Origin of the sequence: Acinetobacter sp. 226 (assembly GCF_048147925.1) — a bacterium.
Lineage (GTDB): Bacteria > Pseudomonadota > Gammaproteobacteria > Pseudomonadales > Moraxellaceae > Acinetobacter > Acinetobacter pecorum.
Genome location: NZ_JAYWYX010000018.1, coordinates 1 through 82784, shown reverse-complemented (window position 1 = coordinate 82784; position 82784 = coordinate 1). Strand labels below are relative to the sequence as shown.

Below are 82784 nucleotides of genomic sequence, written 5' to 3'. Positions count from 1 at the left end.
ACCACTTACCCAAGTTACGCCTTAAATTTGACTCAATTAGGGGCGCTTTGCATTTCAAATCTTTGTGCAACAAAGCCATTTTAATATATAAGCCTTTATTTAATGAAAAAAATAATATTTTTTTAAAAGAACATTCGATGAATGAGGGGCATTATAAAAATAAAATAATACAGTTTTCTTTAAATAAAGATCAACTTAATAAAGTGGATAAAAAGCCATTCAGGAATTTTATGCATAAAAATAATTTAATTTTAAAAAATTCTTTAATGCCTCAGCTATATGTTTATTCTGTTGCTGATATGCTTAAATATAAGCAGGATATCTTGAAAAGATTGATTGATATAGTGATTGCCTGCCTGGCTTTGCTCATATTATTTCCTGTTTTTATTATAATAGCTTATAAGGTGCGGAAAAATTTAGGGTCGCCTGTTTTCTTTTATCAGGAAAGACCGGGTAAAAATGGTCAATTATTTAAAATGATTAAATTTCGGTCTATGCGGAATGCTGTAGATAAAGAGGGTAATCCTTTACCAGATAAATTCCGTATTACTCCATTTGGACAAAGGTTACGTTCTAGCAGTTTAGATGAAATGCCGCAGCTCATTAATGTGCTAAAAGGAGATATGAGTATTGTCGGACCCCGGCCTCAAATGAAAGAGTTTCTTGAATATTATACTGATGAACAAATGAGACGTCATGAAGTAAAGCCAGGTATGACAGGACTTGCCCAGGTAAGTGGCCGCAATAATTTGTCTTGGGAAGAAAAATTTGCATTCGATGTAAAATATGTTGAACAGTGTAACGTGTGGCTTGATTTTAAAATCATGTTTAAAACAGCTAAAGTGATGTTGAGTCAGGAGGGAATTAATGCTCCTGATCAGGAAGTCGGTGCTGCACGATTTTCAGGGAAAAATATAACTGAAACTCCTTTATATACCAAAGAGATAATATGATTAAGAAATTACTTCTTTTATTGCTGGTTTAGGAAGCTATTTTCTAGTCAGAAGTGATTGATTGCTAGAGAGATTGAATTTCAATATCTATTTTTAATCCTGTATTTTTTAAAAAGAGCTTGTTTTATCCAGCTTGGAAACTTTTAATTGGTGTCCGTTGGACAAACAATAAAAATCTTTAAAAAAGGTCATGACTGATATTTTATTTTGGAAATGTCTGAATATGGAGTCAGTGATTTTTATTTGCAGTGCAGCGTTAGGCAATCTATTCAGCTTAATTTGCTTAAACTATCTTGTTCAAGAGGTTTCTGATTACTGAATGCTGGCTTGATTATAATAATATTTGTTATTCAGATAAATATGAAAAGCTTCAAACAGATTTAAATTGAATGATTCTGAATCTGTTTGAAGCATGATATCTAGGTCAAAGACCTAGTCTTCATTTTTTGAAGCCTTATAGGAATAAGCATAATTATAACCATAGCCATAACCTGCACTGGAGCGCTGGATATCATTCAAGATCACACCACTCACCTTAACTCCAGCCTGTTCAAAGCGATTGACTGTTAATTCCAGCTCTTTCATCTGAGTTTGTGCATAACGTGCAATCAATAAATTCACACCTGCATGTTGCGAGATGATAATCCCGTCAGTCACTGCAAGAATAGGTGAGGTATCAATCAGGATATGATCATATTGACTGGATAACTGAGTCAGCATTTCCCCAAATAATGGAGTACTGAGTAACTCGGATGGATTCACCGGGCTTTTACCCCGAGTCAATAGATCTAATCCTGGAATATCTGTGGCTTTGATCACTTCATTTAAAGTAGCCTGTTTATTTAAATACTCGGCTAAACCAGGCTGATGATTTTGATTAAAGTATTTATGAATATAACCGCGACGTAAGTCTGCATCGATCAAAAGCACACGTTTCTGGCTTTGTGCCAAAATTGCGGCCAGGTTGGTCGAGATAAAAGATTTACCCACTTCTGGTGCAGGCCCAGAAATCATCACAATATTGTTCCGTGCATTGCTTAAGGCAAAGTGAATGGCAGTACGCATACTACGCAAACTCTCAATCGCAATATCATCACTGTTTTTAACCGCCAGGATAGGAATATATTTTTTCTTCTTGGCCAGCTTGATATAGCCATTTTGTGCAGGCGAGCGAGGTACCGTCGCATATACCGGCAAATCTAGTTCATTTTCAATTTGACTGGAATCCTTAATGCCCGAACGTAGCATATTGCGTAGCAGTGCCAGCAAGGTTCCCAGGAACCCACCCAAGAAGATGGATAAAATCAGGATTTGCAGTTTTTTCGGTTTGATCGGTTCTAATGGTTCAACAGCAGTATCGACTACACGTACATTACCAATTTCACCGGCTTTGGCAATTCGTAGCTGTTGATAAGAGTTTAACAGGGCAGTATAGAGCTGCTGTTTCACTTCAACTTCACGGAAGAGTTGCAAGTATCGGCGTTGCAGATCGGGTAACTGCTTTAAAGTACCTTCCAGCTGGTTAATTCTTTTGTTGATGGCAGCCAGTTGTGCATTCATCTGCTGCATCACCGGATGTTCATTGGTGTATTTGGCAGAAGCTTCAGCGACTTGCTGTTCGAGCTGTGCTTTCTGGGTTTCCAGGCTAATACTTTGGGTCAGATACAGTTCTGACTCTTTGGTGACATCGACCGTGTTGAATTGCTGACGGAAAGTATTGAATTCTCGCTCAGCTACATCCAGTTGCTGGCGCAATTCAGGTAACTGTTCATCCAGAAACTTAAGTGTTTGGGCCGTTTCTGCAGAACGACGTTCAATATTTTGCTGGCTATAGGCAGCCAGGATGGCATTGAGAACCTCAGTAATATGCTGTTTATCCGTGCCCTGATAATTCAGACCTAATACACCAGTCATTTTGCCTTTTTCTGCAACCGAGTAATTGGCGAGAATTGATTTGACTGCAGCGGGCAGAGATTGCTTGCGTACAAGATAAGGTGCCTTGAACTGGTCCTGGCTATAAATGGCAACTTTCCATTCACCACGTTCGGACTGTAATTGACTGCGCTGGTTTAATGGCGCAGAGAATACCACCTGTTCTGTGGCCGGATCAGTTAAAGTGTATTTACCCGGCTGAAAGTCTAGACGTAAATTTTTGTCATGAAAATAAGCCGGCACTTCAAACTGACGGATATCAAAGGATTTACCATTGTCTTTAAACAAAACAGATGCTTTGCTGTATTCGGTCTGATAGTCATGCGGTGATAACAAGCGGTCGGTAAAACTATTTTCAGTGCCAGCGATGCGTAGATCGAGGTTTAAGGCTTTAATGGCCGAACCCAGCACCAGACGCGATTTCAGGAGTTCTATTTCTGCCTGAGCCGGCTGCTTTTGCTCTATCATGTTGGATAGATCACCCAATAAGGCAGCAGAAGCCCCTTTATTCTCTTCGACCTGTACCAGCGCATCGACTGAATAGGTGTCCGGGGTGACTCTTAAATACAGCAATGCGCAGATCACGCTTAAGATGACACACAGCGCAATCAGCTTCCACTGGGCAATGAGTGAAAAAAATAATTCTTTTAAGTCTATCGTATCTTCAGTATTGCTATTTTGGCTCATAATCTTGATTTCAAATTTAAATATATTTTTTCCAGTCAGCAATACAGCTCTGTATTAACTGGCAGGTATCATCAAATACAGCTTGGTCATGCTGATAAGGGTCAGCGATATTCCTGGCTTGCCAGTGCCCCAAACGGAAGGTTTTACCTTTGGCAAAAGGCCAGGTCTGTTCAATATGTTTTTGTTGGTTTTGACTCATCACCAGAACCAGATCAGCCCGTTTAATCATCTCGGCATTCAGCTTTCGAGCGACATGCGGGCTCATATCAATGCCCAAACTTTGCATGCACAGATTGGCTTTTTCATCTGCTGCATGTCCTACCATGCCCGCAATACCCGCAGATTCAATCTTTAAATGCGGATACTGTTGTTTTAAAAAGTATTCAGCCATAGGACTACGGCAGATATTGCCAATACAGACCACCAAAATATGTTTAATCTGCATTACTGCCCCAAACGATCCAGGTTATAAAGTGCATTCGAGAATGGAATGATCTGGTTCACGACACGTTGCCAGCGTGCCAGACCTGAAGCATCGACATAGACAATGTCATTGCTGCGCATCTTGAACTGGTTGGCCAGACCGAAGTCGGCAATACTACTCAGGTCCATCTGATAAACTTCAGTGTGCACAGCATTTGGCTGACTGCGCACGATATAAATTTTGCTGCGGCTGGCAGAGAGTGGATTTAGGCCCAAACTTTCACCTAATACATCACTTAAACTCATCCCCTGATCGCGCAGTGGTAAGGACTGGTTTTTACCAGATTCACCCATGACATAGATTTTTTGATTTTCGCGATTGTTCACATATAAAGTGTCATTTGGCTGGATCAGCAAGTTATGCAGTGAAAAACCTGCTTTTTCCAGTTCTACCGTATTCAGGGTATAGGTCTGTCCCTGACGAACCAAGGTAATGGAAGCATTATTGCCCTGTTGTGCATTGACACCACCGGCCATGCCCAATGCCGTATAGACACTTACCGGCTGATCGCTTAAATAAAACTGACCGCCTTTGATGACATTGCCCTGAACGGAGTAGCGCTGACCCTGATAGGACAGAACCCGTACAATGACATCTGGAGTTTTTAGATAACGGGCCAACTGACTGCGCAACTCGCGGTTGACTTGGGTCAGGGATTTGCCCGCAGCCTTGTAGCGGCCAATAATTGGAAACTGGATATAACCCTGTGAGTCAATCTGATAACCGTTAGCCTGGGCAGACTGGTCACTGCTAATGGTGCTGCTTGGCGGGGTCATTTCCGGATAGGCCCATAAATAGATGGACAGGATGTCGCCCGGACTCAGACTGTAGCTACGATGTGGGGTGCTAAACAAATGGGCGTAGTCTTGTTGAATATTTTGTACAGCAGGCTGAACGGCCAGCATAGAGTCTTGAGTGAGTTTGATCACATTGACTGAAGTGCCGAGTTCGGTTTGATAAACACCTTCTGCTGGTAGGTCATAAGTTTGCAGACCAGAGGTCACTGCACAGCCGGTCAAAGTGAGACCGCAAGTCAGTAAAAAAGCCAGTTGAATTTGTCGCACATGAAATCCCGTTTTTAATATTTAATTCGTTAAATCTGCGATATTCTACCTGAGAACTTTGATTTTATTATAACAAAATGTATCTGATTTTAATTGAACAGTGAACGAAGAGAATAAGACCTGCCTGCCCATCCAAATCTTTCTCTAGAGCATTCCTGCATAAGCTTAGTTAAATATTTTCTTATTTTTTTTGTTTTTTGGTGTTAAATCACAACAGAATTTTCATGTTTTTCTGCTAGTATGCGCGCCGAAAGATTGAATCTTCATAAGTACAGTACATTAATAAGGCGTTGAAATGCTATCTATTGCAGATTTAAAAATTGCGGTGATTGGTCTAGGTTATGTGGGCTTGCCACTTGCAGTTGAATTTGGGAAAAAAGTACCTGTGGTCGGTTTTGATATCTACCAAAAACGAATTGATGAACTTAAAAGTGGCCAAGACCATACCCTCGAAGTTTCCCCAGAAGAACTCAAACAGGCAAATCAGCTCAGTTATTCAGCAAATTTAGAAGATTTAAAAAGCTGTAACTTTTTTATTGTCACTGTGCCTACCCCTATTGATGAATTTAAACAGCCAGATTTAACGCCACTTGTTAAGGCTTCGACCAGCATTGGTCAGGTGCTTAAAAAAGGCGATGTGGTGGTTTATGAGTCTACTGTCTATCCGGGTGCAACTGAAGAGACCTGTATTCCGGTTCTGGAACAGGTATCAGGCCTGAAGTTCAATCAGGACTTTTTTGCCGGTTATAGTCCGGAGCGAATTAACCCGGGCGATAAATTGCACCGAGTAACCAATATTCTGAAAATTACCTCAGGTTCTACCCCTGAAGTCGCTGAATTTGTCGATCAGGTGTATAACCTGGTGATTGAGGCAGGTACGCATAAAGCGACTAGCATTAAAGTGGCTGAAGCGGCAAAAGTCATTGAAAATACCCAGCGTGATGTCAACATTGCCCTGATTAATGAACTGGCCGTGATCTTTAATAAAATGGGAATTGATACCGAAGCAGTATTGCAGGCAGCCGGTACCAAATGGAATTTCTTGCCATTCCGTCCAGGTCTGGTCGGTGGACACTGTATTGGTGTCGATCCATACTATTTGACTCATAAGGCACAGTCTATCGGTTATCACCCTGAAATTATTCTGGCAGGTCGCCGTTTAAATGATGGCATGGGGGCTTATGTGGTTACCCAGCTGGTCAAGGCCATGATCAAGAAAAAAATTCAGGTTGAAGGCGCCAAGGTTCTGGTTTTGGGCTTAAGCTTTAAAGAAAACTGTCCAGATATTCGTAATACTAAAATTATTGATATTGTGAATGAGTTGACAGAATACAATATTGTTGCCGATGTGTATGACCCTTGGGTCGATGCGGCTGAAGCAGAGCATGAATATGCGATTACTCCGGTCAAGAGTTTAGAGCAAGGTCAATATGATGCAGTGATTCTGGCAGTAGCACATGATCAGTTTAAAGCCATGGGTGCTGAAGCATTACGTGCCCTGGGCAAGTCAGCACATATTTTATATGACCTGAAATATGTACTGGATCAATCTGAATCTGACCTTCGTCTGTAATTATAGGGATCTTAAACATGAGCCAATATCAAACTGTATGCGAGCAATTACAACAAGCACCAAAAACCTGGTTAATTACCGGTGTAGCAGGCTTTATTGGCTCAAATTTACTGGAAACCCTATTAAAGCTGAACCAAAATGTGGTGGGTCTGGACAATTTTGCCACAGGTCATCAGCATAATCTGGATGAAGTACAAAGTCTGGTCAAGCCTGAACAGTGGGCAAACTTCAAGTTTTATGAAGGTGATATCCGTAATTTTGCAGATTGCCAGAAAGCATGTGCAGGAGTGGACTATGTCTTGCATGAAGCAGCTTTAGGTTCTGTACCCCGATCAATTGCCGATCCGATTACCACCAATGCAGCCAATATTACCGGCTTTTTAAATATGCTGACGGCTGCACGAGATGCAGAAGTCAAAAGTTTTACCTATGCCGCCAGTAGTTCAACTTATGGTGACCATCCGGCACTGCCTAAAGTTGAAGAAAATATCGGCAAGCCACTTTCGCCTTATGCGGTCACCAAATATGTAAATGAGCTGTATGCTGAAGTCTTTGCCCGAACCTATGGCTTTAAAACCATCGGTTTGCGTTACTTCAATGTCTTTGGCAAGCGTCAGGACCCGAATGGGGCCTATGCTGCAGTCATTCCAAAATGGACAGCAGCCATGATTGCGGGTGATGATGTGTTCATTAATGGTGATGGTGAAACCAGTCGTGATTTCTGTTTTATTGAAAACACGGTTCAGGCCAATATTTTAGCAGCTACTACGCAAAATGATGAAGCTAAAAATCAGGTTTATAATGTGGCAGTTGGAGATCGTACGACTCTAAATGATTTGTTTAATGCTATTAAAGCTGCATTAAATGAAAATGATGTGACTTATACGAAAGAGCCTGTATATCGGGACTTCCGTGCAGGGGATGTTCGGCACTCACAAGCCAGTATAAACAAAATTCAAAGTCTTTTAGGCTACGAACCTACTAAAAAAATCAATCAAGGCATTGAATTGGCAATGGGTTGGTATGTAAAGGCATTAAAAAATTAAACTTATGTTTAAACAATTGTCTCACTTATTAAAATCTGGCGAAGTAAAAAGGCTATTGGAAAACTTTTTTTCATTATCTATTTTAAAGTTGGTCAATGCTATTCTTCCCTTTGTCACACTTCCCTATTTAATTAAAGTATTGGGGTTTCAGCAGTATGGAGCAATTGTTTTAGCTTTATCTTTAATTACATATTTTCAAGCTATTACCGATTATGGATTTAACTTATCAGCTACACGTGAAATCGCCCAACATAGACATAGTAATAAACAGTTAATTTATATTTATAATAAGACAATGATCTCAAAAATTATTTTATTAATTTTTTCATTGCTTTGTCTATGCGGTTTGATTTTGTTTGTTCCACAATTTAGAGCTGATTTTCTAGTATATTCATTGATGTGCTTAATGCTTATTGGCCAAACTTTATTTCCAGAATGGTTTTTTCGCGGTGTAGAACAGATGCGATATATTACTATTTTAGATTTGGCTGTCAAATTTAGCTTCACAGTGGGTGTTTTTGTTTTAATAAAAAAACCTGAAGATTACTGGATATATCCATTACTGTACGGCACAGGTTTTTTTTTGGTTTCAATGATAGCTCATATTTTAATATTAAAAAAATATAAGATAAATTTTGTCTTTATAAAATTAAATAAAATATTAACGAATTTGAAAAAAAATTCATCGCTTTTTATAAATCAATTTATGCCTAATTTCTATAATAATACAACGACATTTTTAATAGGTATGTTGTTGGGTAATGTTGCAGCAGGTCTATTTGGTGCAATAAGGCAAATTACAAATATTTTAAGTGTTTTTAATGCCGTTATTTCAATGGTATTCTTTCCTTATTTAGTAAGGAAAAAAGAAAAATTCTATTTATTTAGTAAATTTTATTTAGTCGGTTTTTTTGTTTTAACTATATCGCTTATACTAATTCATCCTTTAATATTTAAATGGCTAGGAGTGGTTGATAATAACCTGTCATTAATATTTAATATGCTTTCGTTTGGAGTTTTTTTTATAGCAGTTTATAGTTTATATTCAACGAATTATTTAATACCAAGAGGGTATGATAGGGTTGTTTTAAAGAATACTTTGTTTATATCCATGCTAGGTTTGATTAGCTCCTATCCCTTAATTAAGGTGTTTGGCTTAATTGGAGGTGCTATTAATATAGCTTTTGCACAATTTTTAATGGGAATTTCTTCTTATTTTTATTACCGAAAAGTTATTAAGAAATTATAAATCTTATCTATTTTTAGTTGATTTATAATTCTTAATAAATAGGATTTAGATAGTAGGATTTTTTAATTACATATTATAGAGGTAAATTTCATGAAAACATTAGGCCTTCCTATTAGTGATAAACTAAATGAAAAACGTAGAGCTTTAATTCCTTCGCATATTAAACAAATAAAAAATCCAGAAAATATCTATATAGAAAAAGGCTATGGACAAGTTCTTGGTTATTGTGACGAGGACTATTTGTCCTATGGGGTAAATATAGTTGATCGTGAGCTTGTGTTAAAGCAAGATATTATTTGTGACCCCAAAATTGGTGATGCAAAATATTTAAATAAACTATTTAATCAGACAATTTTTGGGTGGGTACATGCTGTACAGAATAAAAATATTACAGATAGGTTGATTAATAATAAACTAACTGCCATAGCTTGGGAGGATATGTTTCAAAAAGGACGGCATGTTTTTTGGAGAAATAATGAAATAGCAGGGGAAGCAGCTATTGTTCATGCATACACCCTCCATGGTTTATTTCCATATAACACAAAAGTTGCATTATTAGGTCGTGGGAATATTGCAAGAGGTGCATTGAAAATTTTAACCATGATGGGTGCTGATATAACTGTATATGATCGTCGTACTGAACAATTATTACGAGATGAAATAGGTAAGTACGATGTATTTGTTAATGCTATCTTATGGGATACAAGTCGAAAAGATCATATTATCTACAAAGATGATTTAAGTAAAATGAAAAAAGGCTCACTAATTATTGATATTTCTTGTGATCGTAATGGGGGAGTTGAAACCTCAATTCCAACTACATTAACTAATCCAATATATGTGGTGGATAATATTGTTCATTATGCAGTGGATCATACTCCAACTCTATTTTTTAAAACGATATCTGAAAGTCTAAGTGAAAATATAGCACCATATTTAAATCAGTTAATTGATGATACTCCAGATATAGTTCTTAAAGATGCAATAGCAGTTCAGAATGGGATAATTGTTGATCAGCGTATTAATCAATTCCAAGGACGATAAAGTATGTCAAAAATGTATTTTCGTGAGTTGGTCTTATCTACTCCTTGGTTAAAGAAGCTTTATTTAAAACGACGTAATAAATCTCAAAATGATTTAATGAGTGCGGCACAATTAGATAAATATTTGAATCAAGCTGAAAAAATTCTTTTAAAGCAGCCTGTCAATATACGTGTCGGACTCGTGAGAGATGCGGATAATTATGCTGATGAAGGCTTGATTAAGGAGCGCGCTTATTATCCTAAGTATGAGCGCTTTCTGAAAAATAATAATATAAATTATTCATATTTTGATCCCTATCGATCTAATTGGATGGAAGAGGCAGAAAAGTATGACTTGATTGTTTGGCATACAGATTCAGATCCATCCACTCAAGATATCGCTAAAGGTAAAATTTGTATACTCGAGGAAATGGGAAAAAATTGCCTTCCTAGCTATAAAGAAATCTGGTCTTATGAAAATAAGATAAGGTCGCACTATTTATATAAGTTGCATAAATTACCAGCAATTCCAACATTTGTAAGTCACTCTAAATCTGAAGTAATAGATTATTTAAAGAGTGCAAAATATCCTCTAATTTCTAAAATTTCGACTGGTTCAGCTTCTTTCGGTGTGGATAAATTAGATAGCTTTGATCAGGCAAAGAAGGTAGTTGATCAAGTTTTTTCCTATAAGGGTAAGGAAACATATTTTAAATATTCTTCTCAAAAAGACTATGTTTATTTTCAAGATTTTATTGAAGACGCGACTTATGACTTACGTGTAATGTCTGTTGGAGATGATCTTTTTGGCTATTACCGCTATCCTAATAAAGGTGACTTTCGTGCTTCTGGTGCTGGCAATTATGAAAAGAAAGAAATCCCAAATGAGGCGCTTGAGTTAGCATATCAAGTTAAGGAAAAGTTTGGCTCATCCTTCTTAGCTACAGATTTTGTTTATAGTGAAAAACTTAAAAAGTTTTTAATTATTGAGTCATCTATTTTTATTGGAGTAGATACATGCGAACAACTTTCCATAAATGGTCGAGCCGGTAAATATGTAAGAATATCTGAGAATGAATTTGAATTTAAACCAGGGAAATTTTGGGTTCAAGAGCTAACCCTTAAGCATGTGATTGAGAAACTTGCTAAATGAAAAAAATTGTTCATGTCATTATTGGTTTAAATGTTGGTGGTGCTGAATTAATGCTGAAGCGTTTAGTTTTGCACAGCCAACAAAAAGGAAATTTTCATCATGAGGTAATTTCCCTTACGGATTTGGGGTTAATAGGTAAAGATTTAAAGGAAGCAGGTATTCGCGTGTATACGCTTAATATGTCATCTTTATTATCAATCTTTTCTATATATTTTTCTCTAAGAAACTTATTGAAAGATATTAAACCAGATATCGTTCAAACCTGGATGTACCATGCAGACTTTTTAGGGGGATTGGCCGCTAAAAGTTTAGATATTCAGAAAATTATTTGGGGTATTCGTACGACTGATGTAACACAGGGTGCTTCTAGATTAACTGTGGGTTTGCGCAAAATTTGCGCAAAATTATCTTATTCAGTTCCGACAGATATAGTATGTGCTGCACATGTATCAAAAGATGTTCACATTAAAATCGGTTATGACGCTAGTAAAATGCATGTTATCCCAAATGGATTTGAACTGGACAAATTAGTTGCGACAGAAGAAGACCGAAATAAAATTCGCGAAGAATTTAATATTTCAAAAGATGCTATTGTTATAGGATCAGTGGGTCGCTTTAATATTGTAAAAAATCAAAAATTTTTTGTAGAAATTGCTAAAAAATTAGTTAAGACTGATCCTAATTTAATATTCATGCTTGTTGGCCGTGATAATACTATTAATAATAATGAGCTTATGGGTTGGCTTAGTGAACATAATCTAATTAATAATTTTAGACTTCTTGGGCAGCGTGAAGATATTCCGTATTGTTTGAAAGCTATGGATATTTTTTGTTTACATTCTAAGACTGAGGGATTTCCTAATGTTTTAGGTGAAGCGATGGCATTGGGGGTGACTGCTATTGCGAGAGACGTTGGTGATAGTAAATATCTTATACAAAACAAATTACTTATTCAAAATGAAGTTGATGGATTCTGTAGAACTATTATCACTCTGTTGAATGACAGAATTTTGTTGGTTGAAGAAGGTAGAAGAAACATAGATATAGTTAGAAAATTTTCGATGGATGAGTATATTAATAGAATAAATAGGATTTATAGTTAATGTTTATTTTGATTAGTATTTTTATTTTTATATTTTTAATTATTTGGTCTATTAAGGAGTATAAAAAATATGGAATAAGTTTAACATTTATGACTATTATATGGTCTATAGTAATATATGTATTAGCTCCTCTGGCATTAGTTACTTCATATTACGAGGTAGCAAGTCCTAGGTTTTTAAGAAATTATTATGATATTGAATCTATATTCCCATTATTTGTTATTATTATTTTTTTTATATCAATGTTTTTTGGTTCAATTTTTTTTGATAAAGTAGATTTTAAATTCAAATTAGAAGCTAGTCATAACTTGATTAGAAAAACAGCTATATTTTTATTTACAATAGGTTTTGGTTCTTTATTGTTTTTTATATATACTTATGGTGGTTTAGACTATGTATTATCTAATATGTCTCAAATAAGAAGTGGAACGGATGATAATAAGAACTATTTGGCTGCATTTGTAAGTAGCTTTTCCAAATATATGAACTTATCTTTTTTTATTATGCTTTCTTTTTGGATGATTAATAAAAAAATATCTAATTTTGATTATTTTTTATTTTTTATTTTTGCTTTATTAACTTTGTTTTCAATCTATTTAAGTGCAGGACGTGAAGCAGGGATAGCATTTCTAATCTCTATTTTGGTAATATATTTAGCTGTTTATAAAAAAATTCCTGCATTAACTGTTGCTATTTTTTCTATTTTTTCATTTATGTATATTTTGTTTGGAAAGACTTTTTTGTTCGCATTAAATAATGAAAATTTTGATAAAGATGATTTTATTGATAATAATTTCTTATCAACTATTAGTAACTCATACAATATTATTGTCTCTGAGTTTAGTCATCAATATTTATCTTTAGTTAATTTTATGCAATATGATTATAGTTTTAGGTTTTTTGGTGATTATGCTTATTGGCTTTTTAAGCCATTTAAACTCTTAGGTTTTAATATTCCTGATTCCATATCTTATTATAATACATTTATTGTTCATGGGGTCTGGGATAGTGAAATTCCACCAGGTGGGATAGCTTATGGTTACATACAGTTTGGTATTCTGGGTGTTATTATTCATGGGTTCATTTTGGGGTGTTTTTTTAAATTTTTTGATGTTGTTTTTGATCCAAAAAATCAAAAAAATCCTATATTACTAGGTTTTTATGCTGTTTTAGTAACTTCATTTACTTATATGTTGTCTAACTCTGATCCTGCATTATTTTTACAAAATAGAATACCTAATATTATATTTTTATTAGCCTTGCTATTCGTTTTTAATACAAAACTGGTAAGAAAGTAATGAAAGAAACCTTTTTAATAATAGCTAGCTTCCTCCCTTCAGTCTTAAACTTTCGTGGAAAGTTACTTGAAGCGATTCATCAGAAAGGCTATGAAATCCATATTGTTGCACCTGATCTGGCTTCTTTTTCTGCCGAGCATGAAAAACTCCTAGATTTAGGTTATTTCATACATGAAGTTTCCATGCAACGCACAGGCACTAATCCGGTAGCAGATTTAAAAACCTTAGGAAGCATGTATACGCTTATAAAAAAAATCAAACCTGATTATGTTTTATCTTATACGATCAAGCCAGTGATCTATGGAACACTGGCCGCGTGGCTCGCAAAAGTACCGCATCGCTATGCCTTAATTACAGGTTTAGGCTATGCATTTCAAAATGTAGAAACTCAAGGTAAGCGTAGTATTTTTCAGAAACTGGTTCATGGTTTATACCAGCAAGCATTATCGCGCAGTCATAAGGCATTTTTCCAAAATCCAGATGACCTGAAACTTTTTCAGGATTTAAAGCTTTTAACCGTTCAAACGCCTACAGTGGTAGTGAACGGTTCTGGGGTTAATGTTGCCGACTTCAATGTATTGCCTTTGCCTCTAACTGCTGATCAAAAAATTAAAATATCCTTCTTGCTGATTGCACGTTTACTGGGAGATAAAGGTGTCCGTGAATATGCCGAAGCAGCAAAAATTATCAAACATAAATATCCGCATGTGGAATTTAATCTGGTGGGCTGGATTGATGAAAATCCTTCGGCCATTCGCCAGCAAGAATTGGATCAATGGGTGGCCAGTAACATATTAAACTACTGGGGGAAATTATCCGATGTTCGCCCTGCAATTGCAGAAAGCTCGGTGTATGTGTTGCCGTCCTATCGTGAAGGTACACCCCGCACAGTTTTAGAGGCCATGGCAATGGGCCGGGCAATTATAACCACAGATGCACCTGGTTGTCGTGAAACGGTTACCGATGGCGATAACGGCTTTCTGGTTGAAGTAAAATCCGTGGAAAGTCTAGTAAAAGCAATGGAGAAACTCATTCTTCAGCCAGAGCTTATCGCTAAAATGGGAAATCGCTCCCGCGAAATTGCACTTCATAAATATGACGTACATCAGGTAAACGCACATATGATGCAAGAAATGGGTTTGATCTAAATGCTAAAACGCCTTCTCGATATTATCATCGCTTCCATCGCCCTGATCCTGCTTTCACCACTTTATGCCTTTGTAGCTTATAAAGTGAAAAAAAATCTGGGCTCTCCCGTCTTGTTTCGCCAGGTGCGTCCCGGTTTACATGGCAAGCCCTTTGAAATGATCAAGTTCCGCACCATGAAAGATGCTGTGGACGAGCAGGGCAATCCACTTCCGGACAGTGAACGTCTAACGCCTTTTGGTCAAATGCTGCGTTCTACCAGTCTGGATGAAATGCCGGAACTGTGGAACGTGATTAAAGGCGATATGAGTATTGTCGGCCCACGCCCACTGTTGATGGAATACCTGCCGCTTTACAGCCCTGAACAGGCCAAACGCCATGATGTACGACCGGGCATGACGGGTCACGCGCAGGTCAATGGCCGCAATGCCATTGGCTGGGAAGAAAAATTCAAGCTGGATACCTGGTACGTCGAAAATCAGTCGATTTGGCTGGACTTCAAAATCATGTTTAAAACGGTACATAAAGTTTTAGCAAAAGATGATATCAGTGCCGAGGGTGAAGCGACTATGACACGTTTTACTGGCTCACAAAACAAGGATGAAACATGATGACAGCTTTATATATTGGTATTTATGGTGCAAGTGGTTTTGGTAAAGAAGTTATGCCATTGGTTCGCCAGCAATTTCCAACCTTAGCCAAAGATAGCTTTGTTTTTATCGATGATGGCCAAGCCGGTAACAGTTTAAATGACTATGCTGTTTTAAGTTATCAGGATTTTCTTGCTAAACCGAATACACATAAGGCTGTAACGATTGCTATAGCAAACAGCCAAGTTCGTGAAAAACTGGTCCAGCGTTTAACTGAAGACCAGATTCAGCATTTAGATGTTCAGGCTAGTAATACCATTATTTTAGATGAAGTGCATATTGGCGAAGGAAGCTTACTTTGTCCTTTCACTTGTCTGACATCCAATATTAAAATTGGAAAATTCTTTCATGCCAATATTTATAGCTATGTTGCTCATGACTGTGTGATTGGAGATTACGTCACCTTTGCTCCCGGCGTGAAATGTAATGGCAATATCCATATTGAAGACCATGCTTATATCGGAACTGGTGCTGTGATTAAACAGGGCACGCCAGACCAACCTTTAGTGATTGGTAAGGGGGCTGTGGTTGGTATGGGGGCTGTGGTCACCAAGAGCGTTCCACCGGGCGTAACGGTGATTGGCAATCCAGCAAGAATTCTAGAGAAAAAATAAGTTTTTAAATTTTAAAAATTCAGGAAACATCATGTTAAACACTGCATTTGAACCATGGCCAAGTTTTACTCAGGAAGAAGCGGATGCGGTTTCCCGGGTTTTGTTGTCGAATAAAGTCAACTACTGGACCGGACAGGAATGCCGCGAGTTTGAAAAAGAATTTGCTCAGTTCGCAGAAACCCAGTATGCAGTGGCATTGGCCAATGGAACTGTAGCACTTGATGTCGCACTCAAGGCATTAGGTATTGGCACAGGGGATGATGTGATTGTCACCTCACGTACCTTTCTGGCCTCGGCCAGCTCCATTGTGACAGCTGGGGCAAACCCGGTCTTTGCCGATGTCGAACTGGACTCCCAAAATATCTCCCGCCGTACCATTGAAGCGGTGATCACACCCAATACCAAGGCCATTATCTGTGTGCATCTGGCAGGCTGGATGTGCGACATGGACCCGATCATGCAGCTGGCTACCGATAAAGGCCTGTATGTAATCGAAGACTGTGCACAGGCGCATGGCGCGAAATATAAAGGTAAATCTGCCGGTTCAATCGGTCATGTTGCGGCCTGGTCCTTCTGCCAGGACAAGATTATGACCACAGGCGGTGAAGGCGGCATGGTGACTACCAATGACGAAACCCTGTGGAAAAAGATGTGGTCCTATAAAGATCATGGAAAGAACTTTGACAGTATTTATAACAAGCAGCATCCACCGGGTTTCCGCTGGCTGCATGACTCCTTTGGCACCAACTGGCGCATGATGGAAATGCAGGGTGTGATCGGCCGTATTCAGCTGAAAAAAATGCCGGAATGGACTGCAAAACGCCTTGCCAATATGGAAAAAATTTATGCGGCATTTGCAGACAGTCCATATTTTAGCGTACATCGTCCATCCGATGATTATGTGCATGCTGCCTATAAATGTTATGTGCAGGTCAATATCGATGCTTTGCCTGAAGGTTGGTCACGTGACCGGATCATGCAGGAAATCAGTGCGCAGAATGTGCCTTGTTTCAGCGGCTCCTGTTCAGAAGTTTATCTCGAGCATGCTTTTGATGATACGCCCTGGCGTCCAGCACAGCGTTTGAAAAATGCGCAGCAATTGGGGGAAACCAGTCTGATGTTTTTAGTTCATCCTACTTTAAGTGATGAAAGTATTAACAAAACAGTCACCGCAATTCAACAAGTTATTAATAGAATAGTTGCTTAAACTTTAAGAAGATAAGTGCACCGTGTTCGGTGCATTTAACTTATATAGAATATGTTTTTAAGTTACTCATCGCATTGTGACTTATTAAAAATTTATTAGAATTGAGACAACGCATCCAGTGAAATCGATCATTACGCCTTTCGTAGAATCACCACGAGCCGCCAAACTTGCATTTTTAATTATTCTAGATTTTTGTGCTTTTCCTGTCTTGATCTGGCTGTGTTATGCCATTCGCCGTTTTGATTTAGGTGCAGAAGTGGTACCGGATCTGGCTTTTGGTGCAGTTTGGGTCAGTGTAATTGCAGTCGTGTCCCTATTCGTGTGTGGGGTCTATCGCTTTATTGTCCGTACTTATAATGAAGTGTTTATGATCAAGATGGGACTGGCGACAGCATTGACTGTCGCTGGTCTTTATGCCCTGGCCTATTTTACCCCGGCCTTTATTCCGACCTCTATTCCACTCATGTTTGGCTTTATGATGTTTGCCTGGATCTGGTTTAGCCGGGGCATCATCCGTTTTATTATACGTTCCTATTTGCAGGCCGACGTACAGAAAAAACGCATTGCGATTTATGGTGCGGGTAATGCAGGCCAACAGGTCGCTGCTGCACTGTATCGTTCCAATGAGCATTTACCCGTTATGTTTATTGATGACAAACGCTCCTTGACCGGACAGCAGCTAGGTCGACTCAAAGTCTATGATGCCCAGACTGCTTTAAAACTCATGCGCAAGCAAAAAATTGATGAAATCCTGATTGCCTTGCCTTCGGTAGGGCGGGTCCGTAAAAGTGAAATCATCAAGTTTTTAGAACCTGCACATTTAAAAATTACCGAGATTCCGGGGCTGACCAAACTGGTGGATGGTGAAATCCGGATTTCTGATATTCAGGAAGTGGATATTATCGATTTGCTGGGGCGGGATCCGGTGCCGCCAGTGCCGGAGCTGCTGGCCAGAAACATTAAAGATAAAGTGGTGATGGTCACCGGTGCGGGCGGTTCGATTGGTTCAGAACTCTGCCGCCAGATCATTAAAAATCAGCCGGCCAAACTGGTTATTTATGAACTGACTGAATTCGCGCTGTATAGTATTGAAAAAGAGTTACGCCTTAGCGCTAGCTGTGAAATTATTCCGATTCTGGGCTCTGTACTGGATGAATCCAAGCTGGAGCGGGTGATTGAACAATATGGCGTACAGACTGTTTATCATGCTGCCGCCTATAAACATGTCCCGCTAGTGGAGTGTAATCCTTTAGCAGGGCTGAAAAACAATGCCGTCGGAACCGCCTTTAGTGTGAATGCTGCAGTAAAAAAAGGCGTCGAAACCTTTGTGTTAATTTCAACTGATAAGGCGGTACGTCCCACCAATGTGATGGGGGCGACCAAGCGTATGGCCGAGCTGTATTGTCAGGCCATGGCGGAAGCCCAGAACCAGACCCAGATCAGTATTGTGCGCTTTGGTAATGTGCTCGGTTCTTCGGGTTCGGTGGTACCGCTGTTTAAACAGCAGATTGCCAAGGGTGGACCCATTACCGTGACTCATCCGGAAGTGACCCGGTTCTTTATGACCATTCCGGAAGCTTCGCAACTGGTGATTCAGGCCGGTGCTTTGGGTACGGGCGGAGACGTATTCCTGCTGGATATGGGCGAACCGGTACGGATTCAGGATCTGGCACGACAAATGATTGCGCTGAGCGGACTCAAGGTTCGAGAAGAACAAAATCCAAATGGTGATATTGAAATTCAATATAGCGGATTACGTCCGGGCGAGAAGCTTTATGAAGAGCTGCTAATTGACGAAGAAAATACGGAAATTACCGCGCATACGCGTATTCTGCGTTCTGTCGAAAAACATTATCCATTGGCAGAAATTCTGGCAGTATTTAACCGTATACATGAACTTACCGCGACTCAGGCCGATATTGAATGGGCACTGGCACAACTGGAATATTATGTCGACGGTTATGTACGCGGTAACGAAATTAAAGTGAACTAGGTTTTTATAGATATGATCAAAAAAGCAATTCTCCCTGTGGCGGGTCTAGGTACGCGTTTCTTACCTGCCAGCAAATCCATTCCGAAAGAGATGGTGACTGTCGTGGATCGCCCTGCGATTGAATATGTGGTCCGTGAAGCGGTTGCTGCCGGAATTGAGCAGATTATTCTGGTGACCCATTCTTCCAAGGCTTCGATTGAAAACTATTTTGACCGTAACTTTGAGCTCGAAACCACCCTTGAGCAAAAAAACAAAACCGACCTGCTGAAAGAAATTACTGAGATTCTGCCTGTAGGCGTGAGTGTGATTAGTGTACGCCAGCCACAGCCTCTGGGTCTGGGCCATGCAGTATTGTGTGCCAAAGCAGTGATTGGCGATGATGATTTTGCGGTATTGTTGCCGGATGTGCTGGTCAAGGATCAGGATCAGGAAAATGATCTGGCACGCATGATTCAGCGTTATGCTCAGTCTCAGGCTTCACAAATCATGGTTGAAGCGGTGCCTGAACATCTGGTCGACCAGTATGGCATTGTTGATGTTGCAGCATCGCCTGAGGAAGGGGAAAGTATCGTCATGCAAGGAATCGTCGAGAAACCGGCCGTCGGTACTGCACCTTCAAATCTGTCTGTGGTCGGACGTTATATTCTGCCGGCAAAAATCATGCAGCTTTTGGAACAGACCCCACGCGGGGCAGGTAATGAAATCCAGCTCACTGATGCGATTGCCATGCTGCAGCAAACCGAAGCCGTAGAAGCCTATCGCATGAAAGGTCAGACCTTCGACTGTGGCAGCAAGTTGGGTTATCTAAAGGCTGTTTTACATTATGGCATCGATCATCCTAAACTCGGTAGCGAGTTTAAAGCATTGATTCAGGAACTTGCTTTATAAGAAAGGAATATTATGAAAGTCGCAGTATTGGGAAAAACCTTATTTTCCGGAGTCATGTCAGCTCTTTTATCTGAATGTGGTCACCAGGTGGTCTGGTGTAACAGCTTCAATGCAGATGAGTCGGCCCGGCCCTATTTCCAGGATGAATCTCTACAACAATTACTGCAAAAACAGGAAAAATCTGGCTTTTTAAACTGTTGCGATTTTCAGCATCTGGATTTTAATCAGGATGTTTTTTTCTTTAGTTTTAATGCGACTGAAGAACAGCAGGCATTTCAGATGCTGGACACCATCCGGCATGCCTGTTTTGCCCATCCCAAACTGATGATTAATGCCTCCACCTTTGGCTTGCATGGCACCCAGCGCTTTCAGCAGTTGCTGCCGAATGATGACTGGATTTATCTGCCAGATATTATTCAGGAAGGGAATGCACTGCGTAGCTTTACTCAGGCCACCCAGCTGATTGTGGGTTGTGATCATGCAGATATCCAGCCTAAAATCAAAGAACTCTTACGCCCATTATTTCCACGCGCGCAGCAGTATCTATTTATGCCGGTTCTGGATGCCGAATTTACCAAGCTGAGTATTTCCGGCATGCTGGCCACCCGGATCAGTTATATGAATGATCTGGCCAGTGTGGCAGAAAAGCTTGGCATTGATATTGAACAGGTACGGCAAGGCATGGCGGCGGATAACCGGATTGGTTCTGCCTATCTGTTCCCCGGCGTTGGTTTTGGTGGAGAGAATTTCTCCCATGATATCCGGACGCTTACTCACGCCGTGGCAGATTCAGGGGTAAAAAACCAGCTGCTGGAACAGGTCTGGGACATTAACGAACAGCAAAAAGAATTATTGTTCCGTAAACTCTGGAACTATTTCCGTGGAGACTTGAAGGGTAAAGTCATTGCGATCTGGGGTGCAGCCTTTAAGGAAAATACCCCAAGTATCCAGCAGTCTCCGGTACATGCCATGCTGACCGCTTTGTGGGCGCAAGGCGTGACGGTCAAGCTACATGATCCTCAGGCAATCGCAAATATTGAAAAGGTCTATGGGCCACGGGAAGACCTGATCCTGTGTACAGACCAGTATCAGGCTGTGGAAGGGGCGCATGCTTTATGTCTGATTACGGCATGGAAACAGTATGGCAGTCCGGATTATCCGTATCTAATCAAACTAATGCAGCATCCCCTGATTCTGGATGGGCGTAATCTGTATGATCCGACGTATGTCAAGACACGTGGTTTTAATTATATTGGGGTAGGACGTTAATGTTGAGCCATTTTAATCCAAATCTCGACACTGAAACTGTGTGTCAGAAACTCGCCTCGAACAAAGAACAGCTTCAGTCTGAGCATTTGCGGGAGCTGTTTGCTGCTGACCCGGAGCGCTTTAATCGATATTCTATCCAGTTTGAACAACTGCTGTTTGACTATAGCAAACACAGAATCAATAAAAATGTGCTGCAGGGCCTGATCGAATGGGCCGATGCACAGAACCTCAGATCCTGGATTGGCTCCCTATTTTCCAATCAAAAAATCAACTATACCGAGCAGCGTGCTGCCATGCACTGGGCACTGCGCCTGCCCAAACAGGATCAACAGCATGCTGATCTGGCAGCTGATGTACATGCCCAGCTGGAACGGATGTATGCCCTGGTGGAACAGATTCATGCCGGACAGCGCCGCGGTGCTACCGGTGAAGTGATTCAAGATGTGGTCAATATTGGTGTTGGCGGATCAGATCTGGGTCCCTTGATGGTCACGCACGCTTTATCTGATTTTAAATACCAGTCTGCCCAGCCACTCAATGTACATTTTGTTTCGACCATGGATGGCAGTCAGCTGTCCGAGCTGTTGCATCAGCTGCGTCCGGAAACGACACTGTTTATTATTTCCTCCAAATCCTTCGGCACTATTGATACTCTGACCAATGCACAAACAGTCCGTTTATGGCTGGAAAAGGCTTTAGGTCAGCATCCCTATATTCTTAAGCATCATTTTATTGGGGTATCGACCAAACCGGAAAAAATGACCGCGTGGGGTATCGCACCGGAAAACCAGTTATTGCTTTGGGACTGGGTCGGCGGGCGTTATTCACTCTGGTCCTGTATCGGACTGCCAATTGCCTTGAGTATCGGGATTGAAGGCTTCAAGCAGCTGCTGGCGGGTGCCTATGCCGTGGATCAGCATTTCCAGTACCAGCCTTTTGAGCGCAATATTCCGGTATTGATGGGATTATTAGGAGCTTGGAATACCAATTTTCTGGATATCCAGACCCATGCAATTCTACCTTATGATGGCCGACTGAAATATTTTGCCTCCTATCTGCAACAGCTGGAAATGGAATCCAACGGTAAGTCAATCCAGCGCAATGGGGAGAAAGTCCAGTTCGATACCTGTCCGATCATCTGGGGTGAGGTGGGGCCGAATGCCCAGCATGCCTTCTATCAGTTATTGCATCAGGGCACTCAGTCAGTCAGCTGTGATTTTATTGCGCCGGTAGAGCGTTATAACAGCCAGCAATATACCTATGTAGACAGTGCCGAAGCATTGGTAGAACAACATCATTTGGCCTTATCCAACTGTCTGGCGCAATCGCGCTTACTGGCTTTTGGTAATGAAGCCCTAGATCAGTCTGAATTGGCGAGCTTGCCAGCCTATAAACAGTATGAAGGTAATCAACCGAGCAGTACCCTGTTATTGCAGGAGCTCAATCCCTACAGTTTGGGCATGCTAATTGCACTCTATGAACATAAGGTATTTGTCCAGTCTGTGCTGTGGAATATTAATCCGTTCGACCAGTGGGGCGTGGAAAAAGGCAAGGAAATTGCCAACCAGTTATTGCCCATCCTGAATGGTGAACAGACCGATCTGGATGGTCTAGATGGCTCAACCCAAGGTTTAATTAAAGTTCTATTAGGAAAGTAAAATGGCGAAAATTCTGGTCACAGGCGGGGCAGGCTATATTGGTTCACATACCTGTGTGGAATTGCTGAATGCCGGACATGAGGTCGTTGTACTGGATAATCTGTGTAATAGCTCAGCTGAATCCTTAAACCGTGTAGAAAAGCTAACCCAGAAAAGTCTGACCTTTGTGGAAGGTGATATTCGGAATAGCCAGTTACTCGATCAGGTCTTTCAGCAAAATTCGATTGATGCAGTGATTCATTTTGCCGGACTGAAAGCCGTTGGTGAAAGTCAGCAGATTCCTTTGGCCTATTTTGACAACAATATTGCTGGTTCCATCAGTCTGGTTCAGGCGATGCAGCGCGCACAGGTATTTAAACTGGTTTTCAGCTCTTCAGCCACGGTATATGGGGAAAACAATCCTTCACCCTTAAACGAAGACATGCCTACCGGAATGCCGACCAATAACTATGGTTATACCAAACTGATTGTTGAGCAGTTAATGGAAAAGTTATCTATCGCTGATGAACGCTGGTCGATTGCATTATTGCGTTATTTTAATCCGGTCGGTGCGCATAAAAGCGGCCAGATTGGGGAAGATCCACAAGGGATTCCCAATAATTTAATGCCTTATGTAACTCAGGTGGCTGTAGGCCGTCGTGAAAAACTGTCTATTTTTGGTCATGATTACGATACGGTCGATGGTACCGGAGTGCGGGACTATATTCATGTGGTAGATCTAGCCAATGCACATTTATGTGCCTTGAATAACCGTCTGGCCTCCCAAGGTTGCCGGGCCTGGAATATTGGTACTGGCAATGGCATTTCAGTTCTGCAAGTCAAGAATACCTTTGAGCAGGTGAATGGGGTGGCTATTCCATTTGAGTTTGTACCACGTCGTGAAGGCGATGTGGCGATCTGTTTTGCAGACAATAGACGTGCTGTACAGGAACTTGGTTGGGCAGCTAAATATGGCTTGGAAGATATGCTCGCCGATAGCTGGAAATGGCAGAAGCAGAATCCCAAAGGATATGGATCATAGATATGAATTTTATTTATGGGGTTATTTGTCATCAACTTACCCATTCACTGGTTTTCCTGGTGAATGAGCTGCTGAAAAGTCCTCATAGTATTATTCTTATTCATGTCGATCAGAAAGCCGACCTTGCCCCATTTCATACTCAATTCGGACAGCATGATCAGGTATATTTTTTAGCAGACCGGACAGATGTACGATGGGGCAGCTATAGCCAAATCGAGGTTATGTTAAAACTCCTGCAGGAAGCGCAAAAATATGATTACGGCTATTTTTTCTTCCTGTCTGGAGATGACATTCCTTTATGTTCCAATACAGCAAGAGAATTATTTCTAGAAAAAGAATACCAAAAACAGACCGAGTTTGTGGGTCATGATGATTTAGCAGATGATGTGGAACAACGGGTTAATGTCCTGTATTTACCGATTATGTATCAGAAAGCTAAATCACCATTATTTCAGTTCCTGAACAGATGGGCATTATGGTATTGCCGGCACTTCCGTAAACAGGATATTTCTCATTTACCTAAACTATATAAAGGTTCAAACTGGATTACTCTCACCGATCAGGCGGTGACATTTATTCTGGATTATCTGGAAGCGAATCCGGATTATGCAAAAACCTTTAAATCTTCACTCTGTGCAGATGAAATCTTTTTCCATACCATTATTTATAATTCCCATTTTCAGCAACGGATCTATCATACCCAGCATAGGATAGAGGATTGTGAAACAGGGCTAAGATATATTGACTGGGATTCCGGGCCAGATTATCCAAGGACTTTAGATGTGTCTGATTTTGATAAAATGAAGCAGTCAGGCATGCTGTTTGCGCGAAAAATGAATACAAATATCACAGTGGATATACTCGAAAAACATTTTCCATAAAAGCTTCAGGCCGGAAAAGTACCCTAAAAACTGGAATCTTTTGTCTGGTTTAAAGGGCACTGTTTTCAGGTTTTTTTGAGGAATTAAGCATCGCCCTGGATCAGTTGGGTCAGCTCATCAACATAGTCCTGCATTGGGCGTGGATTATGATCACGGCGGCTTTCAATATTCAAACGCAATAATGGTTCAGTATTGGAGGCGCGCACATTAAAACGCCAGCTACCAAAATTCAGGCTGACCCCATCAGTCTGGTCAATGTCTGGTTTTTGATCGGCATAATGATCGAAAAGTTTTTGGATGGTTGCCTGGGTATCGGCCACTTTAAAATTAATTTCACCTGAACATGGGAACTTGGCGATCATTTCTTCCACGAGAGAAGATAAGGATTTTCCTGTTTCAGACAGTACCGCCATAGCCAGTAACCATGGAATCATGCCGCTGTCACAGTAAGCAAAATCACGGAAATAGTGATGGGCACTCATTTCCCCGCCATAAGCCGCATTATGTTCACGCATGACATCTTTAATGAAGGCGTGACCTGATTTTGATTGGACGGTAATCCCCTGATACTGCTCCACCACATCCAGTGTATTCCAGACCAGACGCGGGTCATGGACAATTTTTTCACCAGACTGCTTCAGCAGGAATGCCTGCGCCAGAAGGCCAACAATATAATAACCTTCAATGAACTGCCCTTTTTCATCGAACAGGAAGCAGCGGTCAAAGTCGCCATCCCAGGCAATACCCATATCCGCACCATGCTGAATGACCGCATCACGGGTGCTATCACGGTTTTCAACCAGAATTGGATTCGGGATGCCATTCGGGAAGTTACCATCGGCCTCATTGTGAATTTTGACAAATTCAACCGGGATCTGTAGCTGTTGAAACTTCTGTTCAAGTGCATCCACCACATGACCTGCGGCACCATTACCGGCATTCATCACCAGTTTCATCGGGCGGATTTTTGCCGCGTCAATATAAGTCATCAGGTGGTCGATAAATTCTGGCAGGATATTATATTTTTCCGTATGACCTTTTTGGCTAACTTCAATGAATTGCCCTGATTCTGCCAAGGCCTGAATTTCTTTCAGACCGGTATCTGCACTGATCGGACGGGCATTTTCACGCACCAGTTTCATCCCATTATAGTCCATCGGATTATGGCTGGCAGTAACTTCAATACCACCCTGGACATCCAGGTGGAAAGCTGCGAAATAAACTTCTTCGGTCCCGGTCATGCCAAGATCCAGCACATTGACCCCGGCATCATTCAAGCCGCGAATGGTGGCCTGTTTTAGCTCTTCACTGCTGAGTCGTATATCACAACCAATGGCTACTGTTTTAGGTTGATAAATCTGTCCATAAGCCCGGCCAATTTTGTAGGCAATTTCTTCGTTGAGTTCTGTGCCGAGTTTGCCGCGAATGTCATAGGCTTTGAAGCAAGTCAGTTTTGTCATTTAGAGGCTCTCCATTTAGAAGAAAAAAGGCCGGTTTCCCAGCCTCGATTCAATTTTAATTATTCTACAGTAACCGATTTTGCCAGGTTACGGGGCTGATCCACATCCGTACCACGTAGCACTGCCACATGATAAGAGAGTAACTGCACCGGGATGCTATACACAATCGGTGCCAGTACTGCATTGACTGACGGAATATGAACCACATGCTTGCGCTCTTTGGCTTTAATGCCACTGTGCTCATCAGCAAAAACAAACAGTTCACCACCACGTGCCTGAACTTCTTCCATATTGGATTTGAGCTTGTCCAGCATGTCATCCTGTGGTGCCAGAATCACCACCGGCATGTCATTGTCGACCAGTGCCAATGGTCCGTGTTTCAGCTCACCTGCAGCATAACCTTCCGCATGAATATATGAAATTTCTTTCAGCTTGAGTGCACCTTCCAGCGCGATCGGGAAGTGCGTACCACGACCCAGGAACAGGCAGTGCTGCTTTTCAACAAACAGTTCTGAAAGGCGTAAAATTTCATCATCATGACGCAAGGTATCCAGCATGACTTTAGGCATATGCCAAAGTCCTGTGGTAATTTCCGTCACTTTTTCTGTAGAAATAGTATTTTTTACAGAACCGATTTTCAGCACCAACAGCATCAAGGCGGCAAGCTGGGTGGTAAAGGCTTTGGTGGAAGCCACGCCAATTTCAGGACCAGCTAAAGTCAGCAGGCTGAAATCTGTTTCACGTACCATCGAAGAGGTTGCCACGTTACAGATCGTCATCGTGCTAATGTCCAGGCCTTTGGCAGTTGCACGTTTCTGTGTATCACGCAAGGCAGCCAAGGTATCGGCAGTTTCACCAGACTGGGAAATACATATATATAGCGTATTATTCACAATCACCGGAGTGCGATAACGGAACTCGCTGGCAATCTCGACCTGGCAAGGCAAATCAATCAGCTGTTCAAACCAGTATTTGGCGATCATACCGGCATGATAGCTGGTACCGCAGGCAATAATCTGGATTTGCTGGATTTTTGAGAAGTCATGTTCTGCATTGGTCAGGAAGTCTTCACGCAGTTCATGACCATTTAATGCTTGTGAAATGGTCTGCTGGATTGCTTCCGGCTGCTCATAAATTTCCTTGAGCATATAGTGCTTGTATTCACCTTTAGAAGCATTGCTGACGGCAGCATCCAGTTCCTTGACCGGACGATCGACCAGTTGACCATCGACAAAGACTTCAATCGTGGTACGGGTCAAACGGGCAATATCACCTTCTTCAAGATAAATAAAACGATTGGTAATTGGAAGCAATGCCAACTGATCGGAACTAATGAAGTTTTCACCAATACCGACACCAATTACCAGTGGCGAACCTTCACGCACGGTAATCAGTTCATCTGGATGATCCGTATGCACGATGCCCAGAGCATAAGCACCTTTCAGTTGCGGAACCACTTGGCGTACAGCTTCTAACAGGCTCGGGGTAGATTTCAGCGCATCATTGATCAGATGGGCAACCACTTCAGTATCAGTCTGTGAGGTAAACACATAGCCCAAAGCTTCAAGATCATCTTTGAGTTCCTGATAGTTTTCGATAATTCCGTTATGCACCACTGCTACATTTTCAGAAATATGCGGATGGGCATTTTCTTCAGTCGGTTTACCATGGGTTGCCCAGCGTGTATGCGCAATGCCGAGTGAACCGCTAATTTTTGATTCATTCACCGCCTGTTCAAGGTTGGAAACCTTACCGACACGGCGTTCACGTAAGACCTGATGATTGTTGATAAGGGCCAAACCTGCTGAATCATAACCCCGGTATTCCAGACGTTTTAAGCCTTCAACCAAAATATTGGTAATACTACGTTCCGCAATGCCACCGACAATACCACACATATTTGTTCCCCTTATTTCTTGATTTTTTGCGGACGTGGATAGTTTTCTTTGACAAATTGCTTAGAGCGCTCTACTGCCAAACTGTTATCTTCCACATCACGGGTAATCGTCGAGCCTGCACCCACTGTGGCACCGTTGCCAATTCTCACAGGTGCAACCAATGAACTGTTCGAACCAATGAAGGCCTGATCACCAATAATCGTTTTAAATTTGTTTGCACCATCATAATTACAGGTAATAGTCCCTGCACCGATGTTTGAGCCACTGCCAACTTCTGCATCACCCAGGTAGGTAAAGTGGTTGGCTTTAGAGCCTAGACCAATCGTGGTATTTTTAACTTCAACAAAGTTACCGATATGCACTTCATTGGCCAGTTGTGCGCCCGGACGTAGTCGTGCAAAAGGTCCAATTTGGGTATCTTCCCCAACGATGGCGCTATCGAAAATGCTATATGGCTGAACCTTGGTACCAGCTGCAATCTTGGTATTCTTGATAATACAGCCGGCGCCAATTTCAACGTTGTCGCCCAGCTCGCAATCACCTTCGATAATCACGTTGATATCAATGCGGACATCCTGGCCGACAGTTAAATTGCCACGCAGGTCAAAGCGGCTAGGATCAATCAGATGTACACCTTGCTGCATTAGCTGTTTGGCTTGATAAGACTGGAACTGACGCTCTAAAGCAGCGAGCTGTACACGGTCATTTACCCCTTCAACTTCAAAAGCCTGCTCAGGTTCTACCGATGCAACTTGCATACCATCTGCCAAAGCCATCGCGACAATATCAGTCAGGTAATATTCACCCTGCGCATTGTCATTGCTTAAATTTGGCAACCATTCATGTAATTTAGCATTGCTGACGGTATAAATACCGGTATTGATTTCCTTGATCTGACGCTGTTCTTCGGAAGCATCCTTGTGCTCTACAATGGCCTGGATTTCACCATTTTCACGGACAATACGACCATAACCACTGGCATCTGGCAGGGTAAGGGTTACCAGACCAATGCCGGTTGCTGTAGTGGCATCGAGTAATTTTTGCAAGGTCACAGGATTAATACAGGGTACATCACCGGAGAGGATCAGTGATACGCCATCTTGAGGCAGGACAGGCAGGGTCATTTGCACTGCATGACCGGTACCGAGCTGTTCAGCCTGTTCTACCCATTTAATAGCGTGTTGTGCAAATGCTGACTGAACCCGATCACCGCCGTGACCATAAATGGTAATAATATTATCTGCGTTTAATTTTTTTGCCGTTTCAATGACATGACCCAGTAAAGGACGTCCTGCAAGGGGTTGTAATACTTTCGGTAAGCTAGAGCGCATGCGCGTTCCTTTACCTGCAGCAAGAATAATAACAGTCGTTGACATGTTCTAATCCTAAATATGGCTTATGCCACGATGAAGTAAAAATAAAGCAAAATACAAAGAGCAGCCCAAAGACCGGCAATAATATCATCCAGCATAATGCCAAAGCCTCCCTCGACCTGTCGGTCAACCACCCGGATCGGCCAGGGTTTCCAGATATCAAATAATCTGAACAGGGCAAAACCGACCAGCAACCATAACCAGTTCATCTGACCTAAATAAATCAGTGGTAAGAAGGTAATAGATTGTCCGGCAAATTCATCCCAGACGATGCGGCCATCATCATGAACTCCCATGACCTTGGCAGTATGTCCGCAGATATATATGCCAATCAGGGACATGATAGCAATGGCAAAAACACTGTTTAGAAAACCAAGATGCAGCCAGATAGGGGTAAATAAAAGTGCAAAGGCCGAACCGAAAGTACCCGGTGCTTTGGGAATGAGGCCAGAACCAAATCCTACCCCACTAAATACAATCAGTCGGTCGGTCCATGACATGGCTTTAAAATTGATCGCAGGTTTATGCAAAATGTTGATACCCATTAAATTGAAATAAATGGTCTGTGCCATCTTTTTCAAAAGTTAAGCCGTCTTGCTGCTGAATTGTGCCGATCATACTAATCGAAACATCAAGTTGTTTTTGCAATAATTTTTCGTAATTTTGCGGGCTTATTGTAAAACATAATTCATAATCGTCACCACCTGCCAGTGCATACTGCCATTTTTGTGCATCGTCTAATGCCTGCAAGGCAGGACTGATTGGCAGGTTTTCAAGTTGCAGCCTGGCACCGACTTGAGAAGCTTTGAGAATATGTCCAAGATCTTGAGCCAAACCATCCGAGACATCAATCATGCTATGGGCCAGTCCCTTTAGAGCAGCACCAAGCTGACAGCGTGGCGTTGGATAGTCCAGACGTTGCTGTAGCGGATGGCCAAGATGCTGTAGTGCAAAAGCCGCATCTCCAACGGTGCCGCTGACACAGACCAGATCACCCGGTTTGGCCCCTGAGCGTGGCACAGCCTGGCCAATATCAACCCAGCCTAATGCAGTGACAGACAGGGTTAAATGAGGACTTTGAGTGGTATCACCACCGATTAAACTCACCCCAAATTGATCGCAGCAATCATATAGGCCCTGACTAAAAGCTTTTAGCCAGTCATGATCAATCTGGGGTAGGCTCAATGCGAGTAAAATACTTTGTGGAGTTGCGCCCATCGCGGCAATATCAGATAAATTGACAGCCACGGTTTTCCAGCCAATCGCATGCGGATTGGTGTCTATTGGAAAATGGCGTCCAGCAACCAGAGTGTCGGCACAGATGACCAGTTGTTGCTGAGGCGGGGGGGTGAGCAAGGCTGAATCGTCACCGACGCCTAAATCGACAGAATTGGCATTCTTGCGATTGAAATAGGTGTCGATAATCGAAAATTCAGCCATCCAACATATCTACGCTATTAGTTAGACTGCTGTTTTTCTGCTGCACGCAAGGTTGTCGCTAAACGATCCAATACACCGTTGATGTATTTATGGCTGTCAGCACCGCCAAAATGTTTAGCCAGTTCGATTGCTTCATCCAGAACCACGCGATATGGAATCTCAAGATGTTCTTTGAGTTCATAAGCGCCTAGACGAAGGGTTGCAAGCTCGACACCATCCAGTGCTGAAAGTTCGCGATCAAGTACCGGAACCAAGAGCGCATCCAGCTCTTCATGATTGGCAACCACTTGAGTCAACAATTCATGATAATAGCTCAGATCCACTTTGTGCATGGCATTTTCCACACGCGTACGTGCTTCAATCTCATGCACCGGATTGTGGCTCATCTGCCATTCATAAATTCCTTGTACAGCAAAGCGACGTGCTTTACGTTTTGCTGCATAAGTTGCTTGAAGTGTTTGCGACATAGCGTTAAATAGCCTTTAACAAGTTAACCATTTCAATCGCAGTCAGGGCAGCTTCGCTACCTTTATTGCCTGCTTTTGTTCCAGAGCGTTCAATCGCTTGTTCAATACTATCCGTAGTGAGTACACCGTTAATGACAGGCAAGCCAGTGTCCAGGCCCACAACGCCCAAACCTTTGGCACATTCGCCTGCAACGAAATCGAAGTGAGGCGTGCTGCCACGAATCACGGCGCCAAGCGCAATGATGGCATCGAAACGATCTGAAGCTGCCAGTTTTTTCGCAACCACAGGAAGTTCCCAGGCACCAGGTGCATGAACAACAGTGATATTATCCTCTGATACACCATGACGTTTCAATGTATCAATAGCACCTTCTAACAGATGTTCAACCACAAAGCTGTTAAAACGACCAACTAAAATCGCATAACGGTCTTCGTTCGCGAGATGTAACATACCTTCAATACGGCGAACTGCCATAACAACCTCGATGATTTCTTAAGATGTTTGTTGTGCGGTGATGTATTCCACCACTTCTAAGTTAAAGCCTGACAGGGCATTGAAACGTAATGGAGAGCTTAGCAGCTTCATTTTTTCAACGCCTAGATCACGCAAAATTTGTGCACCCACACCAATGGTCTGATACTGCTGAGACAGTGCAGAATTTGATTTTACATTTTTTGGTGTTTTCAGGGTATCTAATGCCGGGCCCAAATCCTGTAAATGACGTTGGCCAATCCAGACCAAGACACCACGATCACTATTGGAAATTTCTTTCAGGGCACGATCCAGGTTCCAGGCTGGCTCGCCATCCTGTTTTTTCAGTTTGAGCAAGTCGCGGGTCGGGTTAAAACCATGTACACGCACTGTGGTCACGCCCTCTTTAGGCTCACCTTTGACCAAGGCCAGATGGATATCCGGATTACCCAGTTCACGATAGCGGTACAGGTCAAAGCTGCCGTATTCAGTATCAATACTTTGCTGATCAATACGCTCCACCGTTTGTTCATTGGTCATGCGGTAATGAATCAGATCGGCAATCGTGCCGATTTTCAGGCCATGCTTTTCAGCAAAGACTTCCAGATCCGGACGGCGCGCCATCGTGCCATCTTCATTAATGATTTCACAAATAACTGATGCTGGTTCCAGTCCTGCTAAACGGGAAAGGTCACAACCTGCCTCGGTGTGCCCGGCACGGTGCAAGACACCGCCTGGTTGCGCCATCAACGGGAAGATGTGTCCTGGCTGTACAATGTCTGCCGGTTTGGCATGGGCAGCCACTGCAGTTTGAATCGTGTGCGCACGTTCAGCCGGAGAAATACCGGTAGAAATACCTTTGGCTGCTTCAATCGACAGGGTGAAATTGGTTCCATGCTGCGCACCGTTTGCATCTACCATCAACGGCAGATTTAACTGCTGGCAGCGCTCTTTACTTAAAGTCAGGCAGACCAGACCGCGTGCATGGGTGATCATGAAGTTGATGTCTTCAGGACGTACGTGCGTGGCAGCAATGACCAGGTCACCTTCATTTTCACGATCTTCATCATCCATCAGGATGACCATTTTTCCTGCACGGATATCTGCTACAAGCTCTTCAACAGTATTGAGCGGCATCAACCTTCACCTTCTTTTTTGATCTTGATCAGACCGAATCATGACATTATTGGGTACATAGTCTAACGCTTTTTGCGCAATTTTGCCTATGCTTATTGTTTTCCCTCTAGTGGTCCATTGTTATACACAGTCTTAATAAACATGAAAAGCCAACTTTAAATGAAAGCCTGAACTTTATGCGGAATTTTTGAACAAACAAAAAGCATAAAAAATGAGAAACTTAGGTGAAGTTAATATAAGTGCAGACATTCGGCAGATGTTTTACCTAGGTTTTATCCTCACTGGTTCAGCCAATAGAATTTTGAAGCTGGACTGACAGGAGCAGGCAGGGAAATAGCAGAAAATTTTTACCTGATATTAAAAAATGAATATCAGGGGATCAAAAGCGAACCGAAGCCCGCTTTCGATTGACTTTATTTCTTAGAAGAAACCGGCAGGCTTGGTCGAATAGCTCACCAACAGGTTTTTGGTTTGCTGATAGTGATCCAGCATCATTTTATGATTCTCACGTCCAATCCCGGATTTTTTATAACCGCCGAAAGCCGCATGCGCAGGGTAGATGTGATAACAGTTGGTCCAGACCCGACCGGCCTGAATGGCACGACCGGCACGGTAAGAGGTATGCGCAGAACGCGACCAGACCCCGGCACCGAGTCCGTAAATCGTATCATTGGCGATCTTGATCGCATCATCAAAGTCTTTAAAGGTGGTCACAGCCAGGACAGGCCCGAAGATTTCTTCCTGGAAGGTCTTCATGTCATTGGTGCCTTTAAAGATGGTCGGTTCAATATAGAAACCTTGACCCACTTCCTGACGTGCTTCACCACCGGTGAGGATTTGTGCGCCTTCTTCACGGCCAGTGGCAATACAGCCCAGAATCTTGTCCTGCTGTTCTTGTGAGGCTTGCGCGCCAATCATGGTGTCAGTATCTAGTGGATGACCGGTTTTAATGCGTTGCACCCGTTCTACTGCACGCGCCAGAAATTCATCGGCAATGCTTTCCTGCACCAGGGCACGGGAAGGGCAGGTACAGATTTCACCCTGATTCAGGGCGAACATGGCAAAGCCTTCCAGCGCTTTATCCAGATAGTCATCTTCCTGATCCATGATGTCGGCAAAGAACAGATTCGGTGACTTACCACCAAGCTCGAGGGTCACCGGAATAATGTTTTCGGTGGCATATTGCATGATCAGCTGACCCACTGCGGTCGAGCCGGTAAAGGCAATCTTGGCAATACGAGGGTTGGTCGCAAGCGGACGGCCCACCTCAACCCCGTAGCCATTGACGATATTCAACACGCCCGGTGGCAAAATGTCCTGAATCAGTTCAGCCAGAACCAGAATACTGACCGGAGTCTGTTCCGCAGGTTTCAGCACAATACAGTTACCCGCAGCCAGGGCAGGTGCCAGTTTCCAGGCAGCCATCAGAATCGGGAAGTTCCACGGGATAATCTGACCCACGACGCCCAACGGCTCATGGAAATGATAAGCAATGGTATCTTCGTCGATTTCGGAAATGCCGCCTTCCTGCGCACGGATACAGCCGGCAAAATAACGGAAATGGTCAATGGCCAGTGGAATATCGGCAGCCAGCGTTTCACGGACCGGTTTGCCATTGTCCCAGGTTTCAGCCACGGCCAGCAGTTCCAGATTTTGTTCCAGACGATCTGCAATTTTCAGCAGGATATTGGAGCGGGTGGTCGGCGATGACCGGTTCCATTGCTCTTTGGCTTTATGCGCTGCATCAAGCGCCAACTCAATGTCTTCTACAGAGGAACGCGGCACTTTGGTAAAGACTTTGCCATCTACCGGAGAGATGTTGTCAAAGTATTCGCCTTTGACCGGAGCGACCCATTCGCCGCCAATGAAATTATCATATTGTGCTTTAAATTGAATTTTTGAACCGTCAGTATTGGGATCTGCATAACGCATAATCTATTCCTTTATATGATTGTTAGTGGTGCAGGCTGAGCGCATTTTGCTGATCAAAAAATATAGGCGCTTCTGCATTCAGCTCTACTATAAAGAGGGAACAAGACGGACGGTTGTTTGTTTACAGGCTTGCTACAAAAGACAATATTTGGAGACAAGCGTTAGAGAAATAAAAGCTATAAATTCTCAATTCTTAAATTTAAAAACAATGAGTTATGGAAGTTTAAAAATGTCGAAAGATTGGCATATTTTCAATGTGTCTGCTTACATTCACACCATAGTACGGGTTTTACCAGACAGCCAAAATGGAGAAACGAATGAAGTTTTCATTTCTCCTCGCTGCTTTATTTAAAGTGTTTAAAGGCCTTGGTCATGCAGCCACTGAAACAGCTGCTGATAAACCTGCTCACGTACTGATTTCTCTGAAAGTACCAGATCATGTAAACCGTTCTGAATACTCAGAACCGTGACATCACCTTTGATTTTTTTGGCATATTTCTGAATGTCTTTAATGCCTAAAATCACATCACTGCTCTGTGCCGCTTTGCCCCATTTTTTAGGATTGAGCGTTTGGTGCGAATGCATGACCAGTACCGGAATATCAATCTGAACACCGCGATGAATTTCCTTTTGTGCCTCATGAACGGCACGAACAAAACTGATCCTTACTCTAGGGTAGCGGGTCTTTTTCCAGTCCAGATTGAAGTCCCATTCTCCTTTTAAGTCCTTGTGCAGACTGGCGGTATACCACTTGTTTAACTCACTTGGAAATTTAAGATTCGGGAAGATTTTAGCCAGCCTGCTCAGCTGGGGGAGACCCAGCGCGCGTTTGATCGGATTCATGTTGAAGTCATAAAATGGACTATTGACCCAAAGCGCTTTGATTAAAGGGTGCTGCGGATGATGCGCTGCATATAAGGTCGTAATCAGACCACCGGTAGAATGACCACAGAGCAGGGCAGCGTCGTGGCCCTCTGCTGCTATAATGTCGAGCGCCTGGGTAATTTCTGCATCATATTCAGACAGATCATGCACGTTATAATATTTTTGATGCGGCAGAATCGAACGGCCATATTTTCTCAAATCCAGCGCATAAAAATCAAAGCCTTGCTGATTAAAACGCTCTGCCATTTCAGTCTGAAAAAAATAGTCAATAAATCCGTGAATATATAAAACTGCTTTGGATGTAGGTTGTGCCGCTTTTTTACGGATCAGCGTGGCGACTACCTTGCCCTCATAATCGTCGGGAAAGTTCAAGGTCGCTTGCTCATAACCTGTCCCTAGGATATCGGGCTGATAAAGGGGCTGTAGTTCACTCATTGTTATACTCATCGTTTTCTTGAAATTATACTTTATCCTTGATGAGCTGCAGTTTTTTGTCAAACGGAACTTGCTGCTCACTTGAATTAATAATATCGATACCGGTTCATTTTAAAATCAGCCCCGAACCTATGCGGGAAAATGAGTGTTATCAGATTATAAAATCCTGCTAAAAGTATTATCAATTTACTAAATGACCTAACCGCTCAGAATCAGGCTAAGCTATATAAAATAAGCAAAGTGATGTGATTATTTTGGCAGGATTGCCGAAAATTGATTAGATGAGTTAAAGAATGCCCAGAGAAAATTTGAACAGTAAGCGCCCCTTATATATTCCTTATGCTGGAAATACTCTGTTAGAACTCCCTTTACTCAATAAAGGCTCTGCATTTTCTGAAGAAGAGCGCAGAAGTTTTAATTTACATGGCTTGATTCCTCATGTTACCGAAACGATTGAGGAACAAAGTCAGCGTTCTTATCAGCAATATAGTGCGTTTAACAGTGATATTAACAAGCATATTTATCTGCGAAATATCCAGGATACCAATGAGACCCTGTTTTACCATCTGATTGAACATCATCTTAGCGAGATGATGCCGATTATTTATACTCCAACAGTAGGTGAGGCATGTCAGCACTTTTCTGATATTTATCGCCGTCACCGCGGAATTTTTATTTCCTATCCGGACCGTGACCAGATCGACCAGATTATTCACAATATTAGTAAAAGAAATGTGAAAGTTATTGTTATTACGGACGGTGAGCGCATTCTGGGTCTTGGAGATCAGGGCATTGGCGGCATGGGGATTCCCATTGGCAAACTGGCGCTCTACACCGCATGTGGCGGGATCAGTCCGGCTTATACCTTGCCTATTACCCTCGATGTCGGCACCAATAATCAGCTACTGTTGAGTGACCCGATTTATATGGGCTGGCGCCAACCGCGGAGCAGCGGCGATGAATATTATGCTTTTGTCGAGACCGTGATTCAGGCGATTCAACAGCGTTGGCCTGATGCCTTGATCCAGTTTGAAGACTTTGCCCAGAAAAATGCCATGCCTTTGCTGGAAAAATACCGTGATCGGATCTGCTGTTTTAATGATGATATCCAAGGCACCGCTGCGGTGTCTGTCGGTAGTCTGATTGCTGCTTCGCGTGCAGCAGGCAAGCAGCTTAAAGATCAGGTCGTTGCATTCCTAGGAGCAGGTTCGGCCGGTTGCGGGATTGCAGAACAGATCATTAAGCAAATGGTGGCTGAAGGCTTGAGTGATGCTGAAGCGCGTGCACGCATATTTATGGTCGACCGCTTTGGTCTGATCACTGAAAATCAGCCGAATTTACTGAACTTCCAGCGTAAACTGGCACAGCCGCTTGAAAATGTAGAAAACTGGGCAGATGCCGAACGCATGATTTCTCTGCTGGAAGTAGTCAAGCGCGCCAAACCGACGGTACTGATTGGGGTGTCAGGACAGCCCGGTTTATTCACTCAGGAAGTGATTGAAGCCATGGCTGAAAACAGTATGCAACCAATTATTTTCCCCCTGTCGAATCCGACCTCCCAGGTAGAAGCCGTGCCGGCAGATATTTTGCAATGGACCCAGGGCAGGGCACTGATTGCGACGGGCAGCCCATTTGCTCCCGTGAATTATCAGGGTCAGATCCATCATATTTCCCAGTGTAATAATTCTTATATTTTTCCGGGTATAGGTTTGGGAGTGATTGCTTCGGGTGCCAAGCGTGTGACAGATAATATGTTGATAGCTTCCAGTAATGCTTTGGCTGATTGTTCACCAAAACTGCAAGATCCTCAGGCAGATTTACTGCCAAGTCTGGATAGTTTGCAGACTATTTCAAAGCAGATTGCATTAAAAGTAGCGCTTGCTGCGATTGAAGACGGGGTAGCACCGAAAGTCAGTGTGGAAAGCTTACAGCAGGCAATTGAGCGTAATTTCTGGACGCCAAAATACCGTGATTATAAGCGAAGCACCTTTTAATGAGGTCAAATAAATTTTGCTGTGCTAGCCTGAGTTTATTTGATGCCCAAGCAAGAATAGGATTGTTTGATTAATCAGGAAATAATCGTGCATTACTATTTTAAATAGCATTTAAAGCCTCTTCTTGTTTCCGCAAGAAGGGGCTTCCTTGAAAATTTTTTAATGTTTGAAAAATGTGGATGAAAGAGTTCGAATATAAAAATAACCCTCATAAAAAAGATCAGGGCCTTACAGCTGAAGCAGGCAAAGTAGACTGCAACCTCAGACTTCCAGCTTAAAAAGATAAAGACAATTTTATTAGAGGCTTAAGGGTTCGGGTGTAAATGAGAGAAGAGAAGTATTAACGGACAACTTTGTTTTTAGTTATAATTTTTCCAAATATGAATCAAGTATAGAATAAGGCTACTTCCATTGAATTTATTTAAAAAAAATATTTTTGAAAATATTAAAAAACTGGACCAGAAAAAACAAAAAAAAATAGCTGTGGCTCAGGAATTACACAAGATGTTTATTCACTCCCCAAGCAAATTTATCTTAGATAGTATGGCTTTGTTCACGCAGTCCAAATCCTTTGAAGCCAATTCTGTCTTGGGAAACTCCAGATTAAACCAACTCGGCTTACACCGTTTTCGAGTGCAGTTTGCTGCACAAATGGCAGCTCAACGCAGATCAAAGTTAGCGAAGTTCATTCATCCCGCAGACGTTGAAAATTTTCAAAAAAACGGGTTTATATTCAGAGAAAACTTTTTAGCTGCAAAAGAGTTTTCGCAATTAAAACAGGAATTATTGACCACGCCTCTGGAAACACGGGAAACCTTACAGGGGGATACGGTAACACGCCGTATGGCATTGGATGGCAAAACCTTGAAGCACATGCCGGTAACCCGACAATTCCTGCATTCAGCGAAATGGAGAAACCTGCTGAACTATGTGGCTAGCTTTAAAGTTCAACCCATCTCTTATCTGCAAGTCATCTTTTCGCATGTCAGAAAAGCCAAAGCGGACCCGCAAACGAATTTACACAGTGATACTTTTCACCCTAGTGCAAAAGCCTGGCTATTTCTAGAAGATGTCGCTGAAGATGAAGGTCCGTTTGTGTATGTACCCGGCTCGCATCTGTTAAATCCTGCACGATTAAACTGGGAACAGCAGAAATCTGAAGCAATTACAGCAAAAACTGATGTGATGACCCGCCGAGGCTCTTTTCGAGTTTCTGAAAGTGAAATACTGGAATTAGGCTATGCAAAACCGCAAGCTTTTGCTGTAAAAGCCAATACCCTGGTGATTGCGGATACCTATGGTTTTCATGCCAGAGCAAAGAGTCTCAAACCTTCAGTCAGGATTGAGCTATGGGCCTATGCACGTCGAAATCCATTTGTGCCCTGGTTGGGGGGTGATCCACTTTCCTTGCCCTTTCTGAAGTCAAATCTAGTGCCTTTATATTGGTCAGGTCTGGACTTTATGGAAAAGAAATTCCAGCGCAATAATCCCTGGAAGAAAGTGGGTAATAAGCGTGCCACTGATTCTGCCGTTCTCACCAGTAAATAAGTAGGGTCGGGTTTCAGTTAGAGCAGGCATATGGAATGGTACTAAGTACTCCTGATTGCTCTGGAAATAAAGCCGATCTGTTATTCAATCTGGCCTTCTACAACTTAAGTATGGTGAGAGATATTTTCAGGAGTTTAACTTTCTTCTGCCTATTGATCGCTGTATGATAGTGAAAATTTTACATAAAAAATTTACAAGTAATAATAATGGAATCACAGTCACAGATGCCCTTAAAAAAACTCCCGCGGCTTAAAGCTCGAGGTGGTTTACAAGTGATGTATGCATCTATACGTGCATTATTGCTTCGGGAGTTACAAACCCGCTTTGGTCAATACCGTTTGGGATATTTATGGGTCTTTCTTGAGCCTCTGCTGACCATCGGGATTATGGTGGTGCTGTTTGGTACGCTCATGCAGAGGACCTTGCCGGGTATGGATTATCCGGTTTTTTTGATTAACGGCATTATTCCATTCTTTATGTTCAGGACAGGGGTTACCCTGGCGATCAGTGCCACCGAATCCAACCGGGGATTATTCAGCTACCGTCCGGTCAAACCGATCGATGCCTTACTGGCACGGAATGTTCTTGAATTTCTGCTTAAATTTACTGCTTATGTTGCATTTACCACGGCGTTTGTGTGGTTTGGTTACAGTATCAGTTTTGAACATATTCCTGAGCTTTTAGGCTACTGGGTGCTGTTATTTCTATTCATGACGGCATGTAGCCTGATTTTTATCGTGATTGGTGATTTTTCCAGGGAACTGAACAAGTTTCTTTCGGTGTTCTTTTTAATTCTTTATTTCCTGTCCGGGATTTTATATTCCATCCATATTGTTCCAGTCGAATATCGTGAATATTTACTCTATAACCCGTTGATTCATATCTTCGAATTAATGCGCCATGCGGTTGCGCCGACTTATAGTTTAGTGCCCGGAATCAGTTTGAGTTACTTTGTCATATGGATCATTGTCTCCTTATTCATCGGATTATTATTATATAAACGCTTTGAACGCCATATGGTGAAATCAAAATGATTGAATTAAAAAATCTAACAAAATCATACGCCACACCCAAAGGACGGCATTATGTGTTTAAAGATTTAAATGCAGTTTTACCGGAAAATAAAAGCGTGGCCTTGTTGGGGAAAAACGGTGCAGGTAAGAGTACCTTGCTGCGTGTGATTGGCGGAATTGACTACGCAGATTCGGGCAAGGTAATCACCAATAAAACCATTTCCTGGCCGGTGGCATTGTCCGGGGGATTTCAGGGCAGCCTGACTGCCCGGCAAAATGTACGCTTTGTGGCCAGACTTTATGTGAGTCATCATGATGAAGTTGAACATGTAGTCAAGTTCGTTGAAGAGTTTGCCGAAATTGGTAAATACTTCGATATGCCGATGAAAAGCTATTCGAGCGGCATGCGCGGCCGGATCGGTTTCGGTTTAAGCATGGCGTTTAATTTTGATTATTATCTGCTGGATGAAGCCGGTGCAGTGGGGGATGCTTCTTTTCGCAAGAAAAGTCAGGCTTTGCTGGATGAACTCAAAAAAAATTCAAATATTATTATGGTCTCTCATGACTTGAAAGATTTAACCCGTAATTGTGATGTTGCCTTTCTGGTGCGAGATGGCCAGGCGGAATATTTTGATAATGTGCAAGATGCAGTAGAGGTCTATAAAGCGTATGCAAGCTAAAATAAATAAGCGACTCTGGGTCGCCTATACCTGCTGTGTCCTGATCCCGGTGGTGATCATAGTCATTTATCTGTTCGCCTTTGCCAAAGACCGTTACCAGTCTTCTTCCATCGTCCTGGTAAAGCAGGTCGCCGATACCCCGGTGGCAGATGCCTCAGGAATCGGTGCTTTGCTGGGAATGCCCAATACCAGCCGTGAAGATTCACAGATTCTCAAAGAGTACATTACTTCGCGCGACATGATTGAGAAGCTGGATCAGACCCTGAATTTGCGTGAAGAATTTTCATCCGTCCATGACCCGATCTTTGCCTTGCCCAAGGATGCACCGATTGAAGATCTGGTGAAATACTTTAATAAGATGATCAAGGTTGAACTGGATGAAAAAACCATGATGCTGCATGTGCATGATCAGGGTTTTTCACCAGAATTTTCACTGAAACTGAATCAGGCACTACTAAAGCAGAGTGATGCTTTCATTAATGAAATCTCGCAAGCCATCGCGGAAGAACAGCAGGTCTTTGCCCAGCAACAGTATAGCGATGCCGCTACACAGCTAGATCAGGCACGTCAGGCCGTCCTTCAATATCAAAATGAGAATGAAATTTTCGATCCTGAATTACAGGCCAAAGCGGTAGCGACACTGATTGCAGGTCTGCAAAGTAGCCTGGCGCAACTGAAAACCGAAGAGCGCACCTTGCTGAGCTATCTGACCCCGGAAGCCGCCCAGGTGATCGCTTTGCGTAGCCAGATTGCCGCCTTGCAACAGCAGATCAATACCGAAAATGCCAAACTGACTTCACCGAATAATTTAAAGCTGAATAAAAATGTTGCCGATTTTGAGGCACTCAAAGCACAAGTCGAATTTGCAGCGGATCTTTATAAAATTTCCCTGGTTTCTTTGGAAAAAGCGCGTTTGGAAGCCTCACGTAAACTGAAGAAGCTGATCGTGATTTCCACCCCGCGTTTGGCGCAGGAAGCTTTATATCCACGCAAAGTGTATATCAGCCTGACCTCATTTCTGTTATTGAATATCATTTTTGGTATTGGCTTGCTGATCCATTCCATTATCCGTGAGCACAGGGAATAAATTATGAAAAAAATTGCTTTATTATCAGTTTTATCATTGGCATGTGCGGCACAAACCTATGCATTGGATTCCAGCCTGCTGCCTACTGAAATCTCTCAGGATTTGAATAGTCTAAATCTGGCGCCAGCCAGTACCAATAATAATACGCTGCTGAATAGTCAATCGATCGTTGAGCTTTCTCCCGGTAGCTCGATGAAATACCCGACAGTAAACCGGATGTTTGGTTCGCAGCTCTTTAAGGGGGCTTTTGCCTCTACGGCAGGCTCGACGTTTAATAGCAGTTATCAGATTAATCCAGGCGACAATATCAATTTACGTCTATGGGGCGCCTATCAGTTTAATGGCACACAAACCGTCGATCCCCAAGGCAATATTTTTATTCCCAATGTAGGCCCGGTCAGGGTTGCCGGTGTTCGAAACGGTAATCTGCAATCGGTAGTTGAAGCACAGGTACGGCGTATTTATGTCTCGAATGTAGGCGTATATGCAGCGCTGGAACAAGCCCAGCCAGTCAAAGTCATGGTTACCGGCTTTGTCAATCAGCCCGGGAATTATGGTGGTGTGTCCAATGATAGCGTGATTGCTTACCTGGACCGTGCTGGCGGAGTAGATCCGGAACGTGGCAGTTATATCAATATCAAGGTGCTGCGCAATGGCCGGACCGTGCAGCAGGTCGACTTGTATGATTTCCTGTTACAAGGCCAGATTCAGCCTTTTTCCTTTCGCGATGGTGATGTGATTGTGGTAGGACAGCGGACCCATACCTTCAATGTTTCGGGTGAAGTCTATAACCAGAATGATTTTGAGTTTAATTCTCCAGCCATCACACTGGCTCAGGCCCTGACTTTTGCCAAACTCAAACCGGGCGCGACCAATGTCAGCATTCAGCGTCGGCAGGGTACAGAATACCGCAGTGAATATTATTCGCTGAGTCAGGCACCGAATATCACGGTTGAAGATGGTGATGTGGTTACGGTAACAGCTGACCGCTATGCAGGCACTATTCAGGTACGGATTGACGGTGCACATAATGGTGCCCATGCCATTGTATTGCCCTATGGTGCCAGACTCGGAGATGTGCTGGTACAACTGCAGCCTAATGCTTTGGCTGAAGTCGAGTCCTTACAGCTTTACCGTGCCTCTGTGGCCACACGACAAAAAGAGATGCTGAATGTTGCCCTGGACAAGCTGGAGGAAACCACCTTCAATGCCCGCTCCAGTACCCAGGAAGAAGCCACCTTACGCTTGCGTGATGCAGAACTGGTCAAGCAGTTCATCGTCAAAGCACGTCAGGTGCAGCCTAAAGGACAGGTGGTTCTCAATCCGGATTCTTTTCAGAATGTGATCCTGGAACAGGGCGATATCCTCTATATTCCGGAAAAAACCTCGGTCATCATGGTACATGGCGAAGTTGCTTTCCCGAACGGGATTGAATACAGTAACGGACTGAATGCCAGGGATTATATCGAGCAGGTGGGCGGTTTTAGCCAGAAATCGAATAAATCCAAAGTGATTGTGATCCGGCAGAATGGTAGAGCAGAGCTGGTCAGTAAAACTGCAAAAATCCAGCAGGGCGACGAGATTCTAGTGCTGCCGAAAGCCCAGACCAAAGGTATCGAGATGACGCGTGGGATCACCCAGGTGATCTATCAGATTGCAGTGGCTGCCAAAGTCGCTTTAGATTTGTAATTAACCTGAATCGCGGATAAAAAATTGACTTGAAAAAAAGATGGCTGAAACCCCATTAGGGAATAACCACCTGACCTATACTTTTAGATAAGATGATTATTTTACATATGTATTCTGACTGATTAATGGCTTTTCAAACTACTGGAAGGAATACAATTTAGTGAGGAGTAAAGCGAGAAGTACTCGAGGCTATTTCACAGGAATTTATGCTTCTTTATGTGCTTATCAACTTTACCATAAAAATAGGCCAGCCATTCAAGCTTATGAAACATCGACTTAAGCAGGATTCGGGTTATACAATATTGTTCACATACTTAAAAAAAACTAAATAGCTAAGGTTTCAAAATATGTTTAAAAAATTTTCAGAGAAAGATATTACCTATGTTCTCACCATTCGAGTTTCAGACTTCACTCCTTGGATTTTAGAACGTATTAAGTTTTGCTTAAATTTTTATGAACCATGTCCAAAAATTTTAATTTTAGACTTTGGTTCAGAAGAAAAATATTCATTATTTATTGAAGATGAATGTAAAAAATCAAATGCAACTTATGTAAAAATCAATGATACCAGTACATTTTCCGCATCAAAAGCCAAAAACTTGGCCTTTAAATACGTGACAACAGATTTGATTTTATTTTCTGATATTGATTGCGTATTTAGTAGGGATATTTTCCAAACTTTAGCAAAAGATGCAACTTTACTGGAGTTTAATGTAAATCCTAGACGTTATATTACTTTTCCCGTTATTCATTTAGCTGAAAATATTTCAAAAGATTTTGAAGAATTAGAGCCATTAGATAAAGGAAAATATATTAGAAGTCTAGACTATTATTCTCTTCAAGCTGAGTTTAAAAAAGAAATTGAATTTATTGCACCATATAGCAATATCTTATTTATGCATAAAAACTTATATGACTTAAGTGGTGGATATTGTGATATATTCCGCGGTCATGGCTCTGAAGATTTTGAATATTTAATTCGTTTAGGTTATTTAACAAGTGATTTACCAAAACCTAAAAACTTGAATAAAGACTTTTATGGACCACTCAAAGAAAGTTTTTGGAAAGCCTCAACTTATGAAGGCTTTCGAAAATATTTAGAAGCGTTAACTTTTACCTCCGCATATTTAGGTTATAAAACCTACCATATGTGGCATCCTAAACCAAGTGAAAAAGGGTATTGGACCAATAACAATGATTGGAAACGGGAGCGTTTTAATAAAATTTTAGGTATTTATTTAAAAAATGAAGAAAAAATTCTAGAAATTGACTATCTAGTTCGCAATAAAAAAGCCTTATGTCTGATGAATGATATAGACCAATGGGGATATTTTTTACCATTTAGAGCCCAAGGTTATGCATTAGAAGTTGCCTCAAGTTCAAATCAAGCAGAAATTAATCAAGCATATAAAAAAATACTACGCCGAGAGATTGACCTAGTTTGTATTTTTAATCCATATATGAAAAGTCATAAAGATTATTATGCTTTAATTGAGTTAGCAAAGGAAAATAGTATTCCTGTTAAAATTATTGAGCGAGGTGCTTTACCACACACTATTTATTATGCAAATGAAGTATCCTATAACGATTCTGATTTTTATGATGAAGATAATATTACTAAGAATATTTTAAATAAGAATTTAAATGTTAAAGAAAAAGAAAGTATTTCAAGGTACATTTCTAAGATTAGAACCGGGAAAAATACTTTAGAAAATATGCAGGATTATGAGGATTCTATTCAAAATCTTCATTCAATTATAAATAAAAATACTAAAAATATTTTTATTCCTTTTCAGTTGCCAGACGATATGGCTGTAACTTATTTTAATGAAAATTATCAAAATTATGATGATTTTACTTCAGATATAAAAACATTAGCTTTGAAATATTCTGAAATTATGTTTTATATTAAACCACATCCATTAATGCCAAATATTAATAGCTTTGAGAATTATACAAATATTATTATACTTAATAATACCAACATTCATGCTATTTTAGATGTTTTTGACTATATTGTACTTTATAATTCAGGTGTTGGCTTGCTTTCAATATTACATGGTAAAAAACCTTATTGTATAGGTAACGCCTTTTATAGTTTAAATGGACGGCTTGCGACAAAGGCGGTTAATTTAGAGCAAGCAATTCAATTTATTTTAGATTCTGAATATAAACAAAATTTAGACGAAATGATTGTATTTAAGTTTATAACTTGGTTATTAGAAAAAAAGTATAGTACCTTCCAGGCTGAAGATAAAATTAGAGATTTTGGTGATAGATTATCACATGGTTATAAAAATATTCAAGTTCAAAAGTTTAGTATTGATAATACTTCAATAAATATTGGTAATCATAAGGTTTTTCCTTATTCAGAGAAATCTTTTATTTCGGCAAAAATTATATTTGAATCAAAAACTGTTATAGAAGATAAAAAGTCTGCTGTATCTCCTCAAAAGTTCAGCATGCCTTTCCCATTTTTAGAGAGTAATAAAAAAGTTCGTAAACTAATTAAAAATCCTAAGGGTTTTTTTATTGATGCCGTAAAAAATAAACTGAATTTTTTAGATAATTAAAATTTTTATTTATTGTTTAGTTTTATTAAATAGAATCTAGTTTATTAATTATTAATTATTAATTATTAATTATAAAATAGATTCTATAATATAGTTATTTTATAAAAGACTTTAAAATATTATACGGTAGGAAAAGTTTGATGAGAAAATTTTTAATTGGACTAAGAACAACCAAATTTGATATACAAACATTAAGTCTTTTTTTATACTATAAAAATGCAAATATAGATGTAGTCTTAGTTGTTGATGAGCTAAAAAAAGACGTAGACTGTGGAATTTTCCCCAAGGTGTCAATTAATAAAAGTACTTTAACTGAAGTAGGATTATATGTAGAACTAGAAAAGTTAGGATGGCTTTGTGGGGATTTTGGTTTATATTTAATGTCAATAAAATACCCTAACTATGACGGATATTGGTTAATTGAAGATGATGCTTTAGCAGCAAGCGAAAGTTTGACGACTTATCTTGGTTTACCTTTATCAAAAAATCTCGATTTATGTGCGAAGTCATTTTGGAATGCACATTCGGGATGGGTTTGGAAAGAAAGTGCTGAAGCTTATTTTCAAGTTCCAATTGCTAAGAAAATGTCATTCAGTATAGTTTATGTATCGAAAAAATTTTGTTTAGAGGCATTAAGGAAAAGAATAGAATATGTAGAGCTTTATTCTAAAAATAATTTTCTTAATTTTTTAAACGATGAGTCATTTTTAGCAAACTTTAGTCTAAATTATAAAGTCTTACGTATGGATGAATTGTATGGCAAAGATGATTTAGAAAATTTTAATTTTACAACTAGTGGTAACTTATATTTTATTAGTCCAAACTTTGTTAATATTAAACAAGGTTTTTATCATCCTATTATTATATCTACTAACTCCCAAGATTATAATGATCGAATGATTCATATTTTAAAAAAACAAAAAAAAATAGGGCGACATTATAAGAAATTATTACTTAATAAAATTGATGGAAATTTAAAGAAAACTATTTCTGGATTTCAACCTAGAGTGTTGGTTTGTTTGGTTTATAAAGGCTCAAATAATATTCATGACTTGGTAGGGTTAATAAAAAAAAGATGGGCAGATTGTATTATCTTAAGTTTAACTAAAAGTGAAATATCTTCTGAATCTGTTGATGTTTTAAAAGGTGAAACTATTGAGTCTAGTTTAAATATGATAGAAAAGTCTTATCCTAATTATGACGGAGTATGGATTATTGATGAAAAATGTAAAATTGTACTTGATAGTAATCAAAGTTTAGTGAAGCAGTTGGAAGTGCCTGAAAGAGAAAGAATTAATTTTGGATATATAGAGGTTAGTAGTTCAATAAATTCTATTTCTGCTTATTATATTAATTTTGATTACTTTGAAGAAAATGGTTTTATTGCCAGTACTGCCACTAATTTAGAATGTTTTTATAAAAAACCTTTTTTATCATTAGTTAATGATTAAAAAATTATTAATATTTTGGAAACTATGTATTATTTTTTTGATAAAAAACATCAATGCTCTTTGAGAAATTTTCTTTATAGAAATAAATTGCATGTATGGGAAACTATCTTTCGCCCACATGCATTTATTCCCTGTGGCTGGGGACGCAAAAAAAGTTTTTTCAAAGCCCAAAACCTAGCTGAAAAAAATGGCTTAAAAGCACTCTGCTTGGAAGATGGATTTATCCGTTCTCTTGGCTTAGGCAAAGATGGCTATGCACCTCTTTCCCTAGTGATTGATGAAACAGGTATTTATTTTGATGCCTTGCAAACATCAGACTTGGAACAACTGATTCTTCAACCTGAAACTGAAAAACTAAACCTGCGAGCTTCATCCGTCATTCAGACAATATTAAACCATAAAGTCACCAAATATAATCAAAAATTCCAAAGCATCGATCCTGCTAAATTTGAACAGACAACTAGACATGTTTTGGTTGTTGATCAAACTTTTGGTGATCAATCCATAAAATATGCTGGTGCTACCCCAGCAACCTTTAAGACCATGTTGGCACAAGCCTGTCACGATCATCCGCATGCGATTATTTGGGTCAAAACTCACCCTGATGTAATGGCGGGAAAGGCAAAATCTCATTTTCAACCGCAGGACTTGGATTCTGAAAATATCCGGGTTTTAACTGAGGCCTATAATCCGATTGAGCTGTTGGACTATATGAGCGAGGTCTATGTAGTCAGCTCACAGCTTGGTTTTGAAGCCTTGCTGTGTGGCAAGATGGTACATTGTTTTGGTGTGCCATGGTATGCAGGCTGGGGACTTACCCAGGATCATCGCGCGCCTCTGCATATTTTAAATGGGCGACGCAGACCAAATCGCTCCTTGCAGCATTTATTTGCCTGTGCGTATTTGCAGTATGCACATTATCTTAATCCAGTAACCGGACAGCGCTGCGAGTTAGAGGAAATCCTCGATTTATTTATTCCAAATATACAGTTCCAACAACAACTGGCCCAATCGTATATAGCCTATGGGTTTAGTCCCTGGAAAAAAAAGTTTATTGCAGCTTATTTCGCATTTCCTCAGCTCAAGCTGAAATTCCAGCGTTATTTTAAACCGCATAAACATCATTATATTTTAGCTTGGGGGAAAAGAGCCAAGCTGTTAAAAGAATCAGCTTATGAACAAGTCACTACTGTTGAAGATGGATTTATTCGTTCTGTTGGCCTAGGAGCGAAGCTGATCCGGCCCTGTTCACTGGTTTTTGACAATGTCGGCATTTACTATGATGCTACACAGCCTTCACGAATAGAACAGCTGCTTTTAAATGTGAATTTAAGTACAGAGCAGATTGACCGCGCACAGCGATTAAGAAAATTACTTATTGATTTAAATATTTCAAAATACAATGTCGGCACAAAAAAATCATTAACACGTCCTCCACATTCACGTGTTCTGTTGGTCGTTGGACAGGTGGAAGATGATATGTCGATTCAGCTCGGGGGAGTGGGGGTTAAAACCAATCTGGGGCTGCTCAAGCAGGTCAGGGAAAACCATCCGGACAGCTATATTATTTACAAGCCACATCCAGATGTCCAGAGCGGACTACGCACAGGGAAAATTCCTGAACCGGACATGCTGCATTATGCCGATCAGGTTGAACTTGATACTTCCATTTTAGAGTGTTTTGAAATTTGTGATGAGGTACATACCATAACGTCCTTAAGTGGTTTCGAAGCTTTAATTCGGGGGCTAAAGGTCTATTGTTATGGATTACCTTTCTATGCAGGCTGGGGCTTGACACAGGATAGATACTTGTCACAAAGACGCAATAGACATCTTACATTGGAGGATTTATTGTATGTAACCCTTGTAGAATATCCGACCTATAATTTAGCGCATACCGAGGTGTCGGGTATCCCCTTGGTCAGACCTGAAGATGTAATTGCTTATATAAAAAAACAGTTAGATCAACCGGTAAGTTATAACGAAAGGTATAAACGTGTATTATTAGCTCTATATAATATACTAAAAAAAATAGGTTAATTGCTTTATGTCAGTTCATATAAATCGTTTATTACTTTCTGAGCGGGTCCTCTTGTTACAGGGCCCGATGGGGAACTTTTTTAATCGTTTTTCTGCATGGCTAAAAGATCATGATATTCATTGCTTTAAAGTAAACTTGAATGGTGGTGATCAGTTTTTTTCACGTTCTTTTGAATACAATTTTAATTTTACCGGTGCTTCTTCTGAATTTTCAGCCTGGATTGAGGATCTGCTGTTAACCCAGGATATTGATACTGTCGTATGTTTTGGGGACTGCCGTCAATACCATCAGATTGCAAAAAAAGTGGCATTGAAGCATCAGATTAACTTTTTTGCTTTTGAAGAAGGGTATATCCGGCCAAACTACATTACCTTTGAGCAGGACGGGGTTAATTTCTTTTCCAACTTTTTATCGCATTTGAAGTTAAAAGCCAAAAAACATAAACATAGCCAGATTGAGGAAATTTCCGAAGTCAATAATAGCTACCGCTCAATGGTAGTCAGTGTAATGATCTATTATTTATTTATGCTGATTTTTTCATGGAAATACCCCCATTATAAACACCACAGGCAGATGAGTATCTGGGCTGAAATTTATTACTGGATCTGGTCAGGTGTGCGGCGCATTAAAAACTATTTTGTAGAAGATGGTCGGTTTAATACATTTATACAGGGCTATAAAAAACGCTATTTTGTTTTTGCTCTACAAGTACATAACGATTTTCAAATTCGTACCCATTCCGATTTGAAATGTATGAAAAAGTATATTGAAATGGTGATTCGGGATTTTGCACGACACGCAGATCCGCATCATCATTTAGTACTTAAACATCATCCAATGGATCGTGGCTATCGTAATTATGCTTCTTATATTCGTAAGTTGGCCAAGTCTCAGGATGTGGAGGGACGGATTCACTATTTTTGTGATATCCATTTACCTACGCTTTTAAAAAATAGCCTGGGTTTTGTCACGGTAAATAGTACGACAGGCATTCAGGCTTTGTATCACCATATTCCTGTCAAGGTATTGGGCTATGCACTCTATAACTTGCCTAAGCTGACCAACCAACGGCCACTGGCTAAATTCTGGAGGAATCCAGGTAAGGTGGATCAGGTGTATTTTAATTACTTCCGTGAAGAGCTGATTAATTATTCTCAATTAAACGGGGCATTTTATGGTGCTTCACCTTGGATGGATCACTATGATCTGTCGCATATCGAGGTAGATGTAGAAATGCAGCCGGCCAATAATCCTGTTTCCATCTGATTGGGATGAGAGCCCTTCATGGCTCATATAATTAACTGGTAAAATTTAGAAATTTTAGAAATCTTGTTGAGAGAAATCCTTAAATACTTTTGCCTGAACTTCATTGAAGGGGATAAAAGAATTTAAAATAAAAAAAGCCCTGATCGAAAAATCAGGGCTTTTTTAGAATCTGGAGCGGGAAAGGAGACTCGAACTCCCGACCCCAACCTTGGCAAGGTCACCGAGATTTATTTCATTAAATCACCTTAATTATAAGTATATGATTTAATTATTAGTATATGGTTTTTGATGGGGGTAAAATTTTGATCAATTTAGATCATTTAATGTGGTTTTGGTCACTTTATTTTGGATATTTCGGTTTGTAGAAGTCACCTATGTTTTCGCATTAATTTTATAAATTATTATAAACAAGATATGATTAAATATAATATTTGTAAGTCATAAGTTTTGGCACATGAATTCTTATATTTTCTTTAAAAATACAATTATCAGATGAACAAGCCTGCATCCAATTTTATAATCTAACCAAGAGGTTTTATAACTTGGCTTAAATCAATTGAGAAATGCTTGGATTTAGTGTGATCTTCAATCTCAATAACCTGCTCGATCAAAAACAAGCTAGATCAAAAGCATTCACAAATCTTATATAACCAAGCCCCCTGAAACAGAACATTTTACAAATTATAGAATTCACCAGACTTATAGTTTAATAACCATTTTTTGAAATTTTTTATTTTCTTAGATTGGCTTCGCTAATGAACTCATTTTTAGTACTAAGATTTTAAGCAACATAGAATATATAGCATTTGACACTTCGGACAAAATGTCGAACTTTGTAATCAATGTCTAATCAAGCATTTGATAAAAAATACTAAAAATTATTTATGTTATTGTTTTTATTGAATAAAAATTCTTGGCACACAGTTTGCTATCTACATGACATAACCAATTGATCAACCTAAAAGGTGAAACCTATGTCAGATGTAATCGAGCAAGCTAAAACTGTAAAAACTCATCTTAAACCGATTGACCGTGATGGCTTAATGGCTTTTGCTGAAAAAGGCCGTAATAACCCACAGAGCATGGGCGGAAACAAGGTACATACCATCATGCAAGGCATGTATCGAAGCTTAAGTTATGTAGGAAACCATCAACCTGTTGTGGTAGATGAGCCATTACATTTATTTGGTGAAGATACAGCACCAGCACCAGGTGAAATTGTACTTTCTGGTTTGGGGGGGTGCTTAGCTGTTGGCATCACAGCTGTAGCGACATGGAAACGTATCCCATTAAGCAAGCTAGAAATTTTCTTAGAAGCAGATATTGGTAATCCTGCCGCTTGGGGTGCAGGTGGTGCATTAAAAGCGCCTGAAGAAATGGGCTTCCAAGCGATTCGAGTCAAAGTGTTAATTGAGGGGGATGCAACACGTGAAGAATTGGATGAAATTGTGACACATGCCAATTTCTACTCACCAGTTGCCAATTCTATGCGTAATCCTATCGCATTTAGTATCAGTTTAATGGATGAATAAAAGAGTTTATCTAAGCCTTTATTTCACTTTTTATAAGATTTTAGGAAAAAATGATGATTACAAATCGAAATCAGGTCACAGAACAAATTATCTCAGCCAAAGTCATGAAAGGTTTAAAGTGGTCTGACGTTGCAGAGCAACTTGGCTTATCAAAAGAGTGGGTGACATCAGGTTGTCTAGGCCAAATGGCTTTTGATAAAGCACAAGCTGGAAAATTGGGCGAAATATTTGATCTGTCTGATGAAGCGGTGGCATGGCTACAAATTGTCCCTTACAAAGGGTCATTACCTACAGCTGTTCCAACCGATCCACTGATTTACCGTTGGTATGAAGTGGTTAGTGTTTACGGTTCAACCATTAAAGAACTAATTCATGAAGAATTTGGTGACGGGATCATGAGTGCGATTGATTTTAGTATGGATATCCAGCATGAAAGCAATCCAAATGGTGACCGTGTCAATGTTATCCTCTCAGGCAAATTCTTGCCATATAAGAGTTACTAATTCTGTTACGACTAAAGGCTCAGGCATGAGCCTTTAGATTTTTCTATCACGACGTTAATTTTTGGGAGAAAATCTCATGGGATTATCCATTTGGCATATTTTGGTCATGCTGATTGTACTGATTTTGGTGTTTGGTACTTCACGTATTAAAACTCTTGGTCGTGATTTAGGTACTGCAATGAAAGATTTTCGGCACAGTATCAATGATGATTCCGCCATGATCGGCAATTCTCAGGATGACTTAAAGCAGAATCACAAAACAACTCAAGTTGCACAGGGCAAGTAGTCAGTGCAATGGAGAACATGATGTGCTGATTTAAGGAGGGATAGCTATGCTTAATGTAAGCATCACAGAATTCATTGTGTTTGTCATTCTAGCAATTTTAATTCTGGGTCCAGAAAAGCTACCATTTGTTTTGGTGAAAGCACGTTCTTTTTATAAAAAGACAAAGTATGTTTTTGACAGCAATATTTATGATTTAGAAGCACAAATCGAAAAATATTGTAGTCCTATAGAATTGTCCCGAAAGCAATATATCTACCTTGACCCAATTGCATTTTCTCCTTATCACAGTCTGTTCATTCAGCAGCTATTTCAGATCCGTTCGAGTCAATTATGTACTATTGGCTTAATTCATCAATTACATAGTCATGCATTGCAGCAGGAAATTTGGGCAGCGAAAACACAACAAAATTTGCAGCATAACGCTTCAAAGCAGCACTTGCAGGAGGTAGCTTAAATGAAAAAATCATATGTACTTGCTGAACCTGATACTGCAATTTTACCAATAACAGGACACATTCGTGCTTTAAGAAAATGTTTGATTCAAATGCTTGGTTTTGTAATGTTGTTGGTGCTTGGATTATTACCTTTTCACAAAACTATATATGAGTGGATTTCCCAACCCCTAATTGAACAATTACCTAATCAAAGTCAGATGATTGCAACCACGGTTACAGGAACATTTGTTGCGCCGCTTCAACTCATTTTATTTGTCAGTGTATTAATCAGCTTGCCAATATTGGTGTATTGCCTGTGGAACTTTATTAAACCGGGCCTTAAACATATTGAACGAAGACTGGTATTGCCGTTATTTTTATGTGCGATTGGTTTATTTTATCTAGGGGCGAGCGGGGCATATTATTTTGTTTTACCGACAGCACTCCATTTTTTTATGAGTATTAGTCCTGATAGTGTATTACCAATGACGGATATTCAAAGCTATCTTCAATTTTGTTTGAGTTTATTTTTTATCTTTGGAATGATCTTTGAAATTCCGATTTTAATTTTTTTACTTTCTATCAATCAAATCGTATCAGTCCATGTCTGGAAGCAACAACGTCGCTTGGTTATTGTGGGCTGTTTTTTTGTAGCGATGTTTATTACACCACCCGATGCACTGAGCATGATTATGCTTGCGGTTCCTATGTATTTGCTCTTTGAAATTGGTTTAGCAGTTTCACAGTTATATTTAAATACAAAACGTATAGAGATCAATTAAACATACACTTTAGAGTTAGTTAGAATTTCAGTTTAGTTGCCATCAAAGTAGAATTCAAATCATCTCTTAATCCAGTTAGTCTGTAGTTGTATAATGCTTCTTTGTGCTCATTAAATGAGCATAATTGTTGTTTTTTCAAAATTTTAGTTGATAAGAATCTCCAGTTGGTACAGGTTTTGCTGAAGCAATCCCTAAATATTAATATGGAATTAGAAGGGATACGTTTAACATGAGCAATAACGTTAACGAAGTGACCCAGCTCAATACGGAAACAGCCTATTGGCGTACCCAGGAAATGTTGCTTTTACAACAAGTGACATCTTTGGCCAGTAAGCAACTAAATACCCAAATTGTATTTAGAGAAATCCTTCATCTTATGTCTGAATTATTGGGACTAAATCGTGGTCGTATTATCTTATTAGAAGACAATAAAAAATTTGGTAGCATTAAATATGCCTATGGTTTAACGCGTCAAGAAGTTGAACGTGGTCGCTATGCGCTAGGTGAGGGGATCACAGGTAGTGTTTTAGAGATGGGACAAACCATTATTGTTCAAAACATCGATGAGGATCATAATTTTTTAGCGCGTAGTGTTAAGCGTGAAAATCTGCCTCAGGAAATAGTCTCTTTTTATGCTTTGCCTATTCAGGTGGATTCTAAAACTGTGGGGGTCTTGGCTTGTCATCGTATTCGGTTGAGAAGGCGGATGATGAATGATGATTTAACGATCTTAAAAATCTTGACCACTATGATTAGCCAGATTTTGTATATGTATCAGCATATTGAAGACAAAACCAGTGCGTTGGCATTACAAAATGATTGGTTAAAAAAAATGTTCCATTCGGACAGTACACGTTATGGTATTGTTGGAAAATCCCCCCAAGTTCTCAAAGCTATCACCACGATCGAACAGGTTTCACAAGCCAATGCGAGCGTTCTCTTATTGGGGGAATCTGGTACTGGCAAAGAGTTATTCGCACGTGCGCTACATCTGGCAAGTCCACGCCGAGAAGAACCGTTCATCAAAGTTAACTGTGCTGCAATTCCTGAGAACTTATTTGAATCTGAATTATTTGGTCATGAGAAGGGAGCATTTACTGGCGCAGTCGGTATGCGAGCTGGTTTTTTTGAACAGGCCAATGGTGGGACAATTTTCCTTGATGAGATTGGGGAAATGCCGATGCCGATGCAAACCAAACTGCTGAGAACGCTACAAGAAGGCACTTTAACGCGTCTGGGAGGAAAGTCTGAAATTAAAATCAGTGTTCGAGTCGTAGCAGCTACTAACAGGGATTTGGCGCATGAAGTTAATATAGGTAACTTTAGACAGGATTTATTCTATCGACTCAATGTAATTCCAATTCAACTGCCTTCTTTAGCTGAACGCCGTAGTGATATTCCTTTACTGGCAATGTATTTTTTAAATAAAACGAATCAGAACAATCAGAAAAATCTGCATTTAAATCAAAGTGCATTGGATCAGTTACAACAGCATACTTGGCCTGGGAATATCCGAGAACTTTCTAATTTTATTGAACGTCTGGTTTTACTTAGTGATAAGTCGATTGTAAGTTCAGAAGATATTCAATTTTTCTTAACTCAAAATAAGGCAGAGAATATTCACCTTCCGAGCAGACAACATCATCTCGCACCTCTAGCATCGGCTGCATTTCATATGCCATATCCAGCTGAAATGCCAAATAATTTTTCAATTCGTCCCTATGCAAAAGCAGATTCACATGAGATGAATGAATTGATGACTGCTTTGGAGCGCGCGGGTGGAAATAAAACGCGAGCTGCGCAATTGTTAGGAATGACACCACGGCAGTTTAGTTATCGTCTGGGTAAAATGAACGAACAATCCAATTGAGATTGTTCGTTTGTACAAAATGTCAGACATTGTAAATAATGTTTGACAAAATAAAGAACTATAAAAATTTTTAATAAATTAAGTTATTGAAATTTAATAACAAAAAATAATTTTAATGCTTGGCACAATGGTTGCAATCCTTATGGCATAGAGCCGTTAAATGATTTAAATGAGCAGTGAATCATCTACTCCATGATTGATCACATTGCTTTAAATCTGATAAGAGAAGGAATAACCAAATGACCAGTTTAAATATTCACATCGAACAACCTCCCCATGCCGATCAATTCTTAACGAAAATTAAATCTGTCATTCAAGAAAAACTATTACCTAAAGTTCAAAGCATTGATGAGGGCTATTACCCTTTAGATGTCATGCAGGCATTGGCTCAAACAGGGGCTTTGGCGGCACATTTAAACATGTACGGTAGTCGTTATGATTTGGCGCTTTTAGCGATGCATGAAGTTGGAAAAACCTGTGGCTCAACTGCATTTTTAATGTGGTGCCATATGGTCTGTGGCTTATATATGCAAGAGTCAAATAACCCTGCGTTGATTGCACGTTTAAAAGATCATGCTGAAGGAAATAGCTTTGGAGGAACTGCACTTTCCAATCCCATGAAAGCATTTGCAGGCATTGAAAAAATGGTCTTTAAGGCAAAAAAAGTGGGTGATGGTTATGAGGTGTCTGGCACTTTACCTTGGGTAAGTCATATTCAATACGGTCAGTATTGTGGCGCAATCGCTATGGTAGAACCTCTCGATGATCAACAAGAGCCTTATGAAATTATGTTCATCCTTGATCTGGATGAACGGGTCAAATTAAGTCAGTGTCCTGAATTCTCGGGAATGGAAGGTACTAGCACTTGGAGAATTAATCTAGATAGCTATTTTGTGTCACCAGATCAATTAATAGCTGTGCCAGCAAAACCTTTCATTCAAAAAGTGAAACAAGCCTTTGTTTTACTTCAGGCAGGGATGGCAAGTGGTTTAGTGGCCGGAAGTATCGATTCTATTTTAGAAGTTCGTCAGCCTTTAGGTCATGTGAATCAATATTTAGAAGATTCCGCGGAACAATTACAACTCGAACTCGATAGTCTTTTGTCACGGGTAATGAGTTTGGCTAAACAGCCACTTACTGCCCCAGCAGAAGCATTTTTAGATGTTTTGGACGCACGTGCTGAAGGAGCATCATTAGCCTTACGGGCGACACAATCTGCATTACTGCATCAAGGTGCCAGAGGATATTTAAAAACGGCCGCTCCACAACGTCGCATTCGAGAAGCCCATTTTGTTGCGATTGTCACCCCAGCGATTAAACATTTGCGCTGGGAAATGCAACGACTGCTTAAAGAGGAGTTACCAGCATGAATAACACTCAAACAACAGCAATCGAATGGAAAAAATATATCTGCCGAGCATGTGGTTTGATTTATGACGAGGCCCTAGGCGATCCAGATAGTGGTTTAGTCGCTGGTACGCGTTTTGAGGATATTCCTGATGACTGGGAGTGCCCTTTATGCGGTGTAACCAAACTGGATTTTGAACCCTATGTGGCACTTGATTACACATCAATCTCAGACGATAGCAGCCCATTTATTAAAAATTCAGCAGAGCAAATTATTATTGTGGGTGCTGGCTTAGCCGGTTGGTCTGCTGCTGAAAATATACGTCGCCTGGATTTGAATAGACCAATTACGATTATCAGTGCGTGTGAGGCTAATGTTTATCATAAACCTGAGCTTTCTGTTGCATTTTCCCGCCAGCGCACCCCCGATCAGTTAGTAAAAGAAAGTGCGATTGATAAAGCTAAACGACTAAATGTTCAATTGGTAACACATTGCTTTGTAACAGGAATTAATGTGCAAGCAAAAATGATTCGCACTACACGAGGTATGTTTTCTTATCACAAATTGATTCTTGCTCAAGGTGCACAGTCTTTTCTTCCCGCCCCATTTTCCCCTAAGACTTGCTGGCGTATCAATAACTTAGATCACTGGAAGGCACTTTCAAGCCAGCTTAACTCTGAGGTGAGTATTGCATTGGTCGGTGCAGGAATGATTGGGTGTGAGCTTGCAGAGGATTTAGCCAGTTCGGGACATCGCGTGCATTTGATTGAACGTAATGCATATCCATTATCTACTTTATTGCCGACATATGCTGGTCAGAAACTTGTTGGAGAGCAGGAGAAAATTGGTATCCAGTTCTATGGTAATGCTCAAGTTAAAAAAATTGAGGAAAAGGGCAGTAAAAAAGTTTTGTATTTAGATCATGGTGAGACATTAATCGTTGATTTAATTATTGTTTCCCTAGGTCTAAGAACCGATTCAAGATTGGCTAACCAAGTGGGTTTAGCGTTTGAAAATGGCTATGTGGTTAATCCTATGACATTACAGACAAGCCAACCTGATATTTATGCGCTAGGTGATTGTATCAGTTTAAATGGTTCGCCTTGTCGTTTCATTGAGCCGATTGCTAAACAAGCTCAAGCCATTGCACATCATATCTTAGAGAAAGCGCATACAGGCTATCAACACAGCATACCGTTGATCAAACTTAAAACCAAAACGGTTTCTATTGAAATTCAAGGTTCACCCAAAACTGATCTGCCTTGGGAAAGTATTGAAGATGACACAGGGATGTTGCATATGCAACAACGTCATCAAACAACGATCACGGCCGAATTTAAAATGGCTCATAAATAGGGAGTACGCATATGGAACATCATAACCGTTATCGCCCCTACGCCTCAGACTCGACATTGGGTAGATGTCAATGTGGTCAACATTCATCGGAGGCAGAGCATCAGCTTGCGCTTCAAGTAACCGAATCAGCGATTGAGCAGAACTCACATGATTTTGTTGAAGCCGCATTGATGAAAGCAATTTTTCCGCAAGAAGTAACACGAAGACAATTTCTAAAAACGGTCGGTGCGGGTACGGCTTTAGCTGCGATCAGTTCAATACTTCCTATTCAATCCTTGCAAGCCATAGCTTTAGAAAAACGACCTTTGGAGAAAAAAACGCTGGATGTTGGATTTATTCCAATTACCTGTGCCACACCTTTAATCATGGCGCATCCAATGGGACTTTATAAGGAGCAAGGTCTAGATGTGCAACTTCAAAAGGTTGCAGGGTGGGCTTTGGTGCGCGACCGTATGCTGAACAATGAACTGGATGCCTCACACTTTCTGGCACCGATGCCTATTTTTATTAGTATGGGGATTGGTTCGAGTGCTCAACCTATGCGAGTGGCATCAGTTCAGAACACCAATGGTCAAAGTATTACTTTGGCATTAAAGCACAAAAATAACCGCGACCCGAAAAATTGGAAAGGCTTTCGCTTTGCAATTCCCTATGAGCAGTCCATGCACAACTTTCTGTTGCGCTATTACTTGGCTGAGCATGGTTTAAATCCAGATCGCGATATTCAGATTAGAGTGACACCACCTGCGGAAATGATTGCAAATTTACGAGCTGGAAACATCGATGGATTCTTGGGCCCTGACCCATTTAATCAACGTGCTGTTTATGAAGAAGTGGGGTTTATTCATATTTTATCTAAAGACATATGGGATGGTCATCCATGTTGTGCCTTTGGAACATCTCAAGCCTTTATTCAGCAAAACCCGAATACCTTTGCAGCGTTATATCGCACAATTTTGAAGTCGGCGAATTTAGCCAATCAGCCAGAAAATTTGATGAACATCTCTAAGGTGATCTCAAAACCAAATTATCTCAATCAACCTGAAATTGTGGTCCGGCAGACATTAACAGGCCGTTTTGCAGATGGTTTGGGTAATGTCATTCACCAACCGAATCGGGCAGGGTTCGATCCAATGCCATGGGACTCGATGGCGATTTGGATCTTAACTCAAATGAAGCGTTGGGGTTATCTAAAAGCAAACGTGAATTATCAAGATATTGCCAAGCAGATTTTTCTAATGACCGATGCTGAAAAGCAAATGAAAGAATTGGGTGTATTTCATCCAAGCGAATATCAAAAGAGAAAAAAAATTATTGTAATGGGGACGGTTTTTGATCCAACCCAGCCCGATGCCTATATCAATAGTTTCAAAATTAAACGCACATCATAGGAGTACTGCACATGTCCTTTAAATTAAAGTCAGCGGTTTTATCCTGTTTTCTCATGTTATCACTTCTGGTGGTGTGGCAAATCGCAACAATGCCAAAACCAATGACAGGTATGACCAGTGAACAAACTGAATATGCAAAGTTGATGGGAAAAATTCCAGATGAATATGGGAATATCAAAGCCAATAATGGCATGCCGACACCCGCTCAGTTTGTTGATATCACTATCAATCAGCTCAAAGATCCATTTTATGACAATGGTCCAAATGACAAAGGTATTGGTATCCAGTTGATGCATTCTCTGGGTCGTGTAGCGATTGGTTTTTTACTTGCGGTAATGGTTGCCATACCTGTGGGTTTCTTGATTGGTAATTCTCCTTTGCTATACAAAGTTCTTGATCCATTTATTCAGATTTTAAAACCGATTTCACCTTTAGCTTGGATGCCGATTGCACTTTACACCATCAAAGATTCAACGACTTCAGCCATCTTTGTGATTTTCATTTGCTCACTGTGGCCGATGCTGATTAATACCGCTTTTGGTGTAGCAGCTGTACGTAAAGATTGGCTCAATGTGGCGCGAGTTCTAGAAGTGAATCCACTTCGTAAAGCTTTCTTGGTGGTTTTACCCGCTGCTGCACCTACCATCATTACCGGTATGCGAATTTCAATGGGGATTGCATGGCTCGTGATTGTTGCTGCTGAGATGCTAGTAGGGGGTACAGGTATTGGTTACTTTGTATGGAATCAATGGAATAACCTGTCGATTGGCAATGTAGTGTTTGCAGTCTTTCTAATTGGTTTAATTGGGATGTTACTCGACATGATGTTTGGACAACTGCAAAAGAAAGTGACTTATGTAGAATAAATCGGAGAATAAGATGAATACACCTTTTATCAAAGTTGAAGAACTAGCAAAGCGCTACCGTGAAGACCAACCTGCAGTATTTGAGCATATTAACTTTAGCATTATGCCGGGTGAGTTCGTTTGTGTGATTGGTCACTCAGGTTGTGGCAAAAGTACAATTTTAAACGTGATTGCAGGTTTGGAAGAGGCCAGTGAAGGTGTTGCCATTATGGCAGGTAAGGAGATTCAGGGGCCAAGTCTAGATCGTGGTGTAGTGTTTCAAAACCATGCTTTGTTGCCATGGCTCTCAGTTGAAGAAAATGTGTGTTTTGCAATTAAATCACGTTACCCAGACTGGTCCAAACAGAAGACTCTAGAACACGCATCTAAATTTTTAGATTTGGTTGGACTCAAAAATGTAGGCAAGAAAAAGCCGAGTGAGCTTTCAGGTGGAATGAAACAACGTGTAGGCATCGCACGGGCATTTTCAGTAGAACCTAAGATGTTGCTGATGGATGAGCCATTTGGTGCTTTGGATGCGTTAACACGAGGTGTGATTCAAGACGAGCTACTCAAAATCTGTGAAATGACTAAACAAACAGTCTTTATGATTACTCATGACATTGATGAAGCCATTTTACTGGCAGATAAAATCATGTTAATGAGTAATGGACCTCAAGCCTGTGTAGCTGAAATTGTGGTGAATACTTTACCTCGTGATCGAAGTCGTGAAACGATGCACCATGACCCTCAATACTATCAGATCCGTAACCATCTGATTGACTTTTTAGTAAGACGTTCCAAAGAAGTGAAAAAAGATCTTATTCCAATTGATGCTGAACCTTTACATGTTCATCCTGGCCTAAAAGCCAGAGATGTCAGTGATGAGAAAAGTTCAATTGGACAGGTTCAGCAAATGAAGGAACAACCTGTATAACCTTTTAGGCATCCACGTGTGACATTGAGAGTATGTTGATGCCTGAATCTTTAATTTCATTCGTTTCTAATGGAAATTAATGGAGGTGGCCATGCTTACAGTCATTTTTGGTCTGTTTGTTGGAATTTTACTAGGCTTAACAGGGGGCGGTGGGGGCATCGTTGCACTTCCTATTCTCATGATGGGGTTAGGATATAGCTTTGAAGAGGCAAAGCCCATCGCTCTGTTAGCGATTGCTTTATCTGCAAGTTGGGCTGCAGTTCAGGGACTCAATAAGGGTATCGTTCGCTATCGAGCTGCCTTGTATATGGCTGTGATTGGTTTTTGCTTAGTTCCCCTAGGTTTGTTGCTGGCAAACTATATTCCTTTAACGCTAAGTTTGACAGGATTTGTCTGTTTTCTATTTTATTCAGCCATTCAGCTTTGGAGAAAAGCCAGTTCATCAACGAAAGCAACCAGCATGCTATCAAGTGCGCCATGCCTGGTTAATTCTGAAACTCATCGCCTCAATTGGACATATCCCTGCTTTAAGAAACTCGGATTTTTAGGCGGTAGTTCAGGTTTATTGAGTGGCTTATTGGGTATTGGGGGAGGGATTATTATTGTCCCTGGAATGACAGCGAGTAGCGATATAAAACTGCATAGTATTATTGCAACATCCTTGATGGTGGTTGCTTTGGTTTCGATATCTACAATCAGCATCATGGCTTATCAAGGCATGCACATACCTGCAACGAGTTACCCTTTTATAGTGATGTCGATCCTAGGGCTTATTCTGGGAAGATGGGTAATACATTATATCCCTCAACCCATTTTACAGCGTATTTGTGCCGCAATTATGTGGTGTACAGCATGCATCATGATGAGTCAGTTGATTGCAAAATAAATTTTAAAATTAATATTTTATAGAGGTTATTTATGGCGCTTAGTATCCAAGCATTTTTAGAGCCAATAAGTTCAACATTTAGTTATGTGATTGCTGATACAGAAAATAAAAAATGTGCAGTAATTGATTCAGTGCTTGATTATGAGATTAATTCTGCGAGAACTTCAACATCGCATGCAGATGAAATTATTGAATATATTCAAGATCATCAATATCATCTTGAATGGATTTTAGAAACCCATATTCATGCAGATCACTTATCCGCTGCAACTTATATCAAGCAAAAATTAGGTGGAAAGATTGGGGTAAGCAAGCATATCCACTCTGTATTTGAGATGTTTCATCCTGTTTATGATCTTCCTCCAGCCACAGTATCTCAATTTGATTATTTTTTTGAAGAAGATGAAGTCTTTGAATTGTGTGGTCATCAGGCTATGGCATTGTATGTTCCAGGTCATACTCCGGCAGATATTGCCTTTAAAGTAGAGGAGCATATTTTTGTCGGAGATACATTATTCGCAACAGATATTGGTACTGCGAGATGTGATTTTCCAGGAGGAAATGCATATCAACTTTATAAATCTATTATGAAAATTTTAGCATTTCCTAATAGCACTAAAATTTATTTATGCCACGATTATCCACCGGCTTATAGATCACATGAATTTTTAAGTACGGTAGATCAACAGAAAAAAGAAAATATTCATATTAAGCAAGAGGTAGATAAAACTAGTTTTGTACATATGAGACAGCAGCGTGACTCAACTTTAAGTCCACCTCAGTTATTGATTTATGCGATTCAAATTAACTTGGCAGCAGGTAAATTTCCACCTAACAGTCAAAATGGAGTCCAATACTTGAAGATCCCATTAAACCAAATTTAGTAAGGCCTCATAATTAATAATTATTCATTCTTAGGAACATTATAGAATAGACATCTTTCATGACTCAAAAGTGATCTTCTTTTTGATGGATATTTGGACCCCAGAATTTTTAGCTTCATGCATCATCTTTGAACGAAATATATTGATTGAAAAAAGCTATCTGATTTTTAGTGGGTAATGCTTCCTAAAATTAAACGAGTTTAAAAGTAGAAAATCGAATAACCTTTAAACGAGGAAATTTTCTATGAAAACATCTAAATATTTAGATAGCTTAATCATGAGTATTTTAAAGCAAGCTGAAGCAGGAACACTAAAAAATGGGTAACTGTCAGATCAGGTTTGAGCTAGTACATTAGAACAGAGCTGCATCTGACAGTACATGAAATGTCCAAGATCACTAAAATTTCGCTTCAAACTTTATAGAAACTAGAGCGATCAGATGCAAATCCAACTCTAGACACAATGCTAAAACTTTTAACCCCATTTGGTTTAAAATTAACTGTTGTGAAGAAATAAGAACTTTCTACCAAGATATTTTCGATCTAAATGATCGCTTAAAGACGAGAAACGATCATTAGGTACATCAGTAGTTTGAATACCCCAAGTGCTTTTGCATCTTTATACTTGAAAGAGAACTTGATTCGCTCTTCATCCTCATTCAGGCTGAAATTTTCTGTCCGTAATGCTAAATCTTGTAATGTGTTTTTGAGCTGTTCCTTGCTCTGTTGGGAAAGCTCAAGATGAAGATATTTTTTAGGAAATAAACTGCTGATAAAAGACATAAACTTTTTCAATTGGCGTTTTTCATTCAGTTCAAAAATGAACTGGGCTGAATTGGGCTGAACTTTTTCAAGATAAATTGAATAGATAGTATTGAGTTGTTTTTCATATTGATGATGTACTGCTGTGAAGCGTTCCTGAACCGTATGAATGATCTGTTTTTCTTCCTGATTGGTGGGCAACATGGTGACCAATGCATTAGGAGATTTTCTTAAAAAGTCTGTAGTAAATAGGCGGGAAGATTTTTTTTGGTTTAGACAGGAAGTTTTCAAATGCAGGGCTCTAGCACGTAATTTTTTTGCTACTTGCAAAGGAATAGCTTCAGGTAATAAAAGATTCTCTTCTTTTTCAACTACAAGAATGTGATGCAATAATTCAAAACTCATTTCGGAATCATGTGCTCCCAGTACGAGTGGATCAGTGGAACGCTGGTGCCTTGGTTGATATTGATGATCATGTTGCTTGTAACGGTCTTTAGTAAGTTGATCAAATAAGAACGACCTGATTGCACGTTGTTGAACAGGGTATTTAACAGCAGCATCATGTTTTAGAATATTAAAATAGGCTTCTTTAGGAAGCGGGCTTTGTATTTGATTGAGCTGATAACTGATTGCCAGATGCATTAAATGCAGATAGCTAGAACAGGTTGTTTCAGGTGTCAGATGCCCGGCAAAATGAGAAAGGGCGTACCAGATCTGTTGAGTATTTCTGTTTCGTTGCAAGGCATAACGGATGCGGAGTTGCTCATTTGGTGTATAGTCTGTAAATGCATCAGCAAGCGGTGAGTGTTTTAAAATCAGATAAAGATGATTAAATGCTGAATGACGCAGGCTGTGATAAGTAAAATTGTGCTCACCGAAAAATGACTGGATTAACTGCTTTAATAGAGAATTTACTTCATTTTCATGAGTTTCTTTTAAGGACTGTTTTAGAAACAGCGGTTGTGCAAGTGATTTTCCTTGTGCTTTTAGAACTCGTTGTCTGTTCTCACTATACGTTTTGAATGCGTGTAATTCGTCTGCTTTAAGCAGATGATGAAGAGGGATCTTACGGTAAGCTGAATAACTTTTTTGATTTTTACTGCGATTATTTCGGATAGTTAACATCACAGCATCTTCAGTAATAAACAGATCACGGGCAAAAATATTTAATGTTTCATTAATCCGTAGTCCGGCTCTGAAACCCAGAATAAAAATAAGTTTAAACATATTTTTATCTTGAACCGAAATACCTTGATTAGTTTCGAGCCGCTGTAACATGCCGTGAAAAAGATGTGGTGAGATCAGTGCGGTTTTGCAGATTTTTGGTTGGATTAAATTATCCAGATCGACAGCCGGAGCATTAAAGAACAAGCTCTGTTTGTGATGAAATTCCTGTAGACGTTTTTGTATAGTCGCTCGATTCGTTTCTTTCTTTAATAAAAGCATTTCTCCATACATATCTTCAAAGTCAGCATCTGAAAATGATGCAATATCTTTGTCTTGCGTTGCCTGTAGCCAATGGACGGCAAACTGTGAAAACATGGTATTTAGAGAACTTTGCTTAATTGACTGAAAATCTGCTTGTATAAGCTTGCGCTTAAATCGTTGCTGCTGCTGAATAATATGATTGAGAAGGTCTAGTTGGGAATCCGTTAATTTTGAGCGTAGAATGCTCCACAGCAGCAAACGCTCCAAGGCTGGAGGTTGTTCCTTGGCATATAATTCTATGAGTCGATCGCTATAGTTTTTTGCACGAATAGCTCGACGTATTTCTGCTAAAGCATCAGCTATATCTATAGAAATATTGGTTATAGAGGGAGCCTGATGGTTTTCACAAGTATTCTCAATCTTATTGTTATTAGGATTAGCTTGTTCAACCTGAACAAAATAAGCTGCTAATTGTTTTTCAAGAGGACTTGAACTGCAAATTTCATTTTTTAAGATACAAATGGACATTTGATCCAGTCCGCTGTTTTTCAGGAACTGTGTATAGTAAAAACCGTATTTTAACAGGTCCTTACAACGTACTTTTTCTTTAGGAAAGCATTCGATAATACAAGCATTAATCAGTTGTTCTGCATTATAAATGTCCGAAAATAAATCAAATTTTTGATGTTTTAGTCTGTAGATCCAGCATTTCACAATATCGTGCAGCACAAATGTTTTGGTATAGCTGACTGAAAACTCAAGGTCATTAATACGCTGATTACCGAAATTTGGATTTGGGATCTCTAGAGAAACAATATGATTCGAGTCTAAGAAGCTTTGAAATTTCTTTGTTTTTAAAATGATTTTTAAAAACTTTTGTAGTTCGTTCTCATTATAAATGCCATTGAATAATATTGTGCTGATCAAACAAAAAGTGAGGGATTGAGTTGGACTGAAGTCATTATGTTCTGTCCAGTGAGCAATCAAATTTTTGGCAAATTGAGTCACCCTTTTACCATGTTTTAAAGTCTCAATATTTTGCTGAGGTGGGGGGCATTCATGACTAACAGGTGTTGCAGGAATAGGGTAGTTTTGATTTGATAAACGATTAAAACGCTTGATATATTTCGCGAATTCTAAGCGTGCCATTTTATGACTGCGAGTATTAGATTTGTACTTTTCCAAAAGTTGATTATCGACTTGTCTATATACATCGGAATAGTTTTCAGGCGTAAGCTCTAGGCATTTCTCACTAAATAATTTAAGAAGAAATTCCTTATTTTTTATAAGTTTTTTTTGTCGTTTTATGGAGTGTGGATGTCTGCTCATTTAATCATGATCCCGTTGAATGTCGACATACTTTTAAGTTCTAATATTTCGACAAGCTTGTCTTGTGCTACTCGAATATGATCGTAATCAGTTGCCTGAAAACCCGAATAACGATCAAACAGTCCCTGCATTGCTTCGTCATGACCAAAGATGTCTTTAACTATATCTTCATTGCAGTATTGTGCAAAAAAATAACGAGAAAAGTGGCGGGTCCAATTGCGCTGAAGGGCTATTTCTGTACAGAATTTTTGAATATCAGAAAGTTCTAAATTTCGGATATCTCCTTGTGGATCGTAAAATAATAGAAAGGGGCGTTCACCCTCGAAGACCTCATGGATTGTTTGTACTTGTTCATTGGACAGATAGGCTTTTGTGAGGTAGAGAAAGTGTTTTAAATATTTTAGGTAATGCTGTATTTCATCACGAAGATAATCGTTAAACGGTAGATATCGTCCAATGGTGCCCGAATAACGCTGCTCTTTATCTGCAACAGCCATCAATTGATTGTCGAGGTCAATATAATCTAGATTTGGCGGGAAGGACTCACTTGGTCGTGCTGAAGTTATCAGCATGCAAATATGCCAAAGCCAAATTGAATAATACTTCAGTGTTTTGAAAGGATTTGGATTACCTCGAACTTGTTCATCAAGCTGTTTAAATAAAGATTTAACCAGTGGCAGATCTGGTGTTTGCTGACTACCGAAAGTAATAGGAGATTTAAATTCTTCGATATAACTGCTGTTGAGCTGCGGGCAAACTAGATAAAGTGTTTGGCTATAAATATCGAGAATATCTATGATCTGTGTTGAAGAATAATGGCATGGAATATAGTGCTGAACGCTTACGCCGCTAAGTAACTTACTTTCCAATTCATAACCTAGCTCATTCAATGTAATGTCACTGAGTAAACGTGGGAGATTTTGTTGAGTTAGCTGGAAAGTCAGCTCTTTATTGATGCTACGTAAATGCTCTTGTACCTTTGAATCAATTTTTGCATGATCCCACTTTTTTAGTTGAAAAATATTTTTAAAGTAAACTTGAGGCAAGGGAATCGTAAAAGAGTTTATGGTATTCAGCATATGTTCTTTCAAAACAAAATCTTTGAATTTAGAGATTTCAAAGCTTTGTTTGAAGAAACACGAGTCAGGCTTCAGTAAAACCTTTTTATTTTTTGCAGTGATTCGTGAGTTTTTTTGGAAAACTGGCAGATCTTTATAATAAGTAAGACTGAGTACTGAAAATAGAAGTAAAGCATGAATGGGAGAACTTTCTGCTTCTTCAAATAAAACTTGCATAACGTGCCGTGCAGTAGGTAAATCGAAAACCCGAGGATTTGGCTTGTTCATTAGCTCATTCTTGTTTTGATGCAGAATTTTACTTTTCAGATTTACGATTTGGGCAGTGACAGAATGTTGCTCTAATCCAGTAAATTCAAAGTTATGATCTTCAACTGTTTCAATGACTTTATCTTCGCGTGATTGTTTAGCTGTACCCTGTTCAAACTTGGTCTGATACGTTTGCTCATCATCAAGAGTAGTTCTTGAGGTCTTGTAAACATCTGTTTGGGGAGGTTCTTGGATGCCTGGATTACTTTGACGGTGTCTTTTTTGACGTTCTGATTGAGTATAGGTATACGTATAAATAACGCGGATTTCTGCCAATTGGCCTATTTGGGTTTTCTTTAAACTCTCTTTGGATTTGTCAAATAATTTTCTATTCTCAGTTTCAGCTTCTTTTAGAAATTCAACAAGATCGTCTAATTCGATCGGAAGAGACGGTAAAAAATTGTAAAGCCAATGGTATTCCTGCTTTGTACTGGCTAAACGAAAACGTCTACAAAGATTAGCTACAGTAGCTGCATGTTCTTTGCTATCAAGTAATTCAATGCATTGAGTATTGAAAATGGCCCATTTCAGTGCATTTGATTGATATGCTGATGGAGTGTTGATCAGCGCCAGGAGATAATGAGCTAATGGATACTTACTAATCGATAGATCAGTAGGATGCTGATTCATAATTTTAATTAGTTTAACGACTTCAGTTGGTCGGATGAAATCATTGAGCTTAAAGAAGTCCTGATCATTTTCCAGTTTTGCTTCCGCCAGTGCTTGATAGAAGTCTCGAAATAGCTCAAGCTTTAATTCTTGAGTATCTTCTAAATAACTATATCCATTCATGATTAAATTCCCGCCAGAATTTTTTCTAATGACAGTGGGTCGGCATAATTTGAAATAGAACTCACTGGACTTTTGGATTTAGACAGTCCTGATAATTCTCGTAGATAATTGATAGTTAAAACTTCCTGACCGAAAACTTCCTGAAGATGTGCAGCTAAGTATTCTTCATTTAGCCAATTTGCAATGATGTCTAAGCCATGAATGGAGTGGTGTAATCCGGAACACAGTAAGGCCTTTACTTCGCTTAAAGCCTGGATGGTGAATTCGTAGGAATTATTTTTTTCATAAGCTCTGAACTTAAATTCATTTTTATTCTTGTTGTAAGAATAGGCATAGATCCAGCTGAAATGACTACTAAAAAAATAGTGATCAGGTTTGTCTGTTGTCAGAACAGGAATGTCGACTTTTTGTTGAAAAGTAAAATCCAAATGATAGTTTTGCTGTTTCTGATTAAGCTGAAAAAATAGAGCAATCCAGATTTGGTAGGCGTGCATGCATTTTGGATAACATATTAACTGAAGGTTTTTTGCAGGCACGCGGTAATTTGGTGTGCTTTTCTTCTTTCTAGACATACAATATGCTTTCCCATATGTGCTAAATAGCTAAAAATAAAACAATATATTCATATTTTTTTAAGTAGGGGAGCAATGGCTGAATATGCCGTATATTAGACCTCTTGCGAAAGTATCGTTTTACCTAATTTTTGAATTGGCTAAAACCTTATAAAATGTAGCTTTAGGCTGTTTAAATTTTGACTAACGCAAGAAGTCTACATCGTGTCATCAACTTTAATAGGTGTTACCTGATACTCAGCACCATCAATTGCTAAGTCACCAGTACGATAAGTCCAAGCAACTTTAAGATCTTTAACATTATCTTTATTGATTTGAGTAAACTGGGCGAAACGGTCTCCCAATGTATTGCGTCCTCATGCTGACCAGTCATTACCTTGATCTTGACCAGCATGTTCTTGAATAACTTTAGACTTTTCACCTGATGCTGTGACCAGTGGATGGATTTTGAACATTCCACCAATAAATGAGAAAAAACCAATTAATAGTACAATACTGATACCCATTGCTGGAGCAGTAGTAAGACTTTGTTTGCCATCCTTATTCAGTAATAATGGGGCAAATAGGGAAGCAACAATTGCAATGACTAAGAATGTTACAATGCGAGGAACTAATTGCCAAAAATCAGCTCCTACTTCATAAATCGCCCATAAACTACTTAAGGCAAGTAAGATAAGTGCAATCCATAAGGCATAAGATCGACGTTTAAAAAATCCAATCCCAATGAGTATCATCATGATACCTGCGATAAGATAGAACCATGATCCACCCAAGGTGATTAAATAAACCCCTCCAGCACTGAGTGCAAGTCCTAATATAGCTAGCAATATGCCTGCTATACCGATGATGGGAATAAAAAACTTCTGCATAAATACGTGACCTCTTAGTGGCTTAAATTTAAATCATGACTTGGACTTTTTGCTAAGACATAATGTAGAATTTCGAAAAATAAGTGTTTTACCACCCATATTCGAGCTGAATACCAAAATTAGAACCATGCGAAACTTGAGCAAAATCATTTTCTGGCGCAATTTGGTCTCTTAATTTTTGTTCTCTGTCATTCCAGAAAGCATGAGTGTAGTAAAAGCGAAGTTCTGGTCGGTCATAAAATCTAGTGCCTTTCGGTGACCATGTTGGAGCAAAAGTTAATTTGGTTAGATTTCTTTTTTCTTGATCTGTTTTAATTTGGTCAAAACCAACTTCAGCGGAAATTTTAAAATGATCACTCAACACGTAGGCAGTTCTTGAACCCATGGATAGCCATTCATTATTTGGAGACGCTTGAGCAATATTTTTTTGATAAATGATTTGAGCCTGACCGTTGAAGTTCTTATTTTCTGTTTCCCAATCCAGTACATCCACAAATCGGAAAGATGTATTATGACGATTAAGATGGACATCACCTGTATAACCCAAACCTGTACCAGGTCCTTCGCCATATTGGAGTGCAATCGTATTTTTACCATTCAATACATCTGAGGTGATAGTCTGTAGAGTCAATGCCCATCCATCATTCTCATCGTCAATATAAGATAATCCTATATTTAGTTTATTCTGATCATTTATGACTAAATCACTGACTGTGATGTCATGTCGATTAATATAATCCTCTTGAAAGAGGTTATCCTTTCTTGAGAAAACATAGCTTAATGCGAAATTCTTTAATTGATAATGATCTATACCAAATCCTGTACCACTTTGATTCCAATAGAAAAAGTCTGACATATGGCTATCATTTCGGTTGTAATATCTTCTTCCTGCCCAGAAGTTTCCTCCATTTAAGAATGAAACATTGGTCCAGTCCAAATAGATTTGGCTCATACGTGTATAGCCATTGTCACCATTAAAGCTCAATGTTTGTCCATATTGGTTATAAAACTGAGCCATTCCGTTAATATTGATTTTAGAATTATCCGATAGCGTTATTAAATTTTGTGAGGCAAAAAGTTCTCCATATTGCTCACATTCATTTCCTAGACGATATTTAGAGGGAGATCCAGTTAATTGAAAACATTCTTGTGTATGACCATTATTGGTTGTTCCCATGCCTGTACGGAAATAACCATGTATTTCAGCTCCCATTGAAAATTGAGGTACAGTTATGATTGTTATTGCTAAAAATAATGATGTTATTTTCATCTTCAAAAGTTCCTTTTTTTGAAAAAAAATGAACCTATCTATCCCTAAAATTCAGGTATAGATAGGTACTAATGGGGGGATTTAATTAATTCGGTTGATTGCCTTCAAAAGCATTTTGTAATAAATGGCGAATTGCATTTTTTTCAATAGGTTCTGGATTCCAATATGGGTTTGATAAAGCAATGTCTGTGGCTTTATCTAAATCTGCTTGGGTTAAACCTAATGATGATAGTGCTGTTGGGGCATCTAGCTCTGAAATGAGTTGGAAAAGAGCTTGGGCAGCGGTGCCTTCAGTTACACCTAATGCACGTTTAATTCTTAACATTGCTTCAGGAACTGCTTTTTCATTGTAAGCAATGGCATGAGGCAACACGACAGTATGGGTTGGTGCATGAGGAAGATTGAAACTACCTCCCAAGGTATGACAAAGTTTATGGTGGATTGCCATACCAACATTACCAAGTACATATCCACATAGCCATGCACCATATAAGCAGAGACTTCTTGCTTCAATATTTTGTGAATCTGTTTTTAATTTCTTTAGGCCTTCAGCGAGCGCTCGGATACCTTCTTCAGCAAGAAGTGACATAATTGGATTGCCATTTTGAGCATATAAACCTTCTGCTGCATGTGCAATGGCATTGATACCACTCGTAATCGACATTTCTAATGGTAGGGTAAGGGTTAATTCAGGATCATAAATTACGGTCTTTGGTAGAACACGAGGATCTTTTCCTGTTTTTTTAATACCGTTTTCAGTAATGCCATAAACAGGCGTCATTTCAGAGCCTGCATAGGTTGTGGGAATAGCTAAAATTGGAAGATCATATTCTAAAGCAATTGCTTTACCTAAACCTGTTGTAGAGCCACCACCAACAGCAACGGCACAATCAGCTCCAAGTTTTCTCGCCACTTCTCGTGCTTCTTGTGCAGATTCAAGTGGTACATGCATTACTGCTTTTGGAAAGACACCAACAGAAGCACTACCAAGTAAATTTGAAATCTTTTCAGCTAATTCAACTTGTTCTGGTGTACAGAGGATGAGTGCTTTTTTTGCGCCTAAGCGTTCAATTTCTTCTTGAAGTTTATTAAGTGAACCTGCACCAAAGATGACCCGACTCTGTGGAATATCATAGATAAATTCATTGTTCATGATGAAGCTCCCTTAAGGTAATGGGGTTGGTTGATAAGCATAAAATAGCCAATCGTTATTTTCTTTTTTCCAAACAGCCAGAGACTTGTTTTTCAAACTTTTTTCTACATTTCCTGCGATTAAATTAGAATGCATTTCTCCAAAGACGAGTGCGATATCACCCACAATTTGGATTTTCGAAATAGGATGTTTAATCCATTTGTAATCGTAATGACCTGCAAACAGTTTGTTTAGATACGATTCTTTGCTATCTGTGATACCTGTTGTATGGGTATAAGTCATTTCTGGATGAGCAAGCTTTGCAAAATCTTCATATCGCTTTTCAACAATGGATCTAAAACGCTCTTCTTCCAGCTTCTCTATTAATGCATCATCCATAGTGTAAGAATTTCATCAAAAAATTAGATATTTAATCCTAGCTTTTGTAGAAAATTAAAAAATATCAATTAGGAAAAATATATTTTCATAAATGAAAGAATCTTTTTTATTTGGTTTTACAGTGGGGTAATTGTTTGTAATTTATATATTTTTTATTAATGAAATTCTTAATTTAAAAATTGAGGTTTATCTATTTTTTAGGGGGTATTTAAATTGAGGTGAACCTAATCTATATGGAATTTTTATGAATATTATAACTTCACAAATAATAATGCCTTTTTCTAATGTTTTGCATCTAGATATCAAAGATAAGTTACGTGCTACAAAGAAGGCAGGTCTCTCAGCTCTTTCCATTCAACCCCAAGAGGTTAAGAGGATTATTCAAGCAAATAGAATAAGTTTACAAGACTTAAAGTCTATGGCAGATGATATGGGGGGTTGTTTTCTCAAGAATAGATCCGTTGTGTACTTGGGTTCCCCAATGGCAGGCAATAAACTTTGATCAAAAATTTAATGAGGAACACTCAACATCACCTTGTGAGTTTTTTGAAATTGCAACAAATCTAGGAGCGTCTACTTTAAGTTTAAATGCAATCTTTCCATCAAACCTTTACTCAATTGATGAATTGGCACATTATTTTTATCTTATTGATCAGATGGCAAATGGGCACGGTCTTATTTGTGATTTAGAACCAATTCCAATGTGGGGGATTAAAACAATAGAAGAAGCATGGAAGATTATTCAAATGTCAGGTTCTAAATATGGCGGTTTGGTGTTCGATTCTGTCCATTTTATTAGAAGCCACTCTTCATTGAATATGCTTGATGTTGTGCCTGCTGAACGTATCCATAGTGTGCAAATTAGCGATGGTTTATTACAACTAGGAGACAATGTATCATTGGAGGAGGATTGTTTCTTTCGGAAATGGCCTGGTGATGGCGAATTTCCACTGATTGAGATGCTTCAATATCTGCAAAATAAAGGAGCATTAACTGAACTTTGTGCAGAAGTATTTTCTTTTGAGAATAAGGGAAAAAGTTTAGAGCAGATAGCTTATCTTTCATACTATTCAATTGAAAAGCTCTTAAGAAAAGCAAAAATTGATAAAAATGAGTTGAATAATAGTATAACGTTAAAGAAATTTTAGATTTAAATATAAGGTGGATGGAGCATCCACCAGTGCAAATATAACTAGGAATTTAAGTTTTCAATAATCAGTGCAATACCTTGCCCCACACCGATACACATTGAACATAAAGCAAATTTTCCGCCTGTTTGTTCCAGTTGATTGAGTGCAGTCGTTACTAATCTTGCCCCTGATGCACCCAATGGATGACCTAAGGCAATCGCACCGCCATTTGGATTGACACGAGCATCATCATCAGCTAAACCAAGCTCACGAGTACATGCTAAGGCTTGTGCCGCAAAAGCTTCATTTAACTCAATCACATCCATTTGATCCAAAGTCATATTGGCGTGTTTAAGTAATTTTTGAATCGCTGGTGCAGGCGCAAAACCCATAATGCGTGGTTCAACCCCCACCGTTGTTGACGCAATAATTTTGGCACGAGCTTTTAAATTGTATTGCGTTACTGCTTCATCTGACGCAATCAACACGGCGGCGGCACCATCATTAATACCTGAGGCATTGCCTGCGGTGACTGTACCCTCTGCTTTCACCACACCTTTGAGTTTAGTCAATGCTTCCAATGTGGTTGATGCTCGTGGATGCTCATCGCTATCTACCGCAACCGCATCACCTTTACGCTGTGGAATCGTCACAGGAATAATTTCTTTGGCAAAATAACCTTTGGCTTGTGCTGCTACGGTACGTTGTTGACTGTTTAAAGCAAATTGATCTTGATCAGCACGGTTAATATTGAACTGTTCCGCAACATTTTCCGCCGTTTGTGGCATGGTTTCGACACCATACATGTCTTTAAGTTTTGGATTGATAAAACGCCAACCCATCGTGGTATCTTCAATCTTTTGACTGCGACCAAATGCACTCTCAGATTTACCCATCACATACGGCGCACGGCTCATACTTTCTACACCGCCTGCAATCACTAAATGGGCTTCACCTGATTTAATCGCACGAGCTGCCATTGCAATGGCATCCAGTGATGAACCACATAAACGATTGACTGTGGTTGCAGGCACTTGATAAGGCAAACCAGCCAATAATGCCGACATACGTCCGACATTACGGTTGTCCTCACCTGCCTGATTGGCACAGCCATAAATCACATCATCAACCTGTTGCCAATCTACTGTTGGATTACGTTGCATCAAGGCTTGTAATGGAATTGCACCCAAATCATCAGCTCGAATAGGTGCTAAACCGCCTGCATAGCGACCAAAAGGCGTACGAATGGCATCAATAATGTAAGCATTTTTCATGATCTGTTCCTATCCCTGTGTCGCATCAATCAGTTTTGCACCAGTCAAAGACTGCAACTCGTCAAAGCTCAAACCCTCTACTTTTTCAAGGACTTTTAAACCGTCTTTGGTGACATCAATCACGCACAAATCGGTATAAATCCGATCGACACAATGCTTGCCTGTCACTGGATAAGTCAGTTCCTCAACAATTTTGGGTTCACCTTTTTTGGTCACATGATCCGTAGTGATAAAGACTTTTTTAGCCCCCACCGCCAAATCCATCGCACCACCTACGGCTGGAATGGCATCTTGAGCCCCTGTATGCCAGTTGGCTAAATCGCCATTGGCTGCAACCTGAAAAGCACCCAAAACCGCAATATCCAAATGTCCACCACGCATCATGGCAAAGGAATCTCCATGATGAAAAAAGCTCCCGCCTGTCAGCATGGTGACGTATTCCTTACCTGCATTAATCAGTTCAGGATCTTCTTGACCTTTTACTGGCGGCGGACCAAAAGCTAGCAAACCATTTTCAGAATGTAAAAATACATCTTTATCGGCAGGTAAATAATTTGAAATTTTGGTCGGTAAACCAATGCCCAGATTCACATACGCACCATCGGGAATATCCTGCGCCACACGTTCAGCAATTTGATCACGGCTTAATTTTTGGTAGCTCATTGTTATTCTCCTTGCTCGTTTTCAGGTGTACCGACTGCCACCACATGCTGTACAAAAATGCCTGCGGTAATAATATGTTCAGGATCTAACTCGCCCAGCTCAACCACTTCAGCCACTTGCGCAATGGTGACATCGGCTGCCATTGCCATGATTGGACCAAAGTTACGAGCAGATTTACGATAAATTAGATTGCCCCAACGATCGCCCTTATAAGCTTTGATCAAGGCAAAATCAGCTTTGATCGGTGACTCCAACACATAATCTTTGCCTTCATAACTGAGTGTTGGTTTGCCTTCTGCCAATAATGTACCAAAACCAGTTGGCGTATAAATTGGACCTAAGCCCATACCCGCGGCTTGGATACGGCAAGCAAGATTACCTTGTGGTACAAGTTCCAGTTCGATCTTGCCTGCCTGGTAAAGCTCATCAAATACCCATGAATCGGACTGACGAGGAAAGGAGCAAATAATTTTACGTACTGCGCCTGTTTTTAATAATTTGGCAAGACCATAGTCGCCATTACCAGCATTATTATTGACAATCACCAAGTCTTTGACACCGAGTTCAATCAATCCATCAATCAATTCGGCTGGTTGGCCTGCTGTACCAAAACCACCGATCATGATGGTTGAACTATCCTTGATTTGGGATAATGCTTCTTTGAGTGTGGTGCTTTTATCAATCATGATGCTTCGCCTACCTTTTTATTATTCAGAATAAAATCAAAATTTAAAGTGTAAAAAGGAGTATTGTGGAATTGCCCATTTGGATCTGTGCCATTCTCATGACGAACCCATTCTGCAATGAGAGAGGAACGAACACCAAACACTGCATCGGAGTCTAAATATTCTCCAGATTCTTTAAATACATGAGTAACTAAACGTTCATAGCCTGGTGCGCTAATCATAAAATGTAAATGAGCAGGCCTCCATGGATGGCGATTTAAGGCCTCAAGCATTTTTCCGACTGGACCGTCATGCGGAATAGGATAGGCTTCGGGCACAATCGTCTCAAAATAATACTTGCCTTCCTGATTAGCTGTAAAAACAGCTCGACCTTGATATTCTGTCAGACCCTCTTTTTGGACATCATAATATCCATCATCATCAGCTTGCCAAGCTTCAATTTCAGCGTAAGGAATGATTTTGCCATCAACTCCTTTCACTTGTCCTTTGACAAACCAAGGTGTGCCTTTCACTCCAATACTCATATTACTGCCAAGTGGAAGCTTTGGGGCGTTTTGGACATGGAACGGACCAAATACAGTTGCTTCAGTACAACCGACAGGTTTTTTATGGTTTTGTGCAATGACTAAGGTGGATAAACCTAACGTATCGGAAAGTAAAATAAATTCCTGACGAGTTGGGCTACAAATTTGGCCTACGTCAGTTAAGAATTTGATGCCAATTTCCCATTCTTCTTCAGTTAACTCAATTTCTCTTGCGAATGAATGCAGATGCTTTACAAGAGAATGCATGATATCTTTTAATCTTTCATTACTGGATGATGAGTTACGCTCAATGACTGCTTGGGTAATCGTTCTTTCGTCTAAATTTTTCATATTTTTTCCGTAAAAATTGAAATATTCCTATTTTGCTCATGCTAAGCTGATGTAATTTGAAATAAAATGGCTGTAAGGAAAATCTTTATTTCATTTTAGGAATAATCAGGAAGATATGACAATGGACCGACTCACTAGCATGGAACTGTTTGTTGCAGTTGCAGAACTTGGAACCTTGAATAAAGCTGCTGAATCATTGGATATTTCAAATGCGGCTGCTACACGTCATATTGTTTCTCTAGAAAGCCGTTTGAATGTTCGACTGATTGAACGGAGTACTCGGCGTTTAGCTTTAACAAACATTGGATTAGAATATTATAAAAAATGTAAGGATTTACTGGCGGAGATTGATCAAGCAGAATCATCCATTAGCTCATCAGCGGTTGAACCAGAAGGGACAGTGACGATCACATCCTCAGTTTCTTTTGCGATTATGCATCTTGCACCTTTGATTCCACATTTTAATAAGCTTTATCCTAAGATTAAAATTAATCTTGTTGGTGCAAATCGTTACTACGATATTATTGACAGTAATATTGATCTTGCGATTCGTACACGAGAGTTTGAACCCGATTCAAATCTAACAATTAAAAAATTGGCAAGTACTCGTAGAATCTTGGCGGCATCTTATGACTATATTAAAAAAAGAGGAAAACCTAAGACAATTGAAGAGCTAAAAGATCACGACATTTTACTTTATAGTCATGCAAATAATCCTAGAGTTCTAAGTTTTTCAAAAGAAGGCGAAGTTTGTAATTTCACAATTGATCCTGTGTTAGAAACAAATGATGGTCAAATTGTTAAAGCAGTCGCCTTAAGTGGTGCAGGAATATTAATTCAACCTTTATATATTATTTATCAAGATATTGTAGAGGGAAGACTGATCCCAATTCTTACAGATTGGCATTTGCCAGAATTAACGATCAATATTGCTTTTCAAAGTCGGCAATTTATGCCTATAAAGAACCGTTTGTTTATAGACTTTCTAATCGATGACTTTACTAAAAAGGAATATGAACGTTATTGGAATGGTATCCAGTCCATTGGTTTCTCTCATTATTAAGGGTTTTCATAAAAAAATTTCTTATATGAAATACTGTTTTTCTATGGTGAACTTCATATCTCCTAGTGAACAAGATAGTTTCCCTCATGATAGTTTAAGCCCATTATTTATTTAAGATCAAAATTTTAAATGAGTAATACAACTGAAATGAGAGAAGATATGACTACTATGAAGCCCAAATATTATACACGTACAGCCCAATGTCTACATTGGATTATGGCAGTAATTTTTATTATTGCTTGGCTGATTGGGTTCTATAGTGGAAATTTTTTAAGTTATGAGGTTAATGGCTCTTTTAAAGGTAGTGTCATTACCTTACATAAAAATATTGCTACAGTCCTCATTTTTTTGTTGGTTGTTCGCATCTTTTGGCGATACACGCATCCTGTACCAGAGTTGCCAAGTACCATGTCACCGATCATGAAAAAGTTTGCACATTTTGGACACTTTATGCTGTATCTCATGTTGATTGCTTTGCCTATTACAGGTTGTTTATTTAGCTGGAGTGCAGGACATCCAGCTCCAGTATTGTATCTATTTGAAATTCCAAGATTAGTACAGACTAATCCTGAGCTTCTAGCAATAGTTAAACCACTGCATATTTATCTTTCATGGTTTGCCGGGTTTCTAATAGTTGGGCACATAGTCGCTGCTTTAAAGCACCACTTTATTGATAAGGATAATGTGCTGCTAAGCATGATGAAATCTAAATGAGAAAAATGGTTGATTTCATATAAAAATAAAGATTATTTCTAATATGAAATAATCTTTTCCTAAAAAGCACTTTAACGTCATAAAATAAAAAGTTAATTTTGGGCGAAATAGAAAATTGGAAAATATTTACAGGAGTTTTGCAATGCAAAAAGATAAACTAAAAGTGGCTTTATTGGGTATTACCCATCCACATACCTCTGGACGAGTTAAAGCTTTGCAGAGACGTGATGATGTTGAAATATACGGTGCGGCAGATCACAGTGAACTTCTAAAACCTTTTTGTGATGCTTTAAACTTAACGATTTGTACTAAAGATGAGATCCTGAATAATCCAGAGATTGATATGATTTTAGTACATTCTAAAAGTTATGAAATGGCTGATCTAACTATTGCCGCCTTAGAAAAAGGTAAAGCAGTTCTGGTTGAAAAGCCAGCAGGTCGTGGTGAACAAGATACACAACGCATTGTAGATGCTGTAGAAAAATATAATGGTTTCGTTCAAGTGGGTTATTGCTGGCGTTTTGCTCCTTCAATTAATGTCATGCAAGATTGTTTGAAACAAGGAAAGATTGGTAAAGTTCTACAAGTTCGTGCTCATGCAGGATGTTCTCATAACGAAGCTGAAACAGCACATATGCGACAGCCAGGAGATTTAGGCGGTGCCTTTTTTGTGATTGGTTGTCACTTATTTGATCGTGTTCTTCATCATTTTGGTATGCCTAAATCTGTGAATGCTCGGATTACAAAGTTTAATGGCTTTAAAGGTGAAGAATCGAGAGAAGATGCTGCTGGGGCAATTTTAAATTACGATGATAAAATTGTTGTAGTTGACTTTATGTCTTGGGATGTATTGCCGTGGACTGAAAGTTGGGATATGACTGCCTATGGAACAGAAGGTATTATGTCATCTCGTTCGTTACCTTCCTCTTATAAGCTTTATCAAACAGGTAGAGTGGAAGGAACAACAGAAGGTTGGACAGAATGGCATGAAACAAGTTTTCCTGAAATTTGGGCAACTAAAAAGACAGAATATTCACCAGAAATTGCAGAAATTGGTAACCCCATTTATTTCGATCGTGAGCTAAATGCATTTCTTGATTCTTATTTGAATAAAAAACCGTCACAAGTTCCAGCAACTCAAGCACATAATATTTCAATATTATTGGCAAAATTATTTGAATCAGCAGCAAATAATGGAACAGAAGTAGCTCTTTAAATTTTGTATAAAATATAAGCCTCTATGTATTTACTATATGGAGGCTTTTTATTTTTTGAATGTTGTTGAAAAAGAGTTTTTCGTAATTTAGGTTGTTGGCTTAATTTTAAATTATTAATAATAAACAAATACAGGTAAGGTATTTAAAAAAGGTATTAAATGGATAAGTCTGAAAGTAGTATTTCTACAGAAAATTATATTAAGGAACCTCAAAGTATACGTATCGCAATGATATATGCTTTATTAATGTCTGCAATTGCTGGTTTTGCGTAAGCGTCCGCTGAACCCCACTTTTTCTAACTCATTAATACCGCGATAGTGTCCACTTAAATTTAAGTGGACACCTATTTATGGATTTAAAGAGGCTTTGTTGCACAAACCTAGCCTATAAGGTTTATTCAGTCCTATAATTTCAAAATGAATAAACATACTCCTAAAAC

General features: G+C 39.8%; 70 protein-coding genes and 2 pseudogenes. 47 read left to right on the top strand and 25 right to left on the bottom strand.

All coding sequences use genetic code 11. The features are described 5' to 3' along the window. Positions 1-323: 323 nt before the first annotated feature. On the top strand, positions 324-953 hold the full coding sequence (locus VXP95_RS10130) for a sugar transferase (protein WP_416681043.1): 630 nt from the start codon (positions 324-326) through the stop codon (positions 951-953). Between the two features lie 432 nt (positions 954-1385). Here VXP95_RS10130 and VXP95_RS10125 read toward each other — a convergent pair whose 3' ends face one another. From VXP95_RS10125 to VXP95_RS10115, 3 genes are read right to left on the bottom strand one after another with little or no spacing between them, the layout of a single operon-like run. Beyond that, complete coding sequence (locus tag VXP95_RS10125) at positions 1386-3572, bottom strand: polysaccharide biosynthesis tyrosine autokinase (RefSeq protein WP_416711972.1); 2187 nt, start codon at positions 3570-3572, stop codon at positions 1386-1388. Between the two features lie 16 nt (positions 3573-3588). Continuing rightward, entirely contained in the window at positions 3589-4017 is a 429-nt protein-coding gene (locus tag VXP95_RS10120) for a low molecular weight protein-tyrosine-phosphatase (protein WP_416711971.1), read from the bottom strand. Further along, positions 4017-5120, bottom strand: coding sequence for a polysaccharide biosynthesis/export family protein (locus VXP95_RS10115; RefSeq protein ID WP_416705994.1), 1104 nt, complete (start codon positions 5118-5120; stop codon positions 4017-4019). The genes VXP95_RS10120 and VXP95_RS10115 overlap by 1 nt, the downstream gene beginning before the upstream one ends. A gap of 295 nt (positions 5121-5415) precedes the next feature. Between VXP95_RS10115 and tviB the strand changes: the two genes are divergently transcribed. The 17 genes from tviB (at position 5416) to VXP95_RS10030 (ending at position 24891) form a co-directional block, all read left to right on the top strand. Continuing rightward, a complete protein-coding gene (gene tviB, locus VXP95_RS10110; protein ID WP_416711970.1) occupies positions 5416-6693 on the top strand; it encodes a Vi polysaccharide biosynthesis UDP-N-acetylglucosamine C-6 dehydrogenase TviB in 1278 nt (425 codons plus the stop codon). A 17-nt stretch (positions 6694-6710) separates the two neighbouring features. After that, a complete protein-coding gene (locus VXP95_RS10105; protein WP_416711969.1) occupies positions 6711-7739 on the top strand; it encodes an NAD-dependent epimerase/dehydratase family protein in 1029 nt (342 codons plus the stop codon). Positions 7740-7743: 4 nt separating this feature from the next. Beyond that, the gene (locus VXP95_RS10100; protein WP_416711968.1) at positions 7744-8988 is read left to right on the top strand and encodes an oligosaccharide flippase family protein; all 1245 of its coding nucleotides are present in this window, start codon (positions 7744-7746) and stop codon (positions 8986-8988) included. Positions 8989-9078: 90 nt separating this feature from the next. After that, positions 9079-10032 (top strand): N(5)-(carboxyethyl)ornithine synthase, encoded by a 954-nt coding sequence (locus tag VXP95_RS10095; protein WP_416711967.1) that lies wholly within the window; start codon positions 9079-9081, stop codon positions 10030-10032. Between the two features lie 3 nt (positions 10033-10035). Then, positions 10036-11163: an ATP-grasp domain-containing protein gene (locus VXP95_RS10090; RefSeq protein ID WP_416711966.1), complete on the top strand. Its 1128-nt coding sequence runs from the start codon at positions 10036-10038 to the stop codon at positions 11161-11163. Further along, on the top strand, positions 11160-12266 hold the full coding sequence (locus tag VXP95_RS10085; RefSeq protein WP_416711965.1) for a glycosyltransferase family 4 protein: 1107 nt from the start codon (positions 11160-11162) through the stop codon (positions 12264-12266). Before VXP95_RS10090 ends, VXP95_RS10085 begins: the two co-directional genes overlap by 4 nt. Further along, positions 12266-13564 carry an O-antigen polymerase gene (locus VXP95_RS10080; RefSeq protein WP_416711964.1) on the top strand — a complete coding sequence of 433 codons (1299 nt, stop codon included), beginning with the start codon at positions 12266-12268 and terminating at the stop codon, positions 13562-13564. Before VXP95_RS10085 ends, VXP95_RS10080 begins: the two co-directional genes overlap by 1 nt. Then, positions 13564-14712, top strand: a complete 1149-nt coding sequence (locus VXP95_RS10075) for a glycosyltransferase family 4 protein (RefSeq protein ID WP_416711963.1) — start codon at positions 13564-13566, stop codon at positions 14710-14712. The genes VXP95_RS10080 and VXP95_RS10075 overlap by 1 nt, the downstream gene beginning before the upstream one ends. Continuing rightward, positions 14713-15321 carry a sugar transferase gene (locus VXP95_RS10070; protein WP_064096903.1) on the top strand — a complete coding sequence of 203 codons (609 nt, stop codon included), beginning with the start codon at positions 14713-14715 and terminating at the stop codon, positions 15319-15321. It abuts the gene before it with no gap. Then, a complete protein-coding gene (locus VXP95_RS10065) occupies positions 15321-15974 on the top strand; it encodes an acetyltransferase (RefSeq protein WP_416711975.1) in 654 nt (217 codons plus the stop codon). The genes VXP95_RS10070 and VXP95_RS10065 overlap by 1 nt, the downstream gene beginning before the upstream one ends. 31 nt (positions 15975-16005) lie before the next feature. After that, on the top strand, positions 16006-17181 hold the full coding sequence (locus tag VXP95_RS10060; RefSeq protein ID WP_416711962.1) for a DegT/DnrJ/EryC1/StrS family aminotransferase: 1176 nt from the start codon (positions 16006-16008) through the stop codon (positions 17179-17181). A 118-nt stretch (positions 17182-17299) separates the two neighbouring features. Then, positions 17300-19174 (top strand): polysaccharide biosynthesis protein, encoded by a 1875-nt coding sequence (locus tag VXP95_RS10055; RefSeq protein ID WP_416711961.1) that lies wholly within the window; start codon positions 17300-17302, stop codon positions 19172-19174. Positions 19175-19186: 12 nt separating this feature from the next. Further along, complete coding sequence (gene galU, locus VXP95_RS10050; RefSeq protein WP_416711960.1) at positions 19187-20062, top strand: UTP--glucose-1-phosphate uridylyltransferase GalU; 876 nt, start codon at positions 19187-19189, stop codon at positions 20060-20062. Between the two features lie 12 nt (positions 20063-20074). Continuing rightward, complete coding sequence (locus VXP95_RS10045; protein ID WP_416680996.1) at positions 20075-21331, top strand: nucleotide sugar dehydrogenase; 1257 nt, start codon at positions 20075-20077, stop codon at positions 21329-21331. Further along, positions 21331-22989, top strand: coding sequence for a glucose-6-phosphate isomerase (pgi, locus tag VXP95_RS10040; RefSeq protein WP_416711959.1), 1659 nt, complete (start codon positions 21331-21333; stop codon positions 22987-22989). Before VXP95_RS10045 ends, pgi begins: the two co-directional genes overlap by 1 nt. Before the next feature lies 1 nt (position 22990). After that, the gene (gene galE / locus VXP95_RS10035) at positions 22991-24010 is read left to right on the top strand and encodes a UDP-glucose 4-epimerase GalE (protein WP_416711958.1); all 1020 of its coding nucleotides are present in this window, start codon (positions 22991-22993) and stop codon (positions 24008-24010) included. 2 nt (positions 24011-24012) lie between these two features. Then, positions 24013-24891 (top strand): beta-1,6-N-acetylglucosaminyltransferase, encoded by an 879-nt coding sequence (locus VXP95_RS10030; RefSeq protein WP_416711957.1) that lies wholly within the window; start codon positions 24013-24015, stop codon positions 24889-24891. A gap of 83 nt (positions 24892-24974) precedes the next feature. Here VXP95_RS10030 and VXP95_RS10025 read toward each other — a convergent pair whose 3' ends face one another. From VXP95_RS10025 to VXP95_RS09980, 10 genes are all read right to left on the bottom strand, one after another. Beyond that, on the bottom strand, positions 24975-26351 hold the full coding sequence (locus VXP95_RS10025) for a phosphomannomutase CpsG (protein WP_416711956.1): 1377 nt from the start codon (positions 26349-26351) through the stop codon (positions 24975-24977). Between the two features lie 59 nt (positions 26352-26410). Further along, on the bottom strand, positions 26411-28249 hold the full coding sequence (glmS, locus tag VXP95_RS10020) for a glutamine--fructose-6-phosphate transaminase (isomerizing) (protein WP_064101691.1): 1839 nt from the start codon (positions 28247-28249) through the stop codon (positions 26411-26413). Positions 28250-28260: 11 nt separating this feature from the next. Next, entirely contained in the window at positions 28261-29625 is a 1365-nt protein-coding gene (glmU, locus tag VXP95_RS10015; RefSeq protein WP_416680990.1) for a bifunctional UDP-N-acetylglucosamine diphosphorylase/glucosamine-1-phosphate N-acetyltransferase GlmU, read from the bottom strand. Positions 29626-29645: 20 nt separating this feature from the next. Next, the gene (locus VXP95_RS10010; protein WP_144723913.1) at positions 29646-30167 is read right to left on the bottom strand and encodes a phosphatidylglycerophosphatase A; all 522 of its coding nucleotides are present in this window, start codon (positions 30165-30167) and stop codon (positions 29646-29648) included. Then, a complete protein-coding gene (thiL, locus tag VXP95_RS10005) occupies positions 30145-31062 on the bottom strand; it encodes a thiamine-phosphate kinase (protein WP_416711955.1) in 918 nt (305 codons plus the stop codon). Before thiL ends, VXP95_RS10010 begins: the two co-directional genes overlap by 23 nt. Before the next feature lie 17 nt (positions 31063-31079). Further along, entirely contained in the window at positions 31080-31529 is a 450-nt protein-coding gene (gene nusB, locus VXP95_RS10000) for a transcription antitermination factor NusB (protein WP_005173752.1), read from the bottom strand. Positions 31530-31533: 4 nt separating this feature from the next. Continuing rightward, positions 31534-32004 (bottom strand): 6,7-dimethyl-8-ribityllumazine synthase, encoded by a 471-nt coding sequence (gene ribE, locus VXP95_RS09995; protein WP_004280926.1) that lies wholly within the window; start codon positions 32002-32004, stop codon positions 31534-31536. Positions 32005-32022: 18 nt separating this feature from the next. Then, the gene (gene ribBA / locus VXP95_RS09990) at positions 32023-33138 is read right to left on the bottom strand and encodes a bifunctional 3,4-dihydroxy-2-butanone-4-phosphate synthase/GTP cyclohydrolase II (protein WP_005173756.1); all 1116 of its coding nucleotides are present in this window, start codon (positions 33136-33138) and stop codon (positions 32023-32025) included. A gap of 420 nt (positions 33139-33558) precedes the next feature. After that, positions 33559-35070 (bottom strand): aldehyde dehydrogenase family protein, encoded by a 1512-nt coding sequence (locus tag VXP95_RS09985; protein WP_416711954.1) that lies wholly within the window; start codon positions 35068-35070, stop codon positions 33559-33561. A 357-nt stretch (positions 35071-35427) separates the two neighbouring features. After that, a complete protein-coding gene (locus VXP95_RS09980; protein ID WP_416711953.1) occupies positions 35428-36390 on the bottom strand; it encodes an alpha/beta hydrolase in 963 nt (320 codons plus the stop codon). A 293-nt stretch (positions 36391-36683) separates the two neighbouring features. On the opposite strand from VXP95_RS09980, the gene VXP95_RS09975 reads away from it, so the two are divergent. From VXP95_RS09975 to VXP95_RS09855, 25 genes and pseudogenes are all read left to right on the top strand, one after another. Then, complete coding sequence (locus tag VXP95_RS09975; protein WP_416711952.1) at positions 36684-38384, top strand: NAD-dependent malic enzyme; 1701 nt, start codon at positions 36684-36686, stop codon at positions 38382-38384. A gap of 504 nt (positions 38385-38888) precedes the next feature. Further along, positions 38889-39932 carry a phytanoyl-CoA dioxygenase family protein gene (locus VXP95_RS09970; RefSeq protein ID WP_416711951.1) on the top strand — a complete coding sequence of 348 codons (1044 nt, stop codon included), beginning with the start codon at positions 38889-38891 and terminating at the stop codon, positions 39930-39932. Between the two features lie 206 nt (positions 39933-40138). Further along, the gene (locus VXP95_RS09965; RefSeq protein WP_064101696.1) at positions 40139-40966 is read left to right on the top strand and encodes an ABC transporter permease; all 828 of its coding nucleotides are present in this window, start codon (positions 40139-40141) and stop codon (positions 40964-40966) included. Further along, complete coding sequence (locus tag VXP95_RS09960) at positions 40963-41625, top strand: ABC transporter ATP-binding protein (protein WP_416711950.1); 663 nt, start codon at positions 40963-40965, stop codon at positions 41623-41625. The genes VXP95_RS09965 and VXP95_RS09960 overlap by 4 nt, the downstream gene beginning before the upstream one ends. Further along, on the top strand, positions 41615-42712 hold the full coding sequence (locus tag VXP95_RS09955; protein ID WP_416711949.1) for a capsule biosynthesis protein: 1098 nt from the start codon (positions 41615-41617) through the stop codon (positions 42710-42712). The genes VXP95_RS09960 and VXP95_RS09955 overlap by 11 nt, the downstream gene beginning before the upstream one ends. Positions 42713-42715: 3 nt before the next feature. Beyond that, on the top strand, positions 42716-44401 hold the full coding sequence (locus VXP95_RS09950; RefSeq protein ID WP_064096921.1) for a polysaccharide biosynthesis/export family protein: 1686 nt from the start codon (positions 42716-42718) through the stop codon (positions 44399-44401). A gap of 148 nt (positions 44402-44549) precedes the next feature. Further along, positions 44550-44681: pseudogene (locus VXP95_RS09945) on the top strand (IS982 family transposase); the annotation flags it as partial. A 67-nt stretch (positions 44682-44748) separates the two neighbouring features. Beyond that, positions 44749-46974, top strand: coding sequence for a hypothetical protein (locus VXP95_RS09940; RefSeq protein ID WP_416680982.1), 2226 nt, complete (start codon positions 44749-44751; stop codon positions 46972-46974). 140 nt (positions 46975-47114) lie between these two features. Continuing rightward, positions 47115-48425 (top strand): hypothetical protein, encoded by a 1311-nt coding sequence (locus VXP95_RS09935; RefSeq protein ID WP_416680981.1) that lies wholly within the window; start codon positions 47115-47117, stop codon positions 48423-48425. A 24-nt stretch (positions 48426-48449) separates the two neighbouring features. After that, positions 48450-50465: a capsular polysaccharide biosynthesis protein gene (locus tag VXP95_RS09930; RefSeq protein WP_416711948.1), complete on the top strand. Its 2016-nt coding sequence runs from the start codon at positions 48450-48452 to the stop codon at positions 50463-50465. A gap of 7 nt (positions 50466-50472) precedes the next feature. Next, complete coding sequence (locus VXP95_RS09925) at positions 50473-51732, top strand: capsule biosynthesis protein (RefSeq protein WP_416711947.1); 1260 nt, start codon at positions 50473-50475, stop codon at positions 51730-51732. A 974-nt stretch (positions 51733-52706) separates the two neighbouring features. After that, complete coding sequence (locus tag VXP95_RS09920; RefSeq protein ID WP_151820730.1) at positions 52707-53264, top strand: OsmC family protein; 558 nt, start codon at positions 52707-52709, stop codon at positions 53262-53264. 53 nt (positions 53265-53317) lie between these two features. Then, positions 53318-53767, top strand: coding sequence for a cyanase (gene cynS, locus VXP95_RS09915; protein WP_416711946.1), 450 nt, complete (start codon positions 53318-53320; stop codon positions 53765-53767). Between the two features lie 76 nt (positions 53768-53843). Beyond that, entirely contained in the window at positions 53844-54053 is a 210-nt protein-coding gene (tatA, locus tag VXP95_RS09910) for a twin-arginine translocase TatA/TatE family subunit (RefSeq protein WP_151820728.1), read from the top strand. A gap of 46 nt (positions 54054-54099) precedes the next feature. Continuing rightward, complete coding sequence (locus VXP95_RS09905; RefSeq protein ID WP_005001549.1) at positions 54100-54507, top strand: Sec-independent protein translocase subunit TatA/TatB; 408 nt, start codon at positions 54100-54102, stop codon at positions 54505-54507. After that, complete coding sequence (gene tatC, locus VXP95_RS09900; protein ID WP_004762866.1) at positions 54508-55269, top strand: twin-arginine translocase subunit TatC; 762 nt, start codon at positions 54508-54510, stop codon at positions 55267-55269. Between the two features lie 229 nt (positions 55270-55498). Beyond that, complete coding sequence (locus VXP95_RS09895) at positions 55499-57139, top strand: sigma 54-interacting transcriptional regulator (protein WP_416711945.1); 1641 nt, start codon at positions 55499-55501, stop codon at positions 57137-57139. Between the two features lie 239 nt (positions 57140-57378). Beyond that, positions 57379-58509, top strand: a complete 1131-nt coding sequence (locus VXP95_RS09890; RefSeq protein ID WP_416711944.1) for an acyl-CoA dehydrogenase family protein — start codon at positions 57379-57381, stop codon at positions 58507-58509. After that, on the top strand, positions 58506-59843 hold the full coding sequence (locus tag VXP95_RS09885) for an FAD-dependent oxidoreductase (protein WP_416711943.1): 1338 nt from the start codon (positions 58506-58508) through the stop codon (positions 59841-59843). Before VXP95_RS09890 ends, VXP95_RS09885 begins: the two co-directional genes overlap by 4 nt. An 11-nt stretch (positions 59844-59854) precedes the next feature. Further along, positions 59855-61234 (top strand): ABC transporter substrate-binding protein, encoded by a 1380-nt coding sequence (locus VXP95_RS09880; protein ID WP_416711942.1) that lies wholly within the window; start codon positions 59855-59857, stop codon positions 61232-61234. Positions 61235-61245: 11 nt separating this feature from the next. After that, the gene (gene ntrB / locus VXP95_RS09875; protein WP_416711941.1) at positions 61246-62100 is read left to right on the top strand and encodes a nitrate ABC transporter permease; all 855 of its coding nucleotides are present in this window, start codon (positions 61246-61248) and stop codon (positions 62098-62100) included. A 13-nt stretch (positions 62101-62113) separates the two neighbouring features. Continuing rightward, on the top strand, positions 62114-63016 hold the full coding sequence (locus tag VXP95_RS09870; RefSeq protein ID WP_416711940.1) for an ABC transporter ATP-binding protein: 903 nt from the start codon (positions 62114-62116) through the stop codon (positions 63014-63016). A gap of 91 nt (positions 63017-63107) precedes the next feature. After that, entirely contained in the window at positions 63108-63902 is a 795-nt protein-coding gene (locus VXP95_RS09865; RefSeq protein ID WP_416711939.1) for a sulfite exporter TauE/SafE family protein, read from the top strand. Between the two features lie 32 nt (positions 63903-63934). After that, on the top strand, positions 63935-64786 hold the full coding sequence (locus tag VXP95_RS09860) for an MBL fold metallo-hydrolase (protein WP_005092574.1): 852 nt from the start codon (positions 63935-63937) through the stop codon (positions 64784-64786). Between the two features lie 348 nt (positions 64787-65134). Next, positions 65135-65302, top strand: a pseudogene (locus VXP95_RS09855) (helix-turn-helix transcriptional regulator); the annotation flags it as partial. Positions 65303-65340: 38 nt separating this feature from the next. Here VXP95_RS09855 and VXP95_RS09850 read toward each other — a convergent pair. The 8 genes from VXP95_RS09850 to VXP95_RS09815 all read right to left on the bottom strand — a co-directional run bounded on the left by VXP95_RS09850 (position 65341) and on the right by VXP95_RS09815 (position 74723). Further along, entirely contained in the window at positions 65341-68304 is a 2964-nt protein-coding gene (locus VXP95_RS09850) for a tyrosine-type recombinase/integrase (RefSeq protein ID WP_416711938.1), read from the bottom strand. After that, positions 68301-70481 (bottom strand): hypothetical protein, encoded by a 2181-nt coding sequence (locus tag VXP95_RS09845; RefSeq protein WP_416711937.1) that lies wholly within the window; start codon positions 70479-70481, stop codon positions 68301-68303. The genes VXP95_RS09850 and VXP95_RS09845 overlap by 4 nt, the downstream gene beginning before the upstream one ends. A 2-nt stretch (positions 70482-70483) precedes the next feature. After that, positions 70484-70975 carry a hypothetical protein gene (locus tag VXP95_RS09840; protein ID WP_416711974.1) on the bottom strand — a complete coding sequence of 164 codons (492 nt, stop codon included), beginning with the start codon at positions 70973-70975 and terminating at the stop codon, positions 70484-70486. Positions 70976-71250: 275 nt separating this feature from the next. Beyond that, positions 71251-71397: a hypothetical protein gene (locus tag VXP95_RS09835; RefSeq protein WP_416711936.1), complete on the bottom strand. Its 147-nt coding sequence runs from the start codon at positions 71395-71397 to the stop codon at positions 71251-71253. A 12-nt stretch (positions 71398-71409) separates the two neighbouring features. Then, complete coding sequence (locus VXP95_RS09830; protein ID WP_416711935.1) at positions 71410-71922, bottom strand: hypothetical protein; 513 nt, start codon at positions 71920-71922, stop codon at positions 71410-71412. Positions 71923-72010: 88 nt separating this feature from the next. After that, positions 72011-73192: a maltoporin gene (locus tag VXP95_RS09825; protein WP_416711934.1), complete on the bottom strand. Its 1182-nt coding sequence runs from the start codon at positions 73190-73192 to the stop codon at positions 72011-72013. Positions 73193-73277: 85 nt separating this feature from the next. Beyond that, the gene (locus tag VXP95_RS09820) at positions 73278-74345 is read right to left on the bottom strand and encodes a maleylacetate reductase (RefSeq protein ID WP_416711933.1); all 1068 of its coding nucleotides are present in this window, start codon (positions 74343-74345) and stop codon (positions 73278-73280) included. A gap of 12 nt (positions 74346-74357) precedes the next feature. After that, positions 74358-74723, bottom strand: coding sequence for a nuclear transport factor 2 family protein (locus VXP95_RS09815; RefSeq protein WP_416711932.1), 366 nt, complete (start codon positions 74721-74723; stop codon positions 74358-74360). Positions 74724-75184: 461 nt separating this feature from the next. Between VXP95_RS09815 and VXP95_RS09810 the strand changes: the two genes are divergently transcribed. Further along, positions 75185-75871 carry a sugar phosphate isomerase/epimerase family protein gene (locus VXP95_RS09810; protein ID WP_416711931.1) on the top strand — a complete coding sequence of 229 codons (687 nt, stop codon included), beginning with the start codon at positions 75185-75187 and terminating at the stop codon, positions 75869-75871. 44 nt (positions 75872-75915) lie between these two features. Here VXP95_RS09810 and pcaF read toward each other — a convergent pair whose 3' ends face one another. From pcaF to VXP95_RS09790, 4 genes are read right to left on the bottom strand one after another with little or no spacing between them, the layout of a single operon-like run. Beyond that, positions 75916-77127 (bottom strand): 3-oxoadipyl-CoA thiolase, encoded by a 1212-nt coding sequence (gene pcaF, locus VXP95_RS09805; protein WP_416711930.1) that lies wholly within the window; start codon positions 77125-77127, stop codon positions 75916-75918. 9 nt (positions 77128-77136) lie between these two features. Further along, positions 77137-77790: a 3-oxoacid CoA-transferase subunit B gene (locus VXP95_RS09800; RefSeq protein ID WP_416711929.1), complete on the bottom strand. Its 654-nt coding sequence runs from the start codon at positions 77788-77790 to the stop codon at positions 77137-77139. A gap of 2 nt (positions 77791-77792) precedes the next feature. Beyond that, a complete protein-coding gene (locus tag VXP95_RS09795) occupies positions 77793-78476 on the bottom strand; it encodes a 3-oxoacid CoA-transferase subunit A (protein WP_416711928.1) in 684 nt (227 codons plus the stop codon). After that, on the bottom strand, positions 78473-79351 hold the full coding sequence (locus tag VXP95_RS09790) for a dioxygenase (protein WP_416711927.1): 879 nt from the start codon (positions 79349-79351) through the stop codon (positions 78473-78475). The genes VXP95_RS09795 and VXP95_RS09790 overlap by 4 nt, the downstream gene beginning before the upstream one ends. 139 nt (positions 79352-79490) lie before the next feature. Between VXP95_RS09790 and VXP95_RS09785 the strand changes: the two genes are divergently transcribed. The 3 genes from VXP95_RS09785 to VXP95_RS09775 all read left to right on the top strand — a co-directional run bounded on the left by VXP95_RS09785 (position 79491) and on the right by VXP95_RS09775 (position 82344). Continuing rightward, positions 79491-80414, top strand: a complete 924-nt coding sequence (locus tag VXP95_RS09785) for a LysR family transcriptional regulator (protein WP_416711926.1) — start codon at positions 79491-79493, stop codon at positions 80412-80414. Between the two features lie 159 nt (positions 80415-80573). Next, positions 80574-81128 carry a cytochrome b gene (locus tag VXP95_RS09780; RefSeq protein WP_416711973.1) on the top strand — a complete coding sequence of 185 codons (555 nt, stop codon included), beginning with the start codon at positions 80574-80576 and terminating at the stop codon, positions 81126-81128. Positions 81129-81270: 142 nt separating this feature from the next. Continuing rightward, entirely contained in the window at positions 81271-82344 is a 1074-nt protein-coding gene (locus tag VXP95_RS09775; protein WP_416711925.1) for a Gfo/Idh/MocA family protein, read from the top strand. The last annotated feature ends 440 nt before the right edge of the window (positions 82345-82784 follow it).

What these genes read in the sequence shown, in the direction of transcription:
- VXP95_RS10125 (WP_416711972.1), bottom strand. Translation starts at nt 3,572, where the DNA reads ATGAGCCAAAATAGCAATACTGAAGATACGATAGACTTAAAAGAATTA.
- VXP95_RS10120 (WP_416711971.1), bottom strand. Translation starts at nt 4,017, where the DNA reads ATGCAGATTAAACATATTTTGGTGGTCTGTATTGGCAATATCTGCCGT.
- tviB (WP_416711970.1), top strand. Translation starts at nt 5,416, where the DNA reads ATGCTATCTATTGCAGATTTAAAAATTGCGGTGATTGGTCTAGGTTAT.
- VXP95_RS10105 (WP_416711969.1), top strand. Translation starts at nt 6,711, where the DNA reads ATGAGCCAATATCAAACTGTATGCGAGCAATTACAACAAGCACCAAAA.
- VXP95_RS10100 (WP_416711968.1), top strand. Translation starts at nt 7,744, where the DNA reads ATGTTTAAACAATTGTCTCACTTATTAAAATCTGGCGAAGTAAAAAGG.
- VXP95_RS10095 (WP_416711967.1), top strand. Translation starts at nt 9,079, where the DNA reads ATGAAAACATTAGGCCTTCCTATTAGTGATAAACTAAATGAAAAACGT.
- VXP95_RS10090 (WP_416711966.1), top strand. Translation starts at nt 10,036, where the DNA reads ATGTCAAAAATGTATTTTCGTGAGTTGGTCTTATCTACTCCTTGGTTA.
- VXP95_RS10085 (WP_416711965.1), top strand. Translation starts at nt 11,160, where the DNA reads ATGAAAAAAATTGTTCATGTCATTATTGGTTTAAATGTTGGTGGTGCT.
- VXP95_RS10080 (WP_416711964.1), top strand. Translation starts at nt 12,266, where the DNA reads ATGTTTATTTTGATTAGTATTTTTATTTTTATATTTTTAATTATTTGG.
- VXP95_RS10075 (WP_416711963.1), top strand. Translation starts at nt 13,564, where the DNA reads ATGAAAGAAACCTTTTTAATAATAGCTAGCTTCCTCCCTTCAGTCTTA.
- VXP95_RS10070 (WP_064096903.1), top strand. Translation starts at nt 14,713, where the DNA reads ATGCTAAAACGCCTTCTCGATATTATCATCGCTTCCATCGCCCTGATC.
- VXP95_RS10065 (WP_416711975.1), top strand. Translation starts at nt 15,321, where the DNA reads ATGACAGCTTTATATATTGGTATTTATGGTGCAAGTGGTTTTGGTAAA.
- VXP95_RS10060 (WP_416711962.1), top strand. Translation starts at nt 16,006, where the DNA reads ATGTTAAACACTGCATTTGAACCATGGCCAAGTTTTACTCAGGAAGAA.
- galU (WP_416711960.1), top strand. Translation starts at nt 19,187, where the DNA reads ATGATCAAAAAAGCAATTCTCCCTGTGGCGGGTCTAGGTACGCGTTTC.
- VXP95_RS10045 (WP_416680996.1), top strand. Translation starts at nt 20,075, where the DNA reads ATGAAAGTCGCAGTATTGGGAAAAACCTTATTTTCCGGAGTCATGTCA.
- pgi (WP_416711959.1), top strand. Translation starts at nt 21,331, where the DNA reads ATGTTGAGCCATTTTAATCCAAATCTCGACACTGAAACTGTGTGTCAG.
- galE (WP_416711958.1), top strand. Translation starts at nt 22,991, where the DNA reads ATGGCGAAAATTCTGGTCACAGGCGGGGCAGGCTATATTGGTTCACAT.
- VXP95_RS10030 (WP_416711957.1), top strand. Translation starts at nt 24,013, where the DNA reads ATGAATTTTATTTATGGGGTTATTTGTCATCAACTTACCCATTCACTG.
- VXP95_RS10025 (WP_416711956.1), bottom strand. Translation starts at nt 26,351, where the DNA reads ATGACAAAACTGACTTGCTTCAAAGCCTATGACATTCGCGGCAAACTC.
- glmS (WP_064101691.1), bottom strand. Translation starts at nt 28,249, where the DNA reads ATGTGTGGTATTGTCGGTGGCATTGCGGAACGTAGTATTACCAATATT.
- glmU (WP_416680990.1), bottom strand. Translation starts at nt 29,625, where the DNA reads ATGTCAACGACTGTTATTATTCTTGCTGCAGGTAAAGGAACGCGCATG.
- VXP95_RS10010 (WP_144723913.1), bottom strand. Translation starts at nt 30,167, where the DNA reads ATGGGTATCAACATTTTGCATAAACCTGCGATCAATTTTAAAGCCATG.
- thiL (WP_416711955.1), bottom strand. Translation starts at nt 31,062, where the DNA reads ATGGCTGAATTTTCGATTATCGACACCTATTTCAATCGCAAGAATGCC.
- nusB (WP_005173752.1), bottom strand. Translation starts at nt 31,529, where the DNA reads ATGTCGCAAACACTTCAAGCAACTTATGCAGCAAAACGTAAAGCACGT.
- ribE (WP_004280926.1), bottom strand. Translation starts at nt 32,004, where the DNA reads ATGGCAGTTCGCCGTATTGAAGGTATGTTACATCTCGCGAACGAAGAC.
- ribBA (WP_005173756.1), bottom strand. Translation starts at nt 33,138, where the DNA reads ATGCCGCTCAATACTGTTGAAGAGCTTGTAGCAGATATCCGTGCAGGA.
- VXP95_RS09985 (WP_416711954.1), bottom strand. Translation starts at nt 35,070, where the DNA reads ATGCGTTATGCAGATCCCAATACTGACGGTTCAAAAATTCAATTTAAA.
- VXP95_RS09980 (WP_416711953.1), bottom strand. Translation starts at nt 36,390, where the DNA reads ATGAGTGAACTACAGCCCCTTTATCAGCCCGATATCCTAGGGACAGGT.
- VXP95_RS09975 (WP_416711952.1), top strand. Translation starts at nt 36,684, where the DNA reads ATGCCCAGAGAAAATTTGAACAGTAAGCGCCCCTTATATATTCCTTAT.
- VXP95_RS09970 (WP_416711951.1), top strand. Translation starts at nt 38,889, where the DNA reads ATGTTTATTCACTCCCCAAGCAAATTTATCTTAGATAGTATGGCTTTG.
- VXP95_RS09965 (WP_064101696.1), top strand. Translation starts at nt 40,139, where the DNA reads ATGGAATCACAGTCACAGATGCCCTTAAAAAAACTCCCGCGGCTTAAA.
- VXP95_RS09960 (WP_416711950.1), top strand. Translation starts at nt 40,963, where the DNA reads ATGATTGAATTAAAAAATCTAACAAAATCATACGCCACACCCAAAGGA.
- VXP95_RS09955 (WP_416711949.1), top strand. Translation starts at nt 41,615, where the DNA reads ATGCAAGCTAAAATAAATAAGCGACTCTGGGTCGCCTATACCTGCTGT.
- VXP95_RS09950 (WP_064096921.1), top strand. Translation starts at nt 42,716, where the DNA reads ATGAAAAAAATTGCTTTATTATCAGTTTTATCATTGGCATGTGCGGCA.
- VXP95_RS09940 (WP_416680982.1), top strand. Translation starts at nt 44,749, where the DNA reads ATGTTTAAAAAATTTTCAGAGAAAGATATTACCTATGTTCTCACCATT.
- VXP95_RS09935 (WP_416680981.1), top strand. Translation starts at nt 47,115, where the DNA reads ATGAGAAAATTTTTAATTGGACTAAGAACAACCAAATTTGATATACAA.
- VXP95_RS09930 (WP_416711948.1), top strand. Translation starts at nt 48,450, where the DNA reads ATGTATTATTTTTTTGATAAAAAACATCAATGCTCTTTGAGAAATTTT.
- VXP95_RS09925 (WP_416711947.1), top strand. Translation starts at nt 50,473, where the DNA reads ATGTCAGTTCATATAAATCGTTTATTACTTTCTGAGCGGGTCCTCTTG.
- VXP95_RS09920 (WP_151820730.1), top strand. Translation starts at nt 52,707, where the DNA reads ATGTCAGATGTAATCGAGCAAGCTAAAACTGTAAAAACTCATCTTAAA.
- cynS (WP_416711946.1), top strand. Translation starts at nt 53,318, where the DNA reads ATGATTACAAATCGAAATCAGGTCACAGAACAAATTATCTCAGCCAAA.
- tatA (WP_151820728.1), top strand. Translation starts at nt 53,844, where the DNA reads ATGGGATTATCCATTTGGCATATTTTGGTCATGCTGATTGTACTGATT.
- VXP95_RS09905 (WP_005001549.1), top strand. Translation starts at nt 54,100, where the DNA reads ATGCTTAATGTAAGCATCACAGAATTCATTGTGTTTGTCATTCTAGCA.
- tatC (WP_004762866.1), top strand. Translation starts at nt 54,508, where the DNA reads ATGAAAAAATCATATGTACTTGCTGAACCTGATACTGCAATTTTACCA.
- VXP95_RS09895 (WP_416711945.1), top strand. Translation starts at nt 55,499, where the DNA reads ATGAGCAATAACGTTAACGAAGTGACCCAGCTCAATACGGAAACAGCC.
- VXP95_RS09890 (WP_416711944.1), top strand. Translation starts at nt 57,379, where the DNA reads ATGACCAGTTTAAATATTCACATCGAACAACCTCCCCATGCCGATCAA.
- VXP95_RS09885 (WP_416711943.1), top strand. Translation starts at nt 58,506, where the DNA reads ATGAATAACACTCAAACAACAGCAATCGAATGGAAAAAATATATCTGC.
- VXP95_RS09880 (WP_416711942.1), top strand. Translation starts at nt 59,855, where the DNA reads ATGGAACATCATAACCGTTATCGCCCCTACGCCTCAGACTCGACATTG.
- ntrB (WP_416711941.1), top strand. Translation starts at nt 61,246, where the DNA reads ATGTCCTTTAAATTAAAGTCAGCGGTTTTATCCTGTTTTCTCATGTTA.
- VXP95_RS09870 (WP_416711940.1), top strand. Translation starts at nt 62,114, where the DNA reads ATGAATACACCTTTTATCAAAGTTGAAGAACTAGCAAAGCGCTACCGT.
- VXP95_RS09865 (WP_416711939.1), top strand. Translation starts at nt 63,108, where the DNA reads ATGCTTACAGTCATTTTTGGTCTGTTTGTTGGAATTTTACTAGGCTTA.
- VXP95_RS09860 (WP_005092574.1), top strand. Translation starts at nt 63,935, where the DNA reads ATGGCGCTTAGTATCCAAGCATTTTTAGAGCCAATAAGTTCAACATTT.
- VXP95_RS09850 (WP_416711938.1), bottom strand. Translation starts at nt 68,304, where the DNA reads ATGAGCAGACATCCACACTCCATAAAACGACAAAAAAAACTTATAAAA.
- VXP95_RS09845 (WP_416711937.1), bottom strand. Translation starts at nt 70,481, where the DNA reads ATGAATGGATATAGTTATTTAGAAGATACTCAAGAATTAAAGCTTGAG.
- VXP95_RS09840 (WP_416711974.1), bottom strand. Translation starts at nt 70,975, where the DNA reads ATGCACGCCTACCAAATCTGGATTGCTCTATTTTTTCAGCTTAATCAG.
- VXP95_RS09830 (WP_416711935.1), bottom strand. Translation starts at nt 71,922, where the DNA reads ATGCAGAAGTTTTTTATTCCCATCATCGGTATAGCAGGCATATTGCTA.
- VXP95_RS09825 (WP_416711934.1), bottom strand. Translation starts at nt 73,192, where the DNA reads ATGAAAATAACATCATTATTTTTAGCAATAACAATCATAACTGTACCT.
- VXP95_RS09820 (WP_416711933.1), bottom strand. Translation starts at nt 74,345, where the DNA reads ATGAACAATGAATTTATCTATGATATTCCACAGAGTCGGGTCATCTTT.
- VXP95_RS09815 (WP_416711932.1), bottom strand. Translation starts at nt 74,723, where the DNA reads ATGGATGATGCATTAATAGAGAAGCTGGAAGAAGAGCGTTTTAGATCC.
- pcaF (WP_416711930.1), bottom strand. Translation starts at nt 77,127, where the DNA reads ATGAAAAATGCTTACATTATTGATGCCATTCGTACGCCTTTTGGTCGC.
- VXP95_RS09800 (WP_416711929.1), bottom strand. Translation starts at nt 77,790, where the DNA reads ATGAGCTACCAAAAATTAAGCCGTGATCAAATTGCTGAACGTGTGGCG.
- VXP95_RS09795 (WP_416711928.1), bottom strand. Translation starts at nt 78,476, where the DNA reads ATGATTGATAAAAGCACCACACTCAAAGAAGCATTATCCCAAATCAAG.
- VXP95_RS09790 (WP_416711927.1), bottom strand. Translation starts at nt 79,351, where the DNA reads ATGAAAAATTTAGACGAAAGAACGATTACCCAAGCAGTCATTGAGCGT.
- VXP95_RS09785 (WP_416711926.1), top strand. Translation starts at nt 79,491, where the DNA reads ATGGAACTGTTTGTTGCAGTTGCAGAACTTGGAACCTTGAATAAAGCT.
- VXP95_RS09780 (WP_416711973.1), top strand. Translation starts at nt 80,574, where the DNA reads ATGACTACTATGAAGCCCAAATATTATACACGTACAGCCCAATGTCTA.
- VXP95_RS09775 (WP_416711925.1), top strand. Translation starts at nt 81,271, where the DNA reads ATGCAAAAAGATAAACTAAAAGTGGCTTTATTGGGTATTACCCATCCA.